This is a genomic window from Arthrobacter caoxuetaonis, assembly GCF_023921125.1.
Classification (GTDB): domain Bacteria; phylum Actinomycetota; class Actinomycetes; order Actinomycetales; family Micrococcaceae; genus Arthrobacter_B; species Arthrobacter_B caoxuetaonis.
The window spans coordinates 216,012-328,192 of the sequence record NZ_CP099467.1 but is presented as its reverse complement, the minus strand read 5'-3'; the positions used below and the strand labels follow the sequence as shown (position 1 = coordinate 328,192).

Here is a 112,181-nt window from a genome sequence, read left to right as displayed (position 1 = left end):
GCGACATCGGCCTCAAGAGTGCAGTTGACCCGGCCGGTGCCGTCGCCGGCATATGCTCCGTCGCGCTCAACGCACACGATGGGCAGCCGCTCCTCCGGTGGTCCGGATACTCCGGCGATGTCCCCGGCGAGGCGGGCAAAGTGTGCGGTCTGCTCCGGGGAATCGAAGACGAAGACCTGCCTGCTCTCACCGTCCGCTCCAAGGATTGTGAAGCTGAGGTCTCCGTCGGGCCCTTCACGGAGAGTCAGCATTTCACCGCTGCGCGAGGTGAAGTCGGTGTAGTTAGCCATGGGTTCCCTGTTTTCCTGACAGTTTTGCTTCGGCCGTCTGCAGCTTCCGGTAGGCCCGGTGAAGCTGGCGGAGCCTGATGATCTTTTCGGCGCTCCAGCCGTAGCGTCCGGCCACTTCAAGCAGCCCTGCCCTGTCCCATCCGATGACGATCCCGTAAATCCAGGCGAAGTCGGAGGCGGAGGCCCAGTCGTTGGAGCTGAAGACAACGGCGTCGTAGACAGCGCTCAGCGGCTCGGGAGGCGTGATGGGAAGCGGCTCTGCAGCCACGGCGGCAGTCACGGTCAGCTCTCAACCTGGACGATGCGGATGGATTCGCGTTCACGTTCGAGGTTCTTGGACCAGTACTCCCAATTCGAGGCCATTTCCTCGTACCGGTGGAGGTAATCCCCAAGCAGGCGGAAGTGCAGGTCGTAGTCGTCGGCAACCAGCTCGCGCACCGCTTTCACGGAAAGCTCGGCGTCCAGCAGGTCCTGCAGCGGGATGTCGATGGAGAAGATGCGTTCGTGCTGGTAGCGGAAGACGAAGGAGTACCTGAGTGCGTAGGCGGGTGCGGCGGAGGCTGGCTGTGCGTTCATAGCCCCTATGTGTGCGGACAGTCCCGCTTCTCTCCCCGTTAGGCCGCCCGGGCGCCGGAGGCCGCCTCCTCAACCACTGTCAGGACGGTGTCGGGGCGCAGGTAGGGCCAGGACCCGTTGATGAGTACGCACCCGTTCTTCAGATGCTGGATGTTCGAGACCAAGTAGGTGCGCTGCCCCGGATCGGGCACCGCTGTCTTCTTGCGTTCCCGGTATGTCAGACTGCACATCGTCATTCCGAGGTGCCGGCCGCTGAGGTCAGCTGCCTCGAGGGTTACCGGGGCGCCGTGGATGAGCGGGTGGGTGCTGGTTTCACCGGACAGGAACGCGAAGTCGTCGACGTTCTCCCTGGTTACCGCGGCCCACGCAAGCTTGGCCTCCAGGGTCCGCTGCTCGGCACGCGCGGAGGCGAGCTCGCCGGGGATGCGTGACTGGACCCAGCCCCACTCTTCGTCGCTGAGTTCCAGGGCAGGGCGTCCGGCCGCTGCGTTCAGGGCGTTGCTGCGGGCCTTGAATTCGGCGAGGGTCAGCTCAGGCATCATGCCTCCCCGGAAGGTTCGGTGTTCGTGTAGCCGCCCAGGTAGTCAGCCCAGGCCAGCCGCGCGGCCAGGACCCGGTAAAGGTTCAGGGAGGACTCATAGGACCGGACGGCGTTCTCCAGTGAGTACCGGAGAGCATCGGGCAGGGTCCGTGCCTCATCGCGTTCCTGCTCCGTTGCCGGTGACGGGGTGATCCCCATGGCGTCGTAGTAGGCGTCTCGGCGGTGCGCGTATTCCTGCAGCGTCAGCGGTTCGATGTCGGGCATGTCGCCGCACTGGGGTTCCGGGGGTGCCGGACGAGCCGAAGGTGTGTTCAGGCGGCCCTCGACGTGGGGGAGCGCATCGACGACGATCAGGTTTGCGGGGCGGACGCGGGTTGTCGGGTAGGAGCGGACCTTCCTGACGGGACTGATCTGGTCCAGGGCGCCGATGGCGACCATCTTGTCCACTGATTCGACGATCCCGGAGACCTTCTCGGGAAACTTGCCTTCTTTGAAGTAGATGACGGTGTCCCCGGGCCGGATCTCATGTCCGCGGGCATCCGTGACCCGGGGAAGGCCGCCCCCGTTCGCCTGATCTGTTGTATCCATGCCCCCTATGTGTGCGGACAGGGTGCTTCCTCTGCCCGTTAGCCTCCTGCGAGGATCCTGCGGCGGCCTTCACCGGGGTTGGGAAGTCCGTGGGTGGCCCGGTAACGGAAGGTCCGGATGTCCGGGTAATCCAGGATGGCGCGGACACGTTCCTCGAAGGGGAGGTCCATGCCTTCGGTTTCGAGCCGGCGCCGGGCCCTGTTCAGCCATTGGTAGAGCCCGTTGTCTTCGGCGTACGTTGGCCGGTAACCGTTGCGTTCGACGTAGATTTCTGCCCGGATGAGCCATCTCTCGAACGCAGCGTCGCGCGGGGTTAGCTGGGCGGGGGGCTCGTCATCTCCTGCAGTGCCGGCCGCTTGTTCAGCCTGCGATTTGGGGATGAGGGCACCGGGAACAGCTTCCAGGAGATGGGCGATCCCGGGGTTGAGGGTTCCTGCCTGGTACTGCGGTCGGATGGTGGATTCGAGGAACAGGAGCAGGCCGAGTTCCTCGATGTTGGCTGATTCAGCCGATGGCAGCGCCCCGTGGGCCAGGTAGAAGGAGGCCAGCTGCATTGCACGGCTGAAGAGCCGTTTGTCTTTCGCCGATGTCCCCCGGCATTCAGTTTTGTACACGAGATGCAACTTTATGTTTCGGACAGGGTTTCGGACAAACGGAGACGCATTCGGACAGAGTCCGAAAGCAGCGTCCCGGGGCCTGCCGGGTTAGTCGCGGAGACTGATCAGATCGGGGGAGTAGCCCCACCCTGTTTCCTCCTGGGAAAGACCTAGGTCACCGAGGAGCCTCTCGCACTGGTAGCCGATGCGTTCCCTCGATCCGCGGAGCATGAAGAAAAGCCAGTGTTCGTGCCCGTGCATGAGGGCAGCCAGATCCGAGAACTGCGTGGCACCGGCCTCGGCCCGCTCCAGGGCTGCCAGGGTGCGGCGGCGTCCGGGAAGGCCTGCCGGAAGGATCACGAGCAGGGAAAGGCCGATGGTCGCGGCAAGGGAGGCGGCCGTGAAAAGGATGGTGTTCAAGTCGTACTTTCTGGATCAGGCAATGTCGTGGCAGCACGGCCGGCCCGGGTATTGAATGCGCAGGTCAGCGCAGAAGACATCCCCGATGAGGGCTTGTGTGGGTGCGGTGCGCCGTGCAGCAGAAATCGTCATGGTTGCAGCGCACGAAGGTGAATCTACCGGCAAGTTCCTCAAGGGGCAGCCTGTCGATAATTCGTCCGGAGCCGGTAGAGTTCTCAGCCAGGAAAACCTGCCCGCGGGACCGCAGTCCGCTGAGCGTGTATTCGTCTCCGGTGGCGTTCTCCGCATAGACAGCGCCGATATGCGGGGCAGGAGCTGAAGTGTCCATCGGGTCCTTTCAGAAACGGGTGTGCAGGCCGGCGACGAAGGCCGCAGCGACCTCGGCGTTCGGGGTCACCATCGGAGCATTCAGACCGCCGGGCAGGACGACGACCTCGAAGGTGTCTTCCTTCCACGAGACGGTCGCCCGGTTGACGGGGTTCTGCCAGATGACGGTCAGGTCATCTTCTTCCGTTGGTGCTATGGCAAAAAGGTCCGGCGCTTCCAGCCCGAACTTCTCGGCTGCCTGGAGCATTTCTGCCATGTGCGGGTGGGCTTCGCGGACAGCGGGGTTCAGCGCATCGGCGACAACGGCATCAAGCCGTGCCTGCCAGTGGCTGTCCAGTGTGCGGGGGCTCATTAGTCTTTCCTGCTGGGTGTAGCTCATTCGTCCTGCCAGTGCGTCTTCACCGGGGGCAGGCCGCGTTCGGCCCGTCCTTCGCGGCTGACCATGACGCTGGTTTCAGCGCGCAGCTCAAGGACACTCGGAAACGGCGCTGCCGGTAAGGCATACGGCGGAATCTTTACCGGAACGGTCGGACCATTCCGCCAGTTTTCGATCATTTCATGAACGGTGTCATCGACAGCCTGGAGGGTCAGAAGAACTATCGACTCGGAGAGCGGCATGCCCTTCGTGAAGTCTTCCCCGGCCTCGTAGGCGGCCTGCAGTTCCGCGGCCGCGGCGAAGATCCGGTGCTGGTGCGGAACCTCGGGCTGGTCATCAGTGGTGAACGGGTACATGCTCAGTCACTGGCTCCCCGCGGCACGGACTCCCACGGGCCGACGGCGCGGCGTTCGACGTCGAAGCCCATGCGGTGCATGGACGGGAGGTTGACCACGTCCGTGTCGATCCAGCCGGAGTGACCGGCGTTCGCACGGTAGGCGAAAGCGGGCTCGTAGGTGGAGGCGATCGTCTCGACTGCCGTCATGGCCTGATCCCAGCCGCACCGGTATTCTTCGCTCTCCCCGGCTACTGCTGTGGCCGATACCGCTTCGGCATGGATGGAGGAGAGGACGGCCGTGAAATCGCTCGTGGGTTCCTGCTTGCTCCTGGGCTGCGGGTCAAGTTCGTTGGCCAGCCCGCGAAGGGCTTCGGCTGCGTCCCGGCGGTTCATCCCAATCAGCGACATGTGGGCGTACGCAGCATCGGGGTGGATCCAGACGACAGCCACGGGTGCGCCCAGGATGGTTTCCATCGGGGATTCCGGAAGCGGGGAAGTAGTCATACCGCCTATGTGTGCGGCAGCATGCCTGTCCCTCCCCGCTCACGCCCGTCAGCTGCGGCCGGCCACCTGGGCGGCGACGGCGGCAACGCCTTCACGGTAGGCACGGTAGGTGTTCTCGTTCTCCGATGCGGTGAGTACGCGGCGCACCCAGCGTGCCAGAGGACGGGAGTCCTTCCACCCGGGCATACGGCCGTGCTTGGCTGCGTACTCCTGGAGGTCGCGGAAGTATGCGTCGGAGCTGGTGCGCTTGCGTGCCGGGACCACGGTGCCGGGGATGTCCGCGATCGGCTCGATGTCGCCGGCCGTGATGATTCCGGCGCGGAGGCCGGGGCGCAGGCGGTCGTTGAGGTAGTGGCCCAGGGAGCGTTCATGCTGGTCGCTGGATCCGATGCCGGGCAGGCGGCCGTTCTTTGCGTAGAACGCAGCAATGTCTTCGGCCCACTGGCGGTGGGTGCGGGTTGGGCGGGTCTGGAAGGCACCGGGGATGGTGCTGAGACGCTTGACGTAGTCCTCGTGGAGTTTGCCGGCCCGGTGGTTGGCGCGCTGGACGTTGAGCCAGTTGGCCAGGCGGTATTCCTCTGCGTCCGTGGTGCGGCGCTTGGGCATTGCACCCTTGGCGTCCACCCATGCGGTGAAGTCGTTGAACACCCCGGTCCAGATCCGGTTGTGCCGCGGGGTCGGCGGGGCAGGAACCTTCGCTTCTGCCGTGGTTTCAGCTGGTGTAGTCATTCTGGGGTCCAAGTTCTGTTACGGGGTGGGGGTTAGTCGGCCAGGTCGGCCCGGCGCAGGGCTGCTTCGATTTCTGCTCCGCTGGGAAGCCAAAGCAGGATGACGTCGCCATGCTCTTCGATGAGCCGTTCGGAGGTTTCGCCCCAGTCGGCATCGGTAGTGCAGAACCACTGGTGCCTGCGTGCTCCTTCGTCGGTGAACACGAGCCGCTTCTGCCATGCGTGCGGATTCAGCTCGGTGTTCAGGACAACGGAGAGCGGGGGCAGCCCCTCCACTTCCTTCCTGGTCAGCGGACGGCCGTTCAGGTGGGCGGCGGAGGCAAGTGCAGGCGTCGTCATACCCAATATGTGTGCGGCAGGGGAGTAATCTCTCACCGCCCTACCCCGGGAACGTGCGCAGGTCGTGCAGGAAGCTGGTGATTCCCCAGTCGCCGGCGTCGGTCTTGCGGACGGAGTAGGTCATGAACCCGTTGGTGACCTGCCGGCCGTCACCGGCGGAGCCGATCCCGGGGACGACGTTCATGGTGTAGTTCACGTTCATGCGGAAGGCGATGCTGCCGTCCTGTGCCAGCCAGGCGGCGTCGGGGGTGATAGTGCGTTCAAGGACCCGCGGCCCCGAATCGTAGATGTAGGAGTAGCCCTTGTAGTCCCGGGTCTGCCACGGTTCGCGCTGCACGACGGACTTGCCCTGCTCAAGGGACGTGAGCATTTCGGACTGGTTGTCCGGATGGAATGTGCTCCGGTTCTTCTTCCACCAGTCCTGGACGCTGACGCCCTCGCCGTTCAGGGCAGAGTCGATGCCTTCCCGTGCGGTGAAGGACAGGGCGAAGTGCCAGGCCTCGGCCACCTCTTTCCGGGAGTATTCGGCAAGCACCTCGGTGGCCACTGCGTCATCGGGAAGGTCCCAAGCCGGGTCGGACTTGTCGATGGTGCTCTGGCGGTAGGTACCGAAGGAAGTCTTCACTTCTGAGGCTGTCTGCACGGACGTGTTCTGGCCGCCGGCGGACGCGTCACCGCCTGAGCTGCAGCCGCCCAGGACGAGGGCAAGGCCCAGGGCTCCAGCCACGGCTGACGCGCGGATGAAGTGCCTGGCAGAAGCTGGTGGTTTCGTTGAGTAGCTCACATTCTCTTCTATGCGCCCCGGGCCGCGACGGGCCGTGTTCAGGGAGCCGGCAACGGCCGCGAACGGGAGAAGAACAGTTCATCGGGCCGCCACAGCCAGTCATCGTAGCCCGGTTCCTGCGATGCAAGCAGGGACTCGATTACTCCTGCCCGCGGGGCGTTGTAGATCCCGGAGCTCCAGGCAGCGTTCGCTTCAATGACGGAGTAGTTTCCGGCTGCGTCAGTGCCGACGTCCAGGCTGTACCCCGGCGGCTGGTCGGCACCCATGGCGTCGGCAACCTCCTGGGCGAAGGCGGCGGCTTCAGCGGTGTCCGGATAGCCGCCGTGGGTGTAGGCATCCCAGGTGATCTCGACGTCGGCGCCGTGGATTCCGGGAACCCGGCGGATGTATTCGGATGCGGCGGTGACTTTGCCATGAGCGATGAAGCACCGGTACTCCCGCCGGTAGTCCATGAGCTCTGACCACGTGCAGTGCAGGCCTCCCACGCCCGCACCGCCGCCATCCTGCAGACCGGGATGCCCGAACGCAGCGGAAACCATCTCCAGGAAGGCCTGAGGCCCCTCTGCGGGCCCGGCAGGGGCCAGGGCATGCTTGTGCTCGCTGAGCTTGTAAAAGGCCTTGTGGGGGCCGTGTGCGCCCTCCAGGGCATCGAGGGTTCCGGTCCAGACCCTGCGCCTCAGGAAGCGCTCGGGAACCCGTGAGAGCCAGTCGGGCCCCGCGGAGAGGAATGGGTGGGAACGGCCGGACTTCAGCAGCCTCATGGCCCAGCTTCCCGAACACCACAGGGCGGTGCCGTCCATGGCGGGGATGTCGAGTCCGACCGTAGCCCTGATCTCGAAGGTGTCGGCAGAGGCAAGGTCCCGGGACACCCAGGAGGACGAGGAGACGACGGTCAGATGGTCATAATGCTGCACGGGGTGCCCTTCTGAAAGCGGGGTGGAGGAAGGGCCCCGGCGGCGGTGAACGCTGCCGGGGCCCTGGGGGTGTGCAGGCTGTTAGAGGCCGCCGAACCCGTTGTCGCGGTAGTAGCGCAGCTCGTCAATGGAGGCGCGGATGTCCGTCATGGCGGTGTGGTCGCTGGCCTTGGGCGGCATCGCCTCCCATGCCTTGCGGTTCCAGCGGCGGGCAAGCTCGCCGATGGAGGAGACGTCGACCACGCGGTAGTCCATGTTCGCCCCCGTGCGGTGGAAGAACTTTTCGATGACTGCGAAGTCGTACTTCACACTGTTGCCGCCGATCACCATGCCGCGGTATTTGACGCCGTCGATGATTTCGCCCCGGACGGGGAAGAACGGTTCCGCGAACGCAGCGAGGCGGATGTCGAACTCGGACCGGGTCATGGTCGCCTCGCGGACACGGTCAATAAGGCCCGTCTTCGTGTGCATATTGGTCACGAAGTCGTTCATGACCGCCAGCTCCTCCTCGGTGGCGTGGATGGCGTACGGGCCGAAGGATGCCAGCTCATTCAGGTTGCCGTCAGTGATGACTGCGGCGCCTTCCAGGGGAGCGACGTCCGGGTTGTTCATCAGGGCGGTTGCTTCGAAATCAACCCACAGAATGTTGACGGGATGTTTGGTCATTGGTTCTTCTTTCAGGGGTTGGATGGGCCGTGGCGGCTTACCACAGCACGTCGGGGCTGCAGTCGTCGTTGGTGCATCTGTACGTGATGCTGATGCATCCGGGATCGAAACTGAGAAGACCGCCGAACAGCATCGGGCCGTAGCCGGTGTTGTCCCAGATGTCCTTCTTCAGGAATCTCCCGCAGGCATCGCAGGTGCCGGGGGCTCCGGTTACTACAGGGACACGCGCGTCGACCTGGCGCCGGTACTCGGCCCATTCAGCCGGGTAGTCCTGCTCAGCTGCCGGTGTGACATCGAACCGGGTGACGGTCATTGCGGTGCTCCTTGATCCCGGGGCCGGCATTGGTACCGCCCACAAGCCCTATGTGTGCGGCAGAGGGAAGAAATCTGCCCAGGGACGGGAACAGCCCCGGCCCATCCACGCTGGGTGGAGGACCGGGGCTGTCTGTGGCTGGTGTTAGCGGGTGCCGGGGATGACGACGCTTCCGCCGGTACCGGGCCAGCAGCTGAAGCCTGCCGGGAGCTGGTAGCCGCTCTCGGCGGACTCGGCCAGGGTGTCCATGCACTTGGAAACGAGGACGTTCGGGTCGTTGCTGACCGAGGAGGACAGCTGGCGGTTGGCTTCTGCCTGGGCGGCCGCGGTCTGCTGCTTCTGCTCGGCAATGCGGGTCTCACCGATCGCCGCGACGTAGTCGTCAAGCTTCTTCTGCGTGTTTTCGGAAAGCTGCATGTAGGAGACCGTGATGCTCTCGATCTTCGCCATTGCTTCAGTGCCAAGGCGGGCCTTCATGTCCTCTTCCACGACCTGGGAAACCGTGTCGTAATCGGGGGAGAAGGACAGCTCAGCCGAGGAGGCGTCCTTGTTGGCACCGTTGAACTGGGCTACCGGGTTGTAGTCGCTCAGGGCCTTCTGCAGGGATGCCTTCAGCTGGGTGCTGATGACAGCGTCCCGGAAGGACAGCGTCGGGTCATCGGACTTGAAGTCCTGGAACACCCGGTTGGCTTCGGATTCTACGACGGACCAGCGGTTCGTGATGGAGACACAGGCCTGGGAGCCGTCACCGATGCGGACCTGGATACAGGAATCGCCCCGGTATTCGTCCGTCTGGATGGTGCCGTCGATTTCAACGACCTTCTGCCACGGCAGCTTTGCATGCAGACCGGGGGAGAGAGTCTTCTCCGAAACCTTGCCGAAGGAGACCAGGACGCCGGCGTTCTTGGCCGAGACCTGGGTGAAGACACCGGAGGCAAGGATGGACGCCGAGACGACCAGGGCGATCGTGCCGATGGCGATAGGCGCAATGGACGGGATCTCGGAGATGAATCCGTTGTCCTCGCCGCTGGCGTTGGCTTTCTTGAGCTTCCGCCCGAGGGAGAGGACGATCAGGCCGCCGACCAGGAAGACGGCGGAGGCTATTACGGTAAACACGAGGGCCTGCTTTCGAGGGTTCGAAGTGGTGGGCCGTTCGTGGCCCGCACCCTCTATGTGTGCGGAGAGGTTTGAATCTCTCACCACGCACTCTTCAACCCCATGCCGCTGCGGCCGCTACTCGCTCACCCTGTGAACGTGTTGGGGATCGACATGCTGGCGTCAGGCGTTTCGTAGGGAACAGAGCAGTCCAGGATGTATTCATCCGGGAAACTGATCAACGTCGACGCGAGCCCGTTGGAGGAGTGCCAGTACTTCACTTCGGTCAGGGTCTCCAGGAACTCATTCTCGGCTGTCGCCGTGTAGCCGACCGACTCCCCGGGCCCGAGCACGATATACCCGGTGGACGGTTGCCCGGGCGGTGGAACCCGGTCGAATGTCCCGTACAGCTCAATGACGCTGCTCTGGCCACGCTCATCGAGACCGTAGAAATTGGGGATGTCGTACTCGGGGAAGGTCACGGGCACGTTGGTCCCGTTCGTCAGGACGCCGCGGCCGGTGACCGTGACGTATCCCATCCCGTAGCCGGGGAGCGATTCAGTGAAATCCACCGACGTAAGGCGGGCAGTGATCTGCCCGACCGGGCATTCTTTCGCGGGCGGCCAGGGTTCCGGCTCCGGCTGGGCGGCAGGCGGCGGCGCCGGCGGGGGAATGTAGGCACTCTTCTGGGGCGGGACGGACCGGGTAGGAAGCGGCTTCGGTGACGGTTTCGCCGTCTTCGCGGAAGGGCTGGGCGTGGCCTTGGCAGCAGCCGGCGACTTCGATGCCGACGGCCTGGGGCTGCTGGACTGTGCGCTGCCCGCGCTGCTGGCGGGGTCCTTGTCCCAGTAACCGGTCGCCCACAACGCCAGTACCGCCACGGCTATGACCGCAGCGACCATGGCACCGAACGCGAGCCAGCTGCCCTTGCCTTCAGTGCCGCCCTCTTCTTTTGTCCCCCCGGATGTCATAGCGGCAGTGTACGTGCCGTGAGGGACACGTCGTGCTGAAGGGGGCCTTGTTACGGCGGCCGGGACCTAGAGGGTGAGGAACCCGCCTTCGACGAGACCCTCGATGGCTATCGCCGCGTGGATGTACAAAGCCCAGCCAAGCAGGAGCGCGCCAAGGATGTAGGTGCCGTACCGGGATCTTTTGCCCATGTGTTCCGCATCCGGTGAGCGGGCCCCTCTCATGAGCAGCGCGCAGAAACCTATGGCGGGCAGGAGCGCCGGGACGATGTTCATCCGCTCGGGCTTGCGGGCCTGGCCACTGTACCGGACTGATGTGTCCAGCGGGACGCTGAGCCAGACGAAGACCGCGATGGCTGCCATCACGATGATCGTGACGATCGTGCCTGCGTTGAAGGCGCGGGCCGCACGCCGGCCAAGGGCAAGGTCGCGTTCGGTCAGCTCGATTGCAAGCCTGCCTTTCCCCGCAGTGATGCCCGTACCGGCGTCCCCGTAGGCCAGGGCCTGCTGGGCAGGGGTCAGTGGCCTGCCTGACCGGGCAAGCTTCAGTGCCCGGGCGACACTCCACCGCTCACTGAGTATTCCTGCGGCGGCAATAGCGGCGATGACCAGCCAGACCGTTGCGGTATAGACCGGCTCCCAGGCATTCAACTGACATTTCCTTCTCTCGCGGCTCCCGGCAGGGATCCCAGGGGCAATCTGTTTTACTACAGGGCACCGCCCGTACACCGCCGGTTGGCAGCGGTGCACGGGCAGGGCATCAGGAACGGACGAGGATCTCGTTCGCGCTTCCGTAGCCGAACTCGTCGTCCTCTTCCTCGGGGGAGAAACTCACGGCAACGCTCATGAGCATCCGCGGGGACGTCAGGTGCTCGAAAGCGCTTACGCCGGAGGAGACGCTCGGAGCGGTGATGGTCACGTCCACGTCCTTGGTGACCTCCTTGCCGTCGACGATCAGGACTGCTTCGACGCCGGTCGTGAAGGTCAGGAACGGCTCATGGATCTTTTCGACGGCCTCTTTCAGGAACGGGACGGGCTCCGACTCCTCGGTCAGCTGCTCAAGGATCTTGTGCTCTTCCTCGGTGAGCTGTTCGCCCAGCCAGCCGATCATGAGCTCATCGGCTTTCCCGTGCATTTCGCTCAGGAGGCTGATGGCGACCAGGTAGGTCTCCGCGGTGACGTCGACCGTGATGCTGGGCCGGGTCCCGTCCGGGTTGTCCTTCACATCGAGACTGGAGGGGACGTTGACGGTCAGCTTGAAGTTGGCCTTCTCGTCGCCTTCGGGGTGGGTGGCAAGGTATTCACGGTCAAGGGTTCTCATAACTCCCATGTGTGCGGACGGGCCCGGATCTCTCCCCGGGCGTCAGGATCCCGCCGGCTGGACCCGGTAGCGGGAAGGCTGGCCGATGATGCCTGCCATGTTGATTTCGGCCCGCATGCGGGCGCCGTCCTCCATCCAGAAGACTGCGCCCAGCGGGGAGGCCGGGTACGTGCCCGGGAGGGGCTCGTCAGGGACCACGGGCATGGCTGTTTCGCTGGGTCCCGCCCACCGTGGAACCTGCTGGGGTCCCGCCGTCGAGTTGGACGCCACGGCGTCGGGGTAGCGGGCAAGAACCCCGTTGAGTGCTCCGCGGAGGCGGTGGACCGCCCGGGCCCCGCGCGGTGCCGCACGATGGATCATGGCTTCCAGGACTGTTTCCAGCCGCGGCAGCAGCAGGACGTCGTCGCGCATGAAGACGACCCGCCCGCCGTCCAGCACCTTCACGCTGACGCCGGCGCCCAGGCTGACCACGACGGTTGAGGCGTCATCGACAGAGAGCTGAAGCAGGTTGTTCACTGTGATCTGGCTTCCGGCGGCGTTGTCGACGGTGATACTGGCGCTCATGTGTCCACCCGTTCCAGCCGTGCCAGGCGCAGGCTCAGCAGATTCGGCAGGTTGGTCAGGACCCGGCGGGCCGTCAGCTCCGGACCGGCCCCGTCGTCAACGAGGCGGATCGCTTTAGGAAGGTCTACGGGTGCCTCCAAATCCCACAGGACCGCCGCCAGCGCTTCGGTGACGTACATGTCCTGCTCGGCGTCGGCGTCGCGGTGAACGGCTACGAGGGTTGTCCCGTGGCCGGCAGGTCCGCCTTTGACGCTCTGGGCGACGAGGCGGACACCCTTGAAACCGTCGGCAGCCTTCAGGGGCGTGGACGTTTTGATGCGCAGGATCGCGCCCGCATCCTCCAGCAGGTTCAGGGGTTTGTGCCGAAGTCCGTAGCGGTTCTTGAAATCGGTCACATGCGACACACTGCGGGGCGTACGCATGAAATCAACGGCGGCACGATAGCCCTCCGGTATCGCGTGCACCGTGCCGGGTGCTGTCTGAATGGCTGCCTGTCCAGTCTCGAGGGTGATGGTCTCGCCGACCAGCACGAGGACGGGGCCGCCCATGACCTCAATGAACCTGACTGCCGGCAGCTGCTCGTATGAAAGGGGATCCATGTTTCTCCCGGCTGTTAGTCGAAGCTCGAAGAGCCGGAGTCGGACCAGCTGGAACCGGAGTCATAGCTGCTGTGCGACGGGGAGTGGTGGCTGGCTGACGGCGAATCCGAATCGGAGCTCCGGGACGACGACGAGGCGGAAGACGAGCCGCTGAGGCCGGCGATCATTGTCGCGTACCAGGCGGCGTTGTCGCTGTCCGGAGCCGACGAGGACCCCGCTGCGGGGGAGCCGGTGCGTGCCGGTGCGTAGGCTCCGCGCTGGAGGGTCTTGTCTGAGTTCCGCTTGACGATCTTGTAGGCCGGGATGGATACGGCAGCGGCGACGACCATGAAGCCGGCGGTGATCAGGGCAATTTCCAAGGGTTCTCCTAGGGGATGTTGGGGTGGGGCCGGACGGTCAGGGGGTCATCCGGGGGTGGTTCAGTTCGTGGACAGGGCTGCGGCGCCCGTCATGAGTTCTTCAGCAGCCATTTGTTGTTGATGACCTTGAAGGCGGTGCGGCCGCCAAGTTCCTGCACGGCGGTGCCGTTGGCGTGGTGCCAGACGACACCTTCAGCCTGTACGCCGGGGGTGATGACCGATTCGAGGCCGTTGACCTGCTCGACAGCTTCGGCGACGGTGGCCGGCAGGCGGAGCTTGAGGACGGGTGCGGCCATCAGGCCGATGCCGAAGGGCCAGGCACTGCGGGGGACGGGGACACCGTGGTCCAGGACGTTGAACGCTGCGAAACGCTTGCCGTTGATCTTCAGCCGGTTCTTTGCGGTCACACCGGCACCGTAGATCTCTCCCTGCACGGCCCAGCCTTCAGGAAGTTTCTCGAGGATGCCGTACTCGGCGGCGATCTTCCATGGGACCGAGCCTTCAGCCGGTGAGGCCGGTTCGGTGTACTCCCAGTTCCGTCCGGCCACGCGCAGGCGGCCTCCGTCATTGATGAAGGTGGTGGAGGTGCCGTCGATCTTCTCGGTGGCGATGAACGGCAGGTTGCGGATCCTGTCCCATGCCGCGGTGAGATTCTGGGCACGCTCGATAGTGGTCTTTGGGGCGAAGTCGCGCGGGAACGGGCCTGCTGCCTTGCCTTCCATCTCGGCCGGGACCGGCTCCTCGTACTTGCTGATGCCCAGGCGTTCAGCGAACGTGATCCCGTCCAGGCACTCATTGACCTCAGGGAATAATGCCACGGGCAGGACCAGGCCCTGTGAGTAGGTGCCGCGCAGCCGGGCGGTCTTCAGCACATGGCCGCGGATGCCGTTGACGGTCTTCTCCCCGCGGGGTGCCAGGAAAGCGAAACGCTGATCGTCCAGGGGCAGCAGGGAGTTGATCTCGAAGTAGATGACCGGGTCGCCGACGGCGAACTCGCCCTTCTTCACGACGACGTTCCAGCCCCGCACGGTTGCGGATTCGATGGCGTCGGCGTTCTCGATCGGGGTCAGGGCACTGATGCGCTCAAGTGTGGCGAGTGTGCGGTCAAGTTCACGGACCGGGGCTCCGGCAAGGGTTGTCATACCGCCTATGTGTGCGGACGCAGTGTTTGCGCTCACCGGCGGCGCGCATGGGCGTGCCTGCTATGCCAGAGTGCGGGACTCGATCATCTCCCGCAGGCGCTCCGGTGCAATCCGGCTCCTGCCGTCGAGAACGTCCCTGAAGCGGACGCCGTCGACCACATCGTAGATGGACACCCGGGCAAGCTTCCAGACCTGGTTGTCCCGGGCCCAGACGTCGCGTACGGCATCGTAGAGTGCCCGTTGCCGCCACCGGGGAGCGCCAACGCCGGTGTGGTCACCCTGGGGGCTGGCAGGGCCGAACATCGCGGAGGAGGAGCCGGAGGCCCAGTACCCTCCATAGGTCCGGCAGCGTGATTCGTGCTCCGTGCAGTACCGCCGGTAATCGGCAGTCCACGGGTAGCTGGTTCCCTCCAGGGTGGTGGCCCGGTGCCGGTTGAAATGCTCCTGTTCATCCACTTCGATGAGCAGGTTGCCCTCCACGGCGATGTCCCAGCGGCCGGAGGTGAGCAGAGTGCGCTCCTGGATGCCCTGCAGGCGGCCATAGATGTCCAGAGCCTCTGAACTGGCTTTGCATCCCATATCCGCGGTGCTGGCAGCGGGCGGCTTCACTGTGACGCGGTACCCGGCGCCGGCCAGCAGAACACCCATGGCAGTTTCTGTTTTCCCCATGCGGACACACTATCCGGCAGGACAGACAGGCCCTGCCGCGCCGGCCGGGACTACACGGTGCCGCGCCCTTCAGGGGAGGCTGCTGCCACCCTGGACTCGGCCGCACCGAGGAGATCCGACGGCGTCATCCCGAGTTCGTCAGCGAGCAGGAAAAACGTGGGCATCGGAATGTGCCGGCGCCCCTTCGGGTAAAGGTTCATGGTCACCGGGTGGATGCCCAGCTTCTCGCTGAGTTCAGACTGGGTTCGGCCCTTTTCGGTGAGCTCCCTGCGCAGCTGGGCGACCAGCGCTGCGGACAGCGCCTCGGCGCGGTTCACTCGACCGCCGCGGTTTCAGGGTTGGCAGGCTCCATTCGATCCTCGGCCGCGCCGAGCAGTTCTGCCGCCTTCATGCCGAAGACCCGTGCCATCTGGATGAACGTAACTATAGGGACCTGCCTGTGGCCTTTCAGGTACCGGTTTAGGGTGGCAGGGAAGATGTTCAGCCGTTCGCTGAGCACCTGCTGGTTCCAGTCGCGTGCAGCCATCTCAACCCGAAGCTGGACGATGATGGCTGCTGACAAGCGTTCCTCGTATGTCATCGCAACAGCCTAACGGCCGGCCAGGAGGTGCCGGCGTCCTAGGAGTTCAGGAGAAGTTCGACGTCCTTCCACGTGAACGGCGTGTGGTTGACGTCCTCGATTCCCCAGATGATGTGCCCGTTCTTGTACACACTGTGCAGTAGGTCAGTGGAGCCGTCACCGGGCCCTCCGACAGAGGCCAGATACTGCAGCAGCTCCAGAATGAAGGTTCCGGGGGTGTCCGCGTCGAAGGCAGCGTTCGTTTCGTCGTCCAGGTTCAGGTAGCAGTGCGTCTGGGATCCGGGCGCAGTACCGAGGAGCGTGTAGTAGCCGAGGTCCTCGTCAATGACGACCTTGAGACATCCAGCAAGTCCGTGCTTCTCGATAAGGGCCCGCACCGCCTGCGCGTTGTCCTCGGTGAAGGCCTCGCAGTCCATGCCGTCGAAGTCGGCCAGGATGGTGTTGTCCCCGGCCATTCCCGCGGCTTCCAGCGCTTCCACACTCTCGAAGCATGCCCCTTCCTCGTCGATGAGGAAGGCGCCTCCGGCGGCGAACGGCACGATCGGCGACACGGTCCGGGCGGTGGTGAAGGCTGGATTCGCTTCTACGGCTGCGTGGATCTGCGCGCTCTTGGTTCCGGCATGGATCCGTCCCAAAAGGGCGGCGTCCGTTGTCGCTTTGGCGATCGAGATGCGGACCGCAGGGGTCTTGTGCTTGCCGGCCAGGTACTCGTGGGTCGACACCCATGCCTTCGGGTTTCCGGCGATGGCGTTGATGACGGGCCGGTGGGTGTCATCCTTCATCCGGTCCAGTGCTGCCGGGTCGCAGATTTCCGGGATCATCGCATACACCTCGCGGACGCCGTTGGCCTGGTCCTGAATCTCGGCGGCGACGAAGGCAGGAATCCGGGGATCCAGCGGGAACCCTTCCGTGGCTGCCGTATGCAGCTTCCTGAGGAGGTGGCCGCGTTCGCTCTTCTTCTTGCTCCAGAGGTACTCGAAGACTGCCGTGTCGGACGCTGCGTGGAGGCTGTCGCACAGGGTTGAGATCGCCCGGGAGGAGAATTTCCCTCCAAGGACGGCGGCTGCGAAGGCCTGCGGGTCGGCTGTCCGGTTGCCTATCGCCTGCGCGCGGACCCTCTCGGACGGGTCGGCGGCCAGCAGGGACAGGGTCGCTGCCGGTATTGCCCGGCGACCGGCGACTGCTTCCCGGACGTCATCGTCGGGATCCCGGGCGAGCACGTCGAAATCCTGCGGCGACAGGTGCTCGTTCCTGGTCAGGTCCCGCCTGTCCTCGGTGCTGCCGGAGCGCAGGACGCTCTGGATCCATGCCGGGTCCGCGGTGGTGCGGATGTCGGCTGCTGAGCAAATTCTGACGTACATGGGGTCCTAATCGTTGATGGGGTGTACCCCTAATGTGTGCGGAGAGGGCCGGTTCTCTGCCCGGCGCAGCACAAACCAGTGAGCGGCCAGTCCCGCGGCGGGTCCGGCCATCAGCGCCAGAACACACCTGCCCTCGATCGGCAGAGGAACCAGCAGGCAGCCGAATGCAGCCACGGACGCGGCCACCCATCCGCCGGCGTAGGCCAGGTGCCTTCCTTCAGCCAGGAGAGCGGTGCCCGTGAGCGTCAGCACGGCAATGACAGCCGAAGCTATCGTCAGAGCGGCCAGCACCCAGCGGGCCACAACGTAGTCCGGTCCCAGGATCAGCATGAGCTGCGGACCGGCAGCTGCAGAGAGACCCGCCCCGGCAGCCCCGAGAGCCAGGGTGGCTGTAACCGGTGTCCTGAGTGCTTTGGTGCCGGAGGCCATGACGGCGGCCATGACCATCCCCTGGAATGCGTGGAGCGGAAGCATGATCGGGGCACGCGTCAGGGTGATGGCCAGCAGCAGGGGAGCAGCGCGGCTGAAGTCTTCGGGCGGCGTCGTGATCTTCACCAGCAGGGGAAATGAAACGATCAGTGCAGCGGACGCGGCAGCTGACACGAGGGCATGGCCGGTCTGGAACGCCAACTGCCCCGCCGGCACGTCGGCCCGCATCGGAAGGGTCCCGCGGGCAGACGGCGAGACTGCCAGCAGCACCAGCCACGCGAGCAGGGCAGTCAGGCATGCGGCTTCGACCCCGAAGAGTGAACCGCCAAGCAGAGCCGCCAGCACTACGGCACCGAACCGGAGCGACGCTTCGAGCGCGGTCAGCGCCGAGACTGATGCCCAGCGGCCGCTGCCCTGCAGGGCTCCTGCCATCGCGGCATGGACAGAGAACATCACTGCCGCTGCCGCCAGCGTCAGGACAGCCCAGGTCCCGTGGCCTGAGAAGAGACGGTCGGCGAACGGCAGCCCGGCCCCGGCGACGGCTCCTGCCATGGCGGCACCGGCCAGCAGGGCATTGGGCATGATGAGGGCACCGGGCCTGCTTCCCCGGGCGCCGGCAGTGACAGCTCCGGCGGCGCGCATCGTTTCCACGGTGACTCCGCCCAGGACCCCGGTGACACCGAACAATGCCGCCCAAAAGACCAGGAACTCTGCGTTCTCCTCCGGGGAGAGGTGCCTTGCTGCCACCAGCAGGACCAGGAACCCGGACGCGGCAGCCCACAGGGAGGCTGCGCCGACCAAGGAAGCCGTCCGCAGACGGGGGCTGCTGACAGGGCTCAAACCGGCATCATCGAGGCAGCATCATGGAAACTGCCGTACCTGCCCGTCTCAGCGGTTGGCCGCGAAGAAGGCTTCAACGATCTGGTCAGCCGTCGAACCCGGGGGGATGGTGACACCGGGGTCCTCGTCGTCCGTGGTGCCCACATACAGGTCATCGGTGTTGAAGACCGAGTTCTCAGGGTTGGCGAAATCGTAGGCGCCGGGACCGGCAATGATGATGCGGCGGCTCATGACGGCGTAGATCGTCGCCGTGCCTCCGCCGGTCTGGTAGACGAGGCAGTCAATGCCTTTGTCGGTCAGACCCTTGAGGATCTGGCCGGCGGTGATTTCGTTGGAGTTCTCGCTCTGGTTCAAGATGCTGCCTGTCTGTTCGGTGGTCCAGATGAGGACCGTTCACCAGTAATGTGTGCGGAGCCCTGGACAAACCTCACCGCCGGACACACTTCGGTACGCCGGCTGAGCGGGTCTCAAACTGGCCCTGACACCTATGTGTGCGGAGCGAAGCCGAGTGCTCACCACCGCGTGTGGGGAAAGACCGGCCGGGTGCCGCACACATAGAGCGCATGACAACCAAGACGGAACTTGAACAGCTCGATGACATCCATGAGGGCTTCAGCATCCTCGAAGGCGACCTGCGCTGCGCTATCACTGACATCAAGGAACAGCAGCGGACCCTGGAACTGATCATCCTCGCCAAGGGCATCCAGAGAGCCTTCCCGGAGGCCGTTGAACTGAAGGTGGCGATACGCGAAGGTGTGGCCGTCCCCCTCCAGCTCCTCGGCCGGACAGATGCCGAAGGCGGACGGAAGGGGCTGGCGTTCGATAAACGCGAGCTGCTCGCCTGGGGCAGGGGCCTTGAGAAGCTCGACATCGAAGGCTGGCTTCTGGATGAACTGCTGGCTGAGATCTCGAAGGGCAGCGACGGGTCATGGATCAACCTGGTCGACGCCCTGCCCGACGTCGACACCGATTTCGAGGATCCGTACCGGGTCCACAAGACGGAGTTCAGCATTCTGCTCTCCCGCGCGGCGGGGCTTCCCGTGCCGGTGCTTGGTGCCGTTACCGTGCCGGCAGACCGCATGGAGACCCCTGATGCTCCGGGAGCTGAATCCCTCCGCCGGCTGCGGTCCGGCATCAAGGGCATCTTCCCGGACGCGTACATGCTCTACATCCGGCGCCGGGACGATGAATGGGAGGCTGAAGAGCTCGCCGATGAGACAGGCCTGGTGCTGAGGTCTTCGGAACCCCTGGCAGCTGAAGCCATTCCGGGCGGGACCGTCGGTGAAACCCTTGCCCGGATTCCGGCATCGGCCATGGTCCGGCTTCTGACCGGGGTCGATGACGAGGAGCTTGATCGTCCCGGGGCCGTGTTGGGTGTCCTGATCGACCCCGACCGCCGGTAGTCTGGTCCAGCGAACAGGAAGGCCGCCGGCACGATACCCGTGTCGGCGGCCTTTTCGCTGCCTGCAGTCCCGTTAGATGGTCCGTGGCTCCTTCATTTCAAGGTGCCGGTAGGCCCAGTCCAGGGCCTCGGGATCTTCGGTGGCTGTGCCGTCACAGACCGCGTCCAGCCGCTTCATGAATTCCGCGGAGTCAGGCTCGAAGCTGAACATCGCCAGAACGGCAGCCTCGGAGTAGGCCGTCTTGGGATCGCAACCGTCGCACAGCAGGGTCCTGTCCGGGTCCCCGATGGCACGCTCAAACGTGGGCGCCTGGCACCGGGTGCAGAAAAGTCCGAGTTCCTCCGGGGTGAAGGCGTCGCTGCGGCGGGTCTGGCAGCGGGAGCAGGTGCCAGCCGGTCCGTCGGGTCTTACCGGAACCCACTCGTGGCCCGGGCAGTCGAGGTAGGCGCGCAGCTTTGACCAGCACTGCTCGTCGGCTTCGGCTACGCTCGCCCCTTCGCCGCGGATGAAGGCACCGTCGGGGAAGCACTCCACGAAGGAGGTGTGCCGGGCCGGTGCCGGGTCCTTGAACCCGATGACGATCCCGTTGCCGCCCTGGACGTAGATGCCCGCGTAGTCGTGCCGGGAGTTGAAGGTCTCGTCCGGATGGCAGGACAGCTTGATGGTGCTCATGAAGGGTCCAGGCCGGGAACGGTCAGAAGCTCTGCCGGCACGCTGATGCGGCGGGTCTTCGCCTCAACGCTGTTGTGGATGAGCCAGACCCTGAAGTGTCCGTCTTTGGCGCCGATCCTCTCGCCCAGGTCAATGTTGTAGGCCTCCGGGTCGCTGACGGTGTTGTCGACCGGGAACTCCGGGGCGTTCTGGCGGATCCACTCGCTTGCCTGCCGGTGGACGGCCGCGCGGTATGCCTCGATCCGTTCGTACAGTCGGTTGTAGTCGTCGTAGTCCATGGGGTCTCCTCATCGGTTGGGTGCTTGCAACCCTTATGTGTGCGGCGTTGTGAGCGTCTCTCGACATGGAAAGTGCCCCCGCCCGGCTGGACAGGGGCACGTGGCCGGGTGTGCTCAGGCGCAGTCGCCGAACACTTCGATGGAGGTTCCTTCCGGGACTGCGATTCTGACGGCGGGATCGTCGCGGCGGTCAGGGCGCGGGCAGAACGAGACCGGCCAGTCCGGGAACCCGGAGCCTTCCGGTGCCGATACGTTCAGGTCCCAGCCTTCGCTGCCGTAGAGGGCGCTGACGACCAGGAAGGCGCCGTCGGGTGCTTTCAGGCGGCCCTTCCAGGTCTTGTCCCAGCAGTCGAACTCGTCGCTGATGGCACCTTCGACCTCCACGAGGTCATCGGATGCGCCGTAAATGAGGATGCTGTTCTCTTTGCTCATGTCCTCTATGTGTGCGGCACGCCTGACCGCTTTCCCCGGAGACCGGTTAGGGCCGCGGAGATGGCAGGTCGGCCCGGCACTGCTCGGAAGCTTTGATGACCCATTCGGGGGTGTCGATCTCGTATCCGCCGTCGAAGGTGCCTACCCAGTGCTGCGCGTCCACGCCGCGGGTGAGACGGTCAGGACGTGCCGCCATCCGGTAACGCTGCTGGGTGTCGCTTTCGCTGGCGATCCAGGACACGGAGAGTTCAGCGGGAATGAACAGACCCGACCGGAACGGTGTCAGGGGTGAGCCCTCGACACGGAACCTGCGGTTCAGCCCGGTGCCGAGGCTGATCTCACCGGCGGGCAGTTCGGTGCCCTGGACGAAGGCGGAACGCAGTTCATCTGCTGCAGCTGCCACCCAGGCCGGCATTCCCGGCGGGTAGGCGGCGTCACCGTGGGACTGCCAGTGGCCGAAGACGGTGGCTTTCCGCTCCGCCGGCCACAGGTACGCGGTAAAAGAATTACCCTGGCGCGGGACGTCGCCGTCGTAAAGGATCCAGGAGAGCAGCATGTCGGCCGGGACGAACGGGCTGAACGGAGGCAGTTTGGCCTGCACCGGGGTGCTGTCAGTGACGGGGCCGCGGACCTGAATGCTGCGGGAACGGGTCTCTTCCGTCAGGATGAGGGCTGCCATTAGCGGACCTCCCGGATGACCTGCAGCTGCTCCCCGTCCTCGCCGGTTTCCAGCACGATGTCCAGGACAGTGTTGCGCTGCCGGACCGGACCGTGGTTGATGCGGGCACGCAGGGTCGAGGAAATAGCCCGGCCCTCCACAGCTGAGATGAGGGGTGTGTATGCCGTGCCGCGGCCTGAGGGGTTGGCATTCGTCATGGCCGTACGGAAGGATACGAGGCTGCGGCCGTTCGGTGCCGGCTCAATGCTCAGGATCGCGGCCGTGTGGGTTTTAGGGGCCGTACCGGCTGAAGGTATCTGCGGGGAAGTCATGCCTGCTATGTGTGCGGCAGTCCCAGTTTTCGTCATCGCCGGCTACCGGGTCTGAAGGTTGGGGAGCTTCTCGTTGAGGATGGCTTCGACGTCGCAGTCCTCCACGCCGGACAGGGCGCACAGCTCAGTGGCAGCGTCGAGGAGCTTCCGGCGGGCTTCCCCGTCGCGCAGCTCCGCCTCCGCCCGGTCGTTCAGGACACGGATGGGGTTCTCCTCCGGGCCCGCCGGAGGGCACGGGACCTCAATGAGGGATCCGTCGGTGCCCGTCACGGCACACGCGGGGTTCGGCGCCCATCCCGGCCCTGCAGCGGGTTCCCCTCCGGCACAGCCAGTCAGCGCGAATGCGGCAGCAAGGGCAAGGGCAGCGCTCATCTTCTTCATAGTCCCTATGTGTGCGGCAGGCACCGGGTCTCTGACCGGGCAGGCGGGAGGGAACGCGGACCATCTGCGCATGTCCTTGGGTGCACCAACACGACAAACCGAGGAGATCCCTTGTCCAACCCGGACACCGCCATCAAAGACCTACCAGACCTGCCCCGGGACGCCGGCCCGCCCGAAGAGGGAGTGATCCGGCTTGTCGCCGAGCATGTCGACTATGCGAACCGCTTCGTCACCGTGAACTTCGACGACGTCGTCTTCCCCAACGGGGCGGAGGGCAGGTACACCCGCATCTCCAGCGGCACCGGACTGGGCGTCGTCGCCGTCCCTTACGCCAACTTCCGCGGCCTTCCCTACCTCGGGCTCGTCCGCCAGTACCGGTACCCGACCGGAGAGTTCACCCTGGAGTTCCCCCGCGGCGGATCCGATGACCTCAGCCTCGCCGAAGCCGCACGGGAGCTCATCGAAGAGACAGGACTCGAATTCACCCACGGCAGGAAACTGGGCACCATCCGCCCCGACACGGGCATCCTGACGACCGAGGTCGCCGCATGGTGCACCTTCCACGCCCTCAAGGACCTGGAAAACCTCCACGTCGAGGACGAGACGGGGGCGACCGTCCGCTGGTACAGCGTCGGTGAGGTGATGGGCCTGGTCCTGAACGGGAAGCTTACGTGCGGGATCAGCCTTGCAGCCCTGGCCCTGATCCAGAACTCGGGCATCATTCACGAAGTCTAAGATGCGGCACAGCAGGAGAGGTCGACCCGGTACGGGGGCTTCTCCTGCTGTGCTGCGGGCTTTTAGAAGTCTCCCCAGGCAGGCTGCCAGGCAAGAAGTTCACGCCGGCTCTCCTCAGCGACTTCCCACAGCCACGCGGGGATCGGCAGGCTGCTGCCCCGCTCACGGTTCCCGACTCCGCCTGACCAGTGCTCCATGGCCAGCCAGGTCTTCTCTGAACTTCCGGAGAGGGAAACGAAGAAGGTATCCCGGGATCGGTCGGGGCCAAGTTCACAAGTCCAGCGGACGGACGCCCGCTTCAGAGCGATAGTGCCGTCCTTGCCTTCAAAAGGTTCTGCGCCGGTGACGTCGTAATCGAAGTAGCCTTCGTAGCTTTGCGTGCGGACACCGATCGGCTCGGGCAGCGGGGGCACGCGGGGGTAGAACTCCCGGGTGCACGCGGGCCATTCCTTGAGCAGGGCTTCGGCGGTCAGGACAAGGTCGGGCGGGAGAAGCGAGCGGTAGTGATCGCCGGATCCGTGGGTCTGTCTGTAAGGCTCCCGCTCGCCTGGAGCCCACAGCTCCCAGGTGTACCCGAGTGGGTACTTATCGTTGCCCTCGTCCAGGGACCACTTGAACATGATGGTGTCAGTTTCGGCTCCCGGGACTGGGCCGCGGAACGTGAAGTTTTCGTACCTTCGCACCTTGGTGCAGGTGAGAACTGGAGTCGCCGATGTCATGCCACTCATTTGGCGGCAATCGTGCATGCAGGTCAAACGTCGCCCGCTATTGCGACAGGATATTACGGCCGCCGGCCAGGACGTGCCTTCTCCCCGGCGCGGTCATTCGATCAGCCCCGCCGCCAAGGCCGCTTCCTCAACCATGACGGCATACTTCTGTGAGGCAACGTGGAATTCACGGTCTGTCATCCGCTCACCGGTGAAACCGATCTCTGTATTGAACTCGAAAAGCTGGATCTCTCGCCATTCAGCGGTCGGCAGGACAGGCCTGACCTCCTTCTCCGCGAAGCGCCTCAGATTGGACAATGCGTGGAGCGCCTCCAGACCGTCGGTGTACTCCTGTTTGGCGGCCAGGATGGCTTCCTCAAGAGTCTGCGGTTCAACACGGGTCGGAGTTGGTGTCGCAGAGGCGGAGGAGACCGTCGTCTCGGAATAGCCTGACGCTCCCGCATCTTCGGGTGCTGCACAGCTGGTGAGCGTGAGGATGATGAACAGAGTGGCAGCAAGAGACTTTTTCATGGTGGTCCTTCGCCGGCCTTGGCCGGATGGTGCGGGTGAGATTTAAGCTGAACCAGCTTACCTTCAGGTCTCAGGTTCATTGAGATGGAACTCTTTGCCGTGGACCGATGCCGTCATACAGGCCTGGAACAGCGCACTGAACTTCTCGACCGTCATGCCGGGCATCTCCTCGGCAGCTTCAAGCCGGTACGTGTTGGCCAGCCGGAGTGCATTCATCGGGGTATCGCTGACAGCCTGCTCTTCTTCACTGCCCCAGATGAGTGTCTGCTCCGGTATCTGCTCCGTGGCGTCCAGGATCCGGTGGATGGCGTGCCGCTGCGCCATGGCCTTCATGCAGGGGGTGCAGATGAGAAGTTCGAGCCGGTCCCCGCCCGGTGAGTCGAACGCCGTCGCCCCGTAGTGGCCGGTGCTGATGAAGATGTTGGCGCCGTAGGGCTGGTCTGGCAGGTCTGATTCGACCGGTCCAAAGGCGGCCCCGCAGACGGCGCAGGGAAGGTCTTTTCGTGAAGGCATGGGTGCTCCTGGTTCTCCGGCAAAGCCGGGATAACGGGTCTGCTCCCTATGTGTGCGGACGGGAGCGAGCCTCTGCCCTGAAACGAAGGAAGGGCCTCCCAGAACGGGAGACCCTTCCTCAACGTGCTGCGAGCCGGTTACGCTTCGCCGTCTTCGAGCATCTTGGCGAACTCGTCAGGGGTGACGACCGGGATGCCCAGTTCCTTCGCTTTGAGCCACTTCGACGAGCCCTCTTCGCCGCACACCAGCAGCGACGTGGACTTGGATACCGAGCCGGCTGCCCGGCCGCCGTTGGCTTCGATCAGTTCCTGGGCGCCCGTCCGCGTCAGGGAACCCAGCGCGCTGCCCTTCAGAGAGCCGGTGATGACCACGTTCATGGCCCCGCCGTCCGCGGTGACGAGCTTGGGAGCCTTCGCGCCCTTCTCCGGCTTGGGCTTCGGGGCACCCATGTTCACACCGGCCGCGCGGAGGCGCTCGATGACCGGGGCGTTCTTGGCCAGCTCGGCGTGGATGACGGCAGCCTTCTTCTCGCCGATGCCTTCAACGTTGGCCAGCTGCGTGACCGTGGCACCCTGCAGGGCTTCCATCGTCTCGAACTGGGCGGCCAGGCGGCGCCCGAAGGTCCGACCGGTAAACCGCATGGACAGGGCGGTGATGACCCGGTTCAGGGGCTGTGCCTTGGCCTTCTCGATTTCAGCCATGATCTTCTGTGCGTTCTTCTCGCCCAGGACCCGGTCGGCGCCGGAGTCGGTGGTGCCCAGCTTCAGGTTGGCCAGCTGGTCCTCGGAGAGGTGGAAAATGTCCGAGACGTCCTTGACCAGGTCCGCTTCGATGAGAGCGTCACCAGTGGTGCCGCCGAAGCCTTCAATGTCCAGGCCGGCGTCGCGGGAGACGGCGTAGGAGATGCGTCCGGAGACGGAGCATTCGGGGTTCGTGCAGCGCCACAGTTCGGTTGACTTGTCGAACTCGCCTCCGCACTTAGGGCATGCTGCCGGAGGCTGCCAGGGCTGGGAGGACGGATCGCGGAGGTCGGCCCGAGGCAGGTGGACCTGGGGGATGATGTCTCCGGCCTTGTAGGCCATCACAGTGTCGCCGACGCGAATGTCCTTGCTGAGCAGGTCCTTGACGTTGTGCAGGGAGGCGAACTCCAAGGTGGAGCCGTCAACGTCCACGGGGGTGTAGCGGGCGCGGATCGACAGGCGGCCGGTCTTGCCGATCTCGTATTCGATGTCCTCGATGACCGTCGGCTCTTCCACCGGCGGGTACTTGTAGGCCACAGCCCACTTCGGTGCCCGGGTGCCTTCACCCAGCTCTTCACGCTCGGCGGCGGTCGGAACCTTCAGCACAGCACCGTCCATGAGGAAGCCAAGTCCTTTGCGTTCAGCGCCCAGGGCTGCGATCGCTGACATCGGGTCTTCGGCATCCAGCACCGACTGCGGCAGCAGGGACCGGGCGGTGGTGAAGCCCATGCCGGCCAGCTCATCCATCGCATCCAGGTGGTCTGCACCGTCGAGCACAGTTGTTGAGTAGGCGGCGAAATTGAACAGCCCGGCGTAGGTGGAATCGTCCTTGTTCATCATTCCGGCCACACCGTTGCGGGCGTTCTTGAACGGGTCCTTGCCCTGGGAGGCACGGACGGCATTGGCCTTGGCCAGGTTCTCGTCGTTCAGGTACAGCTCGCCGCGGACCTCGAAGTCGCCGTCGCCGGCCACCTCGGGCAGGCCTTCAACCCCGCGGACCTTCTCGGTGACGTTCTCGCCCGTGTACCCGTCGCCGCGCTTGGCTGCGGAGAACAGGCGTCCGTCCTTGTAGCGGACGATGATGGCCATGCCGTCGATTTTCGGTTCGATGACCGCGTTGGGGTGCTTCTCGGCGAACTCGATGACCTTCTCTTCGCCGGGCTTGTCCAGGGAGCCGGCAAGGGTGGCGTGCTCGATGTCGCCGCCTGCCGCTCCGCCGTGGCCGACAGCGGTGTGAAGGCCGTGGTCCGGGGTGATGCCGTTGGCTTCCTCATAGCTGAGAATCGCGGCCTGGAGACGGTCGAACTCCGCGTCCGTCATCTCCTCAATGTCCGTGGTTTCGTATGCCTTGGCAGCGGAGAGCGCGCGGGCGACGGATTCGTTGTAGTTGTCCGCCGTGACCGCGGGACCGGCAAGGCTCACGGGCGCTTCGGAGTGGGTGCGGGTGTCGAACTGTCCGCCGGTGGAAGCCGCAGCTCCGGCAGCCTTACGCGGCTGGGGAGGAAGGGCGGTGGCTTTGGGCATGGTGGTCCTTCATCGAGGGTTTGTGTACACCCTCTATGTGTGCGGCAGGGCTGCTTTCGAGCGACAAAAACCACCCCGGCATCCAGCGGATACCGGGGTGGCGCTACCGTCCTGCAGACGGTCTCTGACTTCAGTTTATGGGGTGGCTAGGCGGCGATTCCCTCGGCCGGGCGCGCCGACCGTTTCCGGGGAGTGAGCACACCTTTGACGGCCGAAAGGCGTTTCTGTGCGATCTCGTCCAGTGTGCCGGCCTGGTAGGCGGGACGGACGACCCTGCGGAGGTAGTTGTACAGCATCCGCTCCTTGCCGTTGCCTGTGCTGCGGGGAATCCTCCCGTTGGTGGTGCAGAACTCGATGAGGTCATTCATGCGGGTGTCAGCCTGCTGCAGCTTCAGTGCCCGGGCCGTCGGCTGACTGGGGGTGTCGCCGCCGGAACGGGTGAATTTCCTGGGGGTGAAGACTCCCGGGATCTTGCTCAGGCGGTACAGGGTCGCAGCGTCGAGTTCGTTCCGGCGGTAGCGGACCCGAACGGTGGCGTTGAGGTACTTGTACATGTTCTTCTCGCCCGGGGCCGTCCCGGAGAAACGGGGGAGGCGGCCGTGCCGGCCGTAGAAGAGTTCCAGGTTGTCCAGCCTGCTGTTGCCGGGCGGGAACACAGTAGGCGCAGCGACCTTGCGCCTGGCGCCCCGCGGGATCGCTCCGGGAACTGAGCGCAGGATCGCTTCGAGGCTGGGGCTGAGGTTGGAGTCGGCTACGGCGAGCCGCTGGCGGTCCAGCCAGTTGCGCATCGTGTCTTCCGGTCCGCCTTCGGGATCGTTCTCGGGAAGGCGGGAGTTCTCCTGCACCCAGTCTCGGAACGCCTTGAAGCGGGCGATCCAGGCGTCGTGGTCAGGCAGTTCGTGGTGGTACATGCTTTCTTTGTCTTCCATTTCAGGCTTCGAGGTGGCGGAGCCACTTTTCGAGTCCCACTTCGGGGAAACGGGCGTAATCCTCGGTGGTGCTCCAGACGGTCCAGTAGCGGGCGGCGGCCGTCAGCTCTTCCAGCGTGCGTTCAGGGCCGTTCGGTGGCCACACGAGCGCGGGAGGGTATCCCTGGGCGGCGGACCGGGACACGGATGAGCGGGTGACTTTGATCCGGTCCACGCGCTGCCGTCCGGCGGGAGTAACCCAGAGGTCACGTCCGGAGGTTTCAAAGCGGTGCCCGCCGATGGCGAAGCCCACCGGGGCAAGGGGCTGGGGCCGGGTGCGGTGGAAGCCGCGGCCTCCGCGCACCCGGGGCGTATCCATCACGGTGCTCATGGTGCTGCCGTTCCGAAGCCTGCTGCCTCCTGGTGTTCGATGATGGCCAGGATCTCAGCCTCCGATGCGGGGCCGTCCATCCATTTGTCGACGCCGACGTTAATCTGGGTGCCGCGGACATCGAACTCGCCGTGTACGTGCCCGTGGACGAGCCAGCTGCCTTCATCGCGCAGGCGCCACTGGGTGTGCCTGTCGTGTTCGGAGTGGCTGTCGCCTTCGTAGGGGAAGTGGGAGAGCAGGACGGTGCGCCCGGCGATGGTGCGGCTCGCAGTTGTCTGCACGGTCTCGAATGCGGAAAGGTACTGCTTGTGGTGCCGGTGGGCGTCCTTGCGTCCGGGGTGGCCGTTGTCGTGGTTGCCGAAGACGAGGTGTTTGGTCCCGGGCAGGTGCCGGATGATTTCCAGGGCACGGGACGGTGAGGCCATGGCAAGATCGCCCAGGACCCAGACGGTGTCGCGCTTGGTGACACGGCTGGTCCAGGCAGCAATCAGGTGGTCGTCGTGCTCATCCGTGCTGCTGAACCCGCGCTGTCCGGCGACGAAGCGGTGGCCGAAATGAGGGTCGGACCAGTAGAAGACATTGCTCATGCCCTCTATGTGTGCGGACACGCAGGAGTCTCTCACCCGGGCGGTGCGGCTAGGCTCCGGTCGGTGCCGTCCAGGCGCGGGAGCTGAGGCCCGAGGCAAGCGACTGCAGCCGCTTCTTCAGCCTGGTGCCCATTCCCGTCCACCACGAATCTTCGTCCTTGATCCGGGCGCGGATCATGAAGAATATGGAAATCAGGAAGGTGTCGACGATGACGTTGAACCAGTCGGTGGTCACGAGATTGATGAACAGCTGCGTTCCGAGCAGCACAACGGCAGGCAGGACGAGGACCTTCAGGATGGAGACGGCAGCGAACCTGGCTCTTGTGCCACTGACGGTCAAGGCCATGATGAGGTCCACCATCGTGACCAGGTAGGTGCAGGCCATGGCGGCTCCGAACAGAAGCAGGCCCGGCACGGTGCCGGAGAAATGCTCCCAGTACGCGCCCATCAGGCCCCCTGGTGCTTCCGAGCAGCAAGGTCCATGGCCACGCAGCGGATCAGTTCCCGGTAGCGGGGCACTTCAGCCCTGAGAATCGCTTTCTTCCGCCGGCGGCCGCCGGGGGTGCTGATCCTGAAGACGGCAACCCTTGCCAGGGCACGCTCACTGCGCCGCTCATCGTTGGAACGGTACGGGCTGCGGCCCGGGCTGGGCATGGATCTGTTCACGGGGGTCCTCCTGCTGCGATGTCACCGGCTATGTGTGCGGACGCCGGGTGGTCTCTTCCCGCAGGCCTGCCTACCCGGGTGCCAGTGCCAGTTCCGTGCCGGTCTTGTCGACCAGGATGATCTGGTCCGCGGCAATGATGCCGTGAATGAGTGAGCCTTCATGGATGACCGGTCGGGTCCGGTTCGTCGGAACGAACAGACCGCGGCTTTCCTTTGTCTGCAGCTCCCGTGCCTGGACGTCGGTGAGGTCAAGGCCGTACCTGGATTTGGCCCAGCCGCTGAACTCGCCGGCGTAGTCGGCTGTCTTCTCACCCTGCAGGTGCCCGGCAAAATGCGGGATGCTGTCGGGCGGTCCGCCCTGTTTCTGGATGAGGACCGAACCGGCCATGGGAAGGATGAGCAGGGCTGCGCTGGCGGCCAGCAGGAGTCTCACCGGTTTGCGGCCGAACCTGAACGGTTCCAGATGCCGCGCGGCGACGAAGAAGACTGCCAGCACCAGGGCGAAGAACCAGCCGTTGGTCAGCGCTGCAGACAGGGGGTGGTCGTAGGCAGTGTTGTGGATCCAGGTCAGGTTGGCGTAGTCGAAGTGACCGGCCGGGTCCTGGCCCAGGGGCAGCCTCACAGGCCGGCCCCCGGGCGGGTGCGGAAGATGGCGGAAATGCACGCGGGAGTGTTCATGCCCGACTGTGTGCGGCGATCCGCCGGGACGCCTACGGGCGCGGGTCCCGGGGCTTCTCCGGTGCCTTCGGAACCTCCGGCACATCCTCGGTCAGGATGGACGGCTTCTCCGGAGGGCACCCGTCACGGACCTTCAGCTCACGGGTTTCCGCCGGGTCCGCCGTCGGGACAGGCTCAGCGGAAGGTGACGGCGCAGAGCTCGGCGTCGGGGACGGTTCCGGGGCCTTCTCCGGCACCTGGGGGACAGGGGCCTCGGACGGCACCGGGAGGGAGCAGATCTTCACCTGCTTCTCGTATTCGGCACGGGCAGCATCACGCCGGTCAAGGAAATCTTCCCGGGCGGCACGGTCGGACTCGTACTCGTCCAGGGCCGCGTTGTACTCATCCCACTCCGCCGCGATGACCCGCCAGGCCCGGTTGGTTTCAGCGACCTTGTCCGCGTACTTCGAGTACTTCTCAGCCGCGGCCTTGTACGAGTCGTAGGACTTCCAGTACGCCAGGACGTCTTCCTGCCAGTCCTTCGCACCGGCTTCCAGGTCCCTGCGGGCCTGCTCGGACTGCTTCTTCTCGGTGTCCCGGGAATGGCCGGCGTCGAATCCGGGAGCCTTCTGGCCTGTGAAGGCCCAGCCGCATCCGGGACCGGTCGTATCGGCTGCCGGGACAGGGAAGCTCTTCTGCGTGGGAGCGGCAGCTGCGGGAGCCTTGGGCGCCTCGGGCATGTCGAGGGGCTCGGGCATCAGCGGCCAGACCGGGAAGCCGGGCTCTTCCATGGGCTCTGCGGGACCGTCCACAAGGTCAGGGGCCGGAATCGGATACGGGGTCAGCGCCTTGGCCTTGGGCTTTGCTTTCTCTGCCTTTGCCGACGGGGTTCCCGAAGCGGTGGCTGACGGGGATGCCTTCGGGGCGGTGGAGGGCAGCTCGACGGCGGGGATACTGACCGTGACCTTCCTGGTGAACGGCTTGTAGCCGGCCAGGCTGAACACACTGCGGGAAGCGTCCTCCACGGAGGAGCGGGTGTTGGCGCAGATACCCTGCAGCTTCGTCGACAGGGACTTATCAAGCTGCACGGCGGCGTCCACGAGGCCCTGCTGGTTCGACCCGGTCGTGAACACCAGGACGTCACCCTCCCGGAAGGACGCCACCGAGGTCCGCTGGCCGCCGTGGCTGACCGAGGCGACCATCGAATCCTGACCCGGGGCGGTGCCGTAAATCGGGGACTGGGCCACTGCGCCTTCAGCGCCGGCACAGACGGCCGCCCCGGAATGCATCTGGGACAGTGCCTCGGCTCCGAGACCTGCAGTGTAGGCCTGCAGGGTCACACGGATCCGGTTCCCGCCCACGGTGTAGGACCGGGCCAAGGAGGTTGATGCTGCCGAGTTCTGGACCGGGCACGAGTAGGGCAGGGGTGCGACGACGGCGCGCTGCAGGCCCCCTTCGGCTTTCCAGCCCGGCAGGGGGTCCTGGAGGACGTTGGTGAGCACGGTCGTAGCCAGCGTCTGGGTCCATGAGGCAGCAACGGCTTCCGGGGCTTCTGCGGGCGCCGCCTGGGGTGCACCGTCGTCGGCGAGGACGGGGAAGCCGATCAGGGCCGTGACGGCCGTGGCCGCAGCCGCTACCGCTGCGACAGCCGCTGAGCCGCCGAACAGGAGCACTCCCTGGCGGCCGGTGGGTTTCCTGCGCATGTCTTACTCGCCTTCCGGAAGGGTGATGGTGGTGGCCGAACCTGAGCTGAGTGTCAGGACGACTTCCTGGCGGTGCCCGGACGGGCTGCCCGGTGCGGGGGTCTGGCTGACGACCGTTCCGGCAGGGTGGAGCAGGTTCAGTTCCGCTGTCGTTTCGGAGATGACCGGGACCAGTTTGTTCGAGAGGAGCAGTGTCACCGCTTCGTCCGTTCCCATGCCGCGGACATCCGGGACGGCCTTGGTCGTGGTGGAGCTGGTGGCCGCGTCGTCGGCTTTCGGCATCGCCCTGGCCGGCAGGCCCTTGTGGATTCCGGTCATGATGTCCTTCCAGACCGGGGCTGCCACTTCGGAGCCGGTCAGGTTGTAGAAGGTTTTCCCGTAGGCCGTCAGCTCGGTCAGCGGGTACTGGGAGCCTCCGCGGGGGTCGCCCAGCCAGACAGCGGTCGAATACTGGGGCGTGATGCCTGCGATCCAGTTGGCGGCGAAGTCGTTGGTCGTACCGGTTTTCGCCCCGGATTCGCGTCCGGGCAGTCCTCCGAGGGATTCCAGGGTGCCGCCGGCGGTGAACGGCTGCTTCAGGGCATCCCCGACGGTGTTGGCAACGGCCGGTGCCACGGCCTGGTGGCAGTCGGCGTCAGGGGTGGCGATCTCTTCTCCGCTGGAGGTGCGGATACCGGAGACGATCGTGTGCGGGGTGCATTCGACGCCGCCGGAAGCGAAGACCGCGTAGGCGTTCGCCAGCTCGATCGGGCTGACTTCGTAGGCGCCCAGCACCAGTGAAGCTTCCCGGCCCTGGATGGCCCGTTCCCCGGTCCGCGGCAGGGACGTAATGCCCAGCCGTGCTGCCATGTCGGCAACGGAGAGGACGCCGGTGCGCTCCACCAGCTGGATGAAGTACGTGTTGGAGGAGACCTTGATGGCGCCGCGGGCGTCGATGCTGCCCCAGTTGGTGCCTCCGTAGTTGATGTACCCGCCAACCGGGAAGTCCAGGGCTGCCGGAATGTAGGGGCTCACCGCGTTGAAGCGGGTGGTGGCCGGGATCCCCTGTTCGAGGGCCGCTGCCAGGGCAATCGGCTTCATGGTCGAGCCGGGCTGGAAGATGTGGTCGGCGTAGACCATTTCCGTGGCGTTCTCCCCGGCTCCCCAGGTGCGGTTCTGTGCGATGCCGGCGATCTCGCCGGTGCCGGGTACGACGACGGCGACGCCAAGGGCCCCGCGGCTGCCATCCCCGAGGGCTTCGCGGACGGCGTTCTGCGAGGACTCCATGACCTTCGGGTCAAGGGCGGTCTTCAGGGTCATGCCGCCGCGGGTGAGCCGGTCCTCGCGTGCTTCCCGGGTCGCTCCGAAGGCGGGGTCCTCGAGGATTTCCTTCCGGACCAGCGCACAGTAGAACGGGTAGTCGGACTGGTCGCATCCGGAACGGATCTTCCCCGGCTCCGGGAGGACACCAAGGGGTTCAGCCACGGCTGCCTCGAACTGCTCCGGGGTGAGCTTGCCGACGGCTGCAAGGCGGGAGAGGACGGTGTTGCGGCGGTCCTTGGCCAGGTCCGGGCTGGTGAACGGGTCGTAGACGTTCGGCCCCTTCACCAGGCCCACAAGCAGGGCAGCCTGGCTGGCAGTGAGGTCCTTGGCAGGGATGCCGAAGTAGATGCGGGAGGCTGCTTCGACCCCGTACGCGCCCTGTCCGAAGTAGACAGTGTTGGCGTAGGAATTGAGGATCTCGTCCTTACTGAGCTGCTCTTCAAGGTTCACGGCGTACTTGATCTCGCGCAGCTTGGCGTTGTAGCTGGTGCCGGTGCCGACGGCGGCTTCGGTCTCGTCGCGGGCGTTGTTGATGAGGATGTTCTGCACGAGCTGCTGGGTGATCGTCGAAGCGCCCTGCTTGGAGTCGGAGATGAGGTTCGCTACGGCAGCCCGGGCGATGCCCTTGAAGTCCGCACCGCCGTTCTCGTAGAAGGACGCATCTTCGGTCGCTACGAGGGCCTCGGTGAAGTTGGGGGAGATGTCGGCGAGCTTCACGTCGATGCGGTTCTCGGAGTAGAAGCGCGCGAACTCCTTGCCGTTCTTGTCCAGCAGGATGGTGTGCTGGGGCAGGGCGACGTCCAGCGGCAGTTCGGTGGGAAGCTGCTCCCAGTAGGTGAGTGCCGAGGACGCGGCACCGGCACCGAAGACTGCTGCAGGAGCCACGAGGGACCCGGCGGCCAGGGCAATGACGGTTGCCGCTCCGGCGAATTTCCCTAGCCGGGCAGGTAAGGATGACTCCCTCCGGCCGGGTTCCCGTGCGGGTTCGTCGATGAGCTGGTCCAGGTCTACCGCCTCATGGCGGGGGTTATTCACAGGTGGTGCTCCTTGAAACTGCTCGTGGGAGCCCGGATCAGCCCCTGGTGCTATGTGTGCGGACACCGGTGTCTCTCTCCCCGGGCATGGAAAAGCCCCGGCCGGGAGGGTTCCGGCCGGGGCTGGGGGAGCCGGTGTTAGGCGACTTCCTTGGAGGTTGAGAGCAGGTTCCGGCGGAACGCTGCAAGCTGCTGGTCGGAGAGGTCATCGCTCTGGCGGACCATGGAGCGGAAGGCGACGACGGTGCCGTTGACTTCTGCGAACCCGACCTGGGACAGGACACGGGATGAATCCTCGGGCTGGGCGGTAGCGGGTGCTGCGGCGGCCGGGACAGCGGTGAGGGGGCGCATCATGAAGGGGATGGCGATCAGGACGGCACCAACGGCCATCAGGGCTGCAGCGAACTGCCAGGTGGAGATGATCTCTTGAACGTTCATAGCGCACTCACTTTCTTACCGGCCTGTTGCCGGGGGTCGTTGTTGTGCTCTATGTGTGCGGCACTGCCAACCTCTCTCTACGCACACCAAAAGGGCGGCAGCCACTGGAGGACTGCCGCCTGGCGGACCGGGCGCCTAGTCGTCTTCGGGAGGTTTGACCGAGATGATGACGTAGCGCTTTCCCTGGGAGTTGAAGTGCCCGCTGCTGGCGATGACCCGGTAGGGCCGGTACGAACCGTCCTCCTGGCGGCAGCGGACGATAACACCGCCGCTGGAAGGGCAGCCCTGCAGGCAGCAGTCAGCGAAAGCGGTGAAGTCCTGGGGGTGGATGGAATGCGGCAGGTAGTTGTTCAGGGGTGCCTGGAGGCCGTACTGACGCCAGTTCGGACTGGACATGAAGACCTGCCAGGTGCCGGTGTCCACGGCGAACATGGCCTTGGTGTGGATGAGGTCCAGGGCGGCACGGACGAGCGCGGCACTCTGGTTGTCCATCTCCTGCGGGCCCGCTGCCGGCAGTGACGTAATTTCACGGGCGATACTGCGCAGCCATTTGACGTTGTTTTCCTCGTCAACAACGACTCTTGAAGCCGTACAGAGCTGCTTGGACGACGGCCTCTCGGACGAAGCCCCCGTTAGGATCCGGAATGTGACGGAGTGGCATTCACCGTCCGGGTTGGCGATTGCTCCGTCAATGACCACTTTCAGGCGGGCCCTGTCTTCGGGGGCAATGAGCGTGGTGATCCAGCCGTTCATGTCGCCGGTGCCGAAGCTTGGCCTGGGGACCTCATAGAGGGAGTACATGTTCTCGTCCCAGACTGTTTCAATCCGGCCGGTGTCCAGTATGCGCCACTCGATGCCACCAACAAGGGGCTTCTCCGGGAACGGCACCCCTTCCGGAACAAAGGCTGCAAGGATGGCAATCACTTCGAGGTTGATGGGGGAGAGGACCGCTTCGACCCTGACCTCCCAGGCCGCGTCCCTGTACTCCACCTTCTCGCAGACGCTGGGGTTGTCCCTGCCGATGGCCTTGATCCGCGGGATGAGCAGCTCCCGGGCTGTTTCGTCCAAATTCTTGCGCACGCTGGCCCCGTGGAAGGCATCTGCTCCGATACTAAGGAGCCGGTGCTGGTCCTCCATCAGGGCGTCAATGAAAACCCACTTGCCTTGGGTGCCTGTCATGGTGTCCACGGGGTGCATCCATCCTCAGTAGTGAGATCGCGCCGACCTCGAGCAGGGGCGGACGCGGCTTTGAGCGGAAAGTCCGGAAGTGTGACCTGCCGAACGGTGTAGCAAAACCTACAGTCGGCCTAATTGCGGACGATGTAACAAAACAAAGGACGAAATGTTTCGGACATGGCGCAAGTCACATCCGGCATTTTTGGATTTGCATGAAAGTGCATGGAATACTGGCAACACAGCGAGCCGCCGGCGGATGCCTGCGCCAGCTGTTGGACTATCAAAGAATGCCTTCTGGCGGATGCCCGAACGGCTGTTGACCTGCGTTATCCCCTGCGTATTATCCAGGGACTACAAGGAGTACAGCCATCAAACACCGAGCAGACGCATCACCGATTGAGTTCGCCGACGGGGTCTACCTCGCCCAGGGACCCGGATCCAACTGGGTCATCATCCGCGGCATCAGTGGGTTCACCATCATCGACGGCGGCTACCCTGCCGACCTGCCCCTCGTTCTTGACTCGATCAGGCGCCTCGGGCTCTCGCCGGCCGACGCCCGGGCGATGCTCATCACCCACGCGCACACCGACCATACGGGCGCCGCACAGTACTTCTCCGACGAGTTCGGAACACCGATCCTCTCCAGCCCAGGTGAACACAATTCACTGCTGGGCAGGGAGAAATACCAGGTCACAGTCGTGTCCGCGCTGCCCTACCTGTGGCGCCCGGCCGTGTTTTCCTGGGCCATCCATGCAGTCAGGGCCGGCGGGACCGCACCGAACAGCATCAGTGCCGCGGAGGTCTGGACCGAGGAGCGCCTGCGGGAGCTGCCGGGTTCACCGCTTCCGGTCATGACACCCGGGCATACTGCATACCACCTGCCCGGTTTAGGGGTTCTGGTCTCCGGAGACGCATTAGTCACCGGGCATGCCATCAGTGGGCTTGGGGGCCCGCAGATGCTCCACCGCATGTTCCACCACGACCTTAAGGGAGCCCGTTCGGCCCTTGACCTGATTGCTGCCGTCGACGCGACGGTCCTGCTTCCCGGTCACGGACCAGGGCTCATGGGCACGCCGGCGGCACTCGTCGCAGCAACAACGCGCTAAACGCGCACTTTCTAGTTAACTCTTCCGGGGAATCAGGCAATTAGCATGTCAATCAAAACAATTACCATTACCAAATTTGTGTGCGACGGTGACGCTGAGGCGCCGTGCCAGCACGAATCTTCAAAGACGTTCGCTTTTCCGCAGACCGCCTCGCTGCGCCTGGCCCGCAGGGAGGGCTGGGTCATCGACGGGAACGTCATGTGCCCCTTCTGCGCAGCCGGAACCGGCAGGGAGTCCCTTCCGGCAGTACCGGCAGCCGAAGCCCCCGCACAGGAGGAAGCCCGGCCGGCGCCGAAGGCCGTGATGCCCGCTCCGGTGAGCCAGGAAGCGTACGCCGAGCCCGAACCGGAACGTATCTGCCGTGTCACGCAGGCTGCGACAGCACTGTTCGGCCCGTGGCACCCCCTGGCCTCGCGCGGACGCCTGAGGATGCAGCGGGGATAGAGGTCAGGCGGCGTCGCGCAGCATCGGCTCCTCTTCGGCGTCCTGGAGCTGGCTGATCGTCCAGACGTCGTCTTCGGAAAGCTCCGAGATCACCGGATCGCCCAGCTCGTTGCACAGGACCGCGGTCCCGATACTGGCAGCTGCTTCGTTTTCAGGAATGTCGTTTGTCATGCCTGCTATGTGTGCGGAGGACAGCAGAAACCTTCCCGCACCCTTCGCTACCGGAGGGCGGGGAGGCTTCCGCGCATGACCCGGTATGCCAGGTCAGGGTCCAGGACGCCCGGGCTGCGGGTGCCGGCAAGCCAGCTGCCGATCTCCTCTAGCGCCGCACCAGGGGAGGAGGCCCGCACTTCCACACCGCGTACCGGCTTCAGTTCCGCGCTGCCCCGGTCCGAGGGGTGGATGATGAGCCAGCCGCGTACGCTGCGGACATGGGCCCGCACCGCGGAGACGTCACCGGCAATGCTTGTGTCGATGTTCGGTATGACCTTCTCACCGTCAACGGCCAGATCCCCGGTCAGGTCCTCATGGATCCAGTCCGGCAGCAGGCGCGCGTCAATGACTGCTACCCGGGAGCCGTTGATCAGGATCATCGGTACCGCACGCCCGCGCACCGGTGCGTTCTCCAGCAGCCTCGTGCCGGGAGCATTCAGGACCTCCGCAAGGGCGGCCCGCGTCCTGGCACGGGCTGATGCCTCGTCGGCGCTTTCGGACGGGTTGGCGAACGATGTCGTCCTTCCTCCGCCCGGGACCAGCCCGGCACTCTTCAGGTTTGCGCGCCGCCGCAGCCATGCCGAAGCCGTCAGGCTCAGGGCGAGACCGGAGAGGACCGCGGCGATTCCCTGCCCGAGATAGGCGCGGTTGAGCACCCACACGGCGAAGGCCCCGACGGCAGCGGCCGTGAGCGGACCCCATCCGATGTCGATGCCGCTGCGCACCCTCCTGCAGGAGAGCCAGGTGCCGGCCGCCCAGCAGGCGGCGTACGAAAGGACCCCGGAGGCACGCGGAAGTACCCCTTCAGGCCCGGAGAGGATCAGTTCCCTGAAGCCCAGGAAGACCAGCAGTGAGGCCCACGCAGCGAAGAGCACTCCGATGATCCAGGGGAGTTTGTCCCGGCGGGTTCGCTGGACGGACCCGGCGAAGATTTCATGCCAGGAAGGTTCGGGAGCCGGCGCCCTGCGGGCTCCGGGCTGTGCGGCAGGGTCGGGAGGAGGAGGTGAGGCTGGCCAGAAGTCTTCAAAGTCCGGTTCCGGGGTAGGCTCGGGCCGCGGATGGCGCGGTGCTTCACCGGGATCCGGACGGGGCGGCTGCCGTGGCTGCGGCGGAGGTCCTGTGGGAGCGAGTCCGTTGGCGCTGTCGTAGGCAGCGCGCTTCTCAGGGTCGGAAATGGATTCCCAGGCGCTGGTAACTGCCAGGAAGAGCGGCTTCATCGCATCCCCGCCCGTATCGGGATGGGTGCGTCGTGCCAGGGCGCGGTAGGCCTTCTTGATTTCCTTGTGGCTGGCGTCGGGCCCGACGCCAAGGACTTCATAGCTGTTCACCGGCGCAGCCTCCCGCGGGGGTGCTTTCGGGCAGCAGGCAGGGCGGTGCGCCGGGCCGGGGACGGATCTGATGAGGTGCTCACCGGATCTATGTGTGCGGCTTAAGGCAGGAAAGTGTCCGCCTGCTCAGTACGGGGACTGGACGTAGGCGTAAATGAAGAAGAACAGGATAGTGGCTGGCACTGCCAGCAGCGCGGCCAGGCAGGTGAAGGCGAGGGTTCTCATATCCCCTATGTGTGCGGCAGCGCCGCCGTCTCTAAACGAACTGTCCGTAGGTGCCGGCGCCGATCTTATTGCTCTCCAGGACGCGTGCGGCACGCGCTTCATCCCAGGACTCGCCGTTGGCCATCTTTCCGGCGCGGCTCACCCAGGAAGCGGCGGCTACGGGAATGAACGCATCGTCCATGCCTGCGAAAAGGCGGCGGCGGAACATGGCCCAGCGGACGGCTCCGTCGATGGTTTCGAAGAATTCCTGCGCCTGCTCGCCTTCCAGGGCGGGGGCGGTGGCAAGGTTGGCCGTCAGCCAGTTCAGGACAGGGCGCCACCCGCCGGCTGCAGCGGCCACGAGTTCAGCGCCGCGGGCCGGTAAGGGAGTGTCGACAGCGGCAAGGCCCAAGTCGGAGCGGCGGTCGGGAACAGAGGGCGGAACGATGTCGGTGGCGTCAACCCAGGTGCCGAAGGGGGAACCGTCGGGCAGCAGGGCACCGCCGTCCTTGAGCTCGAGGTTGCGCCACGGATCTTCCGGATCGAGGGAACGGACCATATCGGACACGAAGCCGGCAGCCCATGCCGAGAACCACAGCGGGTTCCGGGATGCGATCGCCCGTACGTGCTCTTCGATCTCCTGCCGTGCAGCGGTAGTGATCAAGGGTTCGCACAGCGACACAACCCAGCGGCTGATCCAGTCGACGTCCTTCTGATCCATTCGTAACTCCTCGATACGGCATAAAAAAATTGCTCTTGGCTGCAAGCCGGAAACTTTTTCAGTTTACGGCAGAGCGAATCGCCAAACCGGCCGTCAGAGGGATGGACGCATAGAAGGTAGATGTGAACATATCTGATCCTTCAGCATCAAAACAGCCCATCGTCGGCCTGATTGAGCTGCCCGCCCTTGCCGAGACCCTCACGCGGTGCGGGGTAAAGGTCGTGACAGGCCCCGACTTCCGAAGCGCTGCCAAGGCCATCCGAACTGAGCTGACCACCTCCGGGGCTTTCCCGATGGTTGTGGCAGACATTCCAGCTCCCGGCCTCCGCGCCTGGATTGAACGCGTCCAGGAGACGGCCGAAATGCAGGGCGCCCCGATCGCCGTGACGGTCCTGCGCAATGCCGGGAACCCGGTGCTCGTGTCCGCCAATGTCTCTGACATCAGTGAACCGTTTACCGTGAACCAGCTGCTCGGCTCGCTCAAACTTCAGGGACTCGACGGCCCGGCCGGCAACACCCTGTACCCGGAATCTGCTGGATCCCCGGCACCCGGCCTTGCCATGCCCGAGTTCGATGACCTTCTCGGTGATGACGAATTCGCTGCTCCTATTCTTACACCGGAAACTGTTACCAAATCCGAGTTTGACGATTGGGACGCTCCGGAAAAGCCCGTCTCACCAATTTCCTCGGTAAATGCTGAACCTGCCGCACCAATCTCGGACGACTGGGACAGTTTTGCCCCCGCACTGGCACCCCTTCCGGCGCCTGCCGACGTCCTCGGCTGGGACGAGCCCGCACCCTCTCCGGCAGCTCCTGCAGCTCCGGTCGATGACTGGGACACCCCGGCCGCGCCGGTACCGGCACCGGCGCCCCGCATGGAGCCGGCCGATGACTGGGACACACCGACACCGGCGGCCCCGGTTCCTGCCCAGCCCCTCTCCAGGCGTGAAGCACGGGCCCTGGCAGCCTCTCCTGCCACCGATGACTGGGATACACCAACCCCGGCGCCGGTCCAGCCTGCCTACCGGGCACCTGAACCGGCCGCGTATGCAGCACCGGCCCCGCCAGCCGCCTACCAGCCCGCACCGGCCAGCTACCAGGCACCCGTTCCGGCGCCCGTCCAGCCCGCGTGGGAGCAGGAACTCTCACCCATCGAGGCGGCACCTGTGCCCGCGGCCCGCCCGGGAGCACTGGCAGTTCCTGCCGGACGGGAAGTCAGCGACGCCTGGGCAGCCGAGCGCCGCCCCGTGCATGACCTGAGCCGTGTCGAGGACTCCTCGGCCATCTTCGACGACTTCGAAGCCTCCAAGCTGGCCGGCACCGGCCGCTCCGCCGCAGGGCTCGCCTCCTTCGTCATCAACTTCTCCGGCAAGGGCGGTGTCGGCAAGTCCACCACGTCCCTGCAGATGGCCCACGTGGCCGCCGCGGCAGGCCTGCGCGTCATCCTCATCGACGGGAACTCGGGCCAGGGCGACCTGCGCACCTACCTCCGCCTGAACCGGACGTCCCTGCCGACCATCTACGACGCAGCGATCAAGAACATCCGCTCCGCCGTGCTGACCCCGGACGTCATCAACCAGAACCGTGAAGACATCCTCGGGCACGTGAACTTCGCGTTCATCGCCGCACCGCCGGATGACATCAACGACCCCTCCGTCGTGACGAACCAGCTCTACGCCGACGTGATCGCCTTCGCCCGCCGCAACGCGGACCTGGTCATCATGGACACCCAGATCATCGAGACCAGCGACCGGACCGGAGTGGTCAGCCAGATCCTCCTGCCGGCCCTCGTCCACGACGCGTGGGGCCTGGGCGTGACCGACATGTCCAACACGGGCGTGAACAACCTCAACGGGCGCCTGCGCACCTTCATCAAGAACGGTGTCCCGCAGGACCGGCTGATGGTCATGGTCAACAAGGTAGATCCCGAGCAGGAACCCGTTGCGGCGACCATGCCGCGCTACTTCTCCAGCTCCGGCTACTACCTCGGCACGATCGCCACGGATCTGGACGTCCAGCAGGACATGAATGCCGGGCGCATCAACATCGGCAGCCAGGACCTGCGGACCCTCATGAGCAAGGCCCTGCTGCGGATCACTGGAAACGAAGCCTTCCGGGCGGACGCCGAATACACGCCGGAAGCGGCAGCCCCGCGCGGGTTCTTCGCCAAGGTCTTTGGCAAAAAGTAGTCCTACACCAACCCCCACGTACAAAGAACCACAAGACAGGACACCGATGGGCCTCAGTGCCGAAATTATCGAGAATGAGGAAGCCTGCAACCGGCATCCGAACCTCGACATTCTGTGTGAACGCCTCCAGGCCGTCATGCACGGGCGGGCAGCCGAGGAGCTGCTCGCCCACCGCGAAACCATTCCGGAGTACGCCGGCGTGGCAGCCCTGCCCGCCTGGACCTGGCTTCGCCCGCTCATCAACGTTGGACGCAAGGACAAGGCCTTCGGAACAGGGGAAGGCCTGCTGATGCCTGTCCGCAACGACTGGGACACGCCCCTGGTCCTGCTCGTCTCCGGTGAAAGCGTTCCGGTCACGTACCGCTCCCGCGGCATGGGGCACACCATGGCAGGCCAGTCCAAGGTCGTCGTCCGCCCCGGCGCCCGTCCGGTGGCCATGGTCCAGGAAGTCCCCTCGCTGGCCAGTATGGTCTTCGTGGGCACCGCACCCCGGGCCATGGTCATCAGGTCCCTGGAGGCCATCGCAGAGGCCGGCAAGCAGGCACTGTGGGCAGTGATCCAGAGCATTGAACCCAAGCTGCGCAAGGAGCTGTACAAAGCCCACGCCCACGTCAGCCATGAGATTGCCGAAACGACCGGTGCGTTCCAGCCGATGCTCGATGAGATCGGCATCGACGAAATCCAGGACTTTATGATGTTCGGTGACGACACCAAGCCCGGTTCGGTGTTCCGGCTCATCGAGCTGTGCCTGACCCCGGAATGCTTCCTGCGCGTGGATCCGCTGAAGTACATGACCAAGCACCTGCGCCGCGACGCCGAAACGCAGATCCGCCGCAAGATCGGCGATCCGCACATCGGGCCGAAGATCAGGGAGATTGCCCGCAGCCTTCCTGACGGTAACCGCGACCTGGCACGCATCGTGTCCGAATACCGGAAGGTCTATCCCAAGGACCGGCTCTCCATCAACCGGGCCGAGGCCGCCATGACGGTCAGCCCCGATGCCATGGCCCGTGCCACCGTCCTGCTGCCGGAGACGATGGACCTGATGGCCCGCAATGCCCGGGTGCGGCCATGAGTACGGCAGCTGGCCGGCCCCAGATCGAGCTGAACGCCGCCGCCCGGTCCGCCTCACGGTGCCGGGCGGCATGGCTGGCCAGGGTCAGGATCACCGACCCGGTCAGCGGGCAGATCGTCCCGGAGCTCTTCGAAGCGGAGATGGCCAAGGTCCTGCGCGGAGCAGCGGCCGGAGACCTGCCGGCCATGCCGGAACCGGCGACCGTTGCCGACGTCCTGAAGGCCTCCGAGTCCAAGGAGTACCGGCCGCTGCTGAAGATCCGTCTCGGAATGCTCCTGCGCTACCAGCCCGGCTGGGGACGCATAAGGGCAGAAGGGGTGGTAGATCACGTTTTGGCGGTGACTGGGGTTAAACTGGATCGTCGTCTGGTGAACGTTGGATGGCTGCTGGATCCTCGCGCCGGCGGGCGCAGATATACGGCCTGGCTCGATGCCCTCGAACCGAAGAAGAACCCGCCTTGGCAAGGATTCCCTCACACTAGGAGCAGCCGCGTTGACTGAGAATACACGGGACATCATCCGTGGGATCGCCGCTGCCGACAAGGGCGCACAGCACACTCTCATCAACACTTTCATTTCCGAACGCTGGGGCCTGTTCAAGCAGATCGGCTGGTCCCTGTGCCGGAACTTCGGTGTCTCCACGGACGGCCACGGTGACGACTTCACCTCCATGGTTGCCGAAGAGGCGTACAAGATGCTCCTGGAGCACCTGGCCGATGAGGAAGAGCTGGACCGGGTGGAAGTCTGGGAAGGCATGCTGAAGCTGCGTGCCCGCCAGGTCGTGCGGAACTACCTGGACCGGGAAATGGCTCCGGCAGCCGAAATGACCTCCGCGCTGCGCCGTGTGAGGCTCCTGAACCAGACCCGTGACGCCATGCGCATGGAACTCAAGCGCGAACCCACCGACTGTGAGGTCGTGGAGACGCACAACGAGAAGATGCGCAGGACCCGTTCAAACGCGGTGAAGCAGGGCGTTATCGCCAGCGTCGATGACCTCCGGACATACCGCGCGTGCGCGGACGTCGACGACCATGACCGCGCTGAGCCGATCGACACGGAATTCGTCCTGCATCCGGTGGAGGGCCCTCGCTTCCTGAAGCTGCTCGTCCAGCGGACCGCGGAGTACAACGAACGCCTCGGTACGGCAGCGGAACTGTGGCTCGGAGGGCTCTTCAGCGGTGAATACCCGCCGCGGATCTCCAGCATCGAAGAGATCGCCGACGCCATGGGAGTCTCGCGCTCCACGGCACGCTCCTACGTCCGGAAGATCAAGGAGTACGCCGTCCTGGTCGCCGAAGAGGAGTTCGACATCACCGCCGGCGACGTCTGACGGGCACATCCGGGAGGGGCTTGAACGTGTTCAAAAATGTGTTCGGCCCCTCTTTGGCGTTCCCGGCCCTGCCAACTGAACCAACTAAGCCAACCGAAAAACGGACCTCTGCAGGTTCGCCGGCCAATAGTTGTCAGCCGTCAGCGCCCGGGACGCATAGAGATAAATATGGAACAGAATACAGAGACCGGACAGACGACCCAGGCAGCAGAAACCGGCGCCGGGGATAACGGGTCCGCAGCAGCACCGAAGTCCGCCCCCAGCCTCAGCGGCGTGAACTTCACCATCCCGGACCTCCCTTCCTGGGAACCCGAAGACTACTACTCCCACATTGCCGGCTCCGGCGCAGAGAAGCTCGCCGACTCCGGTGTCGCCCCGCTTGTGGCAGCAGCCCGCGGCTACAAGCGCATCGACCACACCAACTTCGCCGCAGAGCTCAAGGCCATGAACGTGAAGCCGACGACCGACCAGGGCCGCCGCTGGAAGTCATCGCTGAGCACACCCGGCAAGGACGCCATGCAGATGCCGTGGTACTCCATCGCCAGCCTGCAGGTGGCTGAACGGCGCAAGGAAGCGCTGATCCCGCTCACCTACCAGCTGCGCCCCGAGTTCCCTTCCACGAACAAGGCCGGCAAGCCGATGAAGTACGAGTTCGTCAAGGACGCCATCACCCCGCTGGACCTGCACCCGGCCACCCCGGTCTCCTGGATCGACACGACCCCGGTCGTCATGTTCGCCGAAGGGATGCTCAAGGGCGACGCCGCCCTGTCCGCGTACCTGCGTGCCAGCGGTGCCACCTGGGATGAGCTGCGCTCCGAAGGCGTAGCCGACCCGCGGGCTGCCCTGAAGGCCCTGCTGGAACGCATCCCCGAAGAGGACCGCGTTCTCATCATCTCCATTGCCGGGATCCACAACGCGCACCAGCACCCGATGGACTGGCGCGAAATCGCCCTCAAGGACCGCATCGGCTGGATCGCGTTCGACGCCGACCTCTCCGTGAACCCGCACGTCCACGCTGCCGCCAAGAAACTCTTCCTGCAGCTGGACGAAAAGTCCAAGATGTCCCAGGTCCTGTTCCTGAACCCGGAAATCAACTCCGGCGACAACGGTGAAATGGCCAAGGCCGGCGTGGATGACTACCTCGCCAAGGTCGGCACCTGGCCGGACCTGATTGCCCAGCTGAGCCCGAACATGCCCGCGGCACCGGCACGCAGCGAGGATGAGCGTCCGGGCAACTGGCGCGTCTCCAAGGACGGCATGTCCGTGGAGGAATGCGTGGCCATCAACGACGGTCCCGGCGGCACCGTGGGCCGCTACGAGTGGCGCACCCAGGTCGACCTCGGCGGGCGCGTGGTCAGCCTCGAATCCGTCCGCCAGCCCACAGACCAGGAGCTGCGCACCGGCCTGTTCAACCCGCGGGTCCAGCCGGCCGACATCGAAGACTCCCAGGTGGAGATCGAGGTCAGCTGGGCAGGCCCCGGCGGCACCGAGCAGAAGGCCCTCGTGACCGGACCGGAAATCATCCTGAACTACACGCCGGGCGAATGGATCCGCCACAAGGCCGTCGTACCGCGTGAACTGCTGCTGCACGGCTCCTGGCCTCCGCGCGCCCAGAAGGGTGAGAACTGGCTGACGGCCATCAAGAACAACCGCACCGAGGAAATCGTCTTCAAGACCAAGTGGATGCAGATGGGCTGGGTGCCCGTCGAAGGCGGCGACCCCGTCTTCCTCATCGGCGACCAGGTCATCGGCGACGCGGACCTGAGCACCGCCGTCTGCGGTGTGGATGACCGCAAGGTGCCCGTTGCCCAGCACTACGGTGTCGGAGACCTCGTGGACGGCGACTACGACGACGAGGCGTACCGCCAGCTCGTGCGTGAAGACTTCCAGAAGATCATCGACGCGTACATCGCCTCCAAGGCCTGGACCGAAGATGCCACCGCGGCACTGACCCTGGCCGTGGCCCTGCGCCCGACGATCCCGCTGCGCCCGCGCGCCTCCATTTACCTGTGGGGCCCCAAGGGCAAGGGCAAGTCCTGGACCGCCCAGTGCATGATGTACTTCTGGGCCCGGAAGAAGACCGACTGGCTCGACAAGCTGCCCGGCCAGGCCAAGGACACCGCGGCCGCCATCGAGAACGCCCTGGCGTACACGCCTATCTGGGTGATTGACGATATGGCACCCTCGTCGGTGAAGCGCCAGGCAGAGCAGGAAGACGCCAAGCTCTCGGACATGACCCGCGCCATCTTCAACAACGCCGGCAAGGGCCGCATGAACGCGGACATGACGGCCCGGAAGACGAACAAGCCGATGACCCAGCTCATCATGACGGCCGAGAACGAGCTGACCACCCCGTCAGCCAAGGAACGCCTGATCCCGGTCTTCATCGGCCCGGGCAAGCTGAACCCGTCCAAGGACGCCACCGACCGGATCAATAAGATGGCCCGGCTCGACGGCGCCCAGGCACGCTTCACCTCCCACGTTCTGCGCTACATCCGCCGCTCGGCGATCAACACGCTCGGCGGCTGGGAAGCGTACATGTCGGGCCTTGAAGAGAAGCGCATCCAGGTCCAGAACACTGCCGGCACGATCATGAAGAAGCTCGGTGCCGCCTCCGGCTCCCTGGAGCGCACGACGACGCTGGCCGCCGATGTGCTGATCACCTTCGAGATCCTCAAGCAGCTCGCCCAGGAACTGGATATGGGTTCGGACGTCATCAAGATGTTCGGCGTCAACCAGCTCGGCGGGGAGATCATCAACCTGGTCAACAAGGCGCACGCTGCCAACCAGCAGGCAGCCCCGGGCCTGTCCCTGATCCGCGCGCTGTCGGCACTTCTGGCCTCCGGTGCAGCCCACGTCATCTCCGGTGACGACCCCAACCGTCCGCCGATCGAAGGCACCGACAGCGGGGAATCCCTGGCCAATGCCGGTCTGGGCTGGATGGGCGGATCCAGTGACGGAAGCATGCGCCCGGGAGGCAACTCCATCGGCACCGTCATCACGGCCACCGACCCGGACGGCATCCCGCGCAAGGTCATCCTCTTTGACCTGCACACGGCGTTCTCCAAGGCGCAGGCAGCCTACCCGGTCCTGATTCCCTACGGCCAGGGAACGGGCTCGGCCTGGGCTTCCGTGTGGGATGAAGGCCTCGCCGTGGACTACCTGCCGCGGTCCCGGAACAACTCGGGAACGGTCCTGAACACGGTCCGCCGGGCTGTGGGAAGCCGCCGCATCTCCGGTGTTCCCGTGGAGGTGGATGTCATCCTGCGCGGCGGATCGGCCTCCGATGAGGTCCAGGAACTCCAGGAAGCGGCCTAGCAGGCACTGCTTCGGCATGGGAAGGGCTCCGTCGATTCCGGCGGGGTCCTTCCCGGTTTGGGGGGTACGGGAGCAGCCTGCCGCTGCAGCTTTCGAGGGCTGGAGACGCAAAAACGGCCGAAAACGGGTTCCGGACGCGTATCAGCCGACCTTCTGGCGACCAAAAACACCCCTCCTGCCAACCGGCACCAGGGTGAGGAACCCCCGTTTTGCCCCGGAATCCCGCGGATTTTTCGATCTCTGCCAACTAAACCAACTCTGCCAACCGGTTAAGTACGCACTTAGAAGGGAGAGGGGTATATATATACCGCGAACAGGGAAGGCCTTATATATAAGGCCCCCTTATATATATAACTCTCTTAACAGGTTGGTTTAGTTGGTTGTATATAGGGGACCCCCTATTTTGCCCCTAGATTCCGGGGATTTTCCCTGCCAACCGAGTTCCCGGTTTTAGTTGGCAGACGGTTGGATCCGGTTGGCAGCGGGTCGGCAGGCGGTTGGCGGCAAAAAGTTGTCACCCATCAGCGTTTACGGCGCATAGAAACAATATGACCACTATTACGCTGAAGCCTCCGCTGCTGCGCGACAAGGTCGCCTGGGACGGCAAGAAGCTCGTCGTCACCGATGACAGCCTCATCGAGAGCAGCCTGCGCCGCGAAGCGCTGTCCGCCTCGACGTCCAAGTCCATGCAGTCGTGCGCTGCGCGCTGGGTGGGGGAGCGCCTGCTGCGCAGCGAGGATGAAGACCCGTTCGCGCCTGCACCGCTGGGCACCAGCGCCCACGCTGTCCTCGAAGACCTCTATGCCCTGCCAGGCCACCGCCGCACCATGCGCGAGGCCGAGAAGATCACCATTGGCTACGCCGACAAGATGTGGGCCGACGACCCTGCGGCCTCAGACGCGGTACGTGCCGCGGTGAAGATCGCGCGCGCCCGCTGGATCACCGAGGTGAAGGCCGCCTACGAGGGCATCTTCGTCATTGAGGATCCCAAGGCCATCGAAGTCGTGGGCCGTGAGCACCAGGTCAAGGGGATCGAGGTCAACGGGGTGCCCATCATCGGGTACATCGACCGCATCTCGGAGGCGACCGTCAACGGCGTCACCGGCCTGGTCCCGGAGGACTACAAATCCGGCAAGGTGCTCAACACGTACTTCGGCGACGACCACGGAGACCAGCTGCGCATCTACGCCGCGGCCATCCACGTCGAATTCGGTGAGAAGCCGGTCGGCGCGAAGGTGCTGTACACGAAGTTCGGCAAGTCCCGTGACATCGACCTGTCCCAGCGCGCGATGGACAAGACGCTGAAGGTCTTCGCCCTGTCCTGGAAGCGCCACAACAACTACATGAAGTCCCAGGCGTTTCCCACGAAGGTCTCGGCCCTGTGCGGCTGGTGCCCGCTGGTGAACTCCTGCCCGGTCGCCAAGGCCGAAGGCAAGACCGTCTCCCCGAAGGTCGCAGACCAGATCCCCTCGGCAACAGACCTGGGTATCCCCACCCTGCGCCCGGGCATCGCCGCCCCGGTGCCGGCCGCTGCCGCAGACCGCATTGACGACGACTCCAACGACTCCGTCACGTTCTTCGCCCCCGACGAGGACGACCACCCGGAGGAGGCCGCCGCGCTGGGGAGAGCTTCAGAGGCTGCCGCACACATAGGGATTAGCGGGCAGAGCCCGGACGCACTCTCGAAAGAGGAACACATGGCAATACTTGAAGGTAAGCCCTGGGACACGTACACCAAGAACGGTGAACTGAACCCGATCTCCTACACCGCTATCGGTGTCTTCGGCATCGCTGAAATGGCGCTCGAAGCCCTCCACAAGTCCGGGCAGCCGCTGACCGGCAAGAACGTCAAGGCGCTGGCCGCAACGTTCCGCCACATCATCGTCACCGCACAGGACGAATGGACCGGCTCCACCTCGATGGCCGACGCCGCCAACACCCGCCTCCGCGGTGCGCTGCGCTCCGTTGTCGAAACCCTGCCCATGCCGTTCGGTGAGCCGAAGGAAGCCTGGGACTCCTGGGTAGCCAAGGCCACCAAGCGGTGCTCGTCCATCGTGTCCGTCGCCCACTACGTCTTTGAAGGCGTCGAGGACGACGAGCCGTGGAACGCCCTGGCCTCCGGTCCGGCCCTGAGCGTTGTCCCCGACGCCGAACCCGCCGAAGAGGAGCCTGCCGCCGAAGCTGAAGAGCCGGCACCGGCACCTGCGGCCCGCAAGACACGTCCTGCACGCCGTGCCGTGAAGCCGGTTCCTGCCGCCGAAGAGGACGAAGCGGACGAGTTCGCCGAAGAGACCAAGCCGAAGCCGAAGATCAGCGCCGAGGACCTTGAGTTCCCGGCTGACGACGAAGAAGACGACTTCGCCTACGGCGCCTAAGCCCTACCCGCCACCACCAGCGCCACCACAACGAAAGAAGAATCATGGCCCTTGACACCAAAGAGCGCAACGAGATCATTCTCGCGGCAGTGAACATGGCCGGCCCGGTCGGAGACGACCTGCCGGAATGGAACAGCCGGGTCCGCGCCAACACGAAGAAGCTCACGATCATGCTCGGTGAGAACTCCAACCTGGCGAAGATCATCGACATGGTCAAGGGGTGCAAGATTTTCTCCGGCACCATCCTGCACGTAGCGAAGGAGAAGTCCTCCAAGCGCGGCTTCGTCGGCCTGAAAACCACTCCGTCGAAGTTCAACGCTGACGGCATCGAGTCTGTCCGCACCGAAATCATGGAGGACAACCCGGAGGTCCTGGCCTTCTGCCGCCAGCTGCGCAGCCTTGAAGGCCACCGCGTGCTGGTGTGGGTGGAAATGCAGACCAACGAGGATGCCACCCGCAAGTTCCGCATCCTCCAGCACGTCGAGGACCTGGGCCTGGACCCGGACTACGACGCTGATGAAGCCAAGGAACTGACACTGGCGAAGCTGCGCAAGTAGCGGACCCGCCCCCGAAAGCCCCTCCTGCCCCGTTCGGCAGGAGGGGTTTTCTGCGTCCTGCAGCCGTCACCGCCGCGTCTACGCATGTCCTTGGACAGATCAGATCTACAAGGAGATGCACCCATGAGCGAGAGCCCGTACACCAACGGCTACGGCTTCAATCCGGCACCGCTGGACGAACTGCCCGAGCTGGACGAGAACTACACCGACGGCGCGGCAGAGGAGACCGCCGAAGCGGACCTGGAAATCGACGGGCTGGACGCCGACACGGCAGAAACCGCCGAGAACGGTGCCGGCCGCGCACGCACCGCTGCCAAGCCCGCCTCCCCGAAGGCCTCCTTCCGCCGCGTGGCAGCCAAGGCCCTGGAAGTCAATGAAGCTTCCGCCACCACTCGCGCCGTTGCCGCCGTGCTGACCGGATCCACCGAGGACGTCGCAGACCTCACTGCAGCGATCATGACCGCCCCGCGCGGCGCCGCAGCGGCACTGGCTGACCTGGACGAAGTCATCGACGCCCTGGCCACCCGCCCGTGGGAAGCAGGCGTCATTGCCGCCTCCATGGACCGCACCCGCCTGAAGGCCGTCTGGGGCCTCCTGCACGCCCTGGAAGCCGTGGATACCCCCGCACCTCCGGCACGCGCTGACAAGGCCGGCCTGGGTGTCGTACGGGCTGCCAACGAACTGGGCGACGAGCAGAAGGCTGAGCTGGTCACGGCTGCCGAACTGCTCAAGCGCTCCTAGCACCCGACCCAGAAGGCAGACATGGCCCGCAAGACACGAAACACCGCACCCCAGGATCAGTTCTGGCTGGAAGGCGTCGAGGAACTGCCCCGCGCAGACATCGAATTCATCGACAAGACCAGCAAGCGGATGAAGTTCAACCGGATGTTCATCTACACGACCATCGGACTGATGCCGGTCTCGCTGCTTGCGAACATTGCCATGCTGCCCAAGGTCCTCGAAGAGGAGCCGCCCCCGCCGGCGGTCGCCCAGAGCGTCAGCTCGCCGACGAAGGCTGTGGCCATGACGGCGGTGGAGAACTGGCTGAACGCCGACCCTTCACCGCTGCCCGGCGGCCGGCTCCTCTCCTGGGACGGTGCCGAAGTACAGGCAGAACCGTCCATCGTGACGAACCCGGACACCGGGCAGACCACCGAAAACCAGGGCCTGCAGCTGCACACGATGACCATCGTGACCTCCGGCGGCTCGCTCTACACCACGCAGGTGCAGGTCGCCTACAACGAGATCCGCGGAGCCCAGGTCATGGGCAAGCCGGCCCTCATCCCGCGCGCCCCGGACGAAACCACCGCGTGGCCGAACCTGAGCGCATGGCCCAACCTTGTCCAGGCGACCAAGACGGACGAAATCAGCCAGGCCGTCGAGGCTTGGGTTGGCGCCTTCACCTCCGGTGACCCCAACGTGCTGCGCCTGGCCGTCGGCGACACTGCAGCCAACCGCTCGTACGTTCCGCTCGTAGGTGCCGCAGCCAGCGACATTCGGGTCAACCTTGTCGCCTCCGAGCCCATGGCACCGGACGCCGACGGATCCGAACGCCCCGCCACCGTCGTCGCCCAGATCGAATTCAAGATCAAGTGGGCCAACCAGGAAGTAACCCGCGGCCAGGCGCTCTCCAGCGTCACCTACGACGTGCTCATCGAGAACGCCGACACGGCTGCACCAAAGGTCGTCGCATGGGGTGGAGCGGGCACCGGCGAAGAGCTCAAGCCGTACGCGAACGCCGTCGAGGGCCGCAAGATCACCTCCGGCGCCATCCAGACGGACGAAGGGGCCGCCGCCAGCGCGAAGGCCGCCGAACCCGCACCTCCCGCAGACGCGAAGAAAGACTCAGGTAAGTAACCCATGGCCAGGAAACCCGCCGCACAGGCACCCCTGATCGACGTCTCCGTACCGACCATGCTCCGCACCCGCCTGCCCGACGGCCGGCTCCTGGGCGTGGACGGGTCGGTCTGGCTGATCCGCCGCGTCCCCCTGGAACCGGTCGTTGACGCCAAGAGCATTGATGAGCGCCTGAGCGTCTTCACCCCGCTGATCGCCGCCTACGATGAGCTGTCCGCCATGACCCCCGTAACGGTGACCCGCCGGGCCATGGCTCGGAAGGACTACCGGCAGACGCAGCTGCTCATGGTGAACCTGAACCGGCTCTTCAATCCGACCGGCCACCCGCTGGCGTCCTTCCTGAAGAAGTCCTTCCCGGCCCAGATCACCGAGAAGCGCATGCTTTTCCTGGCCGTGAAGCTCGTCTCGAAAGTCGGCGGAAACGGCGGGCTGAAGGCTGCCATCGAATCGGTCACCGAAACTCTCACCGTGGGCGGATCCCCGCTCTCGGACTACGACGTCGACCTGAAGAAGGTGGACGCCGCCCTGGCCCGCTGCGGCTTGACGACCCCCAGCTCCGAAGAGCTCTCCATCGCCAACTCGTGGTGGAACCAGGGCCACTTCCCGGACACCGTGGAACTGCCCCACTCGGACCACCTGCACGTCTTCTCCGACGCGAAGGCCGTCCGCATGGCCGATGACGCGGACCGGACCAACTGCCACGAATGGCCCGAAATCCCCAACCACCGGACCTTGACGTTCGCCACCCTGGAGGACTTCGAGTTCGACTTCATCGCACCCACGGACCCGAACGCCCACTGGGCCACCGGGCTGCTGGACGATGACGCGGTCGCCATCTCCATCCGCGCCGGCATCGAACCGTCCAAGATCACCCGCGCCGAACTGCGTCGCCAGCGCAAGCGGTACATGGACGACATCCGCGAACGCGTGGAGCAGCACAAAATGGAGCGCGCCGAGCAGGACGAAATGCTCCAGACCCTCGAGGACGTCGAAGGCGTCTACGGCTCCAACGGCGGCTCCCCGACCCTCGTGGACGCTTCCGTGCTGATCGCGTTCGACGGTGAAGTCGAGGACATCACCCAGGCCGGCGGGAACTCCCAGGCGAACCTGCGGATCATGAACTTCCGCCAGCGCCAGGCCCTTGCCGAAATGATGCTCTGTTCCTACATCCGGGCGAACCCGAACCTGCACGACCTGCCATCCCAGACGGTCGCGTGCTCGGGCATACAGTCGCTCTCCACGGTCGGTGACAAGACCGGTGCCCTGCTGGGCTTCACCGAACGCGACAAGCAGCCGGCGTACGTGTCCCCGACGGCGGCGTCCACCGCTGACGGCCTGCCCATCTTCCTGAACGTGGGCGGCACCGGTTCCGGCAAGTCCCAGGTGATGCTCTGGAAGGCCGTGCAGTACGCGCTCATGGGCGGACCCCAGGTGGTCATTGACCCGAAAACCGGGTCGGACCACAGTCCCACGGTTCTTGCCGCCGGCGGGCAGGTCAGCTCCCTTGATGATCTGGCGAACTCCGACGGCGTGTTCGACCCGATCCGCTTCTCCCTGCGCCCTGAAGTGGGCGTGGAAATGGCGGCGTCCATGCTTTCGGCCATCGACCCGTGGGGCGGCAACGCGGCACGGTTCGAAGTCGCCGTGTACAACGCCCTGTCCTACGGTGTCGCCCACGGCGCCCAGTGCGTCGGGCAGGCCCTGCACATCGCCCATGATGCCGGGAAGGCCTCCGATGACCTGGTCCGCCCGGTCTTCGAGCTCGCCGATTCCTCCCCGATGTTCCGTGCCTGTGTCGGCATGAACCCCAAAACCAAGGGGCTGCGCATCCACGACGGCATCACCCTCATCAAGGTCGGCGACTCCCACCTGGACCTTCCCGAACCCGGTGCCATCGGCCAGGCGACCCTGATGCAGCGCGTCTGCCTGGCACTGGTGCGCATGATGGTCTTCGGTTCCGCCATGGCACTGACCGGCCGCGGCGGGGCAATCCACCTCGATGAGGCCTGGGTGTTCTTGGGCGCCGGCAAGTCCGAGGTTGAGCGTCTTGGCCGTCTGGCCCGTTCCCAGAACGTGCTTCCGGAGCTGTACACCCAGCGCGTCTCCGATGCCCTGAAGGCGGAACTGACCGGCTACATCTCCCGCGGACTCATACTGCCCATCGAGGATGCGACCGAGGCCCGTGCTGCCTGCCAGCTGTTCAAGCTCGATCCGACACCGGAGCGCATGGCCCGCATTACGGCCAAGGCGGAGATCGGCGACGGCGAATCGGTGGCCCTGAACTGGAACTCCATGAAGGCCCTGCGTGATCCCAACGATCCGGGCCGGCGCGTGCTGCGCGGTGCGGTAGGCATCTATGCCGATCTTGCCGGCCGTGCCGTGCCCGTGGAGATCGTCCTGCCGAAGTCCTTCCTGGCCCTGTCCTCCACCAGCCCGGAGGACATCAAACGCCGCGAGGAGGCAGCCCTGCAGCGGGAGCTGGAGCGCCGGCAGGAAGCGGCCCTGGCCGTCATCTAAGTGCCCTCAGCAGGGTCCGGAACCCCGGACCCTGCACGGGTGCGGTGACATTCAACACCTGTGCCGCACACATAGGTGATGTGGACCGGGAGCCGGTTCAGCAAGGCACCGGCAGGGCAATCGCCCCGGTGCCTGGAATGTGTTGCAGAACACACCCCTGAACTGGGTACATTCTCGGGGTCAGCCGCACACATAGCTCATGTGCAGCAGCAAACGATAACCACAGACTCCATTTGCCGGGATGTACTTCAGCAGTACGCCGACGGCACCATCGAAGACACCGCTGCCCGACAGCAGATCGCAGCAGCCCTCTACGCTTCAGGCATCGCCCGGGCAGTAGCCTGCGAGAAGACTGTCCTGGACCCGCAGGTACGCGCCGACCTCCAGGCCGAAATGGAAGAGCTTCTCTTCCGCAAGGTCATGCAGGGCGCTCCCGGAGGGTTCAACCTTGAACTTGCACTGAACACCTCGGCCGTCGCATGGGCCCGCCAGCTCCTGCGGTCCTCGCGCTCCTCGCTGATGCGCAACATCCACGTCCGCACCGGCGCCAAGGTCGACCTCGTGGACCCGGTCCCTGACAAGACTAAGTACACGGACACCCCGCCCCCGGCATCCCACACCGTCTTCCACTCCGCGTCCGTCGACGGCAGCGCCGAAGCCGACCCGGAAGGTGAAACGTTTACTGACGCCGCCGACTGGCTCCGCTCCAAGCAGCGCCACCTGCGCGACAGCTCCAAGCTGTCCGCCTCCGCAGCGTCCATCATGCACGGCTACCGTGTACCGGCCGCCGCACGCCCTCCGCTTGTTGAACGCAAGCGGTTGAAGGCAATGGTTGACGCCTGCCCTGAGCTGGCCCACCGTTCCGTCTGCGCCATGCGCGCCCTGATCGAATCCGAGCCGTACCCGTACACGGTCGATGAAGGCCTGCTCGCCCTGTGGGACAACTGCTCCTTCGACCAGATGGACGCCATCGCCAGCGCACCCGCAAAGGTTGCCCAGGTCCTCGTGGACGCTGCCGTCTCCGACCGTGCCCGCCCCTCCCGCAACGTCCTGCGCCTCTTCCAGGCCAGCGTCCGCGCCCTGGGAACCGGCAAGGGCTGGGCCCGGCTGGCAGCAGAGACCTGCGAAACGTTCATCGCCCTGGAGTTCGAGGCGTACTCATCCTTCGACACCACCGGGGCCGAGTACCGCGACGAACGCCTCGCCGGACGCCGCATCACCGTCCTGAAGTCCCCGGAGGTCTTCGCCCGCGTCCTGGCCCACCCCGGACAGCGCCTGGGCATGACCGAGAACGACATTTACGAACAGCTGGACCGGCTGATCACCACCATGACCGAATTCGACGTTAAGGCCCCCGCCGCATGAGCTTCTCCCTGAAAACCCTTTCACCCGGCTGGAAGAAGGCCCTCGGATGGGTCCTCGCCGCCGCCGTGTCCATCGCCCACATCCAGATCCTGTTCCGGATCCAGATGCCCGAAGATCATTTCCTCTGGATGTACCCGCTCCTGCTGGCCGTCCCGGCGATCGTGAGCACCATCCTGCTTCCGGGCGAAATCCGGCACTGGTACCGGTGGGCGGCCATCATCGGCCTGTCCTTCAGCGTGTACGTCGAAGCGCTCCCGCTGGTCCTGGCCATCGGCGGCACCTACGCACTGCACCAGGCCTGGGCGGTCGAACGCACCCTGCCGGTGGGGGACCTCATCCGCTTCCGCCGCTCACCGAAGCTGGCCGAAGCCGCCGCGTAACCCCCAGCACGCCAGCGGGTGCCGGCACTACCGGCACCCGCCCCCGGACATCCACACAGCACGGCCCTCCGGCCAGGCCCACCAACCGCTAAGGCACACCAATGACCACCATGATGAAGACCCTGACCGAAGCAGTGAGGATCGCCACCGGAATCCCCGACGCCATGCCGCGTCCCGGCCAGGCCACCCTGACCGAACACATCGAAGAAGCCATCAAGACGACCGGGCACGTTGTCGGCGTCGCGCCCACGGGCCTTGGCAAATCCCTGTCCCTGCTCGCCCCTGCCATGGTGGCCGCCGCCGAACTGGGCCAGCGGACCATCATCAGCACCGAATCCCTGTCCCTGCAGGCGCAGATCATCGACAAGGACGCACCCAACGCCGCCGCCGCCTGCGAAAAGGTCACCGGCACCCGCCCCGACGTCGCCCTCCTCAAAGGGTTCTCCAACTACCTGTGCCTGGCAGCGGTGCGCGACACCGCCGAAGCCGTCACCGGAACCGCCGGCGCGCGCCTGACCACACCCGAACTGCGCTCCAAGCTCGCCGCCCTGCCCAAGACCGGCAACGCACAGCTGGACGGGCGTCCCTTCGACCTGGCCAAAGGCGTCCCCCTGCTCATCTGGGCCCTGTCGCTGAAGGAAGGCGACCCGGGGGACAAGCAGTCCTTTGACGGCGACCTGACCAACGAGCTGTGGAACGCAGTGTCCGTCGGACCCGGCGAATGCATCGGCGACAGCTGCCCCGTCTTTGAGTACTGCAAGCCCAAGAAGGCACGCGCCAAGGCAGCCGAAGCGGACATCGTCGTCACCAACCATTCGATGCTCGCCGTCCAGGCCGCCAAGGGTGTCCCCGTCCTTGTCGGCAACAAGAACCTGGGCGAGTTCCACATCATCATGGTCGACGAAGCACACGCCCTGCCCGAGAATGTCCGCAACGCCGGCGCCAGCGAAGTCTCCGTCGCCACCGTCACCGGCCTCGCCCGGTCCATCACCCGCGTCCTGGACGAGATGGACCCCCGGGTGGAGCGCCTCGTGAAGGAAGGCAAGGCGCTGGCCCTGGAACTTAACGAGGAGCTCGCCACCCTTGGCCGCGGCACCAAGTCCGGTGAAGTCCGCAAGATCACCGAGAACGAAGACCCGGTCGAAGCCACCGGAGACATGATGATCGGCTGGGCCAAGTCGGTGAAGGGCGCCCTTGAAGTGCCCTCCAGCTCCCCGAACACCAAGATCCGCCTCGCAGCCAAACGCCTGACCGGCCGCATGGACACCTTCATCGCCAACATTTCCGCCGTGAAGCTCCACAAGACCGGCGTCGCCCGCTGGATCGAGATGAAGAGCCCGCCCAAGGATGCCCGGAACCAGACCCCGTACTGGGCTGCCAGTTCCTCACCGGTGAACGTCGGCGGCATGCTCCAGGCGAACCTGTGGACCGCCCCGATGCTGCCCGACGAGGAAGATCCCATTGTCCAGGCCATGAAGGAGGCCGGAGAGCCGGTTGAAGAGGAAACCGGCACGTACCCGATGACCGTTATCGCCGTCTCCGCGACCCTCCCGGGACGCTTCGGATACCAGGCGGGCATGACGGCAGAGAACGTGAGCTACCCGAGCCCGTTCGATAAGGCCTACGGGTCCTCGCTGCTCTACATTCCCAAGCTGGCCGGCCCCGAACTCCAGGAGCTCTACCCCGGCTGGGCTCCCGGACGCAGGGCCCGTTTCGACGCGCGCCTGCATGAAGGATGGGCTGCCCGGAAGAACGTTGAGCTCGTCGAAGCGTCCCTGGGACGTGCCCTGATCCTCTCGGCCAAATCCTCATCGGGGGAGCGGTACGCGAAGGAGCTGCGCGCCGCCGCCAAAGGCCGCTGGAAGGTCTACTCCCAGTGGGACGGCCAGTCCACCCGCTACCTGATGAGCGCATGGCGCGACGACGAACATGCCGTGCTGGTGGGAACCAAGTCCCTCATGACCGGCGTGGACGCTCCCGGGCGCACCTGCTCCCTCGTGACCGTGGACCGCATCCCCCGGCAGGCCGGCAACCCGGTAGGGGATGCCCGTGTCGAGGCGCTCATGGAGGCACTGCAGACCGACAAATGGTCCGCTGACCGCCTCGTGTACGTCGCCGAAGCTGCACTGCTCCTGGAGCAGGCTGCAGGACGGCTCATCCGCTCCATGGGAGACGTCGGTATGTTCGCCGTCCTGGATCCGCGGTTCCTGAAGACCGGACCGGTCAGCTACCCGGAGCCGACCCGCCGCATCTACAAGAAGGCCGTCGAGCGGTTCCTGCGCGTTACCACCAGCCACAAGGCGGCCATCGAATTCCTCGAAGGACTCGAAACGGGCGACCTCGGACTGGCCGCCTGATCACTTCCGGCCCCTGCCGCACACAGTCCCTTTACCCGCATGCCCCCCCGCGGCCTCCGCCGCCCCAGATGAAAGGCACCCATGTCTCTGAAAACCATCTCCCTGTATTCCAAGCCCACCGGCTGCCAGCAGTGCATCGCCATGAAGCGGTCCCTGAACAAGACGGGCGTTGAATACCACGTCATAGACGCCACCACCGATGAGGCCAGGGAACTGCTCGCGGGGCTTGGCTTCATGCAGGCACCGGTCACGCTCGTCCACGACGCTGACGGGAACCTCATCGACTCCTTCTCCGGCTTCCGCCCGGACAAGATCGAAGCGTTCACCGAGGATCCGCTGGTGCCCCGGGTGACCAAGGACACCGCCCTCTCCAACGCTTAACACCAACAACAGAGGCCCCGCTTCCGACAGTGGAAACGGGGCCTCCCGGCTGTCCGGGAACATTTCCTGCCGCCCGTGACGCCTTCCGACGCATAGAAGATAGTGTGACCACTTTAGATTTGCCGACCGCCCAGGGACGGAACACCGACGCCCCGATGGCGCGCGCCGCGGTGGAGTTCACCCGCAGCCATGGGCGGCTTCCTGGGGCCGGCGAACCGGAGCTGCACACCTGGCTGGAGCGCAAGCGCCGGGCAGCACGCAAAGGGCAGCTGAACGCCCAGCTGGGCGCCTGGCTGGACGAGAACCTCCCCGGGTGGGCCAACAGCCGTGAAGACCGCTGGAAGGCCAGCCTGGCCGCCGCTGTCGCCGCCCGCACCGCCGGTGAAAGCCCCGACCGGGCCACCCGCACCTGGCTGGGAACCCAGCGCCGTGCCGCCGCCTCAGGGAAGCTGGCACCCGAACGCCGCAGGGCACTCCAGGACGCCTTCGGCGGCTGGCTCGAAACACCTCCGCGTCGTATGGCCACGTGGGATGAGCGCGCCGATGACGTCACCGACTTCGTGGACCTCCACGGGCGGCTCCCTTCCCTGACCGGACGAGATGACGAAGTGTCCCTTGCACGATGGCTGACCCACCAGCGGGCCAAGGCGCGCGCCGGCAAGCTCGCCAGCTCCCGGATGAACCGCCTCGACAAGGACGCACCGGGCTGGCTTCCCCTCGCAGAAGGACGCGACTTCCCGTGGCAGACCAAGGCGCGGGCCCTGGCCGGATTCGTCGCCGGCACCGGCCGCTGGCCCGTCCCTTCCGTCCCCGCAGAAGCAGCCCTCGCCGCATGGGCACGCTCCCAGCGCAGCGCCCACCGCACCGGCCGGCTCACCGCTGAACGGGCAGGGCATCTTGAAGCCATCCCCGGGTGGCCCGACGCCGCGATAGCCAAAGGAGGGACCATCTGATGCTCGATGAACGCAGGATGCTCCCGGCTGTCGCCGACTTCTACGAAACGAACCACCGCTGGCCCTCGGCCGTCACCAGCTCCGACTACGAACGCTCCCTTGGCCAGTGGCTGAACCGGCAGCGCGTCGCCCTGGCCTCCGGGGCCATGGATGATTTCCGCCGGGCTGCACTGGACCAGGCCATCCCCGGATGGGAAGCGGATCCCGACGGCATCTGGCTGGACCGGGCACGGGAAGCCTCAACGTTCCTGCTGACCAGCCGCGCCGTCCCCTCTGCTGCCTCGTCCCAGTACAACGAACGGATGATCGCCCTGTGGCTGGCCTGCCAGCAGTCCCTGCACCGTGCAGGACGCCTGCGTGAAGGCCGGTTCCGGTGGCTCCAGGAGCACTGCCCCGGCTGGATGCGTACCCCGGCGAAAACCCTCACCAAAAAGACCTCCGGCCCCGCCGGCACCCTGAACGCCTAGACCCCCGAGAAGGCACCATTGAGCACACCACCGAACAGCGCCGGGAACTTCGAGTCCCAGGCATCCGAAGCCTGCACCGTCATCGCCGAAGGCCTTGCACCCTATGCCTCCCCTGAAGCTCTGGAATCCTTCAGGGCTGCCGCGGAAGCATCGGGGGATACCGTCGATGAGTCCCTGCCGCACCTGCAGGAACTGCTGCGCCTCACGGTTGAGCATCTGAGCCTGCGGCGCCCCGGCATCGACACCTCCGGTGCCCTGCAGCGCCTCGCGGACGGGGAGGCCGCCCCGGAGGACATTGACCAGCTGCACATGAACACCCTGACGGAGCCTATCGCCTACGTCCTGGACGGCGACTGGGACTTCCCGGCCAGCCCCGGCCTTGCCGTCGCACTTTACGTCCAGGGCAACCCTGAGATCGACCGTGACGTGGTCGACGCGGCACTCGGGAAGCTGACCGCGTTCCTCAACGACCCTGAGGGGCTTCAGGCACGTCCGGCCCCTCTCCGGAGCATCCTCATCGTCACCGACGGAGAGGTATCCGAACTGGGTTCTGCAGAGGGACCCGGGGACGGTTTCGGATACAAGGCGGCATGACCCTGCGGTGAGGGCAACCCCTGATGCCGCACACATTACTGGTATGACTACGAAGACTGCCCCGCGGCGCCCCTCCCTGCAAGACGCCAACCCGGAGCTCGCCTCCGAATGGCATACCGAGCTAAACGGTGACCTCACCCCCGCATCGGTGACCCCCTCGTCGCTGAAGAAGGCCTGGTGGGCGTGCCCGAAGGGACACCTTCCCTTCTACTCGCGCATCGCCAACCGCAACGCCGGCAGCGGCTGCCCCGTCTGCGGCCGCGAACGCACCACCCTGGCCTCCAGCGTCCCCGCCCCGGGACGGTCCCTTGCCGAGCTGCACCCTGAAATTGCCGCCGACTGGGACATCGAAGCCAACGGGGACCTGACTCCCTCACGGGTCCGCCGGGCATCCAACAAGGTCGTCTCCTGGATCTGTCCCAACGGGCACGGAAGCTACCGCGCCACAACCCAGCACCGCGTTTACCAGGGGCAGCGGTGCCCCGTCTGCAGCGAACAGGCACGCGCAGACCTCAGGACACTGCCTGCACCGGGCCGGTCCCTGGCTGAGCGCAACCCCGCTCTGGCCGCGGAATGGAACACCGAAGCAAACGCCCCCAGGACCACCGCGGACGTCGCCCTGCAGTCCAAGCGCGCGTACGTGTGGAACTGCCCCGAAGGCCACGCACCGTACCGGATGCGGGTCGCTGACCGGCACTTCTCCAACGGCTGCCCCGTGTGCAAGCCGTCCTCAGCCGCCAGAGCCCTGCCCCTCTAGGGGTGCCGCCCTGGGCGTCTGCGCATGTATAGACGCAAGAGACCAGCGGCCCAGGGGCCCGGGAAGAAGGCACCACCATGGACAGCACCGAAGACGGGACACCCGGAACCCCGGGTCCTTTGAGCGGGTTCGCCGTCTACTCCTCGTCGGACCTTGAGGAAGAGACCGCACAGGACACGGCAGGGGGTCCGGAGTCTGCCGGTGAAGGGGCCTCCGAGGATTTCGGGGAACGGTACATCGAACCCGAAGACATCCCCGTCACCCACAACGTCCGGATGCGCCCGGGATCCTCGCTGAGCATCGGCCGGCGAAACGTCTACCGGACCGACCGGCGGGGCGTCCCGCACTTCGTGCCCGGATGGCTTCCCGCCCATGCCCGCGCCCACTACCTGCGGACCTGCGTTGCTGCTGCCGCCGTCGCCGGGGCCGCGGTGGCCGGATCAGCCGTCATGGCCCTGGCAGGAACAGGAAGCAACCCGGAGTACACCGCCCTGGCAGCAGAGGAAAACCTCGTCCGCGGGGAGGTCGTTTCCGTCACCCGCAGCACCGAACCGGACCCCGGCAACCCGGTCCTGTTCCGCACGACCGAAGCCACCACCGTCACCTACGAGGCAGACGGCGCCAGGACAGGGCACATCGAAACCTCGACCACCGATGCCGTCCCTCCGCTGGCACAGGAAACACAGCTGGCCAAAGGCGACGGGCTCGACCTGTACGTGGACCCGGAAGACCCGGACCACTTCGTTGTCAGTGACCCCGGAGAACCCGGAAAGACCAACGTCCTGACCTTCATTCCGCTGCTTCCTGCGGCAGCCGGAACGGCCGCAGCCCTCATTGCCCGGAAGAAAATGCTGCTCATGCGCCAGCTGGAAGAACAGTCCTGAAAACCCGCTGAAATCAATGGCCGGAATCCCCTGAAAATGCGCACTTTTACCCCCTTATCCGCACACATAGGAGTAGAAGATGACAGCGGATTTCAGGGAGAAACCACGTGGATGTATGGATCGAAACAGCGGCTGGAAACCTCGTCAGGTCAGCGACCTTGGCGATCGTTATCCGCCCCGGGGAATCCGGCAACGGCTGGGAAGTCTGCATCAGCGCATCTGCCCCGCCCAGCGTCTTCGCCGCAGGTTTCGGAAGCCGGGAAGAGGCCCGCCTGATCAGAAATGCCCTAGCCGTTGCGATCTCCGGAGCCAAGGCCTGTGAAGGGACCCCGGCTGTGTTCTTCGACAGGGAAACACTGACCGTCAAGACCGAAGACCTGGCAGGCTGATCAGCCACTGCACCTCAGGGCCGTCCACACTGTGGACGGCCTTTCTGTTTTCCCGGCGGTGAGAGACACGGGACACTCCGCACACATAGTGGGAGTGAACACCAACAGGAAGAACACCAGAACCCCCGCAGGCAAGCGCATCGGAGCCGTTATGGCCCTCGCTCTGGCCGGCACCCTGGGCGCAGGCGCACCGCCCGCGCCGCTGGAAGCCGAACCTGCACCGTCCCTGGAACGCATTGCACACCCGGACAAGCCGCGGAAAATAACCGCCCCTGCAGATGCAGAGGTGAGCTTCAGCCGCGAAATGGTCACCAGCTCCCACGACGAGGACCGGCGCCTTCGTGTCCTCCTCCGCCGGCACGGAGCAGACACCTCCGGTTCCCTCTCCAGCCCGCTGGAAGTACCCCGGCGCACATCGCCCTTCGGCGGGCGCATCAGCCCCATCACCGGGGACCCCACCGAGTTCCACTCCGGCCAGGACTTCGGCGCACCCTGCGGCACCGACGTCGCCGCAACCGCATCAGGAACCGTCATCTCCTCCGGCTGGCACCCCTACGGGGGCGGCAACCGCGTCGAAATAGACCACGGCGGCGGGCTCGTCACCACCTACAACCACCTGACGTCCTCCCACGTACGCCCCGGCCAGAAAGTCGACCGCGGCCAGTCCATTGCCACCGTAGGAACCACAGGAGCATCAACCGGATGCCACCTTCATTTCGAAGTCGTCCTCAACGGCAAACACATCGACCCGCTCGGGTGGCTTTGAGCACCCGTGAGCGCTTCGGACGCATAGAAACAATATGAGCCTCTCCGTCGTCCTCACCGGGACCTTCCGCAAACCGGAACTGCGTTTCGAGTTCCCCTGGGGAGCAAAGATGCCCAAGGGCGGGGACGCCGCCAAGTGGATCAAGAGCGCCGTCCCGGGCCGCCGCTGGGATCCTGACGAGAAGGCCTGGTACATCACCGGCACCGGAATCAACCCCGACATTTTCTTCGCCCGGTACGGTCTCGAGGTCGACTACTCCGAAGCGACAGGTGACCTTGAAGGCCTCGACAGCCTGGAGCCGCTCTGGCGGCCCATGGTCATGCGGTCCCGGAACTTCCCCCACTCGGCGTTTGTACGCCCCCGGCTGGCCGGCTACGACCGCGTCCGCGGGATCCTGGGCCCCGGCGCCGTCTGGGACAAGAACCTCAAGCGCTTCACCGTCCAGATCACAGACCTCATCGACGGTGACCGGCCCAAACGCGGCATGCACTTCGACGACGAGACCTTCAACGACGCCGTCGCGGCCCTGCAGACCGGCTCCATTCCCGCCCACGTCCGTGAAGCCGCCCGCGAACTGGCAGCATCCACCGGCGTTGACGGCGACGAACAGAAGGAACTCTCCGCCAGGACCGTCGAACTGATCGACATCGTCGCCTCCCACACCGGATACCTGCCCAAATGGTTCGGCCTTGACCTCTTCCCATTCCAGGTTGCCGGCGCCTACGCCATCGTCGGCGGACACCGCGCTCTCTGCGATTCGCCTGGTCTTGGAAAATGCGTCGTGCCCGAAACCCGCATCCTGGCCAACGGCGCCTACACGCCCATCGGTCAGCTCTGGGACGAGCGCACCGCAGTCACCGAACCGCGACCGGACTACGACGGCGTCGGGGAAATCATCGAGCTGCAGCCCGGCCAGCTGACCGTCCAGGCACTGAACGACGACGCCAACCTGGCCCGCACCACCAGCGCCTCCCACCTCTACCGTGAACACATCAGCGCCCCGGTGAAGACCATCCGTACCGCATCGGGCGCCGAAATCACCGCCACCCTTCCGCACAAGTTCCTGACCCTGGACGGGTGGGCCAGCGAGATCCACGTTGGTGACATGATCGCCGTGCCGGGCAGCGGGGGAGACGACTCCGTGCGCTGGACGAAGGTCACCTCCGTGGAATACAGCGACTACGACGGCTGGGTGTACGACCTGACCGTGCCGGATGGCCACAACTACATCGCCGAAGGGCTGTGGTGCCACAACACCCGCCAGGCCCTGGCCGCGGCCGCTATCCGCCGTGCCGAGAGGGTCGTTATCGTCGTCCCGCCCCTGGTTGTCACCAACTGGTGCCGTGAAGCGCTGACCGCTCTCGGGAAGTTCTACGCACCGGATCACCGGACCGCCAGCGTTGCGTCCCTGGACCTGACCGCCGGGAAGAAGAAGACCCGGAAGAAGGCACCGGAGTTCCCGCCGTACATTGTCCCGATCCGTGCAGGCAAGAAGGTCCCGGAGTTCCCGGACCGCGGTGTCATCGTCGTCGCCGACTCCCTGCTGGCCTCACGCCCTGAGCTGCTCAAGGACCTCATCCGCTGGAGCCCGGACACAGCCCTGTTCGATGAGGTCCACCGCGCCCGGAACTTCTCCTCCGGCCGGGCCACCGCAGACCGGAACCTTGCCTGCTCCATGGACGACATGCGCGTTCCCATTACCGGCACACCGTTCCTGTCCAACCCTGCCGAAGTCACCAACCTCCTGGCTATCGGGGGGCTGCTCGATAAGTACTTCGGCGGTGCCTCCAAGTTCCTGGACCGCTACACCAAGCAGGACCGCTTTGGTTCCTTCCGGCCCAAAAGGGACATGCTCCCGGAGCTGGAGCGCCGGATGACCCGCGACTGCTGGGTGCGCCGGAACAAAGCTGACGTCCTGAAGCAGCTGCCCCAGAAGCTGCGCACCACCCGGATCGTGGACATCGACCCCCGCGGCTTCCACGAAGCCCACGAGGTCCTCTACGAGAAGATCCGCGAATGGGTGAAGGAGTGCACCAGGAACGGTGACGTCATCGGAGATGAAGACATCAAGAAGTTCGCCAGCGAACGCATCGACCTCATCACGCCGCTGCGCGCGGCCGCCGGTGTCGCCAAAGTGCCGGCCGCCATCGAAATCGTGACCGACTGGATGGAGCAGACCACCGAGACCGCCAAGGACGGGACGAAGACCTACACCCGCCCCCTGGTCGTCTGGGTCCACCACCAGCCCGTCATGGAAGCACTCGTCAACGCCGTCCCGCCCGACCTTGCCGGTGTTGGCTTCATCGACGGCGGTACACCCGAGCACAAGCGCCAGCCCATGGCCGACAAGCTGCAGAACGGTGAGATCGGCGTGCTGTTCTGCTCCATCGGTGCCGCCGGGTTCGGGATCACCCTCACGAAATCCTCCGACGCGATCTTTGTCGAAACGGACTGGACGCCGGCGAACATCAGCCAGGCCGAGGACCGGATCCACCGGATCGGCCAGACGGAGACCTGCATCATCACCACTCTCATGGCCGTGAACACCCTGGATCCGCACATGCGGGCCATCCTGCGCAACAAGGCCAAAGACCTGAACGTCCTGATGCCCGGGGCCGACAACAACGTCACCGAGATGACAGCGAACCTCAACGAGGACGAGGGCGTCTACGAGGAAACCTCCGGCGACGACCCTGAACTGGAGAAGCAGTTCAAGTCCCTCGGGGACATCATGAAGCGCATCGTCGAGGACATTGTGCGCGAGCAGAACGCCGGCGTCAGGAAGAGGCGGTGAGAGCGGCTGCACCTGCCGCACACATAGGGGATGTACACGCATCAAAACGTTCCTGGACCTGCCGCAGCGGCACACAGGGAACCTGCCCGGGAAAGGAACTGAATGGGCTGGCTCAAAACCCGTGACAGCTACAGCGGGCTGTCCCAGGCTGTCAGCCTCGGTATCGCTCTGCTGAAGAAAACGAAGCAGAACACCTGGCAGGAACTCCTCGACGCCATGGAGGCAGGCGACCCGCTGGTCGTGAAGACCTTCAGGAGTCTTGACCTCTCCGACACCCAGCTGGATGTCATCTCCCGGCACCAGGACGTGCTGTGCCTGCTGAAGATCAACCCTGCAGCCACCGCCGCCGTCTGCCCTAAATGCGGACACTTCATCATCGTCGCGGACACCGTGCCCTCAAAGTGCGTCGTCGGTGCCGGTTGTGAAGGCAAGCCCGCCAAGGTGGTCGCTGCCACCGCCGGCAAGGGAGAACCTCCGCAGTCACCGGTCCATGAATCCAAGCCGGCCGCCCCCACGGCAGAAACGGCAGTGGACGACTTCGACTTTGACGACGACGACCCGTTCGCCTGACCGGGACCGATACCAAACCCCAGAAAGAACACCATGATTGCCTTCCTTATCGTGGGCGGCATCGGCGCTGCACTGCTGCTGCTGTCCATGCTGCTTGGCCCCGTCTTTGACTTCCTCGACGTCCTGGACGGTGCCCTCTCCGGCACGGCCGTCGGGTCCGGGCTCACCATCTTCGGTGCCTCCGGCGCACTCGTCCTCAGCAACGACGGGCCCGTCTGGCTGGCCTACGCAGTTGCCGCAGTGCTCTTCGCAGCTGCCGTAGGCGTCGTGAGCAGGATGACCAGCAAGCTCCAGAAGGCTTCAGTGCAGGTCCCGCACGAGGTCATCGGCCTGACCGGTGTCTCCATCACCCGCATCACCGGGGCCCTGGGCGAAGTCCAGCTGAATCACCCCCGCGAAATCAATAAACGCCTGGCCTTCTGCGACGGGGTCATCGGCTCCGGCGTCTCCATCGTCGTGACAGAACTGCACGGTTCCCGCGTGAAGGTCGCACCAGCCCCCGCCGCGGCCTAGCCGCACCCCACCACAACAGAAAGGCCCCCTCTTGGGCTTCGAAAATTCAGGCACAGTGTTCGCACTCGTAGCCATCGCCATCGTCTTCATCGCCATCCTTGGCTATGCGGCCTCCCGCCTGCGCACAGTCGCCCCGGATGAGGTCCTGGTCATTGTGAAGATGGGTTCCACCAAGTCCGGCGCCGACGGCGTCCGCGACTCCTCCAACGACACCATCGCGTTCGCCGGCAAGGTCCTCGTCCTGCCGGTCGTCCAGCAGGACTTCCGCCTGTCCCTGAAGCAGCGCCAGGTGGAACTGACCGTCACCGGCCCGGACAAGAACTTCATCAACGTCTCCGTCCTGGCATCGCTGAACTTCAAGCTGGCCGACTCCGAAGCCGACATCCGCAAGTCGGCCCAGCGGTTCCTGACCCACACGGACCAGCAGCTGGAGACCTCCATTCAGAACTCCCTGGAAGGCTCCCTGCGCTCGATCATCGGCTCGATGACCGTCCAGGAGATCAACTCGGACCGGGCCAAGTTCATGGACGCGGTCCTGAATACCGCCAAGGCGGAGCTGGCCGAGCAGGGTATCCAGGTCGACATCCTGAACATCAAGGACATCAAGACCAACGACCAGAAGTACTGGGAGAACCTCTCCAAGCCCGAAACTGAGCGCGCCGCCCAGATCGCAGCCGTTGCCGCCTCCGAAGCGAAGCAGATCATGGAAGCAGCCCGCGTAGCCCAGGAAGAGCAGACCGCCCGCCTGGACAAGGACCTGGCAGTGAAGAAGGCAGCCTTCCAGACCGAGAAGGACACCCAGCAGGCCATCGCCGACGCTGCCAACGATTTGGCGAAGGCCCAGCAGGACGTCGAAATCGCACGTCTGCAGCGCGTTGCCCTGGCCGAGGAAGCCCTCGTGAAGGAGCAGCAGCTGGACATCAGCGAAAAGAAGCCGGCCGACGCCGCGGCCTACGCTGCCCGTGTTCATGCTGAAGGTCTGCGTGACGCAGCCAAGGCCGACGCCGAAGGCCGTGCCTATGAGAAGAGGACCATGGCCGAGGCTGAGAAGGCAGCAACGGTCCTGGAAGCATCCGGCCGCGCCGAGTCCATGCAGGTCGAAGCCATCGCCGAAGCCAAGGCGACCGAGCTGAAGGGCGAAGCGGAAGGCAAGTCGATCAAGGCGATCGGTACCGCAACCGCCGAAGCTGAGAAGGCCAAGGCCGACGCACTGACCGGTTACACCGGAGAGGCAATCGCCTACGTGCTGGCCGAGAATATGCCTTCAATCATGGCGGCCAATGCCCGCGCCGTTGCAGCTATCGACAACTACACGGTGATCTCCACGGACGGCGCCTCGGACGCCACCAAGCAGGTCACCCGCATGGGCACCGAAGCCATGGCGTCCCTGAAGGCAATGACAGGGGTGGACCTGACCGCCTTCCTGGGCAACATCGCCGGGGGAGCCCTCGCAGGCAAGACTGCAGCCGCTGCCGGAACCACGGTCGCCGAAGCACCGCAGGAACAGGCCGCGGCATAGCCCCACCGTTCCACCCGAAAACCCCCGCTGCAGCCTTCTGCGGCGGGGGTTTTCCATGTCCTGGAGAAGGGCCCGCGCAAAAGCAGACCGTGATCCGTGTCTCATTTGGCCGTTTGGCTGCGCATTTCGAGAAGCAGCCGCACACAGAACGGGCATGAGCACTGATACAGCAAAGGCAGCCGGTAAGACCAACTTCGCACGGGTCCCGCAGGGCGTTCCCGCGGGCGGGCAGTTCGCCGCAACTGCCCATGCCGAGTCACCCCTTTCTCTCGCGCTGGAGAACTTCGCACCGAGCGAAACGATCCTCCAGCAGGCGTACAAGTCCAGCCGTTACTGGGCCGACCGCTACGGCCTGAACCGCAAGTCCAACGTGGTCGAGGTCGATGACGTTGCCCAGGAAGCCCTCGTGCGCATGTTCGAGAACGTCTCCCGGGATGTGGAGATCAAGGACTGGAAGAAGTACATGACCGGCATGGCCTCCAACGTGGCCGGCAGCTCTACGGAGACCTTCTACCGTCACGAGAACCGTGTCGCGTACCGGCTTTTCGAGGAGCGCTGCCAGGAAATCATCAACCGCGAGCAGCGTATGCCCACCACGGCCGAGGAGAACGCGATCGAGAAGGACATCCTCGACAACTGGCACGACCCGCGGCACAAGCCGGGCAAGAACTTCCGCATCGCCTTCACGGTCGAACGTTCCCTGGACGCCACCTCCAACGAAGATATGTCCGGCTCCTTCGCCGACACCCTCGCAGCCGTCGAGCAGACCCGCAACGTCCCGGTCGACTCCTACATGGACCGCGCCTTCGATGCACTGGACGAAAAGGGTGTCGCCAGCAAGGCCAAGGCCCGCCGCCTGGTCTGGAATGCACTGGCAGAAGGCACCGGCGTCCCGCTCTCCCGCGAAGGATCCCTGTCCCAGCGCCACGTCACCCGCTACCGCGCGGTGATGAACAAGCACGAGGGCGGCATCATGGCAGCCTGCAACGACTGGGCCCACGGCAACGACAACGAAGCCACCGAAGCCCTCTTCGCCCCGTTCGGCGCCGATCTGGACGTCGAAGGGCAGGAAAAGGTCGTCGACATGCTTGAGCGCCTCGGTGCCGAGAAGGCCCTCCCGATGTGGGAGTCGGCCATCTCCTACGCCAACAACAAGCACGCAGAGAAGTAAGGAACCGCGGTGAACCCGAATCGCGTCCCCGAGGGGGTCCCGTCAGGCGGACAGTTCGCCGCAGCACCCCACGGCGAACCCATCGTCAGCATTGCCCCGGCCGCCGGCTTCCCTGACATCAGGGAGGCCGGCCAGGCCCAGCTGAGGCTTCTGGCCCGCAGCGCAGACCCGGCCGTAAGGGCTGAGGTCACATCAAGCCCCGTCGTCCCCGACGACGTCCTGGAGGAACTCTCCAGCCATACCCAGGCTCCCGCCGTCCGGCTCGCAGTCGTGAACACCGGCTATGCCGGGACCGCCGAACGGGCTGCCGAAGACCCCAGCCCCATCGTCCGCGCTTCCGCCCTGGCGAGCTGGGACCTGTCCGAAATCGGGCGTCGCCGGCTGGAAAAGGATCCGGAAGTTCAGCGGTTCATGAGCCTGATCGCTGCGTAAACCGGCCGTCATAGCCCCGTCTACGCATGTGACTAAGCAGAACTACCGACCACGGGTCCGCGGCCGGAGAACGAGAGGAACCACCTCTAGGAAAGGCAGGAAATGATCACCATCCCCACGGCCGTCCCGATGGCGTCCACGGTCAACCTAAAGGGCGGCTGGGAGAGCTTCTGGACGGCTATCACCGCCGGCTTCCCAACCATCACCAACATGATGACGATCGTCGGCGTCATCCTCGTGGTCTTCGCGCTCCTGAAATGGGCGTGGGACCGCCGCCGCGGAGGCGGTATGGGACAGGGCGCGCAGCCGCTCTGGGGCGCACTCATCCCCGGCGCCATCCTGGCAGCCCCGGACATGCTGTTCCCGATTCTGCTGGGCATCCTCGACCTCGTCATCAACGTGGTCATCTCGCTGATCAACGCAGCGACACCGGGATAAGCAGCCGAGTAGGCCTGGTCCGCCAGGTCGAATAACCCTTGAGCCGGGGCCATCGCGCCCCGGCTCAGGCATGAAGGGATCCTGCCATGTCAGCCATCAACTCCCTGTATTCCCTGACACCGATGACGGGCCGCACCTCGGGCGCCGACCGCACCACGGTCATCGGCACCGTCGAAATGAAATGGCGGACCTTCTGGATTGCCGTCTTCGCCATGGTCCCGGGCGGCATCCTCACCGCGGTCTTCTACCCGATGCTCGATGCGTGGTCCTTCCTGTGGATCGCCGTCACGGAAGCCCTGGCCTTCTACCTCATTGAACGCCGCTCAAAAGAGGGCCTGCGCCTGAGGACATACCAGACCTTCTTCGACAAAAAGAAGTCAAACATCAACGAGTTCTACCTCTGCGGCCAGCGCATCGACGTCGGCGGCGAAGAGTTCGGGACCATCCGCCAGATCACCGCACCGGTCGGCCCTGATGACCGCCCACGGAAAACCGACTTCACGACATTCGAAGACTTTGAGGAATCCCTCCGATGAACAAACGCATTGTGGCCAGGGTCCTACCGGCTCTGCTGCTGATGCTCGGCATCCTGACCTTCGGGTTCACGCCGGCAGCATCAGCTGCACCGGCACCGGCCCTCACCGCTGCAGCCTCCATCCAAACCCCTGCCAGAATCGACGGCGCGGGCCCGGCGAATACTACCCAGTCCGTCTGCGGCACGACCGCCGGCGGATCCTCCCGGGCAGCCAGCAACGACCTCCTGCCGGTGAACCGCTGGGCTGATGCAACCGCGGCCATGCACTCCCGGCTGGACAACACTTTCCTGTCGGACACTGCAGAGCTCATGCAGCGCCACTCGATCATTTCCACCGGCATGTCCTCGGGCAACTTCATGTGGTCCCTGGGCACCGGCATGTCCGCGTTCGCCATCAACTTCTGCATGCTCGACAAGGTCGGCGGTGCCGCAGACGGCGTCGTGGCCACTATCGGCAACGCCATCAAGGACTCTGCCCTCCTGACAGGCCTGGTCGTCATGGCCGTCGTCATCCTGCTCTTTCAGGGCCGGAAGAACGGCCAGATGCCATGGAAGAAGATCGCCCAGAAGGGTGTCGTCATCGGCCTGTTCGCAGCCATGACTGCAGGCGCCATGGCCTCTACTGGCGGCGGCAAGAGCAACGACAGCTCCAAACCGTACAGCGAAGCGACCGCCGGACAGCCCTACACTCCTGGCTTCATGTCCCCGGGCTGGATCGTGACTACCATCAACGACACCGTTTCATCGCTGGCTTCGGCACCTGCCGGCGCACTGGTCCTCTCCACGACCGGCGACGGCAGCATGGACATGAACAACCCGCTTTCGTGCGACAACTACCTGCTGTCCCTGAAGATGGGCTACAAGAACGCTTACGGAGACACGGCGGAATCCCTCGCCTCCGGTGTCCCGCTCATCATGTCTTCACTGTGGGAAACCACCGGCCTGCAGACCTGGCGCACCGCCCAGTTCGGCGACTCCAAACTGGACGAAAACTCCTGGTGCCGTCTGCTGGAGTACAACGCCGGAACCCGTGTCATGAGCGCCAACAAGGCTATTGACTCCGGTGCAGGGAACTCGGAATCGACAGTCCGGGCCACGATGAACCGCATCATGCCGGCGGGGCGGGCCCTGGATAACTTCAACTACAGCCAGATCGCTTTCGTCCCGTCCTCCAAGGCGGATACCGACAAGTCCCTGGTGGCCTGGGCTTCCTGCCGTTTCGCCAACGCCGGTGGCGCCGGAGACCTGACCGAGGAGGAATCCTGGAAGGTTGCCGACCACTTCACCGGCAAGGGTGACAAGGATAAGAAGGCCAACCCGGCCGACTGCGCCTCCTGGTTCACCGCCGATGACGACCATGCCGGATCCTTCAACTGGGATTCCGACCAGGACAAGGTCGTCAAGCGGACCATCACGGGACCGGGCGATGAACGGTACGCCCTGGACGTGCGGGACTTCATCCTGACCCTGCACGGCAACAACAACTCCCAGGGCATGACCTCGGTCTTCGCCTACAACATCTCGGCACTGTCGATGCTGGTTGTCTTCGGGCTCCTGGCCATCTCGATCCTGATCGCAAAGATCGCCATGGTGGTCATGATCATCACCGGCATCTTCATGGTCATCCTGGCCCTGATGCCCAGTGCCGGGTTCGACAAGATGGGCAACTACCTCAAGACGCTGCTGGGCATCAACCTTTTCACCTTTGCCGTCCAGCTGCTGTTCGCCATGATCTCCATCCTGACGGTCATGCTGCAGAGCCTGGGTACATCCTTCCTCGGTGAAGGCAGCCTCGTGGCGATCTTCTGGTCGGGCCTGTCCCCACTGCTGTCGGTCTTCCTGCTGCACATGGTCTTCACCAAGGTGCTCAAGGTTCCTTCGCCGTTCAAGCTCTCCGCAGCCATGGCCTGGGGCGGTGCAGTCGGTGCTGCCGGCGGTGCAGCTCTTGGCGGTGTCGGCGCCCTGATGGACCGCAAGGTCGGCAACGCAGGACGCAGGGCCATGAGCAAGGCAACCGGTGCAGGCAAGCGCGGTGTCAACTCTGTCCTCGGCAAGGCTACGGGCGGCCGCATCGGTGGAACCGCTCCCCGCCGCGGCGCAGCAGCACCCGCCGGACTCCCCTCCGGTGCCAAGGGGGCCTCGGCCGGATCCGTCGACGGCGGCCTGCCGGGCGCACTGCAGAACGGCCGCCGCGGCAAGAGCAGCGAGCAGAACCACATGGTGTCCGGCGAAGAGGCAATCCAGAACCGCCTCCTCACCAGCAACACTCCGAACTCGGAAGTTGCCAAGGGCCGGATGTCCTCCGCGGACCGCAAGATCATGGCCGACGCTGCCAAGGCCGAACTGGCTGCTGCGAAGCAGTTCCGGAAGGATCAGCGCGCTGAAATGGGCCTCAGCCCCGAGGTCACCCCGGGCTCCCAGGTTGTCGGTGCCCTGTCCAAAACGGTCGCCGGCGCCATGGTTGCCGGGTCCGCCATCAACAAGGCCGGCCAGACTGGCAAGAGGATCGTCTCCAACCCGGTCCAGTCCAGCCGTGACGGTCTGAAGGCAGCCGGTGCAGCCGCCGGTGCTGCGAAGGCGGCCGTGAAGTCTGCCGGAGCCCGCGCGACCGTAACACTGGGCAACCTGCAGTCACACCCGATCCGCACCTCCGCGGACCTGGCCAAGCGTGCAGGCGGGGCGGCAAGCAAGCTGGCCAACAGCAAGGCAGTCACCGCAGTCCGGTACTCCAATGCCGTGGACCAGTTCAAGCAGAAGCCGCTGCGCACGACAGCCAAGGTCGCCGGCGCCGGACTCCTGCTGGCAACTTCCACCCCGGCCCTTGCTATCCCGGCAGTGGCCGCGGGCGCCTGGGCAGCCAAGAAGGGGGTGCAGGAAGCCAACCGCCGGACACTCGGCCGGAAGGCAGCCAACGACCAGATGACTGCCGAGTACCGTCAGGCAGCACTTCGCCAGCGCAGCCGCGAGTCCCGGGTGACGCAGCCTGAACCGCAGGTTGGTCCCGGACCGGAACCCGCACCCGAGACGTCTTCTGAGTCATCAAACGGATCGGCGCCGGCAAATAGGGCAGCTCCGGAAGGATTCAGCGACCACTACTAGAAAGTGGGCGGATGGTGCGGTCTCGCACCATCCGCCCATAAACTCCCAATAGGCATCAAATGCATCACCAACATCATCAGCAGCTGAAGGAGCCGCACACCTCATGACCACAGAATTCGCCCCGCGGCAGCCAGCCGGAGTCCCGGTTGGCGGGCAGTTTGTCGGAGCCGTCCACGCAGAGTCGCCCGTGCGGCTCTTTGACCGCGGCGACGGAACCTTCCTGAAACCTTCTCCGTCCGCGACAGCCGAGCACTGCATCGACTTCTGGTCCCGCATCGAGGTACCCGACGAGATCATCGACCAGGTCCATGAGGCGTACGCCGTCTCCCGCAATGAGGAGATCACCAGGCGCCTCAATGAGGAAATGACTGCCTGGGCGCAGAAGTGGAAGGCAGAGCACGAGACTCCGAAGCGCCAGCGCGAGCTCGAAGCTTTCCAGGCCCGGTACACCGAAGAGTTCAACGCGCACCAGGAATCCATCAAGCCGCGGATCTACAGCGAACGCCCGAACGGAATCGGTAAGTACGATGCACGCCAGCTCGTCCGGGCAGCACAGATGCACCGCCACCGCCCTCGGGAGCACAAGTTCGAGGGGCAGGCCGAGAAGGTGCTGAATCACCAGATTGAGCTCTTCGACGAGACACTCACTGTTCAGCAGATCGAGGAGAAATACCGCCTCTCCGAGGTTGTCCACGCCATGGATTCCATCTTCCCGCCGAAGCCCAACCCTGAAGTGCAGGCAGCACTGGACTACCTGGGCCGGATCAACGAGAACCTGGTCATCAACCGCCAGGAAATGACCTACTAGGATCCACCAGTCCGAGACGCAGGAAGGGCCCCGCCGAATGTGGCGGGGCCCTTCCTTTTTGCCTGTGTGCTAGCTGTCTGAGCCGCCGCTGCGGATCGTCTTCACCAGCCACGTGCCGTCGTTCTGGATCTCCAGGAGACCGTTGAAGCGGTTGCCGCCGTCGACGAAGTGGGACTGGAAGCTCATGGTGCCGCCGCCCTCTTCCATCGGGGAGGAGCTGAGGTACTCGTCGTCAGGGATGTTGCTGATGTCGGTGTACCCGAAGCTGCGGTAGAGGGAGTCGGTCACGTAGGGGCGCAGGCGCTTCAGCCAGGCATCCTTGCCTCCGTCGGGGTTGGCCCAGGCTTCAGCGAAACCGTCAGCGACGGGCCTCCAGTCGGATGCTTCCACGGCCTGCTGGGCGTTCCCCACGTGAATCTCTACTGGGGAGTTCTCCTCGGGCGCTGCAGTCGGGGCTGGGAGGGCACCAGTGCCGTCCTGAGGGCCTTCGGATGCTGTTGGGCTCCCGGAACCCGCGGGTGTCTCTGCTGTGCCGTCCGGGGCGTCCCCAAGCACAGCGGTGGGAGCGGCCGTCGGCTCCGGTGCGGCCGCGGAGTCGTCGGTGTCCGAGGCGCGTGTGATCCCCAGATAAACGGCTGCGATGATGACGATGGCCACCACCGCGATCAGTGCCGCCTTCTCCTTGAGAAAAGTGATGACGGGGCTCTTCTGGCTCTCAGCCATGGGTCTTCTTCCTTCGTTCCGTTCGTGCGCAGGGCAGCCGCCGGCAGGTGATAAGCCCGCCGGCGGCTGCCGGTATTAGTTCTCGGTATCGGCTACATGGATGTAACCCTGAACGGCTGTCGCCTTGATCCGCTGCTGTGAGTACGCGTGCTCCTTGGGGGCCGCGTTGTACTGCTCGATGGTGACCGTACCGTCATCGTGAACTTCCTTCACAACTGCTACGTGGCCGGCGAACCCGGTCACGATCGTGTCGTTCCATCCCGGACCCCACCAGGCGATCGCACCGGCCTTCGGAGTGTTGTCCGTGACGTAGCCGGCACTGGCCAGGTTCGAGCTCCACTGAGCCGCGTTGCCGAACAGGGACAGGCCCATCTTCGGCGGCGTGAACGGGTACTCCTGGCCTTCGACCCAGCCCATCTGCTGATTCATGCGCCAGGCCACGAAGGAGACGCATTCACGCTTGTACAGGCTCCAGGGATCCGCTCCCGGGTCCCGGGAACCTTCACACCAGGCGCAGTCGCCAACGGGCTCCCGGTACGGGTAGTCATCGCCTTCTCCACCGTCCCCGACAGCGATGCCGTGGGCGCCGCCGGTCACGCAGGACGGTGCCGCGCCTTCGACCGGGTCGTAGACGTAGTCGCCGCCGGCTCCGGGCAGCCGGGTCACGGAGACGTGCACGTGGTCGTTGTGCAGGGTCGTGTCGTTCCAGTTCCCGGTGTACATGCCGCCGTAGCCGCCGGTGGAGTACGGCATCCAGCCCTGCAGGGGGCCCAGCCAGATCCGGTCCTGCCAGATGAGGTAGTCGATGCCGAACGCTGCGGAGTTCTTGATGAGGAAGTTGGCGATCTCATCCCCGGCGCGGTCGCCGGCCGCAGACTTGTAGTCCTTGATCATGATGTCCACTGCCCGGCCCTCGAGGTGGTCCAGGCTGCCGCCGATGTCGTAGAAGGTCAGCACACCGGCAGCGAACCGGTCCTTCACAGCCGCTTCGACGGCACGGGTGTTCGGGTGGGCATCAGGGTTGACCACCAGGCTGTTCGGGGCATCGCCGTGGGCGGGCTCGTCATCGTGGGGGTCTGAGTACCCACCGTCGGTCGGCTTCAGGTCCGCGACCAGCTGCCGCGCCATGGACTCCCACTGCGCGTACTCGTCAGGGAACGCGGAGACCTGGACTGCCTGCGCTGCTTCACTGACGGGCAGATCCTCCCAGTGCGGAATGGTCTTCAGCCGCTCCAGGAACATGTCGGCGGACTTGGAGATGTTCATGGCGTCCTCGACGGTGCCCCACGAGAACTGGTTGCCGTTGACCTGCTGCTGGAACGGGCCCACGGAGTAGCCGTCCTGGCCGCGGGCGTCCTTGTCGTCGGTGAGCGCCTCGGATCCGGGGACCTTCACGTTCCACCAGTTGCGCAGCTTGCTCTCCTGCATGGCGGTGGCGAGGGCTACGACGGCGGCCTGCTCGGACATGCCCTTCCGGGCGACCTGGTTGATGATCTGCTGAGCGATCTTCTTCTGCTTTTCGTTCAGTTCAACGCTCGTCTGACCGCCGAGCTGAACGGAATCCGTGGTGCACTGCCGGGTCTTGCCCATCGCCCAGGTGGAGGCGAGCTCGTACACCTTCTCGGAGATGTCCGGGTTGCCCTTCAGGGGCAGGGTCCGCAGGGAGACCAGGTACTGCTCCTTGACCCGGGCCTGGGCTTCCCGGGACTGGTCCTCGTCCGAGAGCTTGCGGGTGGGCCCGCTGCCTTCTTCGCCGCGCACGTCTGTGACGCCGGCGTCCAGGGAGGGGTTCTGCAGCTGGTTGACGGTGTGTTCGTTGCTGTGGGAGAGCAGCTGGCCTACGAAGACTCCGGCCTTGTACAGGTCCTGGGCGTCCTCCTCGGAGATTTTGGCGGGGGTTCCGTCGGGGAGGGTTTCATCTCCTGCGGTGCCGGTCCCGGCTTTGTCCATGTCGATGCCGTACGGGCCGGTTCCCTTGCCTGAGGTGCGTTCCTCGGTCTGGGCGACGATCGCAGCGAGGATTTCCCACCTGACACCGGTCTTTTCGGCCGCATCCCGGATGGTGCGCAGCTTGCTGTCATCCTCTATGTCCTGCATTCCGGCCTGGATGGCGGCACTGGCGTGCCCGGCGTCCACGGTGCTGTTGCCGTTCGAGCCGGTGTTGAGCATGGAGACGACCATGACGATGACGATCAGCAGGGCAATGGCAGGGATCAGGACGGCGAGCATGATGCCCTTGCGCCCTGTTTCCGTTTTGACCAGCGCCTGGGCAGCGCCCTTCGCTGCACCGGCCAGGCCACCGGTCGCAGCACCCTTGGCCACCAGCAGTGCCGCTTCCTTGCCGTCCGCTTTGAGCTGGTCGGCGCCGGCGGATTCACCGGGAGGTGCAGGTACGGGGGCGTCAGGATTGCTCATGCCAGGGGACATGCGCAGATTTCCGGATCCCGGCCTCCCTAAGGCTGCGCGTGCCCCGTCTGGCCGGTCGTTTTCGCCAGTCCCAGCTCCCGGTAGCGGTGGACCTCATCAGCCCACGAGATGTCCAGCCCTTCGGCCGCGGCGAGTGCATCGAACTGGTCAGCCCAGGCCATGGACCGGGGCAGGCGTTCCTCCAGGCGTACCGGGAAGGGGGCGAGGGTGTCGGTGAGCGTGTATTCCGGGCCGTTCCGGACCAGGACGGACCAGTACCCGTTCCCGAGGCAGATGCCGAAGCCGGAGGGCCCGCTGATCTGCCACATTTGCCCGCGGACGGGCACGCGGGTCATCGCTGGCTGAACCGCTCTCCGGCCTTGGTGCTTACCCCGGCGGGGAAGTACTTGCGGCGCCGGGACTCCAGGAGCATCGTCTCCCAGCTTCCCGGGACCTTGGCCCCCTTGGAGAGGTTGCATTTGCGGCACGCGGCCACGAAGTTCGCCATCGACGTCGACCCGCCCTTGGACCACGGGTACCAATGGTCGCCGTGGTGGGCCGGACGCCGGCACCGCCGGAAGAACGTCCCCAGCTCGCACTGCCCGCCAGCACGGTCGAATCCTTCACGGCGCTGGTTCGCGGAGAACAGGCGGGTGGGATCTTTGGGGCCGGGCCTGCCGCGGGACACAGCGCCCATGACGGCGAAAACCGCCAGCAGAGCCGCCACGAAGACGACAGGTGCCGGTACCGCATCCAGGAGGCCGCCAAGGGCACCCGGAACGTCGTTCGTGAAGCTGAGCAGGTCTGTCCGGGGTTCGTCGGGCGCGGGTGGCATGGTGTTCTTTTCCGGTGCGGGGGCGGGTCACCGGGGGACATGCGTAGACGCAGAAAAGCCCCGCACAGTCCACGGGGGACCGGCGGGGCTTTTCTAGGCGGGCCTAGAAGTCGTCGTCTTCATCATCGACGGGAGGCTTGGATGCTGCGCGCTTGGCCGGAGCCTTCTTCGCGGCGGGCTTTGCAGCCGGTGCATCCTCTTCGTCGTCAACGAAGGTGTCGGCGCTCTTGCGGGTGCCGCCTGCCTTGGAGACCTCGGCAGTCTGCCAGCGCAGGGCCGGGCCGACTTCCTGAGCAGTGAAACCGATCATGGTGATGGACTTGTCCTCACCGTCGATCTGGACTTCCTTCTCGTAGGTCTTGAGACGGGCGATCACAGTGACGCGCTGGCCCTTCTTCAGCGATGCGGCCATGTTCTCAGCGGTGGAGCCGAAAGCGGTGAACGGAATGAAGTGGGTAACTTCCTTCTCACGGTCGCCGCCCGGGTTCTCGTTGATGGCGACCTTGAAGTTCAGGCGCGGGGTGCCGGACTTGGTTTCGGTGATCAGCTTGAGATCGGTGACCAGGTTGCCGGTGAAGGGGAGGTTGTACAAGGTGGTGCCTTTCGTCGGCCCATAGGGGCTGTGTCAGGACCGGATATGTTCCGGGCCTACTTATCTCTATGCGTGCTACTCGCTGACGGCTGTCGGGTTTCGCCTGCACAGGTTTTGGTGCTGGTCGGGGGCCTAAAACGGAGGCTTCCCTTCCTTACTTCCTATGTGTGCGGCAGGACGTGAAAGTCTCACCACCCAGGAAGGCCGGGCATCAGATTCCGCTGACGCCGGCACCAAGACGGCCGGAGTTCACGAGGCCAAGGACGTCCTCGCGGACCTTGCCCACAATGGATTCCTTCGAGACCTGCGATGCGGCTGCCAGGAAGTCCGTGAGGATCAGGGAGACATCGAGCAGACCCATGACCAGCTCACGCGGATCGGTGGAGTCAACGATTGCGTCGACGGCCACAAAGTCGCGCTGCTGGAACCGCTCCATCACGGCAAGTGCTGCCAGGAGGGTGTCTGCCTGCGGCTTGAGGTCTTCGGGCGCCTGCTGCATTCCATCGGAGGTGCTCATGGGGATTTCTGTCCTTCGTGTTCCGGTGCCGGGGGCGGACCCGCTGTGCGCAGCCCGTTCCCTTTGTGTCTTGGTGTCTTCGGCCCGGGTTCTCCCGGACCTCTCAGCACCTATGTGTGCGGCACCGGGAAGGTCTCTCCCCGTGTGGCTAGCCGGCCAGGCGTTCGTCCCCGCCGAGGGCTGCAGCAGCCGCCGGATCGGTCTTGAGCCGGTACCAGGAGTACTTGTGCTTGGACTTCTCGTTGCGGATCGGCTCCCACTCGGATTCGTCGGCGTCGCGGGCGTATTCGGCGGCGTCCCGGGGATCCGTATCCCCGCCGTCCGTGACGAGGAAGATGGTTTCCCCGGACGCGGGCTGGCAGCGGTAGATGACGCCGGCCTCGGTTGCGGCATCGCCGGGAAGCCCTTCAGCGGAATGGGCCTTCAGGACAGCCGGGTTGCCGAAGAGGAGGTCACCGACCATGGAGGACTCGTATTCCTCGCAGAGGAGGGCAACGACGTCGCCGCCCTTGCGTTCGCGGTGCTCGCGCATCGAAACGACCGGTGCGAGCTCCTTGGCCGGGGCAGCTGCTTCGGTGCCTGGCTTAGGGTCCGCGGCAGGAGCCGTCTTCTTCGCTGCAGGGGCCTTGCGCCGGCTTTCCGGTTCCGGGGCTGGTCCGGAGCGCAGCTCGCGGTACTTGGCGGCGAAGTCGATCACCGGAGCGGGCAGGTTGATTTCAGGTTCAGTGCCCGAGTCGATGGGCCATACTTCGTTGATGGAAAGCTCCTTGGTGGTGATGGTCTCCTGGGTTTCGGATTCCTCGTCGCCAATGACAGTGACGCGGACGTTGACCTTCCCGGAGACAGCAACGACGTCGCCGACCTTCGGAACGGTGCCCTGGCGCCGCAGGCGCGAGAGCGAGAAGTCCCAGATGACCCCGTTCAGGGTGGTCTTGGATGATTCGAGGGAGAAGTTGGCCCGGCGTCCGCCGGAGTAGCCCTTCTCTTCCCAGGAGGAGATGACGCCGACGGTCAGGACGGGTTCGCCGTTGCCGTCAGCGATCCGGTGCAGGGGAGTGACACGGCCTCCGCCCGGCGCCTGCCAGGCCTTCAGCTCGTCCTTCAGCGAGTTCAGCGGGTGGATGCCCAGGCTGGTTCCGATGCGGGCACGCTGGCGTGCAGAGCACTCCACGTCGGACCATTCGGCGTCAACGGGCTGCTGGCCTCCGGTGCGGGCGGCACGGAGCATCATGATCTGCCCCAGCCGCGGGCCGAAGCTGTCGAGCGCTCCGGCTTCAATGAGTGCCTGCACGGCGCTGACCGGGATGCGGCTGAATCCGGTGCCGTTGTCGGCCGGAACACGGACCCGCCGGAGCAGGTCAGCCATGTCCTTGAACGGGCCGCTGGCTTCGCGCTCGGCCACGATGTACTGGCCGGCGTCGCCGACACCCTTCACTTCGCTGAGGCCAATGGCGACAGCACCGTTCACGGGTGCGGTACGGGCCATGGCCAGGTTCACGTCCGGGGCCATGACTTCGATGCCGTCCGCGTGCAGGGACGTCAGGGCGGTCTGGCGCTTGTCGTCCTTGTCTGCCACAGCCAGGATCGCGGCGGAGTATTCCACCGGCCAGCCAGCCTTCAGGTACGCGGTGTAGTAGGCGAGCATTCCGTAGGCGGCAGAGTGGGAGGCGTTGAACAGGTAGGAGGCGGCACCGGAGATGAAGTCCCAGAGCTTCTGGGCGGTCGCGGGGGAGAACACCGGGGAGATGACGTTGCCGTCCTCGTCCCGGAATTCCTTCGGCGCACCTTCAATCCACATGGTGAAGCAGGCATCCATTTCGGACTGCTTCTTCTTGCCCATAGCCTTGCGCAGGCGGGAACGCTGGGAGGCGTCGAAGCCGGCGACAATCGTGGACAGGCGCATGATCGTTTCCTGGTAGATGGCCATGCCGTAGGTGGCCCCGAGCACGCCGTCGATCCATTCGGTTTCCACCGGGTCGTGGGTGAAGTCGGTGTACGTGACCGGCTCCAGTCCCGCTTTGCGGCGGGCGTAGGAGGTGTGCATTCCGGCTTTCAGCGGGCCGGGACGGAACAGCGCCACGATGGCCGAAATGTCATCGAGGGTTTCCGGCTCCACTTCCTGTGCGGTACGGATCATGCCGCCGGATTCCATCTGGAAGACACCGCCGGTGCGCCCCTGGGCGAGCAGGTTGTAGGCACCCTGGACGATCGCGTTGCCCTTGGTGTTCGGGTGCGGGATCTCTTCCATGGTGAACCGGTTGCCGGTCGTGCGGGCCGTGAAGTCCAGTGCCGTCGCGGCAATATCGAGGTTGGTCAGGCCCAGGATGTCCATCTTGAGCAGGCCGATCTCTTCACAGTCCGGTCCGTCCCAGCAGATGACGCGCGGGGCGTTGGGGTCTGCGTTGGCGGCATGGGACTTCCACCGCATGGGCACGATCTCATCGAGCGGTTCCGGGGAAATGATGAACCCGCAGGCGTGGATGGATTCGGTCTTCGTGACACCTTCGAAGGCGCGGGCCAGCTCCAGGATGTCCTGCGCGTCCTGGCCGGATTCCTTGACCAGGTTCCGGAACGCTTCCGAGGAGTTGTCCGAGGTGTCATCGAGCTGGGCGAAGGAGTAGGCCTTGCCGCCCGCAGACGGAATCAGGTCCGAGAGCTTATTGCCCAGACGCTGGATGTCCGCGGCCCGGCGGTTGATCTTCGCGTACGCCTCGGCAGTGATGGAGGCGGCTCTCTTGGAGTCGCCGGCGGCGCGGGCAGCCTTGGCGGCAGCGAACACTTCGGGCGCCGGTTCGGAAGGCTTCAGGATGCGTGCAGCGTCCTTGACGGCAGCCTTGGACAGGGCCATGCCGAACGTGCCGATGTGGGCGACCATCGCATCGCCCCAGCGGACGCCAACGTAGGCGAACACCTCGCTGCGGCGGGCGGCCTCGAAGTCGACGTCGATGTCGGGCATGCCGGCGCGTCCCGGCTCCAGAAAGCGCTCGAAGAGGAGGTGGTTCTCCAGCGGATCCACGCCGACGATCTTCAGGCAGTAGGAGGTGGCGGCACCTGCAGCCGAACCGCGCCCGACACCCACAACGATGGGCTTCTTCCGGGTGCGCGTGGCGTCGTCAACAGGCTTGCCGGCATGCAGGTCCACCCAGTCCTGCGGGGTGTAATCAGACCGGGCCCAGGCAATCATGTCCCACACGATCAGGAAGTAGGCGGGGAAGCCCATGTCGCAGATGATGTTCTCTTCCATCCGCAGCCGCTCCTTCACCGCGGCAGGCAGCGCGCGGCGCTCACCGGTGACCGGGTCGGTGCCGTAACGTTCGACGGCACCTTCCTTCACGAGGTGGTGCAGGTAGGCGCGTTCGGATTCAAAGCCTGCGGGCACGGGGAACTTGGGCAGGCGCATGCGCGGGTCCGGGATGACCTTGTCATCGCACAGGTCAGCGACCATGACGGAGTTGGCGACGGCCTGGCGCCAGGCTGCGGCAGCCTTCTTGTTCTTCAGGTTGCCGAGCACATCGAGCATTTCAGCTTCGGACTTCAGGTAGTAGTCCGGGGTGCCGTTGAACTTGAAGCGCTTGGGGTCATCCAGGGAACGCTTGACGCCCACGGCGAGGAAGCCGTCGTGCGCACGGGCATCTTCGGCGTGTTCGTAGTGGCAGTCGTTGGTGGCCACCAGCGGGATGCCGGTCTCCTCAGAGAGGATGCGCAGCTCACGGAAGGCATGGGTCTCGGCCTTGATGCCGTGGTGCATCACTTCCAGGAAGACGTGTTCCCGGCCGACGGCTCCGATGAGGCGGTCCAGGTTGGAGCGTGCTTCCGTGCGGGCCCGGGCGGCGTCCTCGGGGATGCCGGGCAGCCGGGTGATGATCTGCGTCAGGTCCGCGGCCAGTTCGTCCCCGGCGCCGTCGGCGATGGCCGGCACGAAATTCTTTACGGCCTCTTCAAGGGCGGTGCGCTGGGCGCCGGTCACGCCTTCGGCTGCAGCTTCGGCCAGGCGTTTCTTCCTGGCGGCGTAGGCGGACACATCGGCGGCAAGGGCAGCTGCAAGCTCGTCGGTGTCGTCGGTGCCCAGCAGTGATGCGATCTCGGTGCGCGCAGCTTCAAAGCCTTTGTCGATAGCTCCGGCGCGGGCCAGGGGTCCTGCAACGGGGCCGCCGAGGCAGCCGGTGAGGATGATGAGACCGTCACCGTGCTCATCGAGCAGGTCGAAGTCGATCCGGGGCTTGTACCAGTAGGAGGCCTCGGCCTTGTTGTGCAGGGCGAGCAGGGACTTCCATCCGGCTTCGTTGCGGGCCAGGACGGTCAGGTGCATGTAGCGCTTGACCTTTTCCTTGCCTTCGTCGGCGTCGGAGGCGTTGTCATCGTCGTTGACCACGGTCTCGAAGTTGCGCTCGAAGCGGCTCCCGATGGCCATGTACATTTCGTTGCCGATGATCGGCTTGATGCCGGCCTCCAGGCAGTACTTCTGGAACTTCCAGGCAGCAGCGAGGGAGCCGTGGTCGGTGATGGCCAGGGCTTTCTGTCCGAGTGCCGCGGCAGTGCGGGGAGCCGACTTGACGCGGGTCAGGCCGTCGAGCGAGCTGTTCTCGGTGTGGTTGTGAAGGTGTACGAAGCCGCTGCCGTCCGGCTGTGGTTCATCAGTCACGTGTCTCCTGCTTTATTGCCTGAAAATGGGCCTGCTGACCCGTGTTCAAAGAGTGGGGGAGGGCGAACGCCCTAGTTGTTCCTATGCGCCCAGGCCGCTGACGGGTGCTGTCGTGCCCTGGCGGAGCCGGTGTGCGGCGCTGAAACCTTCATGTTTCCTATGTGTGCGGCAGAGGGCAGAAATATGCCCGCCCGGCTCAAACCTGTACCGGACGGGCATCCCTGTGATCATCAGGCGGCGGCGCTGCCGTACTGCCCGGGGAAGGAGGACATCAGCCAGGCCTGGTTGAACGCCCGGAGGGCAATCCCTGCTGCGTGCGCCTTCGAACGTGCGCCCGGTGCGGAGGCGGCAAGCACAGCGAACAGGGCCTCTGCCTCTCCGGGGCGGCGTGCTTCCGGGGCCAGGTGAGCCTCGACGGCGGCGGTGAAGCGCACGCGTTCAGCTTCCGTACGCTCCGGGGATGCTTCCGCCAGCGCCTCCGCGAGACGGAAACCGTCAGCGACCGTGTATCCGGCAGCCCATGCGGCGGCGTCGGCGATCTGCTCGCGGTAGAGCAGGATCCCGCGGGAGTCCGCAGTGGCCCGGGACAGGATGGACAGGGCGGTAGCCGTGCCGCGGGCGGGTTCGGCCGATGACGCCAGGTACATCTTCATGGCCTGTGAACCCCGCGGTGAGACGGCGACAAGGTTCGTGAGCTCGGTCAGGTTCATCGTCCTGCCCGCGTTGAGCATGTTCTTCAGCTCCTGTGCGGCGATCTTCAGGCCGGGAAGGTCCTGCCTGTACAGCAGCCACCACGCGTTCCGGACCGAGGGCAGGTCACCGCGGGAAGAGCGCGGTATGACCCAGGTCTGTCCGCCGGCCCGCGGCGCTGTGGCAGCAGCCTTCATGGCAGCCCCCATGGGTGTCAGGGAACGCAGGCCGAGAAGGTTGATGACCAGCAGGCCGGAGCCTTCAATGTCCTGCCGGTTCCATGCCAGCACGGGCACATCCGGGTTGTCGTAGGAGCGGGGTGCCCGCAGCGGAAACGCCCCGCCCAGCGGAACGGAGGAGACAGCCACGGCTGTGGGGTGGGTGGTGACGGAGTGGACGCGGCCGGTCAGGGCTTCGGCCAGGTCCGCTGCCTCGGTATCGTCCGCAGGGCGGGAGCGGCGCCCCATGATCTGTCCGGCCATCCGCTCAGCCTTCCTGTCGCTGTTCCGGATGGCGGAGGAGAGCCTGGCGACGCTGCGCTTTCCGTAGCGCCCTGCCAGGTACTTGACCGCTTCGTCGATGCCGCTGTGCTCCAGCTCCAGGTCGAAGACGGGCAGCCCCCTCTCCGGAACCAGGAAGGACTCGAAGCGCAGTCCGCTCTCAAAGGGGTCGACGTCGGTAACGCCCAGCCCATAGAGCAGGAGGCTCGATCCGGCATTGCCGCGTCCGGGTCCGACAGTGATGCCGCGGGAGCGCAGGTGGCTGACCAGGCCATGCAGGAGGAGGAAGTACTTGGCTGCTCCGGCCTCGGCGATCAGGTCAAGCTCGGCGTCCAGGCGCCACATGCCTTCCGGTGTCGTGCACCCGTCCCGGTCATTGAGCCCGGCCACGGCAAGGTCACGGAGCAGGACGATGGGGTCCCGGTAGCCGTTGGGAAGGCGGTGGGAGGGCATCTTCGGCAGGACCGGTTCGGGCAGGACACTGTCTTCGATGGTGGCGGCGACCGCGGAGGTCATGTCGACCGCTGCCTGCCAGAAGCGGTTCTCCCGGTTTGCGGCGCGCATCTGTTCCTCGGAGCGCAGCGACAGGTCAGGGACCCGGACCGGTTCCCGCCAGGCTTCCTTCGGGCTGGCATCCGAGGCGGCAAGGGCGACATGGAAGCGTGCGGATGATGCATCCACATAGGAGAAGGCGCTTGTGGCCACGGCGGGAACCATGAACTGCTCAGAGAGGCGCTGCAGCTCACCGGCGATCTTCCATTCGCCGGGGACCTTCTGGCAGGTGATCTCCAGGAAGATGCTTCCGGGTCCGAAGATGCCGGTGAGCGCTTTGAGGTTCCGCTCTGCGAGGTCGTGCTCTCCGCGTGCCAGGGGTTCGGCAACGGGGCCGTCCATTCCGCCGGTCAGGAGGATGAGCCCTTCACTGTGCCGGGCCAGCAGGGGGAGGTCGGCGACGGGGCGGGCATGGGCCGGGTCCTGGGTCGCGTTGTTGATGGCCACGAGGTTCTCCCAGCCGCGGGGCGTGCGGGCCAGGAGGGTGACGTTGTGGAAGAGGGGCGAGTCCTCGGTGGGGCGGTGCACATAGAGCCGGTCCCCTGACGCTGCCAGGGAGATCTCCATGCCGATGATCGGTTTGATGCCTGCCGCCTTGGCTTCACGGACAAAGGTGGGGACTCCGGCCAGTGTGCGGGCGTCGGTGAGGGCCAGCGCATCCTGCCCGTATTCGGCGGCCCGGGCGAGGGCTTCGGTGATAACGGTGAGGTTGTTCCTGGTGTGTTCGCCATAGCCGCGCAGGTTGATGAAGGTGCTCATGGTGTTCCTTTTGCTGTGGGGCGGGCCTGATGCCCATATGCCCGAAAGGCGGACCGGCTGAGTGGGGCCGGACCCTGGTGCCGGTACTCCGGCAGCTGCTATGTGTGCGGAACAGAGCAGAAAGATACCCGCCCGGCCGTGGGGACGGCCGGACGGGTCCGGTAAAGCGGAATGCGGGCCCTATACGGGTACGCCGGACGGGAGCCCTTCAGACAGGGGAAGCCCGACCGAGAGCAGCGAGCCGGAGACTGCGTAGAACACGGCGGCAGCAGCAGCGGCAACGACGACCCCGATGATGACCAGCACGATCACGCGCATGTTCGCCGGCGTCTTCTGAGAGGCCATGGCCTTGCGGATGTCACCTTCGACGTCGAAGTCCGGAATCTCTTCCACAGCTTCAAGGGGACGCACCCTCCGGGCCTGGAGGCGCTGCGGAACGTACTCTGGGGCAGGTTCCGCACCGGCGCCGCGGGTCTTCAGGGAAGCCAGCAGCAGCTCTTCGTCCTCGGGGGCGGCCGGTTCAACGAGGTCCTCCACGATCGCCTTCTCGGCAGGCACGTAATAGGGGACAGCGCTTCCAGACCCGTCGATGAGGTCCCGGGTGATCCTGCCGTTGAGCTGGACGGTCGTCATCAGTACCGTCCCGTTCTCGCGGGCGTACCGCGACAGGACACGAAGGACTGCCTCGGTGCTCAGGCCCTGGCCGCCGGGAAGCGGGTTGCCGTCAGCAAAGATGTTGACGGTCCCGTCGACGTTCAGGCGCGCATCGAACGGGATGTACGACGGGGAGGGGCCGGTCATCCGGCTGCCGGGAGGGTCTGGAGGTCGGTGACGGATTCCCAGAAGGTGTCGCGGGTCATGCGCAGCCATTCCTCGGCCATGAGGACCGGACCTTCGGTGAGCGCCTGCTTGGTGCTGTAGGACTCATCGCGGAGTGCTTCCGTGATGCTGGCCCAGAACTCTTCGGCGGTGTTGCCTTCGGTGGGTACATGGGTGAGCTGTACCTCGGCCAGTTCGCTCACGAGCAGCAGGTCTCCACGGTATTCGGGAAGGTTGCTCGTCTTGTCTTCCCGGGCATCCCAGATCATCTCCATGAGGGAGTCGGCCACGATCGCCCACTGCGCCTGGGTTGCCGGTTCCTCCAGTGCCAGGGCGGACTGCAGGGCCCAGTTCGGGTTCTCCTCCAGGTGCAGGTACGGGCCAAGGTCGATGGAGTCCAGGAGGTCGTCGTGGCCGCCGGCCTGCCACTCGCGGATCCGTGCCAGGTCGGCTTCGCTGTCGACGTCGATGTTCACGGTGTGGAGGATGTCCAACCAGCCTTCGTCCTGGCTGTACAGGCCTGAAGCGGTCAGTTCCAGTGCGACGCGGAGGGACCAGAGGGCATTGGATTCCGGTTCCAGCTCGCCGTTCGGTCCGGTCGGCAGGTTGTAGCGGCCTGCGATCGTCGGCGGAAGCCAGAAGAGCGGGTGCCACATGACTTCGGGGTTGACCTCGGAGAACTGGCGCCTGCCCGGTGCCACTGCGGTGTAGACGGGCAGCGGAACGGAGCAGAGTTCACCGAACACGAAGCGGGAGGGGTGCAGGCCTGTGGCGGTCTGCCAGTCGGAGAAGCGCTCAACGGCGTCGAGGGCTGATTTAGCGAGAAGCAGTCCTTCACCCGGTGCGGTGAGCAGCTGCCGGCGTTTGATGTCCATTGGTGGATTTACCCCTGATTTGTAGTCGTGATGGCCTCTGCCAACCAACATGCGTAGACAATGCCACAAGCGCCGTCAGCGTTCGACGGGCATAGAGAGCACTATGGGAAATTCAGCAAAGAACAAGGGCGACCGGTTCGAACGGGAGGCTGTCACGGCCCTCGTGGAGCTTCTGCCGGAATTCGCCGTCGAGAACCCGATGAGAATGCTCGGCGCCGGCCGCAAAGACGACATCGGGGACCTCTCCGTCCTGCCTGACACAGCCGTTCAGGTCCGTGCCAAGAAGGACATGGGACAGGCGATCCGTTCCTCGGCTGAGGACTCGGTGAAACAGGCAGCCAACGGCAGGGTTCCGTATGCGCTGGGAATGGTCCCGATCCTTGGTACACGGGCGAATCAGGTGCGCTGGCTGGCCTGTACGGCCCTGGACGCATGGCCTGGAGGAATGGATCCGGTGGCGGAGTTCGCCATCGTTTCGAAGGCCCTCGCCTGGGTGCGCGATGATGCCGGACCGCACGGATACCGGCCCTGGCAGAGGCTCGAACGGGTGGGCCTGCTCCGCGGCCCCGGCTATCCCGCCTTGATAGCGCCCCTGGAGGCCTGGACGGATGCTTACCGCCGCATGAGCGAGGCAGATACTTTACTGGCCGCATAAATGCTGTAGCCGGACAAAATAATGTGCCCGGGAATGTCATAAAAAGGGCTTCGGCGTAACAATTCCGGTGCGCGTGAGAGCCCCCGTTCCTGCCGTATAAATGCTGGGAATCAGGGGGCTCCGGGTGCTAAATCCAGGTGAATGCCCCGCCGCGTTTGGCCGGGTACCTCATACCGGCGGTGTCCAGGACGAACTTCTCCTCGTCGGGGGTGGTTTCGGCACCGAAACGGATCCGGTCTTCCTTCAGCGTCCCTTCCAGCCGGCCGATGAGGCTGAGCTTCCAGCGGACCTTGCCGGCCGGGGCTCCGGGAGCACGGCCATGGACGCGGACAGCGCCGGTGACGACGCCGCCCAGACCGACGAGCAGATACCCGGTGTCAACGACGGCCTTGGAATTGACCCCGGTCCAGTCCCCGGACTGTGCCAGCAGCCAGTCGGCATCGGAGAGCGTGACCGAGTCCCCGGCATAGGGGCGCCACGTACCGTCTCTCTGTGCGGCATCGGTCTGGATGACGGGAAGGGCCCCTCCGGCTGCGACAAAGGGGCGGCGGAGGAGTGCTTCAACGTCGGGACGGACGAGGCGGAGGTATCCGGCTGACACGAGCTTGTCGACGGCGTGGCGGGAGATGCCGGCCAGCCGTGCAGCAGCTGCGGCACTGATGGGTTCGTCCGCGACCAGTGGCCTGGTGTGGGTGAGGGCAGGGAGGGCTGGCGGCATAGGTTCAGCTTTCGTATCGTCGGGTTCTCTCTTTCCTTATGTGTGCGGACCGGGCACGGAAGGTCTTCAGCAGGCTCCCTCCGCGAGCAGAGCAAGGCGGGTTGCCGCACACATAGTGGGTATGGATACGATCCCCGGGCTGAACTTCACCACCGTCGACTTCGAAGCTGCCAACTCCGACCGCCTCTCGGTCATCTCGGTTGGTTTCGCCTCCGTGCGCGACGGTCTCGTCAGGAGTACCGGCACATGGCTGATCCGTCCCGAACGCGGGGCGGATGCCTTCGATCCTTATGCCCAGCGCATCCACGGGATCACGCCGGCAATGGCGGCAGCAGGGGATTCGCTCAAGGACTCCATGGAACGCCTCTCCAGGATCTTCGGGGCAGACCCCGTCATCGCCCACAACATGAAATACGAACGGGCAGTGCTCACCAGCGCCGTCCGGGAGCTGAAGCTTCCCGCCCTCACCAACGAGCTGCGCTGCAGTGAAGTCCTTGCCCGCACGGCTCTCCGTCTTCCCAAGACCCGCCTGCACCTGGTCGCCGAGGCGCTTGGACTGCCTGAGTTCGAGAAGCACGACTCCGGGGCCGATGCGCTGGCCTGCGCTGAAGTTGTCCTGGCCATTGCCCGACGCGAAGGTGCAAAGACGGTCCGCGGCCTCTACAAGGGCTTGGGCATCGCCTGAAGAGAGATCCTTGGCCTGCCGCACACATAGTGGAAGCTGCAGGGAGTCCCGGCAGTGCACTGCTACCAGAAGGACCCCATGTTCAACTCGCTGCTTCGGCGCCGGGCAACGATCGCCTGCGGCTTCGACCACTGGCTCGCCAGGACGCGCGCCAAAGCAGCTGCGGCACAGGCAGAGACTGACGCAGGGATGGAACGGCTGAAAGCCGCCCTCGAAGCGAGGGGCTACCGGGTGACCGTGCTCTCCGCCGGCACACCGGACCTCTACGACTGCAGCGGACTCTTCGACAACACCGCGTACGCAGCCGGACTGCGCTTCGAGGACGCCGGGGAGGCCTTCTCATTCCTGGAGGACGTTTCCCGTGCCCTGATCTACCTCGACGGTCCCGGCACGGCCGATGTGCACCTGAAGGCGCGGCCGCCCTCCCCTGGGGTGGATGTCCGCTTGAACCCGTGGCTCCTCGGCGTCGCCGCCAGACATCTGGAGCAGGCTCACCAGCGGTCGGGAAACGCCGTCACGCAGGAGAGCGCATAGAGAACAATAAGCCCCCACAACACGGCAGTGCCCGTTCGGAAGGTGCGACCGTGCCCAACCTGATCTACTTCTCGTCGACGTCCGAGAACACCCACCGTTTCGTCGCCAAACTCGGCATCCCGGCCATCAGGCTGCCGGTGAAAACCAAGGACGACACCGTGATCGCCACCGAGCCCTACGTCCTCGTCGTCCCCACTTACGGGGGCGGAGGAGCGAAAGGCGCCGTGCCGAAACAGGTGATCAAGTTCCTCAACGTCGAATCGAACAGACGCCTCATCCGGGGAATCATCGCCGCCGGAAACACCAACTTTCACGACTCCTACTGCCTGGCAGGAGACGTCATAGCCGCCAAGCTGGCAGCCGATGACGCAGCGGCGCCCAGCCGCACACAGGTTCTTTACCGCTTTGAAATCATGGGCACCCCCGACGACGTCGAGGCTGTCCGAACTGGACTGGAGACATTTTGGAAACAAGCACCATCCCCACAGACCCCGTAGCAGACAAGGACACCACCCCCGAGTCCTGGAAGGGCCTGGGCTATCACGAGCTGAACGCGATGCTGAACCTGTACGGTGCAGACGGCAAGATCCAGTTCGAGGCTGACCGCGCCGCCGCGAAGCAGTACTGCAAGTACGAAATCAACGGCAACACGTGGTTCTTCCACTCCCTGGAGGAGAAGCTCGAATTCCTCGTGGAGGAGAACTACTACGAGCCCGAGCTGCTGGCCAAGTACAGCCCCGAATTCATCAAAGGCCTCTTCAAGCGCGCTTACGCCAAGAAGTTCCGCTTCGAAACCTTCCTGGGTGCCTTCAAGTTCTACACGACGTACCCGCTGAAGACGTTCGACGGCAAGCGTTACCTCGAGCGCTTCGAAGACCGCGTCACCATGGTTTCCCTCGGCCTCGGCGACGGCAACGAAGACGTGGCAACCCAGACCCTGGACGAAATCATGAGCGGCCGCTTCCAGCCGGCCACCCCGACGTTCCTGAACATGGGCAAGAAGCAGCGCGGCGAGCTGGTCTCCTGCTTCCTGCTGCGCATCGAAGACAACATGGAGTCGATCGGCCGTTCCATCAACTCCGCCCTGCAGCTCTCCAAGCGCGGCGGCGGCGTCGCCTTCGCCCTGACGAACATCCGCGAAGTCGGCGCACCGATCAAGCAGATCCAGAACCAGTCCTCCGGCGTCATCCCCATCATGAAGCTGCTCGAAGACTCCTTCTCCTACGCCAACCAGCTCGGTGCACGCCAGGGTGCCGGTGCCGTCTACCTGCACGCCCACCACCCGGACATCAACAAGTTCCTGGACACCAAGCGCGAGAACGCCGACGAGAAGATCCGCATCAAGACCCTCTCCCTCGGCGTCGTCATCCCCGACATCACCTTCGACCTCGCCAAGCGCAACGAGGACATGTACCTGTTCTCCCCGTACGACGTCGAAAAGGTCTACGGCATCCCGTTCTCGGACATCAACGTCACCGAGAAGTACTACGAGATGGTCGACGACGCGCGCATCAAGAAGACCAAGATCAAGGCCCGCGACTTCTTCCAGACCCTGGCGGAAATCCAGTTCGAATCCGGCTACCCGTACATCATGTTCGAAGACTCGGTGAACAAGGCCAACCCGATCGAGGGCAAGATCATCATGAGCAACCTGTGCTCGGAGATCCTGCAGGTCTCGTCCCCGACTACCTACAACGACGACCTGTCCTACGACGAAATCGGCAAGGACATCTCCTGCAACCTGGGTTCGCTGAACATTGCCAGTGCCATGGGCTCGCCGGACTTCGGCCTTACCGTTGAAACCGCGATCCGCGGCCTGACCGCCGTCTCGGACCAGTCCAACATCACCGCGGTCCGCTCCATCGCCGCCGGCAACGCCCGCACGCACGCCATTGGCCTGGGCCAGATGAACCTGCACGGCTATCTGGCCCGTGAACGGATCTTCTACGGATCTGAAGAGGGCATCGACTTCACCAACATCTACTTCTACACGGTGCTCTTCCATGCGCTGCGGGCATCCAACCGGATCGCCATCGAACGCGGGGAGGTCTTCGACGGTTTTGAGAGGTCCAAGTACGCCTCCGGTGAGTTCTTCGACAAGTACACCGGACAGGTCTGGGCGCCGGAAACGGACCGGGTGAAGGAACTCTTCGCCGACGCGGGCATCCACATCCCGACCCAGGCCGACTGGGAAGAGCTGCGCGCCTCCGTCATGGCGCACGGCATCTACAACCAGAACCTGCAGGCTGTGCCGCCGACCGGCTCGATCTCCTACATCAACAACTCCACCTCCTCCATTCACCCGATCGCGTCCAAGATCGAAATCCGCAAGGAAGGCAAGCTGGGCCGCGTCTACTACCCGGCTCCGTACCTGACCAACGACAACCTGGAGTATTACCAGGACGCGTACGAAATCGGCTACGAGAAGATCATCGACACCTACGCTGCTGCCACGCAGCACGTGGACCAGGGCCTGTCCCTGACGCTGTTCTTCAAGGACACCGCCACAACGCGCGACATCAACAAGGCCCAGATCTACGCATGGCGCAAGGGTATTAAGACCATCTACTACATCCGCCTGCGCCAGGTAGCCCTGGAAGGCACCGAAGTGGAGAACTGCGTTTCCTGCATGCTGTAGCAGGTGAGTGAAGGGCCCCGGCACTGAGTGAACTGCTCCCCGAAAGTTGGACTGAGAAATCAGTTCTAACTTACGGGGACCCCGTCCCGCCATGGGAGGGGCTCACAGCAGCCCTGGCGGCCGTCCTGGGTACCGCAGGCATCGAAGCCACCCGGGATGCTTCATCCGAGCGCGCCATCCGCCATAACGAACACTGGAAGCGCTTCCTGGAGACAGTCGGCGAAGAGGTCAGGGCAGTACTCAACGAGGCCTAGAAGCCACCCGGAGGAGGGTCCCGCCAGCATGTCCGGGCGGGGCCCTCCTTCCGTTTCCCGCCGTCCCGCCGGTATCTACGCATGTCCTTCAGCAGGGTCCACAAGACACCTCGGGACCAAGACCTAGAACTAAGGAGCGCGCCAATCCCGGGCGCAGAAACACCCATGATCACAAACACCAAGTACGCCCAGAAGCTCCTCGCTGCCCAGGACAAGCGCCGCGCCCTGACCGAGGACGAGACGATGCTTGAGACCGCCCTGCTCCAGGCCGCAGTCCTGACACCCGGCACCGTTGCCGCCGAAACCGGCTTCGAAGCCCTGAAGCAGCACATGGCAGAGAATGCCGACAAGTTCTGGGACTACCTGAACTTCGCCGTCGTCGTCACCGCTGACAGCTTCGGAGTCCGTCCCGGCACCTGGTTTACCCGCACCCCGGACGAAATCAGCTCGATCATCGTTCCGCTGACGGCCAGCCCGGAGGACTCGCGCACCATCCGCGAGGCCGTGGAAGCGATCTCCGAGGCGCTCATCGAGCGTGAAGGCGCAGCATCCGAAGAGTTCACCAAGAACCCCGACGGCGAACTCCTGCTGAAGATGGCGCGTCTGGTCTCCATCCTGGCCACCTCCCGCGCCCGGTCCAAGAAGCTGGCTCCGGCACTGGTCATCAAGGGTGTCCGCCGCATCACGGACGAGTACCACAAGGCCAACGCGAAGTAGCCGGCCGGCGGCCGGAACAGCCGTCACGGCCCGGCACGCATAGAGATAAATAGGCAGAAACGAAGGACGGAGCCGCTCACCCCGGCTCCGTCCTTTTGTCACCCCAACCCCGAACAAAGGAATCCCGCCGTGCCGGAAGCACCAAAGCTCATCGACCACGTCCAGGCCATCAACTGGAACCGCATCCAGGACGACAAGGACGTCGAAGTCTGGAACCGCCTGGTTAACAACTTCTGGCTGCCTGAAAAGATCCCGCTGTCCAACGACGTTCAGTCATGGGAGTCCCTGTCCGCCGCGGAGAAGCTGCTCACCATGCGCGTCTTCACCGGCCTGACCCTGCTGGACACCATCCAGGGCACCGTGGGCGCCGTCTCGCTCATCCCGGACGCCGTGACCCCGCACGAGGAGGCCGTCTACACGAACATCGCGTTCATGGAATCCGTGCACGCCAAGTCGTACTCTTCGATCTTCTCGACGCTGGCATCCACCAAGGAGATTGACGACGCCTTCCGCTGGTCCGTGGAGAATGCGAACCTTCAGAAGAAGGCCTCGATCGTCATGGACTATTACCACGGCAACGACCCCATGAAGAAGAAGATCGCCTCCACCCTCCTGGAGTCCTTCCTCTTCTACTCCGGGTTCTACCTGCCGATGTACTGGTCCTCCCACGCGAAGCTGACCAACACCGCCGACCTGGTGCGCCTGATCATCCGTGACGAGGCCGTCCACGGCTACTACATCGGCTACAAGTACCAGGTCGCCCTCGCCAAGGAGAGCGCCGAACGGCGGGAAGAACTCAAGGACTACACGTACGAGCTGCTGCTTGAGCTCTACGAGAACGAGGTCCAGTACACGCACGATCTGTACGACGGCGTCGGCCTGGCTGAGGACGTGAAGAAGTTCCTGCACTACAACGCCAACAAGGCCCTGATGAACCTGGGCTACGAGGCGATGTTCCCGTCGACCGTGACCGATGTGAATCCGGCGATCCTGTCTGCCCTGTCACCGAACGCGGATGAAAATCACGACTTTTTCAGCGGGTCAGGCAGTAGCTACGTCATCGGGAAAGCGGTCAACACCGAAGATGACGACTGGGATTTTTAGGCACACTAACTAAACCACCCACACCTGCTGTTTAGCAGTGGCGGCGGGCCGGTGCCGGTGCGGTGCCGGCCTTCCGTGTGCCTGGGGCACATCCCGAGGAGTTTCTGCTCCTGATTTGAACGATACACCCACCCGCAGCAGAAAGCGTTTCGCCGATGCAAGTATTTTTGGGACATGGCCTCTCGTGCAGACAGGCGGTTTGCCGGGGCGGCACCATTTTGATTACGTCTCGGTAGTCACGTGTGTATGATTACGAACAGGTAATCACTTCCGACTGATTACGAAAAGCTCATGGAGGAACCCGTGCACGGAGTCATGAGGTCTGTATCCGACCTTGGGATGATGGTTTACGGCATCAGGCAGCGGACCGGACTGTCCCAGCGGGCTATGGCCGCCAGGCTCGGAGTGAGCCAGCGGTACCTTTCCGAGCTCGAAACCGGAAAGCCGAAAGTCATGAACGACCAGTTCTTTGCCGTCCTGGACAAGCTGGGAATCGAACTCAGCTTCCGTGAGGCGTCCCGTGGCTGAATCCCAGGAAATCCAGCTGTACGGGATCCGGATCGGCACCATGGAGCGTGCCTCCGCAAGCACCGTCGCCTTCTCTGCCTCTGATGAAGGCATGGACAAGTTTGGTGTCGGCTCCCGCGTCCTGTCCGAAAACCTCCCCCTCAGCCCCAGGAAAGCGACCCCCGCCGCCGCAACAGCCTTCTTCGGAGGCCTCCTTCCGGAAGGATCCGCACGCTCCAACCTCGCCAAGCAGGCAGGAGCCCGGCGAGACGACGTCTATGCACTCGCAACGTACGCCGGACGCGACGTAGCCGGCGCCCTGCAGGTTGGGCCGGCCAGCAGCGACAGGGAATCCTACGAGGCGCTGACGGACGAACAGATCTCCCAACGGCTCACCCTCATCAACGACTACGCCCTAGGTGCCATGGGCGGCGGCGGATCCCTCGCCGGATACCAGCCCAAAACCACTCTAGCCCTGCTGGATGGAACCTGGCACGCAGGTCTCGGCGGAGCGGCCTCCACCCACATCCTCAAGCCTGTCGCACCAGGCAATGAGAGTGCCCTGCATGCTGAAGCGTTCTGTCTGGAGCTAGCCCGGCACATGGGGCTTACTGCTTTCGCCAGTGAAGTCCGCAGCTTCGCCGGCCGCCCAGTCCTGGTGCTCGAACGCTACGACCGAACGGTCCAGGGCCGGAACGTCCAGCGCATCCACCAGGAAGACGGAGCCCAGGCGCTTGGCCTCCCATGGGACAGTGACAGCAAATTCGAAAGTGTCGACCCGCGAGCGAACCTCCGCAGCCTGGCCGGGTTGCTGCAGCGGAGGCGCAGCATCGTGGATGAAGGCGAAGATGACCGTGAGGCCCTGCTCGCCCACACAACGTTCAACGTAGCGGTCGGCAACACTGACGCCCACGCGAAGAACTTCTCCACGCTGCGGCACGAAGACGGCTCCGTACACCTCGCGCCCCTTTACGACGTCTCCACTCATGCCCTGGCACCCAACGGGAACCTGAATATGGCCCTGCGCGTCAACGGGAAAAGTTATCAGCCGGACCTGACCACCGAAGACCTTGTTGCCGAAGGTGTCTCGTGGGGTATTGCAGAAAGATTCGCCCGGGAGACAGTCAACACAACGCTTGAAAAACTCCTGGACGCCCTGAAGGAGTCAGACAAGAGCATGGCGGGTGAGAAAGTTGCCCGCTACATCGCCCACGGCACATCTAACCTGCTGTCCGGCAAGCCCGCCGGGGAGTGACCCGCCGGCATCCGCACACATAGCTCCAAGAAGGGCCAAACGGGCCCCAGCAGAGCGAGGAGCCAGTCATGGACCAGCAGCCGGTCACCATCATCCACGGGTCGGTTGCGGCCTTCGAACCATCCTTCCGGGGCGGTCAGTTCCAGCAATGGAACGAGGCCTACGCACGGTTCGTCCCCTCCGAGGAGCCTGTAGAGGGTCCCTACGGTGCCTACCTTGAAGTCTTCGAAGGGGAATGGTTCAGCGTCGACGCGCGCGGTAACAGCGAAGGCCCCACCGAGTTCCTGAACTACCGGCCCGCCTACATTCGCTCCCAGGGAGCAGGTGAATACGGCGGCACAGCGCACGTGAGGATCTGCACCCCCGCCAAGGACCGCGTCATCACCGCTGTCGGCGCCGGCGGCGAGCAGGTTCCCGTGTTCAGCCAGACCCAGTACCTCCAGCAGAAGGTCTCCGAGCGGCTCGTGTTTCCCCACCGCTAGACGCCCGGCGGGCTGTTGAACGAGGCGCCCGGCTGCGCGCTTTAGGCTGCAGCCGCACACAGTGGAGAGAAGTCCGGTTTTTGCCGGTACTGCCGCCCCGTCAGCCAGGAGCCTCTGAATTGCCGAAACTGCACATGCCGGACCTCAGGAAGAGTTCCTCCGGTGCCTTCGACCTTCCCTCCATTGTGACGGGTGCGATCATTGTCGGGATCCTGGCTGCGGGGGTCCTGGCAGCGATCTTCGGGGTCATCCCTTACTCGCAGAACAACGGTGCGAAGCAGGACCTGTCCTCCATCCGCACCGCTGAAGGCGTGGCGAAAGCCAAGGACAACCGGTTCATGGACCACCAGCGTCTCCTGGACATCGGCTACCTGCAGCTTTCCAGCACGAAGCAGACCAAGGTCATGTCCGATGAGAAGGGCACCTGCTACGTTGCCCTGGCCAAGTCCGGCACCGGGAAGATCTTCTACTCCACTGACACGCACACCGATCCGGAGATCTTCACTGCCAGTACGGTGACCGGCTGCCTCACTGCGGAGCAGCTGGCTGAACTGGTCGAGGAAGTCGGCGGACTCGAAGAAGACAAAACCCGTGAAGAGGCAGGCAACGAAGCCAGTACGCCTGAAGACGGCAGTGACGACTCCAGCAGCCCTGAAGGCACCGAAGCTGGCACGGAGAAGGGCGACGAAGGCAAGACAGAAGAGCCTGGAAGCGAACAGAACGGGAATGCTGGTGTCCCCGTAAAAGATGAGCTCACCGCGCCGTCGAACCTGAAACTTGACGCCGTTTCAGCCATCGAAGCCAAGGCAACGTGGGACCCCGTCAAGGGCTCCACCGGGTACAAGATCGAATACCAGGTGAACGGCGGAGACTGGGCAGAAAAGACTGGAAACACCCACGCCACCTCAGCCCGCATCAACGCTCTACCTGAAGACACCATCACTGTCCGCGTCCAGACACTCATGCATGATGACGTTTCGGAACACTCATCGGCAACCGTCAAGCTGCCTGATTCCGTGCTCACTAACCCGGGGTTTGAGAATGATTTCCTGGGCTGGGCGCAGGGCAGCGACAGCAGGATTATGGCTAAGCCGGGGAATGCTGCGCAGGTTCATTCGGGCAATAAGGCTGCGTATGTCGCCTACTACCCATCCTCGCAGGTGGTGACGGTGCCGGGTGAGACTCCGGTGCTGACGTTCTGGGCTAAGGGCGGTGCCCCGACAGTGACTGTTGCCGGTGCTGTAGTGCCGACCACGGTGACTCAGGCTGCGGCTGAGAATGGTTTCTACCAGTACTCGGCTGACCTCTCGGCCCATGCCGGCAAGGCTGTGACGATTGGGTTCTCCGGCAGCGCATACATGGATGACGTCGCGCTGGAGAAGCCGATGGCTCCGTCTAAGCCTCTGACTGTGACGGCTGTGTCCCGTGCAGGGGACGTCACTGCTTCCTGGACTGCGCCGGTGTTCTCCGGTGGCGGGATCCCGGTCACTGCTTACACGGCTACGGTCTGGGCCGGCGGATCTCAGGTGGCTTCGGTGAAGGTTGCCGGGGATCAGCGCACCGCGGTGTTCACGGGGCTGGAGACTGATACCGAGTACTTCTTCACGGTCACGGCCACGAACGAAACCGGCACTTCTCCGAATTCCGATTCTTACGGGCCGGTCATGGTGACCACAGGCGTGCTCACCAACCCGGGGTTTGAGAATGATTTCCTGGGCTGGACGAAGGGCGCCAACAGCAGCATCTTGGCTAAGCCGGGAAATGCTGCGCAGGTTCATTCGGGCAATAAAGCGGCGTACATCAGTTCCTATGCGACTTCGCAGGTGGTGACGGTGCCGGGTGAGACTCCGGTGCTGACGTTCTGGGCTAAGGGCGGTGCCCCGACAGTGACTGTTGCCGGTGCTGTAGTGCCGACCACGGTGACTCAGGCTGCGGCTGAGAATGGTTTCTACCAGTACTCGGCTGACCTCTCGGCCCATGCCGGCAAGGCTGTGACGATTGGGTTCTCCGGCAGCGCATACATGGATGACGTCGCGCTGGAGAAGCCGATGGCTCCGTCTAAGCCTCTGACTGTGACGGCTGTGTCCAAGTCCGGTAAGGCGACGGTTTCCTGGGCTGCGCCGGTGTTCTCCGGCGGTGGTATCCCGGTCACTGCTTACACGGCCGTTGCGATGGCTGACGGGGTGCAGGTGGCTTCGGTGAAGGTTGCCGGGGATCAGCGCACCGCGGTGTTCACGGGGCTGGAGACTGATACCGAGTACTTCTTCACGGTCACGGCCACGAACGAAACCGGCACTTCTCCGAATTCCGATTCTTACGGGCCGGTCATGGTGACCACAGGCGTGCTCACCAACCCGGGGTTTGAGAATGATTTCCTGGGCTGGACGAAGGGCGCCGACAGCAGGATTATGGCCAAGCCTGGAGATGCTGCGCAGGTTCATTCGGGCAATAAGGCTGCGTATGTCGCCTACTACCCATCCTCGCAGGTGGTGACGGTGCCGGGTGAGACTCCGGTGCTGACGTTCTGGGCTAAGGGCGGTGCCCCGACAGTGACTGTTGCCGGTGCTGTAGTGCCGACCACGGTGACTCAGGCTGCGGCAGAGAACGGTTTCTACCAGTACTCGGCTGACCTCTCGGCCCATGCCGGCAAGGCTGTGACGATTGGGTTCTCCGGCAGCGCATACATGGATGACGTCGCGCTGGAGAAGCCGATGGCTCCGTCTAAGCCTCTGACTGTGACGGCTGTGTCCAAGTCCGGTAAGGCGACGGTTTCCTGGGCTGCGCCGGTGTTCTCCGGCGGTGGTATCCCGGTCACTGCTTACACGGCCGTTGCGATGGCTGACGGGGTGCAGGTGGCTTCGGTGAAGGTTGCCGGGGATCAGCGCACCGCGGTGTTCACGGGGCTGGAGACTGATACCGAGTACTTCTTCACGGTCACGGCCACGAACGAAACCGGCACTTCTCCGAATTCCGATTCTTACGGGCCGGTCATGGTGACCACAGGCGTGCTCACCAACCCGGGGTTTGAGAATGATTTCCTGGGCTGGACGAAGGGCGCCGACAGCAGGATTATGGCCAAGCCTGGAGATGCTGCGCAGGTTCATTCGGGCAATAAGGCTGCGTATGTCGCCTACTACCCATCCTCGCAGGTGGTGACGGTGCCGGGTGAGACTCCGGTGCTGACGTTCTGGGCTAAGGGCGGTGCCCCGACAGTGACTGTTGCCGGTGCTGTAGTGCCGACCACGGTGACTCAGGCTGCGGCAGAGAACGGTTTCTACCAGTACTCGGCTGACCTCTCGGCCCATGCCGGCAAGGCTGTGACGATTGGGTTCTCCGGCAGCTCGCATCTCGACGACGTCGCGTTCGAGAAGCCGATGGCTCCGTCTAAGCCTCTGACTGTGACGGCTGTGTCCAAGTCCGGTAAGGCGACGGTTTCCTGGGCTGCGCCGGTGTTCTCCGGCGGTGGTATCCCGGTCACTGCTTACACGGCCGTTGCGATGGCTGACGGGGTGCAGGTGGCTTCGGTGAAGGTTGCCGGGGATCAGCGCACCGCGGTGTTCACGGGGCTGGAGACTGATACCGAGTACTTCTTCACGGTCACGGCCACGAACGAAACCGGCACTTCTCCGAATTCCGATTCTTACGGGCCGGTCATGGTGACCACAGGCGTGCTCACCAACCCGGGGTTTGAGAATGATTTCCTGGGCTGGACCCTCGGCGGCACAAACCTCTCCAAAGTCGACACTTCCTACAAGCACTCCGGCAGCAAGTCCGCGTACGCGTACTACGGGATGTCCCAGGTGGTGACCGTGCCTGGAGATACTCCGGTGCTGACCTTCTGGTCCAGGAGCGCTTTGACCATGGTGAAAGTTGGCGGGGTCACTGTCCCCACCACCCGGACGGCGGCCGCGGTGGAGAATGGTTTCACCCAGTACTCAGCTGACCTCTCGGCTTACGCGGGGAAGACAACCACCGTGTTCTTCGATACCAGCACTATCCACATGGATGATGTTGCGTTTGAGAAGCCGATGGCTCCCTCGGCCCCGCAGACGGTGACTGCCTTGTCGAAGTCCGGTACGGCAACAGTTTACTGGGCTGCGCCGGTGTTCTCCGGTGGCGGGATCCCGGTCACTGCTTACACGGTGGTTGCAATGGTTGACGGTGAGCAGGTTGCTTCGGTTAAGGTTGCCGGGGATCAGCGCACGGCGGTGTTCACGGGCCTGGAGCCGGGTATCGGGTACACGTTCGAGGCGAGGGCTACGAATGAAGCCGGAACCTCACATGACTCGGCAGTGTTCGGGCCGGTGGCCTTCAACACCGGGCCCATCGCCAACCCGGGCTTCGAGAATGACCTGCTCGGGTGGACGGCATCAAGCGGCATCTCGGTAACGGCTGGGTCGAAGCACTCCGGCGGTAAGTCGCTGAGCTTGGTCTACTCAGGATATTCAGTGCAGCAGGTGGTGAAAATTCCTGAAGAAACTCCAGTCCTGACCTATTGGGCTTCATCGTCAAATACGGTCACAGTGGCGGGAAGCGCCGTTCCTGCCGTACGGGTTTCAACAGTTCCGGAGAACGGCTTCTACAAGTGGTCAGCTGACCTTTCAGCCCACGCCGGTGGCGCAGTGTCCGTGAAGTTTGCCGGCGGTGGCTACCTGGACGATGTGGCGTTCGAGAAGCGGTGAGCGAACCCTGCAGTGTCGCCCGGTTCCATGTTTTAGTTCAGCAGGGAGCCGGGCGTTGCGGGGCGCCGGTGAGCTTACGGGCGTCGTCCGCACACATAGGGGATAGGTGGGCTGCATCGGGCAGTCCTTGAGAGGAGAACCCTGTGGCTGTTGATTTCCGTTTGACCGAAGCTCTGAAGCAGTCCAATTCGCTGCAGCAGGTTGCTAACCGGCACGCCCGCACGGCGAACCAGATCGCATACGTCAATATCCTGCTCTCCCTTGGCGTGGACGTACCACAGAAGCTTGCTGAAGAGGTTGCCCTAGGTGTCGGCGATGAGCAGAAGACGCTCGCCCTGGCTGTCCCGTTTTAGAGTCATCTGCAGGAAAGCCCGACTATTGACTAATGAATGTGAGCCCCGCTTGAGTGAGACCCCCGCCCTTCCGGCAACCCTGGTGAGGCGCTGCTGCCGCGGCAAGTCCTGCACGACGACCCTGTACCTGGATTCACTCGAGGTGCAGGCGGGTGAAGGCCAGGAGCCGCTGCCCGCCCTGTTCCGCTATCTCAGGCAGTCCAATGACAATGAGTTCGGCCCGGGCTGGTCCACCAGCGAGGCACTGACAGCCTGGGTTGAAGCGTCCGCAGCAGAAGAGGCTGCCGATGAGGCTGCCTTCCGCCGTGCCGACGAAGAGGACCGTTGAGCGCCCAGCCTGCCGACGAGACTGCCCGCCCTCCGCGACTGCTGATCACCGGCTCGCGCACCTGGGATGACCGTGCGGCTATCCGTGATGCCCTGCGCACATGGTGGGACTCCACCGGCCGGAACCCCGACGCCGTCCTGGTCTCCGGGGCCTGCGCGAAGGGTGCGGACCGTATCTGTGAGGAAATCTGGGAGCGCAACAGCCTGACTGTTGAGCGGCACCCGGCTCACTGGCGGCCCAACGGCGTTTTCAACCGGCGAGCAGGCTACGACCGGAACGAAGCGATGGTCGATACGCGCCCGGACCACTGCATCGCCTTCATCCGCGCAGGATCCGGGGGAGCGAGCCACTGCGCCCGTTACGCCCGCGCCCAGGGAATCGACGTGACCCTCATCGAGGCTGACTGAGCAGAGCCCCCGCCCTTGCCGCACACATAAGTGGCATGAGAGCGAACGCCGCCCAAGCGCAGGCCCCCGTCCATTCCCGCCTGTGGGAGATTTCCTACGACGGGCAGTGCCCCACGTTCCGCTCAACGTCCCTGCTCACGGCCACAGCCGTCGTCGACATCCTGACGCGCAGGCAGATGAAAGGCTGGCCGGCACGGACCCTCACCGTGAAACTTCTCGACGAGTACGACGAAGCGGTATGGGATGCCACGAACGATGTCGCCGCCGTACTGGAAACGACCGGCTGGCCGGGGGCCGGTTCGGACCGGGACACGGCGATCTCGATCCTGGACGCCATTCTCGTGGACGATCTCCAGCCTGCAGATGACGCCGATTCCGAAACACTCGAGGCCAGTTAGACCAAACGCCGCCCGCTATGTATTATCCAGATCCTCGGATGGCTAGACCGCACGGAGGCTCCTGGGGGGAGTAGTTGAGCGTCGCCGCCGACACCCGCTGTGGTCTTTTCTGCCGCCGAACTCACTTGCACGGCGGCCCCACCGCCTTCTTCATGAAGGATCACTGATGTCTAGCACCGAACACAATCCCGGCCCGGCCGGCCAGCCTTTCCAACCGCAGGGCTACCCGGCAGGCTACCCCGCGACCCAGCAGCAGCCCTACCCCGGCCCCGGCGGATACCCCATGCCGCCGCAGGCGCCCCAGAAGTCTTTCCTGGTCACGTGGCTGCTTTCCCTCCTCCTGGGCGTCCTCGGCGTCGACCGTTTCTACCTGGGCAAGGTCGGGACCGGCATCGCCAAGCTGCTGACTGTCGGCGGCCTGGGCGTCTGGTGGCTCGTTGACCTCATCATCGTGATCAGCGGCAAGCAGACCGACAAGTTCCGCCGCCCCCTTGAGGGCTACGACCGCCACAAGAAGCTGGCCATCATCATTACGATCGTCTGGATCGTTCTGGGTGCCATCGTGAACGCCGTCAACGGCGCTGGCCAGGATGTGGAAGCCAGCCCCGCCCCCGCGCCGGCTACGAGCCAGAGCCAGGCACCCGCTGCCGCTGAAACGACCAAGGCCGCAGAGCCCGCCCCGGAACCGAAAAAGACCGAAGAGCCGGCTCCTACCCCTGAACCGGATCCTTTGACGCCGACGCAGACCTTCAGCGGCACCGGCGACGATGTGATCACTGCAGACCTCGCAGGACGCCCCGCCATCGTGACCTTCACCTGCGGTGACTGCTCCAACAATACCGTCCTCGAAACCAACGGTGCCGACTCCCTGCTCGTCAACGAGATCGGCGTCTACTCCGGCAAGCACATCGTCGACACCCGGACCGGGTCAACCACCACTGAATTCGTCGTGACCGCAGTCGGCAACTGGACCCTCACAGTGGAGGATGTCACCACTATCCCTCACTCGGACGGACCTGTTAGCGGCACCGGTGACGACGTCGTGGTCCTGACCAGCGGCACCAAGGCCGCGATCTCCTACCAGGGCGAAAGCAACTTCGTGATCCAGACGTACGGTGACCGCAACGACCTGGCCGTGAACACGATCGGAGCCTACGAAGGTACCGTGAAGATCAGCACCCCGGCCTTCATCCAGGTAACCGCTTCGGGCCCCTGGTCCATCACCCCGCAGTAACGTTCCATGCACAGAAAAGGGAGCCGGCACAGCGCCGGCTCCCTTTTCCTTTGCCTTGAGGCAACCCGTCAGCCGGCCATGGCCGCCAGGAGTTTCTCCGCCGCTTCCGGCAGGTCGGTGTCCTCTCCGTGTTCATTCCAGGTGCCGAGCAGAACGACGTCGCCGACGATGAAATCGGCGTCCTGGATGATCCCTGTGGCCAGGGCTGTGGCCCGCGGGTTGACCTGGCAGTCCTGCTTGAACTTGCCTTCCTCGTCCAGGTACATCGAAGCGCCAAGGTGGGGAGTGACACAACCTGGAAGTACCCGCCAACAAGGGACTGAAGGGTGTTCATGTCCGGTTTGATGTCTTCAAACCGGACCGGCTGCAAGGTGTCGGCCGGGATGATTGCTGCACGCATGGGCTGTTTCCTTCCGTAGGGGTGCGGGCCGGGGTGGCCCTCAACCTCTATGTGTGCGGCACCGTGCCTGAACCTTCCCGGCCGACGGTGACAGACCTCTCACCTGCCGCACACATAGGAGCTAGACGAGGCGGACAGTCCGCCCCTAGCTAACGACAGGCTCAGATGAACAAGAAGACGAAGGCGGTACTGGCATTCGCCGGCGCTGCCGTTATCGCCGCCACAGCGTCCGGCTGCACGGCTTCCCAGACCGCTTCGTACGAGGTGAACGCGAAGGCTAATTCACGTTCCCCGTACCTGCCGAAGAACGACGTTGAGTTCGAGAACTACAACGAAGCCCAGAAACTCTTCGACGACCCCAACTCCATCATCTGGTGTACATCGACGCTGCCCAATGATTCCTCGCCGATCTTCACGGTCCCGATCCGCGGCAAGCTCACAAGCTCCAGCACAAGCTACTTCCGCGGCACGGACAGCAACGGCTACGAAGAGCGCTCAGTGGACGGCATGTACCACGGCAGCCCGCCCGCCTACCGGTTCGGATTCACCCCCATGGGTGACTACGTCTCCTTCGAGGGCATGGAGGTTTACTGCTCCTCAAAGATGGACAGTTTCCAGCGCCAGGAAACCTACATCTCAGTGGATCCTGGAAGCGACGCCGTGTCGGATGCCCAGAAGAAGGCCGAGGAAGCACTGAAGGCCGGTAACCCCGATGAGGCGATGCGCCTGCTTTCGGAAGCCACCAGCGGCATGGGCCTGGAGGGCGCGAAGTGAGCCGCACGCGCATCGTCATCACGTCCATTGCCGCCATCGTCGGGCTGGCAGTCGTCACCGGCCTGCTCGGGCTGGGCCTTGGCTGGTTCAACGCCGGGACGAAAGTCATTTCGGCCGGGAACGTCAAGAAGCAGCACACCGTGGTGATCCGTCAGTACAACGACATGATCGCCGCTGCGGACAACGCCTGCTCAGCCCAGGAAGCGGCCTCCGGCACGAAGACCGACAAGGATGCCCTCGTCCTTGAGTCTCCGATCGCAGCACGCGAGGCGACGTTCCGCTCCCTGGTCTCCAAGTACAGCGCGACCGTGGACAACCCTTTCGAAGGCCAGATCGTCGTCCCGGACGGGTACCCCACTTCCGCTGAACTCTCCGACCTGGACACCTCCGACTGGTGCACCGTTGGAGCCCAGCTGAAGGACCTGAAGGGCTAAACGCCCCCACCATCCGAAGGCAGGCAGCTACGGGAATCTCCGGCTGTCTGCCTTCGGTATGCCCGACCACTTCAAGCACCGAGAAAGACCATCATGAACAGCAGCCGGCCAGGTCTGAAGGCACTGACAGCCGCAGCATTCCTCATCGCCGTACGGCTCACGCGCGAAGCCGGAGGCGGGCGCAGGCTGGCAACAGCACTGGAACCGGTCCACCCGGCCCAGATGGGCACCCGTGCCCTGCTCCGGCGCTCATCCGAGCTGAGCCGGCACCTGACCAAAAATCCGAATGACGTCCTTGCCGCCGAACTGCTGAACGACGTCGACACGGAAATCATCCGGCGCTCCTGAACTTCCGTCCAGCCGCACACAGGTGGGCATGAATGCTATGACTGCCCCATCCCAGCCCCGCACCCCGGACGGAAGGTTCCGCTCCTACGAAGCAGAGGAGGCCTCCGGCGTCGTCCTGACGCCTCCTCATCCGGCAGTGGACAGGGCGCGCAGGGAATCGGAAGAGTTCCTCGAGCACAACGGGCTGCTCGACATCGTGGACCACAGCGTGACGGCCGAGGAGTACGGAACCGTCGAGCTGCACAGGATGGCTGACCCGGACATCGCCCGCGGAAACTGCTGGGCCGCCACCAACGAGGTCATTGAATTGGGTGCCTCCGAGCTGGGCGCCGAATGGGTGGACGAACTGACCATCTCCGGCCGCGGGCAGCATGTGGCCATCCTCGCCGGGTACCCCGAAGGCTGCGCCGTCGTCGACTTCACCATCCGCCAGTTCGATGCGGGCCTTGCCTTCCCATGGACGGGAACCGTCGACGACTGGAAGAAGACGGTCGAAGCGGCCACCGGTACCAGCTGGGAGTTCGAGGACGACGAGGACTGAGTGGCCGGGCACGGGGAGAGTCCCGGGCCGTGCCGCACACATTGAAGCCATGAATACACGATTGGATGCAGCAGGCAGGACCCTGGCCCTGAACGACACCGTCATGGGAACGTACGGCGGATACTCCGGGCTCAGCCCCATGGTCGTCGTAGGCTTCACCCCCAAGGCCGTCCGCTGCGAACCGCTGAAAAGTCTCCACGGAATCTCCGGCAGGGGCGGCGGCGTCCTGACCGGTGAGCGCCTCGTCCGCTTCCCGTCGCAGATCGTCCTGGTGGAGACCGGGGACGGAACAACCCTTGAGTCCCGCCGCCCGGACACCACAGTGGAGTCCGCGGCCGGTTAGAGCCATGATGCCTGCCGCACACATAGGGGGTATGAGACAGCACCTTGACGCAGCAGGCCGGCGGGTCACCGAAGGTGACACCGTCATGGCCACCATGCCCGGCAAAACCATCCAGGTGTGGATGAAAGTCACCGGGTTCACGCCCAGGAAGATCTGGTGTGTTCCCCTCGAATCGCTCGACAAGGCTGAACGGTTGGGCACCCCGGTGCCTTCCCACGCCCACATCATGCGGTACGCGGAACAGATCGTCCTCGTGAGGACCTTCGACGGCCAGCCTGTGGAAACCAGGGACCACGACTACCGGCACAAACCCGTCCGAAATTAGGACCGGAGCGTGCAGCCCGGCAGGGTTTTGCCGGCACCAGGCGCGCGCCTGTGCCGGACGGGTTCGACTCCCGGCCCGGGCACAGCTATACAAGAGACCGGCAAGCCGGTCACCAGCATCCGGCACGTCCGGAGGAAAGAGGAACAATGTTCCCCGTTGAACTGCGCGGCACCGCGCGCCAGGTCCACATGTGGGCCCACGAGCATGAAGTCGAGCCCGCTGCCCTCCAGCAGCTGCGCAACATCGCCTCCCTTGGGTGGGTTCACGGAGTTCGCGTGATGCCCGATGTCCATTTGGGTAAGGGCGCCACAGTCGGGTCGGTGATCGCCATGAAGCAGGCGGTCTCACCTTCAGCTGTCGGTGTTGACATTGGCTGTGGCGTGTCCGCGGTAAGGACGTCCCTGATGGAGTCCGACCTGGACGGACTGCATGCCCTTCGCCTTGCCGTGGAAGCTGCTATCCCTGTCGGTTTCAACAGCCACTCCCGTGAGGTCAACCTGAAGCGCCTGGGCCTGGAGAAGGGTGCACAGGCCTTCTGGGCAGGGTTCAAGGACCTGCACCCGGGCGTCCAGAACCTCGAATCGCGTGCGCACGCGCAGATGGGCACCCTCGGAGGCGGCAACCATTTCATCGAAGTGTGCGTGGATGAAACCGGTTCTGTCTGGCTCACGCTTCACAGCGGATCGAGGAACATCGGGAAATCCTTAGCGGAAAGGCACATCGAAATCGCCAAGACGCTCTCCCACAACCAGGGCATCGTCGACAGGGATCTCGCAGTCTTCCTGGCAGGCACCCCTGAAATGGATGCGTACCGCCGGGACCTCTGGTGGGCCCAGGACTTCGCCGCCCGGTCGCGGTCCGTGATGATGGCCCTGTTCAAGGAAGCCTTCTCCAAGCACTTCGCTTCGGCCGGCGTCACGTACGGCGAGGAGATCAACGTCCACCACAACTACGTCTCCGAGGAGACCATCGAGGGTGAAACCATGCTCGTGACCCGCAAGGGAGCTATTCGGGCAGGCAAGGGCGACCTGGCACTGATCCCGGGCTCCATGGGCACCGGCTCCTACGTCGTGCGCGGCCGCGGCAACGATGCGTCGTTCCAGTCCGCGTCCCATGGTGCCGGCCGCCGCCTGAGCCGCAGCGCCGCCAAGCGTGAATACACCGTCGATGACCTCATCGCGCAGACCGCGGGCATCGAATCCCGCAAGGACGATGCGATCGTTGACGAAATTCCGGCAGCCTACAAGGACATCCACTCCGTCATTGACGCGCAGAGCGACCTCGTGGACGTCGTCCAGCACCTGCGGACCGTCCTCTGCGTGAAGGGCTGAGAGTAGGACACAAAGAAGGGGCACCGGGAACACCCGGTGCCCCTTCCGCTGTCTCTAGCGTGCGATGATCCGCTGCAGGTCGGTAATGCGTTCGCGGATCGCGTCGAGGTCGTCCTTCGTGTAGTCGGAGGCACGTTCGGAGACGATGTCATCGAGGTGCGACAGCGCATCATCCACCGCACCCAGGAGGGTGCCACGCGCCTCTGCGGTGACTACCTCGGCGTCCATCCGGGTGCGCGCCGGCGCCAGTTCCAGTGCCGCTGCCTTGTCCAGGTCGATGATGACGGTGCACGCGCGGACCTCGAGGTCCGGTGCCGACTCGTCATCCGGGCTGACCTCGTACGCCCATCCGGTGTCGGTGCAGCTGAGGGCATGGACCTCGGTGGAGAGTTCGGCATCGTCGAAGAGTTCCAGCTCATCAAGGT

Annotated in this window: 124 protein-coding genes and 1 pseudogene (2 of these 125 cut by a window edge); 58 read left to right on the top strand and 67 right to left on the bottom strand. The window is 64.7% G+C overall.

From position 1 onward, the window contains the following. The 31 genes from NF551_RS18610 to NF551_RS18460 all read right to left on the bottom strand — a co-directional run. Positions 1-290, bottom strand: the 5' portion of a protein-coding gene (locus tag NF551_RS18610) for a hypothetical protein (RefSeq protein ID WP_227897375.1). 244 nt of this gene lie to the left of the window's left edge; 290 of the gene's 534 nt are visible here — the first part of the coding sequence; it begins with the start codon at positions 288-290; its stop codon lies off the left edge, out of view. Continuing rightward, entirely contained in the window at positions 283-570 is a 288-nt protein-coding gene (locus NF551_RS18605) for a hypothetical protein (protein ID WP_227897376.1), read from the bottom strand. Before NF551_RS18605 ends, NF551_RS18610 begins: the two co-directional genes overlap by 8 nt. A 2-nt stretch (positions 571-572) precedes the next feature. Next, positions 573-866, bottom strand: a complete 294-nt coding sequence (locus tag NF551_RS18600; RefSeq protein ID WP_227897377.1) for a hypothetical protein — start codon at positions 864-866, stop codon at positions 573-575. Between the two features lie 38 nt (positions 867-904). Next, positions 905-1,408: a hypothetical protein gene (locus NF551_RS18595; RefSeq protein WP_227897378.1), complete on the bottom strand. Its 504-nt coding sequence runs from the start codon at positions 1,406-1,408 to the stop codon at positions 905-907. Then, complete coding sequence (locus tag NF551_RS18590) at positions 1,405-1,995, bottom strand: hypothetical protein (RefSeq protein ID WP_227897379.1); 591 nt, start codon at positions 1,993-1,995, stop codon at positions 1,405-1,407. Before NF551_RS18590 ends, NF551_RS18595 begins: the two co-directional genes overlap by 4 nt. A gap of 38 nt (positions 1,996-2,033) precedes the next feature. After that, positions 2,034-2,609, bottom strand: a complete 576-nt coding sequence (locus NF551_RS18585) for a helicase associated domain-containing protein (RefSeq protein ID WP_227897380.1) — start codon at positions 2,607-2,609, stop codon at positions 2,034-2,036. 90 nt (positions 2,610-2,699) lie between these two features. Next, positions 2,700-3,011 carry a hypothetical protein gene (locus NF551_RS18580; RefSeq protein WP_227897381.1) on the bottom strand — a complete coding sequence of 104 codons (312 nt, stop codon included), beginning with the start codon at positions 3,009-3,011 and terminating at the stop codon, positions 2,700-2,702. A gap of 64 nt (positions 3,012-3,075) precedes the next feature. After that, positions 3,076-3,339, bottom strand: coding sequence for a hypothetical protein (locus tag NF551_RS18575; RefSeq protein ID WP_227897382.1), 264 nt, complete (start codon positions 3,337-3,339; stop codon positions 3,076-3,078). A gap of 9 nt (positions 3,340-3,348) precedes the next feature. After that, positions 3,349-3,690: a hypothetical protein gene (locus NF551_RS18570; RefSeq protein WP_227897383.1), complete on the bottom strand. Its 342-nt coding sequence runs from the start codon at positions 3,688-3,690 to the stop codon at positions 3,349-3,351. A 23-nt stretch (positions 3,691-3,713) separates the two neighbouring features. Further along, positions 3,714-4,070, bottom strand: a complete 357-nt coding sequence (locus NF551_RS18565; RefSeq protein WP_227897384.1) for a hypothetical protein — start codon at positions 4,068-4,070, stop codon at positions 3,714-3,716. A 2-nt stretch (positions 4,071-4,072) separates the two neighbouring features. Beyond that, positions 4,073-4,555, bottom strand: a complete 483-nt coding sequence (locus NF551_RS18560) for a hypothetical protein (RefSeq protein ID WP_227897385.1) — start codon at positions 4,553-4,555, stop codon at positions 4,073-4,075. A 48-nt stretch (positions 4,556-4,603) separates the two neighbouring features. Beyond that, a complete protein-coding gene (locus NF551_RS18555) occupies positions 4,604-5,284 on the bottom strand; it encodes a helicase associated domain-containing protein (protein ID WP_227897386.1) in 681 nt (226 codons plus the stop codon). A 32-nt stretch (positions 5,285-5,316) separates the two neighbouring features. Next, positions 5,317-5,622, bottom strand: coding sequence for a hypothetical protein (locus NF551_RS18550; protein WP_227897387.1), 306 nt, complete (start codon positions 5,620-5,622; stop codon positions 5,317-5,319). A 40-nt stretch (positions 5,623-5,662) separates the two neighbouring features. Next, a complete protein-coding gene (locus NF551_RS18545) occupies positions 5,663-6,406 on the bottom strand; it encodes a hypothetical protein (protein ID WP_227897388.1) in 744 nt (247 codons plus the stop codon). A gap of 38 nt (positions 6,407-6,444) precedes the next feature. Further along, positions 6,445-7,320: an ATP-grasp domain-containing protein gene (locus NF551_RS18540; RefSeq protein ID WP_227897389.1), complete on the bottom strand. Its 876-nt coding sequence runs from the start codon at positions 7,318-7,320 to the stop codon at positions 6,445-6,447. 81 nt (positions 7,321-7,401) lie between these two features. Further along, positions 7,402-7,986, bottom strand: a complete 585-nt coding sequence (gene orn / locus NF551_RS18535; protein WP_227897390.1) for an oligoribonuclease — start codon at positions 7,984-7,986, stop codon at positions 7,402-7,404. 37 nt (positions 7,987-8,023) lie between these two features. Continuing rightward, positions 8,024-8,299, bottom strand: a complete 276-nt coding sequence (locus NF551_RS18530) for a hypothetical protein (protein WP_227897391.1) — start codon at positions 8,297-8,299, stop codon at positions 8,024-8,026. A 144-nt stretch (positions 8,300-8,443) separates the two neighbouring features. Then, the gene (locus tag NF551_RS18525) at positions 8,444-9,415 is read right to left on the bottom strand and encodes an SPFH domain-containing protein (RefSeq protein WP_227897392.1); all 972 of its coding nucleotides are present in this window, start codon (positions 9,413-9,415) and stop codon (positions 8,444-8,446) included. A gap of 125 nt (positions 9,416-9,540) precedes the next feature. After that, positions 9,541-10,365, bottom strand: a complete 825-nt coding sequence (locus NF551_RS18520) for a hypothetical protein (protein ID WP_227897393.1) — start codon at positions 10,363-10,365, stop codon at positions 9,541-9,543. Between the two features lie 66 nt (positions 10,366-10,431). Beyond that, positions 10,432-11,013 carry a hypothetical protein gene (locus NF551_RS18515; protein WP_227897394.1) on the bottom strand — a complete coding sequence of 194 codons (582 nt, stop codon included), beginning with the start codon at positions 11,011-11,013 and terminating at the stop codon, positions 10,432-10,434. A 109-nt stretch (positions 11,014-11,122) separates the two neighbouring features. Beyond that, positions 11,123-11,683, bottom strand: coding sequence for a hypothetical protein (locus NF551_RS18510; RefSeq protein WP_227897395.1), 561 nt, complete (start codon positions 11,681-11,683; stop codon positions 11,123-11,125). 42 nt (positions 11,684-11,725) lie between these two features. Beyond that, a complete protein-coding gene (locus tag NF551_RS18505) occupies positions 11,726-12,247 on the bottom strand; it encodes a hypothetical protein (RefSeq protein WP_227897396.1) in 522 nt (173 codons plus the stop codon). Next, positions 12,244-12,846 (bottom strand): hypothetical protein, encoded by a 603-nt coding sequence (locus NF551_RS18500; protein WP_227897397.1) that lies wholly within the window; start codon positions 12,844-12,846, stop codon positions 12,244-12,246. Before NF551_RS18500 ends, NF551_RS18505 begins: the two co-directional genes overlap by 4 nt. A gap of 14 nt (positions 12,847-12,860) precedes the next feature. Continuing rightward, a complete protein-coding gene (locus tag NF551_RS18495; RefSeq protein WP_227897398.1) occupies positions 12,861-13,205 on the bottom strand; it encodes a hypothetical protein in 345 nt (114 codons plus the stop codon). Between the two features lie 89 nt (positions 13,206-13,294). Further along, positions 13,295-14,347, bottom strand: coding sequence for an RNA ligase (ATP) (locus NF551_RS18490; protein ID WP_227897399.1), 1,053 nt, complete (start codon positions 14,345-14,347; stop codon positions 13,295-13,297). Between the two features lie 60 nt (positions 14,348-14,407). Beyond that, positions 14,408-15,016: a DUF7255 family protein gene (locus NF551_RS18485; protein WP_227897400.1), complete on the bottom strand. Its 609-nt coding sequence runs from the start codon at positions 15,014-15,016 to the stop codon at positions 14,408-14,410. 50 nt (positions 15,017-15,066) lie between these two features. After that, on the bottom strand, positions 15,067-15,333 hold the full coding sequence (locus tag NF551_RS18480) for a helix-turn-helix domain-containing protein (protein ID WP_227897401.1): 267 nt from the start codon (positions 15,331-15,333) through the stop codon (positions 15,067-15,069). Further along, on the bottom strand, positions 15,330-15,596 hold the full coding sequence (locus tag NF551_RS18475; RefSeq protein WP_227897402.1) for a helix-turn-helix domain-containing protein: 267 nt from the start codon (positions 15,594-15,596) through the stop codon (positions 15,330-15,332). Before NF551_RS18475 ends, NF551_RS18480 begins: the two co-directional genes overlap by 4 nt. A 38-nt stretch (positions 15,597-15,634) precedes the next feature. Next, positions 15,635-16,957 carry a hypothetical protein gene (locus tag NF551_RS18470; RefSeq protein ID WP_227897403.1) on the bottom strand — a complete coding sequence of 441 codons (1,323 nt, stop codon included), beginning with the start codon at positions 16,955-16,957 and terminating at the stop codon, positions 15,635-15,637. A 6-nt stretch (positions 16,958-16,963) separates the two neighbouring features. Then, on the bottom strand, positions 16,964-18,226 hold the full coding sequence (locus NF551_RS18465; protein ID WP_227897404.1) for a hypothetical protein: 1,263 nt from the start codon (positions 18,224-18,226) through the stop codon (positions 16,964-16,966). A gap of 48 nt (positions 18,227-18,274) precedes the next feature. Continuing rightward, positions 18,275-18,580: a hypothetical protein gene (locus NF551_RS18460; RefSeq protein ID WP_227897405.1), complete on the bottom strand. Its 306-nt coding sequence runs from the start codon at positions 18,578-18,580 to the stop codon at positions 18,275-18,277. Positions 18,581-18,789: 209 nt separating this feature from the next. Between NF551_RS18460 and NF551_RS18455 the strand changes: the two genes are divergently transcribed. Next, positions 18,790-19,629, top strand: a complete 840-nt coding sequence (locus tag NF551_RS18455; protein ID WP_227897406.1) for a hypothetical protein — start codon at positions 18,790-18,792, stop codon at positions 19,627-19,629. Between the two features lie 72 nt (positions 19,630-19,701). On the opposite strand, the gene NF551_RS18450 is transcribed toward NF551_RS18455, so the two are convergent. From NF551_RS18450 to NF551_RS18425, 6 genes are all read right to left on the bottom strand, one after another. Then, positions 19,702-20,301 carry a hypothetical protein gene (locus NF551_RS18450; protein ID WP_227897407.1) on the bottom strand — a complete coding sequence of 200 codons (600 nt, stop codon included), beginning with the start codon at positions 20,299-20,301 and terminating at the stop codon, positions 19,702-19,704. Continuing rightward, on the bottom strand, positions 20,298-20,579 hold the full coding sequence (locus NF551_RS18445) for a hypothetical protein (RefSeq protein ID WP_227897408.1): 282 nt from the start codon (positions 20,577-20,579) through the stop codon (positions 20,298-20,300). Before NF551_RS18445 ends, NF551_RS18450 begins: the two co-directional genes overlap by 4 nt. 114 nt (positions 20,580-20,693) lie before the next feature. After that, positions 20,694-21,011 (bottom strand): hypothetical protein, encoded by a 318-nt coding sequence (locus NF551_RS18440; protein ID WP_227897409.1) that lies wholly within the window; start codon positions 21,009-21,011, stop codon positions 20,694-20,696. Between the two features lie 46 nt (positions 21,012-21,057). Beyond that, a complete protein-coding gene (locus NF551_RS18435) occupies positions 21,058-21,690 on the bottom strand; it encodes a hypothetical protein (RefSeq protein ID WP_227897410.1) in 633 nt (210 codons plus the stop codon). After that, positions 21,690-22,001, bottom strand: a complete 312-nt coding sequence (locus NF551_RS18430) for a hypothetical protein (protein WP_227897411.1) — start codon at positions 21,999-22,001, stop codon at positions 21,690-21,692. The genes NF551_RS18435 and NF551_RS18430 overlap by 1 nt, the downstream gene beginning before the upstream one ends. A gap of 42 nt (positions 22,002-22,043) precedes the next feature. Next, positions 22,044-22,382 (bottom strand): hypothetical protein, encoded by a 339-nt coding sequence (locus NF551_RS18425; RefSeq protein WP_227897412.1) that lies wholly within the window; start codon positions 22,380-22,382, stop codon positions 22,044-22,046. A gap of 111 nt (positions 22,383-22,493) precedes the next feature. Between NF551_RS18425 and NF551_RS18420 the strand changes: the two genes are divergently transcribed. After that, positions 22,494-23,117 carry an NUDIX hydrolase gene (locus tag NF551_RS18420; protein WP_227897413.1) on the top strand — a complete coding sequence of 208 codons (624 nt, stop codon included), beginning with the start codon at positions 22,494-22,496 and terminating at the stop codon, positions 23,115-23,117. 62 nt (positions 23,118-23,179) lie between these two features. Here the strand turns inward: NF551_RS18420 and NF551_RS18415 are convergent, their stop codons facing one another. The 14 genes from NF551_RS18415 to NF551_RS18350 form a co-directional block, all read right to left on the bottom strand. Continuing rightward, on the bottom strand, positions 23,180-23,845 hold the full coding sequence (locus NF551_RS18415; protein WP_227897414.1) for a hypothetical protein: 666 nt from the start codon (positions 23,843-23,845) through the stop codon (positions 23,180-23,182). 93 nt (positions 23,846-23,938) lie between these two features. Further along, positions 23,939-24,355, bottom strand: a complete 417-nt coding sequence (locus NF551_RS18410) for a SirB1 family protein (protein WP_227897415.1) — start codon at positions 24,353-24,355, stop codon at positions 23,939-23,941. A 63-nt stretch (positions 24,356-24,418) separates the two neighbouring features. Beyond that, on the bottom strand, positions 24,419-24,868 hold the full coding sequence (locus NF551_RS18405; RefSeq protein WP_227897416.1) for a hypothetical protein: 450 nt from the start codon (positions 24,866-24,868) through the stop codon (positions 24,419-24,421). Between the two features lie 137 nt (positions 24,869-25,005). Further along, positions 25,006-27,132 carry an NAD-dependent DNA ligase LigA gene (gene ligA / locus NF551_RS18400; RefSeq protein WP_227897417.1) on the bottom strand — a complete coding sequence of 709 codons (2,127 nt, stop codon included), beginning with the start codon at positions 27,130-27,132 and terminating at the stop codon, positions 25,006-25,008. A gap of 146 nt (positions 27,133-27,278) precedes the next feature. Next, positions 27,279-28,043 carry a hypothetical protein gene (locus NF551_RS18395; RefSeq protein WP_227897418.1) on the bottom strand — a complete coding sequence of 255 codons (765 nt, stop codon included), beginning with the start codon at positions 28,041-28,043 and terminating at the stop codon, positions 27,279-27,281. Between the two features lie 19 nt (positions 28,044-28,062). Continuing rightward, positions 28,063-28,431, bottom strand: a complete 369-nt coding sequence (locus NF551_RS18390) for a hypothetical protein (RefSeq protein ID WP_227897419.1) — start codon at positions 28,429-28,431, stop codon at positions 28,063-28,065. Further along, on the bottom strand, positions 28,428-29,018 hold the full coding sequence (locus tag NF551_RS18385; protein ID WP_227897420.1) for a metallophosphoesterase family protein: 591 nt from the start codon (positions 29,016-29,018) through the stop codon (positions 28,428-28,430). Before NF551_RS18385 ends, NF551_RS18390 begins: the two co-directional genes overlap by 4 nt. Positions 29,019-29,067: 49 nt before the next feature. Next, on the bottom strand, positions 29,068-29,466 hold the full coding sequence (locus tag NF551_RS18380) for a hypothetical protein (protein ID WP_227897421.1): 399 nt from the start codon (positions 29,464-29,466) through the stop codon (positions 29,068-29,070). Continuing rightward, positions 29,466-29,684, bottom strand: coding sequence for a hypothetical protein (locus NF551_RS18375; protein WP_227897422.1), 219 nt, complete (start codon positions 29,682-29,684; stop codon positions 29,466-29,468). The genes NF551_RS18380 and NF551_RS18375 overlap by 1 nt, the downstream gene beginning before the upstream one ends. Before the next feature lie 70 nt (positions 29,685-29,754). Continuing rightward, positions 29,755-30,306 carry a hypothetical protein gene (locus NF551_RS18370; RefSeq protein WP_227897423.1) on the bottom strand — a complete coding sequence of 184 codons (552 nt, stop codon included), beginning with the start codon at positions 30,304-30,306 and terminating at the stop codon, positions 29,755-29,757. 88 nt (positions 30,307-30,394) lie between these two features. Beyond that, the gene (locus NF551_RS18365) at positions 30,395-32,044 is read right to left on the bottom strand and encodes a hypothetical protein (protein WP_227897424.1); all 1,650 of its coding nucleotides are present in this window, start codon (positions 32,042-32,044) and stop codon (positions 30,395-30,397) included. Positions 32,045-32,047: 3 nt separating this feature from the next. Further along, entirely contained in the window at positions 32,048-34,381 is a 2,334-nt protein-coding gene (locus tag NF551_RS18360; RefSeq protein WP_227897425.1) for a transglycosylase domain-containing protein, read from the bottom strand. Between the two features lie 137 nt (positions 34,382-34,518). Next, positions 34,519-34,818, bottom strand: a complete 300-nt coding sequence (locus NF551_RS18355) for a hypothetical protein (RefSeq protein WP_227897426.1) — start codon at positions 34,816-34,818, stop codon at positions 34,519-34,521. Between the two features lie 135 nt (positions 34,819-34,953). Beyond that, positions 34,954-36,006, bottom strand: coding sequence for a hypothetical protein (locus NF551_RS18350; RefSeq protein WP_227897427.1), 1,053 nt, complete (start codon positions 36,004-36,006; stop codon positions 34,954-34,956). Positions 36,007-36,362: 356 nt separating this feature from the next. Here NF551_RS18350 and NF551_RS18345 point away from each other — a divergent pair, with 356 nt between their 5' ends. Together NF551_RS18345 and NF551_RS18340 are read left to right on the top strand one after the other, a co-directional pair. Continuing rightward, complete coding sequence (locus NF551_RS18345; protein ID WP_349293305.1) at positions 36,363-37,100, top strand: MBL fold metallo-hydrolase; 738 nt, start codon at positions 36,363-36,365, stop codon at positions 37,098-37,100. Positions 37,101-37,145: 45 nt separating this feature from the next. After that, entirely contained in the window at positions 37,146-37,544 is a 399-nt protein-coding gene (locus NF551_RS18340; protein ID WP_227897428.1) for a hypothetical protein, read from the top strand. A gap of 3 nt (positions 37,545-37,547) precedes the next feature. On the opposite strand, the gene NF551_RS18335 is transcribed toward NF551_RS18340, so the two are convergent. The 3 genes from NF551_RS18335 to NF551_RS18325 form a co-directional block, all read right to left on the bottom strand. Continuing rightward, positions 37,548-37,715 carry a hypothetical protein gene (locus NF551_RS18335; RefSeq protein WP_227897429.1) on the bottom strand — a complete coding sequence of 56 codons (168 nt, stop codon included), beginning with the start codon at positions 37,713-37,715 and terminating at the stop codon, positions 37,548-37,550. A 47-nt stretch (positions 37,716-37,762) separates the two neighbouring features. Continuing rightward, a complete protein-coding gene (locus NF551_RS18330; RefSeq protein ID WP_227897430.1) occupies positions 37,763-39,085 on the bottom strand; it encodes a J domain-containing protein in 1,323 nt (440 codons plus the stop codon). Positions 39,086-39,341: 256 nt separating this feature from the next. Further along, positions 39,342-40,010, bottom strand: a complete 669-nt coding sequence (locus NF551_RS18325; protein WP_227897431.1) for a hypothetical protein — start codon at positions 40,008-40,010, stop codon at positions 39,342-39,344. Between the two features lie 122 nt (positions 40,011-40,132). Between NF551_RS18325 and NF551_RS18320 the strand changes: the two genes are divergently transcribed. The 31 genes from NF551_RS18320 to NF551_RS18170 all read left to right on the top strand — a co-directional run bounded on the left by NF551_RS18320 (position 40,133) and on the right by NF551_RS18170 (position 76,399). After that, positions 40,133-42,199 carry a nucleotide-binding protein gene (locus NF551_RS18320; protein ID WP_227897432.1) on the top strand — a complete coding sequence of 689 codons (2,067 nt, stop codon included), beginning with the start codon at positions 40,133-40,135 and terminating at the stop codon, positions 42,197-42,199. Between the two features lie 46 nt (positions 42,200-42,245). Continuing rightward, on the top strand, positions 42,246-43,274 hold the full coding sequence (locus NF551_RS18315; protein ID WP_227897433.1) for a hypothetical protein: 1,029 nt from the start codon (positions 42,246-42,248) through the stop codon (positions 43,272-43,274). Beyond that, a complete protein-coding gene (locus NF551_RS18310) occupies positions 43,271-43,774 on the top strand; it encodes a hypothetical protein (RefSeq protein WP_227897434.1) in 504 nt (167 codons plus the stop codon). Before NF551_RS18315 ends, NF551_RS18310 begins: the two co-directional genes overlap by 4 nt. Continuing rightward, positions 43,767-44,603, top strand: coding sequence for a helix-turn-helix domain-containing protein (locus NF551_RS18305; RefSeq protein ID WP_227897435.1), 837 nt, complete (start codon positions 43,767-43,769; stop codon positions 44,601-44,603). Before NF551_RS18310 ends, NF551_RS18305 begins: the two co-directional genes overlap by 8 nt. Positions 44,604-44,771: 168 nt before the next feature. After that, positions 44,772-47,921 carry a hypothetical protein gene (locus NF551_RS18300; protein WP_227897436.1) on the top strand — a complete coding sequence of 1,050 codons (3,150 nt, stop codon included), beginning with the start codon at positions 44,772-44,774 and terminating at the stop codon, positions 47,919-47,921. A gap of 548 nt (positions 47,922-48,469) precedes the next feature. Next, positions 48,470-50,296, top strand: coding sequence for a RecB family exonuclease (locus NF551_RS18295; RefSeq protein WP_227897437.1), 1,827 nt, complete (start codon positions 48,470-48,472; stop codon positions 50,294-50,296). A 44-nt stretch (positions 50,297-50,340) separates the two neighbouring features. Continuing rightward, positions 50,341-50,853, top strand: a complete 513-nt coding sequence (locus NF551_RS18290; RefSeq protein WP_227897438.1) for a hypothetical protein — start codon at positions 50,341-50,343, stop codon at positions 50,851-50,853. A gap of 123 nt (positions 50,854-50,976) precedes the next feature. Then, positions 50,977-51,594 (top strand): hypothetical protein, encoded by a 618-nt coding sequence (locus tag NF551_RS18285; RefSeq protein ID WP_227897439.1) that lies wholly within the window; start codon positions 50,977-50,979, stop codon positions 51,592-51,594. A gap of 21 nt (positions 51,595-51,615) precedes the next feature. Next, on the top strand, positions 51,616-52,710 hold the full coding sequence (locus tag NF551_RS18280) for a hypothetical protein (protein ID WP_227897440.1): 1,095 nt from the start codon (positions 51,616-51,618) through the stop codon (positions 52,708-52,710). Positions 52,711-52,713: 3 nt separating this feature from the next. Further along, positions 52,714-55,227 carry an ATP-binding protein gene (locus tag NF551_RS18275; RefSeq protein WP_227897441.1) on the top strand — a complete coding sequence of 838 codons (2,514 nt, stop codon included), beginning with the start codon at positions 52,714-52,716 and terminating at the stop codon, positions 55,225-55,227. A 201-nt stretch (positions 55,228-55,428) separates the two neighbouring features. Continuing rightward, the gene (locus NF551_RS18270; protein WP_227897442.1) at positions 55,429-56,592 is read left to right on the top strand and encodes a hypothetical protein; all 1,164 of its coding nucleotides are present in this window, start codon (positions 55,429-55,431) and stop codon (positions 56,590-56,592) included. After that, the gene (locus NF551_RS18265; protein ID WP_227897443.1) at positions 56,589-56,972 is read left to right on the top strand and encodes a hypothetical protein; all 384 of its coding nucleotides are present in this window, start codon (positions 56,589-56,591) and stop codon (positions 56,970-56,972) included. The genes NF551_RS18270 and NF551_RS18265 overlap by 4 nt, the downstream gene beginning before the upstream one ends. A 101-nt stretch (positions 56,973-57,073) precedes the next feature. Further along, the gene (locus NF551_RS18260) at positions 57,074-59,329 is read left to right on the top strand and encodes an ATP-dependent DNA helicase (protein WP_227897444.1); all 2,256 of its coding nucleotides are present in this window, start codon (positions 57,074-57,076) and stop codon (positions 59,327-59,329) included. An 81-nt stretch (positions 59,330-59,410) separates the two neighbouring features. After that, positions 59,411-59,710 (top strand): glutaredoxin domain-containing protein, encoded by a 300-nt coding sequence (locus tag NF551_RS18255; RefSeq protein ID WP_227897445.1) that lies wholly within the window; start codon positions 59,411-59,413, stop codon positions 59,708-59,710. Positions 59,711-59,814: 104 nt separating this feature from the next. After that, positions 59,815-60,663, top strand: coding sequence for a helicase associated domain-containing protein (locus NF551_RS18250; RefSeq protein WP_227897446.1), 849 nt, complete (start codon positions 59,815-59,817; stop codon positions 60,661-60,663). Then, positions 60,663-61,130, top strand: coding sequence for a helicase associated domain-containing protein (locus NF551_RS18245; protein ID WP_227897447.1), 468 nt, complete (start codon positions 60,663-60,665; stop codon positions 61,128-61,130). Before NF551_RS18250 ends, NF551_RS18245 begins: the two co-directional genes overlap by 1 nt. 18 nt (positions 61,131-61,148) lie before the next feature. Further along, positions 61,149-61,724: a hypothetical protein gene (locus tag NF551_RS18240; RefSeq protein ID WP_227897448.1), complete on the top strand. Its 576-nt coding sequence runs from the start codon at positions 61,149-61,151 to the stop codon at positions 61,722-61,724. 43 nt (positions 61,725-61,767) lie between these two features. Then, positions 61,768-62,481: a zinc-ribbon domain-containing protein gene (locus tag NF551_RS18235; protein ID WP_227897449.1), complete on the top strand. Its 714-nt coding sequence runs from the start codon at positions 61,768-61,770 to the stop codon at positions 62,479-62,481. A 77-nt stretch (positions 62,482-62,558) separates the two neighbouring features. Beyond that, positions 62,559-63,365, top strand: a complete 807-nt coding sequence (locus tag NF551_RS18230; RefSeq protein WP_227897450.1) for a DUF3592 domain-containing protein — start codon at positions 62,559-62,561, stop codon at positions 63,363-63,365. 107 nt (positions 63,366-63,472) lie between these two features. Further along, positions 63,473-63,754, top strand: coding sequence for a hypothetical protein (locus NF551_RS18225; protein WP_227897451.1), 282 nt, complete (start codon positions 63,473-63,475; stop codon positions 63,752-63,754). Positions 63,755-63,848: 94 nt separating this feature from the next. Next, the gene (locus NF551_RS18220) at positions 63,849-64,520 is read left to right on the top strand and encodes a M23 family metallopeptidase (RefSeq protein WP_227897452.1); all 672 of its coding nucleotides are present in this window, start codon (positions 63,849-63,851) and stop codon (positions 64,518-64,520) included. A 34-nt stretch (positions 64,521-64,554) separates the two neighbouring features. After that, positions 64,555-67,314: an SNF2-related protein gene (locus NF551_RS18215; RefSeq protein WP_227897453.1), complete on the top strand. Its 2,760-nt coding sequence runs from the start codon at positions 64,555-64,557 to the stop codon at positions 67,312-67,314. Between the two features lie 102 nt (positions 67,315-67,416). Continuing rightward, positions 67,417-67,884, top strand: coding sequence for a hypothetical protein (locus NF551_RS18210; protein WP_227897454.1), 468 nt, complete (start codon positions 67,417-67,419; stop codon positions 67,882-67,884). 33 nt (positions 67,885-67,917) lie between these two features. Then, positions 67,918-68,397 carry a hypothetical protein gene (locus NF551_RS18205; protein WP_227897455.1) on the top strand — a complete coding sequence of 160 codons (480 nt, stop codon included), beginning with the start codon at positions 67,918-67,920 and terminating at the stop codon, positions 68,395-68,397. Positions 68,398-68,452: 55 nt separating this feature from the next. After that, positions 68,453-69,916, top strand: coding sequence for an SPFH domain-containing protein (locus NF551_RS18200; RefSeq protein WP_227897456.1), 1,464 nt, complete (start codon positions 68,453-68,455; stop codon positions 69,914-69,916). Positions 69,917-70,070: 154 nt separating this feature from the next. After that, positions 70,071-71,087 (top strand): hypothetical protein, encoded by a 1,017-nt coding sequence (locus NF551_RS18195; RefSeq protein ID WP_227897457.1) that lies wholly within the window; start codon positions 70,071-70,073, stop codon positions 71,085-71,087. 9 nt (positions 71,088-71,096) lie between these two features. Next, on the top strand, positions 71,097-71,519 hold the full coding sequence (locus NF551_RS18190) for a hypothetical protein (RefSeq protein ID WP_227897458.1): 423 nt from the start codon (positions 71,097-71,099) through the stop codon (positions 71,517-71,519). A 102-nt stretch (positions 71,520-71,621) separates the two neighbouring features. After that, positions 71,622-71,957: a hypothetical protein gene (locus NF551_RS18185; RefSeq protein WP_227897459.1), complete on the top strand. Its 336-nt coding sequence runs from the start codon at positions 71,622-71,624 to the stop codon at positions 71,955-71,957. Positions 71,958-72,043: 86 nt separating this feature from the next. Then, positions 72,044-72,493, top strand: coding sequence for a hypothetical protein (locus NF551_RS18180; protein WP_227897460.1), 450 nt, complete (start codon positions 72,044-72,046; stop codon positions 72,491-72,493). Further along, entirely contained in the window at positions 72,490-75,591 is a 3,102-nt protein-coding gene (locus NF551_RS18175; protein WP_227897461.1) for a tripartite tricarboxylate transporter TctB family protein, read from the top strand. Before NF551_RS18180 ends, NF551_RS18175 begins: the two co-directional genes overlap by 4 nt. Positions 75,592-75,694: 103 nt before the next feature. Next, positions 75,695-76,399, top strand: coding sequence for a hypothetical protein (locus NF551_RS18170; protein ID WP_227897462.1), 705 nt, complete (start codon positions 75,695-75,697; stop codon positions 76,397-76,399). Between the two features lie 69 nt (positions 76,400-76,468). Here the strand turns inward: NF551_RS18170 and NF551_RS18165 are convergent, their stop codons facing one another. From NF551_RS18165 to NF551_RS18120, 10 genes are all read right to left on the bottom strand, one after another. Beyond that, positions 76,469-77,122, bottom strand: coding sequence for a hypothetical protein (locus NF551_RS18165; protein ID WP_227897463.1), 654 nt, complete (start codon positions 77,120-77,122; stop codon positions 76,469-76,471). Positions 77,123-77,197: 75 nt separating this feature from the next. Next, positions 77,198-79,537 carry a CHAP domain-containing protein gene (locus NF551_RS18160; protein ID WP_227897464.1) on the bottom strand — a complete coding sequence of 780 codons (2,340 nt, stop codon included), beginning with the start codon at positions 79,535-79,537 and terminating at the stop codon, positions 77,198-77,200. Positions 79,538-79,575: 38 nt separating this feature from the next. Beyond that, entirely contained in the window at positions 79,576-79,884 is a 309-nt protein-coding gene (locus NF551_RS18155) for a hypothetical protein (protein ID WP_227897465.1), read from the bottom strand. Continuing rightward, on the bottom strand, positions 79,881-80,363 hold the full coding sequence (locus tag NF551_RS18150) for an HNH endonuclease (RefSeq protein ID WP_227897466.1): 483 nt from the start codon (positions 80,361-80,363) through the stop codon (positions 79,881-79,883). The genes NF551_RS18155 and NF551_RS18150 overlap by 4 nt, the downstream gene beginning before the upstream one ends. 103 nt (positions 80,364-80,466) lie before the next feature. Further along, positions 80,467-80,955, bottom strand: a complete 489-nt coding sequence (locus tag NF551_RS18145; protein WP_227897467.1) for a single-stranded DNA-binding protein — start codon at positions 80,953-80,955, stop codon at positions 80,467-80,469. Between the two features lie 211 nt (positions 80,956-81,166). Next, positions 81,167-81,472 (bottom strand): hypothetical protein, encoded by a 306-nt coding sequence (locus NF551_RS18140; protein ID WP_227897468.1) that lies wholly within the window; start codon positions 81,470-81,472, stop codon positions 81,167-81,169. A gap of 148 nt (positions 81,473-81,620) precedes the next feature. Beyond that, entirely contained in the window at positions 81,621-86,114 is a 4,494-nt protein-coding gene (gene dnaE, locus NF551_RS18135) for a DNA polymerase III subunit alpha (protein ID WP_227897469.1), read from the bottom strand. 230 nt (positions 86,115-86,344) lie between these two features. Next, complete coding sequence (locus NF551_RS18130; RefSeq protein ID WP_227897470.1) at positions 86,345-88,615, bottom strand: PHP domain-containing protein; 2,271 nt, start codon at positions 88,613-88,615, stop codon at positions 86,345-86,347. 180 nt (positions 88,616-88,795) lie between these two features. Next, a complete protein-coding gene (locus NF551_RS18125; RefSeq protein WP_227897471.1) occupies positions 88,796-89,416 on the bottom strand; it encodes a hypothetical protein in 621 nt (206 codons plus the stop codon). Beyond that, positions 89,413-90,309, bottom strand: coding sequence for a hypothetical protein (locus NF551_RS18120; protein ID WP_227897472.1), 897 nt, complete (start codon positions 90,307-90,309; stop codon positions 89,413-89,415). The genes NF551_RS18125 and NF551_RS18120 overlap by 4 nt, the downstream gene beginning before the upstream one ends. Before the next feature lie 103 nt (positions 90,310-90,412). On the opposite strand from NF551_RS18120, the gene NF551_RS18115 reads away from it, so the two are divergent. Next, complete coding sequence (locus NF551_RS18115) at positions 90,413-90,964, top strand: hypothetical protein (RefSeq protein WP_227897473.1); 552 nt, start codon at positions 90,413-90,415, stop codon at positions 90,962-90,964. A gap of 127 nt (positions 90,965-91,091) precedes the next feature. On the opposite strand, the gene NF551_RS18110 is transcribed toward NF551_RS18115, so the two are convergent. Beyond that, positions 91,092-91,682 (bottom strand): hypothetical protein, encoded by a 591-nt coding sequence (locus NF551_RS18110; protein ID WP_227897474.1) that lies wholly within the window; start codon positions 91,680-91,682, stop codon positions 91,092-91,094. Between the two features lie 121 nt (positions 91,683-91,803). Between NF551_RS18110 and NF551_RS18105 the strand changes: the two genes are divergently transcribed. From NF551_RS18105 to NF551_RS18035, 15 genes are all read left to right on the top strand, one after another. Next, the gene (locus NF551_RS18105; RefSeq protein WP_227897475.1) at positions 91,804-92,367 is read left to right on the top strand and encodes an exonuclease domain-containing protein; all 564 of its coding nucleotides are present in this window, start codon (positions 91,804-91,806) and stop codon (positions 92,365-92,367) included. A 78-nt stretch (positions 92,368-92,445) separates the two neighbouring features. After that, a complete protein-coding gene (locus NF551_RS18100) occupies positions 92,446-92,901 on the top strand; it encodes a hypothetical protein (protein ID WP_227897476.1) in 456 nt (151 codons plus the stop codon). 50 nt (positions 92,902-92,951) lie between these two features. Further along, on the top strand, positions 92,952-93,398 hold the full coding sequence (gene nrdI / locus NF551_RS18095; RefSeq protein ID WP_227897477.1) for a class Ib ribonucleoside-diphosphate reductase assembly flavoprotein NrdI: 447 nt from the start codon (positions 92,952-92,954) through the stop codon (positions 93,396-93,398). A 59-nt stretch (positions 93,399-93,457) separates the two neighbouring features. Next, positions 93,458-95,539, top strand: coding sequence for a class 1b ribonucleoside-diphosphate reductase subunit alpha (gene nrdE / locus NF551_RS18090; protein ID WP_231704702.1), 2,082 nt, complete (start codon positions 93,458-93,460; stop codon positions 95,537-95,539). A 419-nt stretch (positions 95,540-95,958) separates the two neighbouring features. Continuing rightward, entirely contained in the window at positions 95,959-96,510 is a 552-nt protein-coding gene (locus NF551_RS18085; RefSeq protein WP_227897479.1) for a hypothetical protein, read from the top strand. A 129-nt stretch (positions 96,511-96,639) separates the two neighbouring features. Continuing rightward, positions 96,640-97,614: a class 1b ribonucleoside-diphosphate reductase subunit beta gene (gene nrdF / locus NF551_RS18080; protein WP_227897480.1), complete on the top strand. Its 975-nt coding sequence runs from the start codon at positions 96,640-96,642 to the stop codon at positions 97,612-97,614. 315 nt (positions 97,615-97,929) lie between these two features. After that, positions 97,930-98,142, top strand: a complete 213-nt coding sequence (locus NF551_RS18075; RefSeq protein WP_227897481.1) for a helix-turn-helix domain-containing protein — start codon at positions 97,930-97,932, stop codon at positions 98,140-98,142. Then, positions 98,135-99,376 carry a type II toxin-antitoxin system HipA family toxin gene (locus NF551_RS18070; protein WP_227897482.1) on the top strand — a complete coding sequence of 414 codons (1,242 nt, stop codon included), beginning with the start codon at positions 98,135-98,137 and terminating at the stop codon, positions 99,374-99,376. The genes NF551_RS18075 and NF551_RS18070 overlap by 8 nt, the downstream gene beginning before the upstream one ends. Positions 99,377-99,444: 68 nt before the next feature. Further along, positions 99,445-99,858, top strand: coding sequence for a hypothetical protein (locus NF551_RS18065; protein ID WP_227897483.1), 414 nt, complete (start codon positions 99,445-99,447; stop codon positions 99,856-99,858). A 119-nt stretch (positions 99,859-99,977) separates the two neighbouring features. After that, positions 99,978-104,540 (top strand): fibronectin type III domain-containing protein, encoded by a 4,563-nt coding sequence (locus tag NF551_RS18060; RefSeq protein WP_252604996.1) that lies wholly within the window; start codon positions 99,978-99,980, stop codon positions 104,538-104,540. Positions 104,541-104,683: 143 nt separating this feature from the next. Next, entirely contained in the window at positions 104,684-104,893 is a 210-nt protein-coding gene (locus tag NF551_RS18055) for a hypothetical protein (protein ID WP_227897634.1), read from the top strand. A 49-nt stretch (positions 104,894-104,942) separates the two neighbouring features. Then, positions 104,943-105,221, top strand: coding sequence for a hypothetical protein (locus NF551_RS18050; protein WP_227897635.1), 279 nt, complete (start codon positions 104,943-104,945; stop codon positions 105,219-105,221). Continuing rightward, positions 105,218-105,628, top strand: a complete 411-nt coding sequence (locus tag NF551_RS18045) for an SLOG family protein (RefSeq protein WP_227897636.1) — start codon at positions 105,218-105,220, stop codon at positions 105,626-105,628. Before NF551_RS18050 ends, NF551_RS18045 begins: the two co-directional genes overlap by 4 nt. Before the next feature lie 35 nt (positions 105,629-105,663). After that, positions 105,664-106,026, top strand: coding sequence for a hypothetical protein (locus NF551_RS18040; protein WP_227897637.1), 363 nt, complete (start codon positions 105,664-105,666; stop codon positions 106,024-106,026). A gap of 166 nt (positions 106,027-106,192) precedes the next feature. Continuing rightward, positions 106,193-107,260 (top strand): TM2 domain-containing protein, encoded by a 1,068-nt coding sequence (locus NF551_RS18035; RefSeq protein ID WP_227897638.1) that lies wholly within the window; start codon positions 106,193-106,195, stop codon positions 107,258-107,260. A gap of 68 nt (positions 107,261-107,328) precedes the next feature. On the opposite strand, the pseudogene NF551_RS18030 reads toward NF551_RS18035, so the two are convergent. Continuing rightward, positions 107,329-107,541 (bottom strand): annotated as a pseudogene (locus NF551_RS18030) (DUF3846 domain-containing protein); the annotation flags it as partial. 284 nt (positions 107,542-107,825) lie between these two features. Between NF551_RS18030 and NF551_RS18025 the strand changes: the two are divergent. The 7 genes from NF551_RS18025 (at position 107,826) to NF551_RS17995 (ending at position 111,756) form a co-directional block, all read left to right on the top strand. Further along, complete coding sequence (locus NF551_RS18025; protein ID WP_227897640.1) at positions 107,826-108,434, top strand: hypothetical protein; 609 nt, start codon at positions 107,826-107,828, stop codon at positions 108,432-108,434. Further along, on the top strand, positions 108,431-108,868 hold the full coding sequence (locus NF551_RS18020) for a hypothetical protein (RefSeq protein WP_227897641.1): 438 nt from the start codon (positions 108,431-108,433) through the stop codon (positions 108,866-108,868). Before NF551_RS18025 ends, NF551_RS18020 begins: the two co-directional genes overlap by 4 nt. Positions 108,869-108,961: 93 nt before the next feature. After that, positions 108,962-109,216 (top strand): hypothetical protein, encoded by a 255-nt coding sequence (locus tag NF551_RS18015; RefSeq protein ID WP_227897642.1) that lies wholly within the window; start codon positions 108,962-108,964, stop codon positions 109,214-109,216. A 37-nt stretch (positions 109,217-109,253) separates the two neighbouring features. After that, a complete protein-coding gene (locus NF551_RS18010) occupies positions 109,254-109,757 on the top strand; it encodes a hypothetical protein (protein ID WP_227897643.1) in 504 nt (167 codons plus the stop codon). A 49-nt stretch (positions 109,758-109,806) separates the two neighbouring features. After that, positions 109,807-110,100 carry a hypothetical protein gene (locus NF551_RS18005; protein WP_227897644.1) on the top strand — a complete coding sequence of 98 codons (294 nt, stop codon included), beginning with the start codon at positions 109,807-109,809 and terminating at the stop codon, positions 110,098-110,100. Between the two features lie 31 nt (positions 110,101-110,131). Beyond that, positions 110,132-110,425, top strand: coding sequence for a hypothetical protein (locus tag NF551_RS18000; protein WP_227897645.1), 294 nt, complete (start codon positions 110,132-110,134; stop codon positions 110,423-110,425). Between the two features lie 146 nt (positions 110,426-110,571). Continuing rightward, complete coding sequence (locus NF551_RS17995; protein ID WP_227897646.1) at positions 110,572-111,756, top strand: RtcB family protein; 1,185 nt, start codon at positions 110,572-110,574, stop codon at positions 111,754-111,756. Between the two features lie 54 nt (positions 111,757-111,810). On the opposite strand, the gene NF551_RS17990 is transcribed toward NF551_RS17995, so the two are convergent. Then, positions 111,811-112,181, bottom strand: partial view of a hypothetical protein gene (locus NF551_RS17990; protein ID WP_227897647.1) — the 3' portion only. 370 nt of this gene lie beyond the right edge of the window; only the last 371 of its 741 coding nucleotides appear in the window; the start codon falls outside the window, past its right edge; it ends in the stop codon at positions 111,811-111,813.

What these genes read in the sequence shown, in the direction of transcription:
- NF551_RS18230 (WP_227897450.1), top strand. Translation starts at nt 62,559, where the DNA reads ATGGACAGCACCGAAGACGGGACACCCGGAACCCCGGGTCCTTTGAGC.
- NF551_RS18210 (WP_227897454.1), top strand. Translation starts at nt 67,417, where the DNA reads ATGGGCTGGCTCAAAACCCGTGACAGCTACAGCGGGCTGTCCCAGGCT.
- NF551_RS18315 (WP_227897433.1), top strand. Translation starts at nt 42,246, where the DNA reads ATGGGCCTCAGTGCCGAAATTATCGAGAATGAGGAAGCCTGCAACCGG.
- NF551_RS18485 (WP_227897400.1), bottom strand. Translation starts at nt 15,016, where the DNA reads ATGGGGAAAACAGAAACTGCCATGGGTGTTCTGCTGGCCGGCGCCGGG.
- NF551_RS18125 (WP_227897471.1), bottom strand. Translation starts at nt 89,416, where the DNA reads ATGACCGGCCCCTCCCCGTCGTACATCCCGTTCGATGCGCGCCTGAAC.
- NF551_RS18170 (WP_227897462.1), top strand. Translation starts at nt 75,695, where the DNA reads ATGACCACAGAATTCGCCCCGCGGCAGCCAGCCGGAGTCCCGGTTGGC.
- NF551_RS18035 (WP_227897638.1), top strand. Translation starts at nt 106,193, where the DNA reads ATGTCTAGCACCGAACACAATCCCGGCCCGGCCGGCCAGCCTTTCCAA.
- NF551_RS18260 (WP_227897444.1), top strand. Translation starts at nt 57,074, where the DNA reads ATGACCACCATGATGAAGACCCTGACCGAAGCAGTGAGGATCGCCACC.
- orn (WP_227897390.1), bottom strand. Translation starts at nt 7,986, where the DNA reads ATGACCAAACATCCCGTCAACATTCTGTGGGTTGATTTCGAAGCAACC.
- NF551_RS18075 (WP_227897481.1), top strand. Translation starts at nt 97,930, where the DNA reads ATGAGGTCTGTATCCGACCTTGGGATGATGGTTTACGGCATCAGGCAG.
- NF551_RS18505 (WP_227897396.1), bottom strand. Translation starts at nt 12,247, where the DNA reads ATGAGCGCCAGTATCACCGTCGACAACGCCGCCGGAAGCCAGATCACA.
- NF551_RS18520 (WP_227897393.1), bottom strand. Translation starts at nt 10,365, where the DNA reads ATGACATCCGGGGGGACAAAAGAAGAGGGCGGCACTGAAGGCAAGGGC.
- NF551_RS18455 (WP_227897406.1), top strand. Translation starts at nt 18,790, where the DNA reads ATGACAACCAAGACGGAACTTGAACAGCTCGATGACATCCATGAGGGC.
- NF551_RS18180 (WP_227897460.1), top strand. Translation starts at nt 72,044, where the DNA reads ATGTCAGCCATCAACTCCCTGTATTCCCTGACACCGATGACGGGCCGC.
- NF551_RS18590 (WP_227897379.1), bottom strand. Translation starts at nt 1,995, where the DNA reads ATGGATACAACAGATCAGGCGAACGGGGGCGGCCTTCCCCGGGTCACG.
- NF551_RS18450 (WP_227897407.1), bottom strand. Translation starts at nt 20,301, where the DNA reads ATGAGCACCATCAAGCTGTCCTGCCATCCGGACGAGACCTTCAACTCC.
- NF551_RS18150 (WP_227897466.1), bottom strand. Translation starts at nt 80,363, where the DNA reads ATGCCACCCGCGCCCGACGAACCCCGGACAGACCTGCTCAGCTTCACG.
- NF551_RS18310 (WP_227897434.1), top strand. Translation starts at nt 43,271, where the DNA reads ATGAGTACGGCAGCTGGCCGGCCCCAGATCGAGCTGAACGCCGCCGCC.
- NF551_RS18380 (WP_227897421.1), bottom strand. Translation starts at nt 29,466, where the DNA reads ATGGGCGCGTACTGGGAGCATTTCTCCGGCACCGTGCCGGGCCTGCTT.
- NF551_RS18565 (WP_227897384.1), bottom strand. Translation starts at nt 4,070, where the DNA reads ATGTACCCGTTCACCACTGATGACCAGCCCGAGGTTCCGCACCAGCAC.
- NF551_RS18245 (WP_227897447.1), top strand. Translation starts at nt 60,663, where the DNA reads ATGCTCGATGAACGCAGGATGCTCCCGGCTGTCGCCGACTTCTACGAA.
- NF551_RS18255 (WP_227897445.1), top strand. Translation starts at nt 59,411, where the DNA reads ATGTCTCTGAAAACCATCTCCCTGTATTCCAAGCCCACCGGCTGCCAG.
- NF551_RS18120 (WP_227897472.1), bottom strand. Translation starts at nt 90,309, where the DNA reads ATGGACATCAAACGCCGGCAGCTGCTCACCGCACCGGGTGAAGGACTG.
- NF551_RS18600 (WP_227897377.1), bottom strand. Translation starts at nt 866, where the DNA reads ATGAACGCACAGCCAGCCTCCGCCGCACCCGCCTACGCACTCAGGTAC.
- NF551_RS18510 (WP_227897395.1), bottom strand. Translation starts at nt 11,683, where the DNA reads ATGAGAACCCTTGACCGTGAATACCTTGCCACCCACCCCGAAGGCGAC.
- NF551_RS18475 (WP_227897402.1), bottom strand. Translation starts at nt 15,596, where the DNA reads ATGACATACGAGGAACGCTTGTCAGCAGCCATCATCGTCCAGCTTCGG.
- NF551_RS18415 (WP_227897414.1), bottom strand. Translation starts at nt 23,845, where the DNA reads ATGAGTGGCATGACATCGGCGACTCCAGTTCTCACCTGCACCAAGGTG.
- NF551_RS18115 (WP_227897473.1), top strand. Translation starts at nt 90,413, where the DNA reads ATGGGAAATTCAGCAAAGAACAAGGGCGACCGGTTCGAACGGGAGGCT.
- ligA (WP_227897417.1), bottom strand. Translation starts at nt 27,132, where the DNA reads ATGCCCAAAGCCACCGCCCTTCCTCCCCAGCCGCGTAAGGCTGCCGGA.
- NF551_RS18110 (WP_227897474.1), bottom strand. Translation starts at nt 91,682, where the DNA reads ATGCCGCCAGCCCTCCCTGCCCTCACCCACACCAGGCCACTGGTCGCG.
- NF551_RS18085 (WP_227897479.1), top strand. Translation starts at nt 95,959, where the DNA reads ATGATCACAAACACCAAGTACGCCCAGAAGCTCCTCGCTGCCCAGGAC.
- nrdE (WP_231704702.1), top strand. Translation starts at nt 93,458, where the DNA reads ATGCTGAACCTGTACGGTGCAGACGGCAAGATCCAGTTCGAGGCTGAC.
- NF551_RS18395 (WP_227897418.1), bottom strand. Translation starts at nt 28,043, where the DNA reads ATGTACCACCACGAACTGCCTGACCACGACGCCTGGATCGCCCGCTTC.
- NF551_RS18000 (WP_227897645.1), top strand. Translation starts at nt 110,132, where the DNA reads ATGAGACAGCACCTTGACGCAGCAGGCCGGCGGGTCACCGAAGGTGAC.
- NF551_RS18335 (WP_227897429.1), bottom strand. Translation starts at nt 37,715, where the DNA reads ATGACAAACGACATTCCTGAAAACGAAGCAGCTGCCAGTATCGGGACC.
- NF551_RS18290 (WP_227897438.1), top strand. Translation starts at nt 50,341, where the DNA reads ATGGCCCTTGACACCAAAGAGCGCAACGAGATCATTCTCGCGGCAGTG.
- NF551_RS18025 (WP_227897640.1), top strand. Translation starts at nt 107,826, where the DNA reads ATGAACAAGAAGACGAAGGCGGTACTGGCATTCGCCGGCGCTGCCGTT.
- NF551_RS18205 (WP_227897455.1), top strand. Translation starts at nt 67,918, where the DNA reads ATGATTGCCTTCCTTATCGTGGGCGGCATCGGCGCTGCACTGCTGCTG.
- NF551_RS18385 (WP_227897420.1), bottom strand. Translation starts at nt 29,018, where the DNA reads ATGAGCAATGTCTTCTACTGGTCCGACCCTCATTTCGGCCACCGCTTC.
- NF551_RS18550 (WP_227897387.1), bottom strand. Translation starts at nt 5,622, where the DNA reads ATGACGACGCCTGCACTTGCCTCCGCCGCCCACCTGAACGGCCGTCCG.
- NF551_RS17995 (WP_227897646.1), top strand. Translation starts at nt 110,572, where the DNA reads ATGTTCCCCGTTGAACTGCGCGGCACCGCGCGCCAGGTCCACATGTGG.
- NF551_RS18445 (WP_227897408.1), bottom strand. Translation starts at nt 20,579, where the DNA reads ATGGACTACGACGACTACAACCGACTGTACGAACGGATCGAGGCATAC.
- NF551_RS18490 (WP_227897399.1), bottom strand. Translation starts at nt 14,347, where the DNA reads ATGACAACCCTTGCCGGAGCCCCGGTCCGTGAACTTGACCGCACACTC.
- NF551_RS18355 (WP_227897426.1), bottom strand. Translation starts at nt 34,818, where the DNA reads ATGAACGTTCAAGAGATCATCTCCACCTGGCAGTTCGCTGCAGCCCTG.
- NF551_RS18215 (WP_227897453.1), top strand. Translation starts at nt 64,555, where the DNA reads ATGAGCCTCTCCGTCGTCCTCACCGGGACCTTCCGCAAACCGGAACTG.
- NF551_RS18105 (WP_227897475.1), top strand. Translation starts at nt 91,804, where the DNA reads ATGGATACGATCCCCGGGCTGAACTTCACCACCGTCGACTTCGAAGCT.
- NF551_RS18555 (WP_227897386.1), bottom strand. Translation starts at nt 5,284, where the DNA reads ATGACTACACCAGCTGAAACCACGGCAGAAGCGAAGGTTCCTGCCCCG.
- NF551_RS18300 (WP_227897436.1), top strand. Translation starts at nt 44,772, where the DNA reads ATGGAACAGAATACAGAGACCGGACAGACGACCCAGGCAGCAGAAACC.
- NF551_RS18340 (WP_227897428.1), top strand. Translation starts at nt 37,146, where the DNA reads ATGTCAATCAAAACAATTACCATTACCAAATTTGTGTGCGACGGTGAC.
- NF551_RS18575 (WP_227897382.1), bottom strand. Translation starts at nt 3,339, where the DNA reads ATGGACACTTCAGCTCCTGCCCCGCATATCGGCGCTGTCTATGCGGAG.
- NF551_RS18285 (WP_227897439.1), top strand. Translation starts at nt 50,977, where the DNA reads ATGAGCGAGAGCCCGTACACCAACGGCTACGGCTTCAATCCGGCACCG.
- NF551_RS18040 (WP_227897637.1), top strand. Translation starts at nt 105,664, where the DNA reads ATGAGAGCGAACGCCGCCCAAGCGCAGGCCCCCGTCCATTCCCGCCTG.
- NF551_RS18005 (WP_227897644.1), top strand. Translation starts at nt 109,807, where the DNA reads ATGAATACACGATTGGATGCAGCAGGCAGGACCCTGGCCCTGAACGAC.
- NF551_RS18265 (WP_227897443.1), top strand. Translation starts at nt 56,589, where the DNA reads ATGAGCTTCTCCCTGAAAACCCTTTCACCCGGCTGGAAGAAGGCCCTC.
- NF551_RS18365 (WP_227897424.1), bottom strand. Translation starts at nt 32,044, where the DNA reads ATGCGCAGGAAACCCACCGGCCGCCAGGGAGTGCTCCTGTTCGGCGGC.
- NF551_RS18295 (WP_227897437.1), top strand. Translation starts at nt 48,470, where the DNA reads ATGACCACTATTACGCTGAAGCCTCCGCTGCTGCGCGACAAGGTCGCC.
- NF551_RS18280 (WP_227897440.1), top strand. Translation starts at nt 51,616, where the DNA reads ATGGCCCGCAAGACACGAAACACCGCACCCCAGGATCAGTTCTGGCTG.
- NF551_RS18015 (WP_227897642.1), top strand. Translation starts at nt 108,962, where the DNA reads ATGAACAGCAGCCGGCCAGGTCTGAAGGCACTGACAGCCGCAGCATTC.
- NF551_RS18595 (WP_227897378.1), bottom strand. Translation starts at nt 1,408, where the DNA reads ATGATGCCTGAGCTGACCCTCGCCGAATTCAAGGCCCGCAGCAACGCC.
- NF551_RS18130 (WP_227897470.1), bottom strand. Translation starts at nt 88,615, where the DNA reads ATGAGCACCTTCATCAACCTGCGCGGCTATGGCGAACACACCAGGAAC.
- NF551_RS18430 (WP_227897411.1), bottom strand. Translation starts at nt 22,001, where the DNA reads ATGACTTCCCCGCAGATACCTTCAGCCGGTACGGCCCCTAAAACCCAC.
- NF551_RS18235 (WP_227897449.1), top strand. Translation starts at nt 61,768, where the DNA reads ATGACTACGAAGACTGCCCCGCGGCGCCCCTCCCTGCAAGACGCCAAC.
- NF551_RS18560 (WP_227897385.1), bottom strand. Translation starts at nt 4,555, where the DNA reads ATGACTACTTCCCCGCTTCCGGAATCCCCGATGGAAACCATCCTGGGC.
- NF551_RS18140 (WP_227897468.1), bottom strand. Translation starts at nt 81,472, where the DNA reads ATGAGCACCTCCGATGGAATGCAGCAGGCGCCCGAAGACCTCAAGCCG.
- NF551_RS18500 (WP_227897397.1), bottom strand. Translation starts at nt 12,846, where the DNA reads ATGGATCCCCTTTCATACGAGCAGCTGCCGGCAGTCAGGTTCATTGAG.
- NF551_RS18440 (WP_227897409.1), bottom strand. Translation starts at nt 21,011, where the DNA reads ATGAGCAAAGAGAACAGCATCCTCATTTACGGCGCATCCGATGACCTC.
- NF551_RS18160 (WP_227897464.1), bottom strand. Translation starts at nt 79,537, where the DNA reads ATGAGCAATCCTGACGCCCCCGTACCTGCACCTCCCGGTGAATCCGCC.
- NF551_RS18570 (WP_227897383.1), bottom strand. Translation starts at nt 3,690, where the DNA reads ATGAGCCCCCGCACACTGGACAGCCACTGGCAGGCACGGCTTGATGCC.
- NF551_RS18530 (WP_227897391.1), bottom strand. Translation starts at nt 8,299, where the DNA reads ATGACCGTCACCCGGTTCGATGTCACACCGGCAGCTGAGCAGGACTAC.
- NF551_RS18470 (WP_227897403.1), bottom strand. Translation starts at nt 16,957, where the DNA reads ATGTACGTCAGAATTTGCTCAGCAGCCGACATCCGCACCACCGCGGAC.
- NF551_RS18155 (WP_227897465.1), bottom strand. Translation starts at nt 79,884, where the DNA reads ATGACCCGCGTGCCCGTCCGCGGGCAAATGTGGCAGATCAGCGGGCCC.
- NF551_RS18275 (WP_227897441.1), top strand. Translation starts at nt 52,714, where the DNA reads ATGGCCAGGAAACCCGCCGCACAGGCACCCCTGATCGACGTCTCCGTA.
- NF551_RS18405 (WP_227897416.1), bottom strand. Translation starts at nt 24,868, where the DNA reads ATGCCTTCACGAAAAGACCTTCCCTGCGCCGTCTGCGGGGCCGCCTTT.
- NF551_RS18390 (WP_227897419.1), bottom strand. Translation starts at nt 28,431, where the DNA reads ATGAGCACCGTGATGGATACGCCCCGGGTGCGCGGAGGCCGCGGCTTC.
- NF551_RS18100 (WP_227897476.1), top strand. Translation starts at nt 92,446, where the DNA reads ATGTTCAACTCGCTGCTTCGGCGCCGGGCAACGATCGCCTGCGGCTTC.
- NF551_RS18435 (WP_227897410.1), bottom strand. Translation starts at nt 21,690, where the DNA reads ATGGCAGCCCTCATCCTGACGGAAGAGACCCGTTCCCGCAGCATTCAG.
- NF551_RS18065 (WP_227897483.1), top strand. Translation starts at nt 99,445, where the DNA reads ATGGACCAGCAGCCGGTCACCATCATCCACGGGTCGGTTGCGGCCTTC.
- NF551_RS18410 (WP_227897415.1), bottom strand. Translation starts at nt 24,355, where the DNA reads ATGAAAAAGTCTCTTGCTGCCACTCTGTTCATCATCCTCACGCTCACC.
- NF551_RS18165 (WP_227897463.1), bottom strand. Translation starts at nt 77,122, where the DNA reads ATGGCTGAGAGCCAGAAGAGCCCCGTCATCACTTTTCTCAAGGAGAAG.
- NF551_RS18325 (WP_227897431.1), bottom strand. Translation starts at nt 40,010, where the DNA reads ATGGATCAGAAGGACGTCGACTGGATCAGCCGCTGGGTTGTGTCGCTG.
- NF551_RS18175 (WP_227897461.1), top strand. Translation starts at nt 72,490, where the DNA reads ATGAACAAACGCATTGTGGCCAGGGTCCTACCGGCTCTGCTGCTGATG.
- NF551_RS18010 (WP_227897643.1), top strand. Translation starts at nt 109,254, where the DNA reads ATGACTGCCCCATCCCAGCCCCGCACCCCGGACGGAAGGTTCCGCTCC.
- NF551_RS18195 (WP_227897457.1), top strand. Translation starts at nt 70,071, where the DNA reads ATGAGCACTGATACAGCAAAGGCAGCCGGTAAGACCAACTTCGCACGG.
- NF551_RS18425 (WP_227897412.1), bottom strand. Translation starts at nt 22,382, where the DNA reads ATGAAGAAGATGAGCGCTGCCCTTGCCCTTGCTGCCGCATTCGCGCTG.
- NF551_RS18185 (WP_227897459.1), top strand. Translation starts at nt 71,622, where the DNA reads ATGATCACCATCCCCACGGCCGTCCCGATGGCGTCCACGGTCAACCTA.